Origin of the sequence: Brachybacterium sp., assembly GCF_036379615.1 — a bacterium.
In the GTDB taxonomy this organism is placed as follows: Bacteria; Actinomycetota; Actinomycetes; order Actinomycetales; family Dermabacteraceae; genus Brachybacterium.
Genome location: NZ_DASVGJ010000061.1, coordinates 56,599 through 169,204, shown reverse-complemented (window position 1 = coordinate 169,204; position 112,606 = coordinate 56,599). Strand labels below are relative to the sequence as shown.

The 112,606-nt window shown below is 71.3% G+C and carries 109 protein-coding genes, 1 tRNA gene and 1 pseudogene (2 of these 111 running past the window's edge); 37 read left to right on the top strand and 74 right to left on the bottom strand.

The genetic code is table 11. The annotated features are described in order from the left end of the window. The 3 genes from VF289_RS13070 to VF289_RS13060 all read right to left on the bottom strand — a co-directional run. Positions 1-893, bottom strand: the 5' portion of a protein-coding gene (locus VF289_RS13070) for a hypothetical protein (protein ID WP_330884330.1). Its footprint begins 484 nt before the window's first position; 893 of the gene's 1,377 nt are visible here — the first part of the coding sequence; its start codon is at positions 891-893; the stop codon falls past the left edge of the window. 59 nt (positions 894-952) lie between these two features. Next, on the bottom strand, positions 953-2,902 hold the full coding sequence (gene nagE / locus VF289_RS13065) for an N-acetylglucosamine-specific PTS transporter subunit IIBC (RefSeq protein WP_330884329.1): 1,950 nt from the start codon (positions 2,900-2,902) through the stop codon (positions 953-955). Between the two features lie 184 nt (positions 2,903-3,086). Next, positions 3,087-4,790 (bottom strand): sodium:proton antiporter, encoded by a 1,704-nt coding sequence (locus VF289_RS13060; RefSeq protein ID WP_330884328.1) that lies wholly within the window; start codon positions 4,788-4,790, stop codon positions 3,087-3,089. Positions 4,791-5,204: 414 nt separating this feature from the next. On the opposite strand from VF289_RS13060, the gene VF289_RS13055 reads away from it, so the two are divergent. The 6 genes from VF289_RS13055 to VF289_RS13030 all read left to right on the top strand — a co-directional run bounded on the left by VF289_RS13055 (position 5,205) and on the right by VF289_RS13030 (position 10,776). After that, a complete protein-coding gene (locus VF289_RS13055) occupies positions 5,205-5,783 on the top strand; it encodes a small multidrug efflux protein (protein WP_330884327.1) in 579 nt (192 codons plus the stop codon). 3 nt (positions 5,784-5,786) lie between these two features. Beyond that, on the top strand, positions 5,787-7,013 hold the full coding sequence (locus VF289_RS13050) for a DUF418 domain-containing protein (RefSeq protein WP_330884326.1): 1,227 nt from the start codon (positions 5,787-5,789) through the stop codon (positions 7,011-7,013). 182 nt (positions 7,014-7,195) lie between these two features. Further along, positions 7,196-7,723 (top strand): HNH endonuclease, encoded by a 528-nt coding sequence (locus VF289_RS13045; RefSeq protein WP_330884325.1) that lies wholly within the window; start codon positions 7,196-7,198, stop codon positions 7,721-7,723. A gap of 86 nt (positions 7,724-7,809) precedes the next feature. Further along, complete coding sequence (locus tag VF289_RS13040; RefSeq protein WP_330884324.1) at positions 7,810-9,345, top strand: UDP-N-acetylglucosamine 1-carboxyvinyltransferase; 1,536 nt, start codon at positions 7,810-7,812, stop codon at positions 9,343-9,345. Between the two features lie 5 nt (positions 9,346-9,350). Further along, positions 9,351-10,091, top strand: a complete 741-nt coding sequence (locus tag VF289_RS13035; protein WP_330884323.1) for a sulfite exporter TauE/SafE family protein — start codon at positions 9,351-9,353, stop codon at positions 10,089-10,091. Between the two features lie 64 nt (positions 10,092-10,155). After that, positions 10,156-10,776: a TetR/AcrR family transcriptional regulator gene (locus VF289_RS13030; protein ID WP_330884322.1), complete on the top strand. Its 621-nt coding sequence runs from the start codon at positions 10,156-10,158 to the stop codon at positions 10,774-10,776. A gap of 387 nt (positions 10,777-11,163) precedes the next feature. Here the strand turns inward: VF289_RS13030 and VF289_RS13025 are convergent, their stop codons facing one another. From VF289_RS13025 to VF289_RS12980, 10 genes are all read right to left on the bottom strand, one after another. Further along, on the bottom strand, positions 11,164-12,009 hold the full coding sequence (locus VF289_RS13025; RefSeq protein WP_330884321.1) for a dipeptide/oligopeptide/nickel ABC transporter ATP-binding protein: 846 nt from the start codon (positions 12,007-12,009) through the stop codon (positions 11,164-11,166). Then, entirely contained in the window at positions 12,006-12,965 is a 960-nt protein-coding gene (locus tag VF289_RS13020; protein WP_330884320.1) for an ABC transporter ATP-binding protein, read from the bottom strand. The genes VF289_RS13025 and VF289_RS13020 overlap by 4 nt, the downstream gene beginning before the upstream one ends. Next, positions 12,962-13,972, bottom strand: coding sequence for an ABC transporter permease (locus tag VF289_RS13015; protein ID WP_330884319.1), 1,011 nt, complete (start codon positions 13,970-13,972; stop codon positions 12,962-12,964). Before VF289_RS13015 ends, VF289_RS13020 begins: the two co-directional genes overlap by 4 nt. A 1-nt stretch (position 13,973) precedes the next feature. Beyond that, entirely contained in the window at positions 13,974-14,984 is a 1,011-nt protein-coding gene (locus tag VF289_RS13010) for an ABC transporter permease (RefSeq protein WP_330884318.1), read from the bottom strand. A gap of 8 nt (positions 14,985-14,992) precedes the next feature. Further along, positions 14,993-16,822, bottom strand: coding sequence for an ABC transporter substrate-binding protein (locus tag VF289_RS13005; protein ID WP_330884317.1), 1,830 nt, complete (start codon positions 16,820-16,822; stop codon positions 14,993-14,995). 135 nt (positions 16,823-16,957) lie between these two features. Beyond that, the gene (locus VF289_RS13000) at positions 16,958-18,943 is read right to left on the bottom strand and encodes an FAD/NAD(P)-binding protein (RefSeq protein WP_330884316.1); all 1,986 of its coding nucleotides are present in this window, start codon (positions 18,941-18,943) and stop codon (positions 16,958-16,960) included. Beyond that, complete coding sequence (locus VF289_RS12995; RefSeq protein ID WP_330884315.1) at positions 18,940-19,755, bottom strand: ABC transporter ATP-binding protein; 816 nt, start codon at positions 19,753-19,755, stop codon at positions 18,940-18,942. The genes VF289_RS13000 and VF289_RS12995 overlap by 4 nt, the downstream gene beginning before the upstream one ends. Next, positions 19,752-20,852: an iron ABC transporter permease gene (locus tag VF289_RS12990; RefSeq protein ID WP_330884314.1), complete on the bottom strand. Its 1,101-nt coding sequence runs from the start codon at positions 20,850-20,852 to the stop codon at positions 19,752-19,754. Before VF289_RS12990 ends, VF289_RS12995 begins: the two co-directional genes overlap by 4 nt. Beyond that, on the bottom strand, positions 20,849-21,913 hold the full coding sequence (locus VF289_RS12985) for an ABC transporter substrate-binding protein (RefSeq protein WP_330884313.1): 1,065 nt from the start codon (positions 21,911-21,913) through the stop codon (positions 20,849-20,851). The genes VF289_RS12990 and VF289_RS12985 overlap by 4 nt, the downstream gene beginning before the upstream one ends. Positions 21,914-21,981: 68 nt before the next feature. Beyond that, complete coding sequence (locus VF289_RS12980; protein WP_330884312.1) at positions 21,982-23,169, bottom strand: peroxidase-related enzyme; 1,188 nt, start codon at positions 23,167-23,169, stop codon at positions 21,982-21,984. A gap of 137 nt (positions 23,170-23,306) precedes the next feature. On the opposite strand from VF289_RS12980, the gene VF289_RS12975 reads away from it, so the two are divergent. From VF289_RS12975 to VF289_RS12945, 7 genes are all read left to right on the top strand, one after another. Then, positions 23,307-24,344: a LacI family DNA-binding transcriptional regulator gene (locus VF289_RS12975; RefSeq protein ID WP_330884311.1), complete on the top strand. Its 1,038-nt coding sequence runs from the start codon at positions 23,307-23,309 to the stop codon at positions 24,342-24,344. Further along, positions 24,332-25,360 carry a LacI family DNA-binding transcriptional regulator gene (locus VF289_RS12970; RefSeq protein WP_330884310.1) on the top strand — a complete coding sequence of 343 codons (1,029 nt, stop codon included), beginning with the start codon at positions 24,332-24,334 and terminating at the stop codon, positions 25,358-25,360. Before VF289_RS12975 ends, VF289_RS12970 begins: the two co-directional genes overlap by 13 nt. 128 nt (positions 25,361-25,488) lie before the next feature. Continuing rightward, positions 25,489-27,429, top strand: a complete 1,941-nt coding sequence (locus VF289_RS12965) for a glycoside hydrolase family 127 protein (protein WP_330884309.1) — start codon at positions 25,489-25,491, stop codon at positions 27,427-27,429. Positions 27,430-27,482: 53 nt separating this feature from the next. Then, positions 27,483-29,120, top strand: coding sequence for an extracellular solute-binding protein (locus tag VF289_RS12960; RefSeq protein WP_330884308.1), 1,638 nt, complete (start codon positions 27,483-27,485; stop codon positions 29,118-29,120). After that, positions 29,117-30,118 carry an ABC transporter permease gene (locus VF289_RS12955; RefSeq protein WP_330884307.1) on the top strand — a complete coding sequence of 334 codons (1,002 nt, stop codon included), beginning with the start codon at positions 29,117-29,119 and terminating at the stop codon, positions 30,116-30,118. The genes VF289_RS12960 and VF289_RS12955 overlap by 4 nt, the downstream gene beginning before the upstream one ends. An 8-nt stretch (positions 30,119-30,126) precedes the next feature. Further along, positions 30,127-31,062: a carbohydrate ABC transporter permease gene (locus VF289_RS12950; protein WP_330884306.1), complete on the top strand. Its 936-nt coding sequence runs from the start codon at positions 30,127-30,129 to the stop codon at positions 31,060-31,062. Beyond that, positions 31,059-31,772, top strand: a complete 714-nt coding sequence (locus VF289_RS12945; protein ID WP_330884305.1) for a YesL family protein — start codon at positions 31,059-31,061, stop codon at positions 31,770-31,772. Before VF289_RS12950 ends, VF289_RS12945 begins: the two co-directional genes overlap by 4 nt. Here the strand turns inward: VF289_RS12945 and VF289_RS12940 are convergent. From VF289_RS12940 to VF289_RS12915, 6 genes are read right to left on the bottom strand one after another with little or no spacing between them, the layout of a single operon-like run. Beyond that, on the bottom strand, positions 31,738-32,730 hold the full coding sequence (locus VF289_RS12940) for a LacI family DNA-binding transcriptional regulator (RefSeq protein ID WP_330884304.1): 993 nt from the start codon (positions 32,728-32,730) through the stop codon (positions 31,738-31,740). The two genes, VF289_RS12945 and VF289_RS12940, sit on opposite strands and share 35 nt — an antisense overlap. A gap of 31 nt (positions 32,731-32,761) precedes the next feature. Continuing rightward, positions 32,762-33,886, bottom strand: a complete 1,125-nt coding sequence (locus VF289_RS12935; protein WP_330884303.1) for a Gfo/Idh/MocA family oxidoreductase — start codon at positions 33,884-33,886, stop codon at positions 32,762-32,764. Next, a complete protein-coding gene (locus VF289_RS12930; RefSeq protein WP_330884302.1) occupies positions 33,883-34,683 on the bottom strand; it encodes a ThuA domain-containing protein in 801 nt (266 codons plus the stop codon). Before VF289_RS12930 ends, VF289_RS12935 begins: the two co-directional genes overlap by 4 nt. Positions 34,684-34,734: 51 nt before the next feature. Further along, on the bottom strand, positions 34,735-35,592 hold the full coding sequence (locus VF289_RS12925) for a carbohydrate ABC transporter permease (protein ID WP_330884301.1): 858 nt from the start codon (positions 35,590-35,592) through the stop codon (positions 34,735-34,737). Between the two features lie 4 nt (positions 35,593-35,596). After that, positions 35,597-36,553, bottom strand: a complete 957-nt coding sequence (locus VF289_RS12920; protein ID WP_330884300.1) for a sugar ABC transporter permease — start codon at positions 36,551-36,553, stop codon at positions 35,597-35,599. A 14-nt stretch (positions 36,554-36,567) separates the two neighbouring features. Then, the gene (locus VF289_RS12915) at positions 36,568-37,785 is read right to left on the bottom strand and encodes an extracellular solute-binding protein (protein WP_330884299.1); all 1,218 of its coding nucleotides are present in this window, start codon (positions 37,783-37,785) and stop codon (positions 36,568-36,570) included. Between the two features lie 507 nt (positions 37,786-38,292). Between VF289_RS12915 and VF289_RS12910 the strand changes: the two genes are divergently transcribed. Then, positions 38,293-39,843 carry a DUF1846 domain-containing protein gene (locus VF289_RS12910; RefSeq protein ID WP_330884298.1) on the top strand — a complete coding sequence of 517 codons (1,551 nt, stop codon included), beginning with the start codon at positions 38,293-38,295 and terminating at the stop codon, positions 39,841-39,843. Positions 39,844-39,864: 21 nt separating this feature from the next. Here the strand turns inward: VF289_RS12910 and VF289_RS12905 are convergent, their stop codons facing one another. From VF289_RS12905 to VF289_RS12885, 5 genes are all read right to left on the bottom strand, one after another. Then, complete coding sequence (locus tag VF289_RS12905) at positions 39,865-40,704, bottom strand: endonuclease/exonuclease/phosphatase family protein (protein ID WP_330884297.1); 840 nt, start codon at positions 40,702-40,704, stop codon at positions 39,865-39,867. Positions 40,705-40,810: 106 nt separating this feature from the next. Then, positions 40,811-41,824 carry an endonuclease/exonuclease/phosphatase family protein gene (locus VF289_RS12900; protein WP_330884296.1) on the bottom strand — a complete coding sequence of 338 codons (1,014 nt, stop codon included), beginning with the start codon at positions 41,822-41,824 and terminating at the stop codon, positions 40,811-40,813. A gap of 163 nt (positions 41,825-41,987) precedes the next feature. Beyond that, a complete protein-coding gene (locus tag VF289_RS12895; protein WP_330884295.1) occupies positions 41,988-42,569 on the bottom strand; it encodes a DapH/DapD/GlmU-related protein in 582 nt (193 codons plus the stop codon). Positions 42,570-42,778: 209 nt separating this feature from the next. Beyond that, positions 42,779-43,723: an endonuclease/exonuclease/phosphatase family protein gene (locus tag VF289_RS12890; RefSeq protein ID WP_330884294.1), complete on the bottom strand. Its 945-nt coding sequence runs from the start codon at positions 43,721-43,723 to the stop codon at positions 42,779-42,781. 135 nt (positions 43,724-43,858) lie between these two features. Next, positions 43,859-44,248 (bottom strand): VOC family protein, encoded by a 390-nt coding sequence (locus VF289_RS12885; protein WP_330884293.1) that lies wholly within the window; start codon positions 44,246-44,248, stop codon positions 43,859-43,861. A 291-nt stretch (positions 44,249-44,539) separates the two neighbouring features. On the opposite strand from VF289_RS12885, the gene VF289_RS12880 reads away from it, so the two are divergent. After that, positions 44,540-45,481 carry an SMP-30/gluconolactonase/LRE family protein gene (locus VF289_RS12880; RefSeq protein ID WP_330884292.1) on the top strand — a complete coding sequence of 314 codons (942 nt, stop codon included), beginning with the start codon at positions 44,540-44,542 and terminating at the stop codon, positions 45,479-45,481. Positions 45,482-45,650: 169 nt separating this feature from the next. On the opposite strand, the gene VF289_RS12875 is transcribed toward VF289_RS12880, so the two are convergent. The 6 genes and pseudogenes from VF289_RS12875 to VF289_RS12850 all read right to left on the bottom strand — a co-directional run. Then, on the bottom strand, positions 45,651-46,784 hold the full coding sequence (locus VF289_RS12875; protein ID WP_330884291.1) for a cysteine desulfurase family protein: 1,134 nt from the start codon (positions 46,782-46,784) through the stop codon (positions 45,651-45,653). Positions 46,785-46,794: 10 nt separating this feature from the next. Continuing rightward, positions 46,795-47,667 (bottom strand): carboxylating nicotinate-nucleotide diphosphorylase, encoded by an 873-nt coding sequence (gene nadC / locus VF289_RS12870; RefSeq protein ID WP_330884290.1) that lies wholly within the window; start codon positions 47,665-47,667, stop codon positions 46,795-46,797. Further along, the gene (locus VF289_RS12865) at positions 47,661-49,310 is read right to left on the bottom strand and encodes an L-aspartate oxidase (protein WP_330884289.1); all 1,650 of its coding nucleotides are present in this window, start codon (positions 49,308-49,310) and stop codon (positions 47,661-47,663) included. The genes nadC and VF289_RS12865 overlap by 7 nt, the downstream gene beginning before the upstream one ends. A gap of 2 nt (positions 49,311-49,312) precedes the next feature. Then, on the bottom strand, positions 49,313-50,638 hold the full coding sequence (gene nadA, locus VF289_RS12860) for a quinolinate synthase NadA (RefSeq protein ID WP_330884288.1): 1,326 nt from the start codon (positions 50,636-50,638) through the stop codon (positions 49,313-49,315). Between the two features lie 24 nt (positions 50,639-50,662). Further along, positions 50,663-51,349 carry an NUDIX hydrolase gene (locus VF289_RS12855; protein ID WP_330884287.1) on the bottom strand — a complete coding sequence of 229 codons (687 nt, stop codon included), beginning with the start codon at positions 51,347-51,349 and terminating at the stop codon, positions 50,663-50,665. 216 nt (positions 51,350-51,565) lie between these two features. Next, positions 51,566-51,775 (bottom strand): annotated as a pseudogene (locus VF289_RS12850) (TIGR00366 family protein); the annotation flags it as partial. Positions 51,776-52,000: 225 nt separating this feature from the next. On the opposite strand from VF289_RS12850, the gene recQ reads away from it, so the two are divergent. From recQ to VF289_RS12835, 3 genes are read left to right on the top strand one after another with little or no spacing between them, the layout of a single operon-like run. Next, positions 52,001-53,896 carry a DNA helicase RecQ gene (gene recQ / locus VF289_RS12845; RefSeq protein WP_330884286.1) on the top strand — a complete coding sequence of 632 codons (1,896 nt, stop codon included), beginning with the start codon at positions 52,001-52,003 and terminating at the stop codon, positions 53,894-53,896. Between the two features lie 56 nt (positions 53,897-53,952). Beyond that, positions 53,953-55,077 carry a hypothetical protein gene (locus VF289_RS12840; RefSeq protein ID WP_330884285.1) on the top strand — a complete coding sequence of 375 codons (1,125 nt, stop codon included), beginning with the start codon at positions 53,953-53,955 and terminating at the stop codon, positions 55,075-55,077. Positions 55,078-55,094: 17 nt separating this feature from the next. Next, positions 55,095-55,763: a (deoxy)nucleoside triphosphate pyrophosphohydrolase gene (locus VF289_RS12835; RefSeq protein WP_330884284.1), complete on the top strand. Its 669-nt coding sequence runs from the start codon at positions 55,095-55,097 to the stop codon at positions 55,761-55,763. 3 nt (positions 55,764-55,766) lie between these two features. Here the strand turns inward: VF289_RS12835 and VF289_RS12830 are convergent, their stop codons facing one another. The 11 genes from VF289_RS12830 to VF289_RS12780 form a co-directional block, all read right to left on the bottom strand. Beyond that, a complete protein-coding gene (locus tag VF289_RS12830; protein WP_330884283.1) occupies positions 55,767-57,104 on the bottom strand; it encodes an RNA polymerase sigma factor in 1,338 nt (445 codons plus the stop codon). Further along, a complete protein-coding gene (locus VF289_RS12825; RefSeq protein WP_330884282.1) occupies positions 57,101-57,472 on the bottom strand; it encodes a YciI family protein in 372 nt (123 codons plus the stop codon). The genes VF289_RS12830 and VF289_RS12825 overlap by 4 nt, the downstream gene beginning before the upstream one ends. Before the next feature lie 86 nt (positions 57,473-57,558). Next, positions 57,559-59,250: an ABC transporter ATP-binding protein gene (locus VF289_RS12820; RefSeq protein ID WP_330884281.1), complete on the bottom strand. Its 1,692-nt coding sequence runs from the start codon at positions 59,248-59,250 to the stop codon at positions 57,559-57,561. Beyond that, a complete protein-coding gene (locus VF289_RS12815; RefSeq protein ID WP_330884280.1) occupies positions 59,247-60,290 on the bottom strand; it encodes an ABC transporter permease in 1,044 nt (347 codons plus the stop codon). The genes VF289_RS12820 and VF289_RS12815 overlap by 4 nt, the downstream gene beginning before the upstream one ends. A gap of 1 nt (position 60,291) precedes the next feature. Next, positions 60,292-61,377, bottom strand: coding sequence for an ABC transporter permease (locus VF289_RS12810; protein WP_330884279.1), 1,086 nt, complete (start codon positions 61,375-61,377; stop codon positions 60,292-60,294). Further along, positions 61,374-63,017, bottom strand: coding sequence for an ABC transporter substrate-binding protein (locus tag VF289_RS12805; protein WP_330884278.1), 1,644 nt, complete (start codon positions 63,015-63,017; stop codon positions 61,374-61,376). Before VF289_RS12805 ends, VF289_RS12810 begins: the two co-directional genes overlap by 4 nt. 212 nt (positions 63,018-63,229) lie before the next feature. Next, complete coding sequence (locus VF289_RS12800) at positions 63,230-64,192, bottom strand: squalene cyclase (protein ID WP_330884277.1); 963 nt, start codon at positions 64,190-64,192, stop codon at positions 63,230-63,232. A 70-nt stretch (positions 64,193-64,262) separates the two neighbouring features. Beyond that, entirely contained in the window at positions 64,263-64,637 is a 375-nt protein-coding gene (locus VF289_RS12795) for a DoxX family protein (protein WP_330884276.1), read from the bottom strand. 80 nt (positions 64,638-64,717) lie between these two features. Next, a complete protein-coding gene (locus tag VF289_RS12790; protein ID WP_330884275.1) occupies positions 64,718-65,773 on the bottom strand; it encodes an NYN domain-containing protein in 1,056 nt (351 codons plus the stop codon). Positions 65,774-65,811: 38 nt separating this feature from the next. Next, positions 65,812-66,195 carry a cupin domain-containing protein gene (locus tag VF289_RS12785; protein WP_330884274.1) on the bottom strand — a complete coding sequence of 128 codons (384 nt, stop codon included), beginning with the start codon at positions 66,193-66,195 and terminating at the stop codon, positions 65,812-65,814. Positions 66,196-66,217: 22 nt separating this feature from the next. Then, on the bottom strand, positions 66,218-67,180 hold the full coding sequence (locus tag VF289_RS12780) for a LysR substrate-binding domain-containing protein (protein WP_330884273.1): 963 nt from the start codon (positions 67,178-67,180) through the stop codon (positions 66,218-66,220). Positions 67,181-67,251: 71 nt separating this feature from the next. Between VF289_RS12780 and VF289_RS12775 the strand changes: the two genes are divergently transcribed. Genes VF289_RS12775 through VF289_RS12750 form a run of 6 tightly spaced genes read left to right on the top strand, consistent with a single transcriptional unit; the run spans position 67,252 to position 71,876 of the window. Beyond that, entirely contained in the window at positions 67,252-68,274 is a 1,023-nt protein-coding gene (locus tag VF289_RS12775; protein ID WP_330884272.1) for a YeiH family protein, read from the top strand. Between the two features lie 39 nt (positions 68,275-68,313). Continuing rightward, the gene (locus VF289_RS12770) at positions 68,314-68,736 is read left to right on the top strand and encodes a TOBE domain-containing protein (protein ID WP_330884271.1); all 423 of its coding nucleotides are present in this window, start codon (positions 68,314-68,316) and stop codon (positions 68,734-68,736) included. Beyond that, a complete protein-coding gene (modA, locus tag VF289_RS12765; RefSeq protein ID WP_330884270.1) occupies positions 68,733-69,515 on the top strand; it encodes a molybdate ABC transporter substrate-binding protein in 783 nt (260 codons plus the stop codon). The genes VF289_RS12770 and modA overlap by 4 nt, the downstream gene beginning before the upstream one ends. Beyond that, on the top strand, positions 69,512-70,282 hold the full coding sequence (locus tag VF289_RS12760; protein WP_330884269.1) for an ABC transporter permease: 771 nt from the start codon (positions 69,512-69,514) through the stop codon (positions 70,280-70,282). The genes modA and VF289_RS12760 overlap by 4 nt, the downstream gene beginning before the upstream one ends. 8 nt (positions 70,283-70,290) lie before the next feature. After that, positions 70,291-71,289 (top strand): ABC transporter ATP-binding protein, encoded by a 999-nt coding sequence (locus tag VF289_RS12755; protein ID WP_330884268.1) that lies wholly within the window; start codon positions 70,291-70,293, stop codon positions 71,287-71,289. Next, on the top strand, positions 71,286-71,876 hold the full coding sequence (locus VF289_RS12750; protein ID WP_330884267.1) for an endonuclease III: 591 nt from the start codon (positions 71,286-71,288) through the stop codon (positions 71,874-71,876). The genes VF289_RS12755 and VF289_RS12750 overlap by 4 nt, the downstream gene beginning before the upstream one ends. Here VF289_RS12750 and VF289_RS12745 read toward each other — a convergent pair. Next, positions 71,863-72,708, bottom strand: coding sequence for an alpha/beta hydrolase (locus tag VF289_RS12745; protein ID WP_330884266.1), 846 nt, complete (start codon positions 72,706-72,708; stop codon positions 71,863-71,865). The two genes, VF289_RS12750 and VF289_RS12745, sit on opposite strands and share 14 nt — an antisense overlap. 27 nt (positions 72,709-72,735) lie before the next feature. Between VF289_RS12745 and VF289_RS12740 the strand changes: the two genes are divergently transcribed. The 3 genes from VF289_RS12740 to VF289_RS12730 are packed head-to-tail and all read left to right on the top strand — an operon-like array spanning position 72,736 to position 74,851. Continuing rightward, positions 72,736-73,209 (top strand): MarR family winged helix-turn-helix transcriptional regulator, encoded by a 474-nt coding sequence (locus tag VF289_RS12740; RefSeq protein ID WP_330884265.1) that lies wholly within the window; start codon positions 72,736-72,738, stop codon positions 73,207-73,209. Beyond that, entirely contained in the window at positions 73,206-73,838 is a 633-nt protein-coding gene (locus tag VF289_RS12735; protein ID WP_330884264.1) for a GyrI-like domain-containing protein, read from the top strand. Before VF289_RS12740 ends, VF289_RS12735 begins: the two co-directional genes overlap by 4 nt. Next, complete coding sequence (locus VF289_RS12730) at positions 73,835-74,851, top strand: NAD(P)H-dependent flavin oxidoreductase (RefSeq protein WP_330884263.1); 1,017 nt, start codon at positions 73,835-73,837, stop codon at positions 74,849-74,851. Before VF289_RS12735 ends, VF289_RS12730 begins: the two co-directional genes overlap by 4 nt. 89 nt (positions 74,852-74,940) lie before the next feature. On the opposite strand, the gene VF289_RS12725 is transcribed toward VF289_RS12730, so the two are convergent. From VF289_RS12725 to VF289_RS12670, 12 genes are all read right to left on the bottom strand, one after another. Then, positions 74,941-75,013 (bottom strand) — tRNA-Ala (locus tag VF289_RS12725). Positions 75,014-75,066: 53 nt separating this feature from the next. Then, the gene (locus VF289_RS12720) at positions 75,067-75,675 is read right to left on the bottom strand and encodes a histidine phosphatase family protein (RefSeq protein ID WP_330884262.1); all 609 of its coding nucleotides are present in this window, start codon (positions 75,673-75,675) and stop codon (positions 75,067-75,069) included. A 20-nt stretch (positions 75,676-75,695) separates the two neighbouring features. Next, the gene (gene rsfS / locus VF289_RS12715) at positions 75,696-76,073 is read right to left on the bottom strand and encodes a ribosome silencing factor (protein WP_330884261.1); all 378 of its coding nucleotides are present in this window, start codon (positions 76,071-76,073) and stop codon (positions 75,696-75,698) included. Then, on the bottom strand, positions 76,070-76,663 hold the full coding sequence (locus VF289_RS12710; protein WP_330884260.1) for a hypothetical protein: 594 nt from the start codon (positions 76,661-76,663) through the stop codon (positions 76,070-76,072). The genes rsfS and VF289_RS12710 overlap by 4 nt, the downstream gene beginning before the upstream one ends. After that, entirely contained in the window at positions 76,660-77,265 is a 606-nt protein-coding gene (gene nadD, locus VF289_RS12705; protein WP_330884259.1) for a nicotinate-nucleotide adenylyltransferase, read from the bottom strand. Before nadD ends, VF289_RS12710 begins: the two co-directional genes overlap by 4 nt. A 5-nt stretch (positions 77,266-77,270) precedes the next feature. Continuing rightward, positions 77,271-77,462 (bottom strand): hypothetical protein, encoded by a 192-nt coding sequence (locus VF289_RS12700; protein WP_330884258.1) that lies wholly within the window; start codon positions 77,460-77,462, stop codon positions 77,271-77,273. 89 nt (positions 77,463-77,551) lie between these two features. Then, entirely contained in the window at positions 77,552-78,826 is a 1,275-nt protein-coding gene (locus VF289_RS12695) for a glutamate-5-semialdehyde dehydrogenase (RefSeq protein WP_330884257.1), read from the bottom strand. A 183-nt stretch (positions 78,827-79,009) separates the two neighbouring features. After that, on the bottom strand, positions 79,010-80,155 hold the full coding sequence (gene proB / locus VF289_RS12690; protein WP_330884256.1) for a glutamate 5-kinase: 1,146 nt from the start codon (positions 80,153-80,155) through the stop codon (positions 79,010-79,012). Next, positions 80,152-81,684, bottom strand: a complete 1,533-nt coding sequence (gene obgE, locus VF289_RS12685; RefSeq protein WP_330884255.1) for a GTPase ObgE — start codon at positions 81,682-81,684, stop codon at positions 80,152-80,154. Before obgE ends, proB begins: the two co-directional genes overlap by 4 nt. A 102-nt stretch (positions 81,685-81,786) precedes the next feature. After that, positions 81,787-82,041 carry a 50S ribosomal protein L27 gene (gene rpmA, locus VF289_RS12680; protein ID WP_330884254.1) on the bottom strand — a complete coding sequence of 85 codons (255 nt, stop codon included), beginning with the start codon at positions 82,039-82,041 and terminating at the stop codon, positions 81,787-81,789. A 34-nt stretch (positions 82,042-82,075) separates the two neighbouring features. Beyond that, a complete protein-coding gene (gene rplU, locus VF289_RS12675) occupies positions 82,076-82,384 on the bottom strand; it encodes a 50S ribosomal protein L21 (protein ID WP_330884253.1) in 309 nt (102 codons plus the stop codon). A 251-nt stretch (positions 82,385-82,635) separates the two neighbouring features. Beyond that, complete coding sequence (locus VF289_RS12670) at positions 82,636-85,464, bottom strand: Rne/Rng family ribonuclease (RefSeq protein ID WP_330884252.1); 2,829 nt, start codon at positions 85,462-85,464, stop codon at positions 82,636-82,638. A 374-nt stretch (positions 85,465-85,838) separates the two neighbouring features. Between VF289_RS12670 and VF289_RS12665 the strand changes: the two genes are divergently transcribed. The 5 genes from VF289_RS12665 to VF289_RS12645 are packed head-to-tail and all read left to right on the top strand — an operon-like array spanning position 85,839 to position 92,978. Beyond that, positions 85,839-87,383 carry a cytochrome ubiquinol oxidase subunit I gene (locus tag VF289_RS12665; RefSeq protein ID WP_330884251.1) on the top strand — a complete coding sequence of 515 codons (1,545 nt, stop codon included), beginning with the start codon at positions 85,839-85,841 and terminating at the stop codon, positions 87,381-87,383. 18 nt (positions 87,384-87,401) lie between these two features. After that, positions 87,402-88,484, top strand: a complete 1,083-nt coding sequence (cydB, locus tag VF289_RS12660; protein ID WP_330884250.1) for a cytochrome d ubiquinol oxidase subunit II — start codon at positions 87,402-87,404, stop codon at positions 88,482-88,484. After that, a complete protein-coding gene (gene cydD, locus VF289_RS12655; protein WP_330884249.1) occupies positions 88,484-90,178 on the top strand; it encodes a thiol reductant ABC exporter subunit CydD in 1,695 nt (564 codons plus the stop codon). The genes cydB and cydD overlap by 1 nt, the downstream gene beginning before the upstream one ends. After that, a complete protein-coding gene (cydC, locus tag VF289_RS12650) occupies positions 90,175-91,848 on the top strand; it encodes a thiol reductant ABC exporter subunit CydC (protein WP_330884248.1) in 1,674 nt (557 codons plus the stop codon). The genes cydD and cydC overlap by 4 nt, the downstream gene beginning before the upstream one ends. Next, positions 91,845-92,978, top strand: a complete 1,134-nt coding sequence (locus tag VF289_RS12645) for a GAF domain-containing sensor histidine kinase (protein WP_330884247.1) — start codon at positions 91,845-91,847, stop codon at positions 92,976-92,978. The genes cydC and VF289_RS12645 overlap by 4 nt, the downstream gene beginning before the upstream one ends. 18 nt (positions 92,979-92,996) lie before the next feature. Here the strand turns inward: VF289_RS12645 and VF289_RS12640 are convergent, their stop codons facing one another. The 7 genes from VF289_RS12640 to VF289_RS12610 all read right to left on the bottom strand — a co-directional run bounded on the left by VF289_RS12640 (position 92,997) and on the right by VF289_RS12610 (position 97,862). Then, positions 92,997-93,626 (bottom strand): response regulator transcription factor, encoded by a 630-nt coding sequence (locus VF289_RS12640; RefSeq protein ID WP_330884246.1) that lies wholly within the window; start codon positions 93,624-93,626, stop codon positions 92,997-92,999. 120 nt (positions 93,627-93,746) lie between these two features. Then, positions 93,747-94,709, bottom strand: a complete 963-nt coding sequence (gene mutM, locus VF289_RS12635) for a bifunctional DNA-formamidopyrimidine glycosylase/DNA-(apurinic or apyrimidinic site) lyase (RefSeq protein ID WP_330884245.1) — start codon at positions 94,707-94,709, stop codon at positions 93,747-93,749. A gap of 4 nt (positions 94,710-94,713) precedes the next feature. Further along, the gene (rnc, locus tag VF289_RS12630) at positions 94,714-95,466 is read right to left on the bottom strand and encodes a ribonuclease III (RefSeq protein ID WP_330884244.1); all 753 of its coding nucleotides are present in this window, start codon (positions 95,464-95,466) and stop codon (positions 94,714-94,716) included. Next, complete coding sequence (locus tag VF289_RS12625; protein ID WP_330884243.1) at positions 95,466-96,053, bottom strand: YceD family protein; 588 nt, start codon at positions 96,051-96,053, stop codon at positions 95,466-95,468. The genes rnc and VF289_RS12625 overlap by 1 nt, the downstream gene beginning before the upstream one ends. 33 nt (positions 96,054-96,086) lie before the next feature. Continuing rightward, on the bottom strand, positions 96,087-96,578 hold the full coding sequence (coaD, locus tag VF289_RS12620; protein ID WP_330884242.1) for a pantetheine-phosphate adenylyltransferase: 492 nt from the start codon (positions 96,576-96,578) through the stop codon (positions 96,087-96,089). A gap of 31 nt (positions 96,579-96,609) precedes the next feature. Further along, complete coding sequence (locus tag VF289_RS12615) at positions 96,610-96,990, bottom strand: DUF3224 domain-containing protein (RefSeq protein WP_330884241.1); 381 nt, start codon at positions 96,988-96,990, stop codon at positions 96,610-96,612. Continuing rightward, positions 96,987-97,862, bottom strand: a complete 876-nt coding sequence (locus VF289_RS12610) for a helix-turn-helix domain-containing protein (protein WP_330884240.1) — start codon at positions 97,860-97,862, stop codon at positions 96,987-96,989. The genes VF289_RS12615 and VF289_RS12610 overlap by 4 nt, the downstream gene beginning before the upstream one ends. 18 nt (positions 97,863-97,880) lie before the next feature. Here VF289_RS12610 and VF289_RS12605 point away from each other — a divergent pair, with 18 nt between their 5' ends. Then, positions 97,881-98,291, top strand: a complete 411-nt coding sequence (locus VF289_RS12605) for a VOC family protein (protein WP_330884239.1) — start codon at positions 97,881-97,883, stop codon at positions 98,289-98,291. Here VF289_RS12605 and VF289_RS12600 read toward each other — a convergent pair. From VF289_RS12600 to VF289_RS12590, 3 genes are read right to left on the bottom strand one after another with little or no spacing between them, the layout of a single operon-like run. After that, a complete protein-coding gene (locus VF289_RS12600) occupies positions 98,288-98,863 on the bottom strand; it encodes a GNAT family protein (RefSeq protein ID WP_330884238.1) in 576 nt (191 codons plus the stop codon). The genes VF289_RS12605 and VF289_RS12600 overlap by 4 nt on opposite strands. Positions 98,864-98,884: 21 nt before the next feature. Then, positions 98,885-99,853 (bottom strand): HNH endonuclease signature motif containing protein, encoded by a 969-nt coding sequence (locus VF289_RS12595; RefSeq protein ID WP_330884237.1) that lies wholly within the window; start codon positions 99,851-99,853, stop codon positions 98,885-98,887. A 39-nt stretch (positions 99,854-99,892) separates the two neighbouring features. Beyond that, positions 99,893-100,507 carry a hypothetical protein gene (locus VF289_RS12590; RefSeq protein WP_330884236.1) on the bottom strand — a complete coding sequence of 205 codons (615 nt, stop codon included), beginning with the start codon at positions 100,505-100,507 and terminating at the stop codon, positions 99,893-99,895. A gap of 588 nt (positions 100,508-101,095) precedes the next feature. Between VF289_RS12590 and VF289_RS12585 the strand changes: the two genes are divergently transcribed. Next, entirely contained in the window at positions 101,096-101,440 is a 345-nt protein-coding gene (locus tag VF289_RS12585) for a GNAT family N-acetyltransferase (RefSeq protein WP_330884235.1), read from the top strand. Positions 101,441-101,450: 10 nt separating this feature from the next. Here the strand turns inward: VF289_RS12585 and rsmD are convergent, their stop codons facing one another. Beyond that, entirely contained in the window at positions 101,451-102,005 is a 555-nt protein-coding gene (rsmD, locus tag VF289_RS12580) for a 16S rRNA (guanine(966)-N(2))-methyltransferase RsmD (protein WP_330884234.1), read from the bottom strand. Between the two features lies 1 nt (position 102,006). Then, positions 102,007-104,220 carry an ATP-dependent DNA helicase RecG gene (locus VF289_RS12575; protein WP_330884233.1) on the bottom strand — a complete coding sequence of 738 codons (2,214 nt, stop codon included), beginning with the start codon at positions 104,218-104,220 and terminating at the stop codon, positions 102,007-102,009. A 274-nt stretch (positions 104,221-104,494) separates the two neighbouring features. Here VF289_RS12575 and rpmB point away from each other — a divergent pair, with 274 nt between their 5' ends. Beyond that, entirely contained in the window at positions 104,495-104,692 is a 198-nt protein-coding gene (rpmB, locus tag VF289_RS12570) for a 50S ribosomal protein L28 (protein ID WP_087485416.1), read from the top strand. Positions 104,693-104,800: 108 nt separating this feature from the next. Continuing rightward, positions 104,801-104,971 (top strand): hypothetical protein, encoded by a 171-nt coding sequence (locus VF289_RS12565; protein ID WP_330884232.1) that lies wholly within the window; start codon positions 104,801-104,803, stop codon positions 104,969-104,971. Positions 104,972-104,974: 3 nt separating this feature from the next. On the opposite strand, the gene VF289_RS12560 is transcribed toward VF289_RS12565, so the two are convergent. From VF289_RS12560 to thiL, 3 genes are all read right to left on the bottom strand, one after another. Then, on the bottom strand, positions 104,975-105,958 hold the full coding sequence (locus VF289_RS12560) for a GNAT family N-acetyltransferase (RefSeq protein WP_330884231.1): 984 nt from the start codon (positions 105,956-105,958) through the stop codon (positions 104,975-104,977). Between the two features lie 10 nt (positions 105,959-105,968). Beyond that, a complete protein-coding gene (locus VF289_RS12555) occupies positions 105,969-107,045 on the bottom strand; it encodes an NAD(P)-dependent alcohol dehydrogenase (protein ID WP_330884230.1) in 1,077 nt (358 codons plus the stop codon). 91 nt (positions 107,046-107,136) lie between these two features. Next, positions 107,137-108,195: a thiamine-phosphate kinase gene (gene thiL, locus VF289_RS12550; RefSeq protein WP_330884229.1), complete on the bottom strand. Its 1,059-nt coding sequence runs from the start codon at positions 108,193-108,195 to the stop codon at positions 107,137-107,139. Positions 108,196-108,234: 39 nt separating this feature from the next. Here thiL and VF289_RS12545 point away from each other — a divergent pair, with 39 nt between their 5' ends. Further along, positions 108,235-108,732, top strand: coding sequence for a DUF3515 family protein (locus VF289_RS12545; protein ID WP_330884228.1), 498 nt, complete (start codon positions 108,235-108,237; stop codon positions 108,730-108,732). A gap of 17 nt (positions 108,733-108,749) precedes the next feature. Here VF289_RS12545 and VF289_RS12540 read toward each other — a convergent pair whose 3' ends face one another. From VF289_RS12540 to murA, 5 genes are all read right to left on the bottom strand, one after another. Next, positions 108,750-109,865, bottom strand: a complete 1,116-nt coding sequence (locus tag VF289_RS12540) for a D-alanine--D-alanine ligase family protein (protein ID WP_330884227.1) — start codon at positions 109,863-109,865, stop codon at positions 108,750-108,752. A gap of 13 nt (positions 109,866-109,878) precedes the next feature. Continuing rightward, entirely contained in the window at positions 109,879-110,883 is a 1,005-nt protein-coding gene (locus VF289_RS12535; protein WP_330884396.1) for an NAD(P)H-dependent glycerol-3-phosphate dehydrogenase, read from the bottom strand. A gap of 65 nt (positions 110,884-110,948) precedes the next feature. Then, complete coding sequence (locus VF289_RS12530; protein WP_330884226.1) at positions 110,949-111,755, bottom strand: lysophospholipid acyltransferase family protein; 807 nt, start codon at positions 111,753-111,755, stop codon at positions 110,949-110,951. Next, positions 111,752-112,282 (bottom strand): hypothetical protein, encoded by a 531-nt coding sequence (locus VF289_RS12525; protein WP_330884225.1) that lies wholly within the window; start codon positions 112,280-112,282, stop codon positions 111,752-111,754. The genes VF289_RS12530 and VF289_RS12525 overlap by 4 nt, the downstream gene beginning before the upstream one ends. Next, positions 112,279-112,606, bottom strand: the 3' end of a protein-coding gene (gene murA, locus VF289_RS12520; protein WP_330884224.1) for a UDP-N-acetylglucosamine 1-carboxyvinyltransferase. 995 nt of this gene lie beyond the right edge of the window; the window shows 328 of its 1,323 coding nt (coding positions 996-1,323); the start codon falls outside the window, past its right edge; its stop codon occupies positions 112,279-112,281. The genes VF289_RS12525 and murA overlap by 4 nt, the downstream gene beginning before the upstream one ends.

Below are 112,606 nucleotides of genomic sequence, written 5' to 3'. Positions count from 1 at the left end.
AGCGTGATCCAGGGACCCGTCAGCTCGGGTCGATCCCACATCGAGCGGACGGCGGGCCCGCTCCCCTCCCCGTCGGTGAGCAGCGCGCGGCAGTCGGCACGGCCGAGCGCTCCGGTCGAGGTGATGCGCACCCCCTCCTCGCCCACGAGCTCGAGGATCGCGGCAGCGCGCCGCACGAAACGGCTGGCCGCATACACCTCGAGGTCCTCGCCCTGGGCGAGGTCGCCGAGCGCGATCGAGTCCTCCGCCTCCGGAGCGGGCAGGAACCAGGGCCAGGAGCTCGACGCCCGGCGGTCCTCCCGGGCGGCCTGCACCGCGCGCTCCCGGTCGAAGGCGACGGTCGGTGAGGGCAGCCGGCCGGTGTCGCTGAGCTGGACCCGTTCGTCGTCGGGCAGCGAGTTGTACCAGTGCATATAGCCGGCCAGCTGCTCATCGTCCTCGAGGTCGACGCCGAGCGCGATCCCGTGACCGAGCACATTGGTCGAGAAGGAGCGGCGGGAGGGGTCCTCGGCCGCCTCGAGGGTCGCGAACTCGAGCGCGGCCAGGGCGGCCGGAGCCTCCGTGACCGGCATCGAGTCCGGGCTCCATCGGCCCGTCTCGACGAGGTAGGTGAAGAACCTCGACAGCGTGGGGACCATGTCCATGACCCGTTCACGGGGCTGGACCACGGTGCGCGGCACGATCTCGGTGAGCAGCTGGGTCATCAGCTCCTCGGTCCACCATCCGGGGTCCGGGGCGTCCTGCTGCTGGTCCCGCAGTCGCAGCAGCGTCTCGAGCGTGCCCACCTCCGCTGCGACGGGGGCGTCCTCGTCGCCGGTGAGGCGCCAGGTGCCGTATTCGGACAGCACCGCCTCCCGCTCGCGTCGGCTCTGCTCCTGCCTCGGATCCTCCATCCCTCCAGCATGACGCCCCGCGGCGGGTCCTGCCACCGCGGGGCGCTGCGAGGTTCGGCTCAGACCAGCTCGATGCGGGCGTCCCGGTCGTTCATGACGATCACCGGCGTGATGGTGGGATGGCCCGCGCGGCGGATCGCGGAGAGATCCGCGCGCAGCAGCGGGGTCCCGGAGCTCACCTGCTGGCCGGGCTCGACGAGGGTGGTGAAGCCCTCCCCGGCCATCTTCACCGTGTCCACTCCGACGTGGATCAGCAGCTCCACGCCGTCCTCGAGCACCAGGGCGACGGCGTGCCCGGTCGGGAAGACATGGCCGACGGTGCCTGCGGCGGGGGCGAGGATCTGGCCGTCGGTCGGCTCGATGGCGACGCCCGGGCCCATGATCTCCTGGGCGAAGGTCTCATCAGGCACCTCGGACAGCGGCACCGCTGCGCCGGCGACGGGCTGACGCAGGCGCACCAGGTGGCGGGTCCGCACCGGGGTGCCGGGCCCGTCCTGCGGCTCTGCCTGCCCTGGCTCCGCCTGCTCCAGCTCCGCCCGCTCCTGATCGGCGTCGACCGGGGCCACGCGACCGCTCATGATCGAGTCCATCGCGTCCTTCACGAACTGGACGCTGGTGCCGTAGATGACCTGCACGGACCGCCCGCCCGGTCGCACGACGCCCGCGGCGCCCGCCCGCTTCAGCGCGCCGTCGTCGACGAGCGAGGTGTCGGCGACCTCCATGCGCAGCCGCGTCGTGCAGTTCTCCAGATCGGTGATGTTCTCCTTCCCACCCATCCCGGCGAGGAAGGCGGTGGCGGCGGCGAGGTGCTTCCGCTCGCCGGCGAGCACGACGCCCTGGTCGGTGAGCTGGTCGTCGTCGTCGCGTCCCGGGGTCTTCAGATCGAACTTCAGGATGATCGCGCGGAACACCACGAAGTAGGCGACGAACCAGAACAGGCCCATCAGCGGGATCGCCCAGGGGTTCTGCGCCATGGGATTGACCCAGCCCAGGACCAGGTCGATGAAGCCGCCCGAGAAGCCGAAGCCCATCCGCACCGGCAGCAGGGCGCTGATGCCCATCGAGATCCCGGTGAACAGGGCATGGACCACATACAGGCCGGGAGCGAGGAACATGAAGGAGAACTCGAGCGGTTCGGTGACGCCCACGAAGAACGAGGCGATCGCGCTGGAGAACAGCACACCGGCGGCCACCTTGCGACGGGAGCTCCTGGCGGTGACGTACATCGCCAGCGCAGCGCCCGGCAGGCCCATCATCATCACCGGGAAGAAGCCGGTCATGTACTGGCCGGTGACGCCGTAGGTGCCGGTGTTGTTGAGGAAGTTGCCCAGGTCGTTGATGCCTGCCACGTCGAACCAGAACACGGAGTTCAGGGCGTGATGGAGGCCCAGCGGGATCAGCAGGCGGTTGAGGAACCCGTAGATGCCCACGCCCACCGGCCCGAGGGTGAGGATGAACTCGCCGAAGCCGACCAGGCCCGTGAACACCAGCGGCCACAGGAAGAACAGCGCCAGCGCGAGCACCAGCGAGGCCCCGGCGGCGACGATCGCGACCGAACGCCGCCCGGAGAAGAAGGCCAGCGCGTCCGGCAGCTCCGAATCCTTGAAATGGTCGTAGGAGTACGCGCCGATGAGCCCGCACAGGATGCCGATGAACACGTTCTCGACGTTGGAGAAGGCCAGGTTGACCTCGCTCTCCTCGATCCCCTTGAAGATCGCGACGCTCGACGGCGCCAGCAGCGTGGTCACCACCAGCCAGGAGACCAGGCCCGCCAGCGCCGAGGTGCCGTCGGGCTTCTTGGCCATGCCGATGGCGACACCGATCGCGAACAGCAGCGGCAGCTGGTCCAGCAGCGCGCCGCCGGCGATCTGGAAGAAGCCGCCGACGATATTGGTGTCGTCGCCGGTGGCTGTCAGGATCCAGTAGCCGATGCCGCTGAGGATCGCGGCGACGGGGAGCACTGCGACCGGCAGCATCAGCGATCTGCCGAGGCGCTGGAAGAACTTCATGGGGACCTCTCTGGTCGAGGACGCGCGGGATCGGCCGACGACGGTGCCGGCGGTGCGCGTCCGGGGACGGCGGCCATTGTGCGCCTCCGGCGTGCTGACGCCGTGCTCAGGACCCCTCGGCATGACGCACGACGCAGCGCCTGCGGGAACCGGCGCCGTGCCGTATCGGAAAGGTCGGTCCTGCTCAGCGCTGCGTGAAGCGCACCGATCCCTGATCGAGCTGCTTCTGTGCCCGCTTGACCGTCGTCGAGTCGTAGGCGCCGGTGGAGCGGGCCTCGTTCAGCGCGTCCTGCTGCGCATCGAGGATCAGTTGCATGAGCTCGGAGTACTGGGCCTTGACCTGGTCCTCGGCCCGGTCCGTGCGCCGCGGATCGGCCAGCCTGCGCTGCACCTCACGGGCCTTCTCGATCACGGCGGGGTCGAACCGCTCGCCACCGCGGCGATGGAGGTCGGGGTTGTCCAGCACCTGGCCGGCGGCCGCCTCGTTGATCTCGAGCATCAGCAGGGCCAGCTCGCGCCGCGACTGCTCCTCGTCGGTCCCGCGGATTCCGAGCACCCGGATGAGCAGCGGCAGCGTGCCGCCCTGTCCCACCAGGGTGACCAGGGCGACCACGAACGCGATCAGCACCAGCTGGGTGCGGTACGGGAAGTCGGTCGGGAGCGACTGCGCTGCCGCGAGCGTGACCACTCCGCGCATCCCGGACCAGGCGAGCACCGCCCCGCCGCGCCAGCCCAGGCCGTTGCCCGCGTAGAACTTCGCGTCCGCGCGCCGGCGCTGCAGCCATCTCTCGATCCGCTCCCCGCGCGGGTGGGTCTGCAGGCGCTCGTCCTGCGTGATGCGCTCGAGCGCGTCATCGAACCGGCGTGCCTGCTGCTCGTGCTCGGGACGGCGGCGGCGGGCGGTGAACACCACGGGCGCCACGAAGGCGACCCGGATCAGCCCGAGCAGCACGGTCACCGCGAGCCCCACCCAGACGGCATGCCAGACCGACAGACCGCCTGCGGACACTTCGGCGACCAGGGTGTGCAGCTGCAGGCCCATCAGCAGGAACACACCGTTCTCGAGCAGCAGCTGGATGGTGAGCCAGTTGGTCCGCTCGGCATTGCGGTCGGCGACGCTGAGGCGGCGCACGCTGCTGGCGCCCGTGACCAGTCCGGCGGCGACCACGGAGAGGACGCCGGAGGCGTCGGCCAGCTCGGCCGGCAGGAAGGCGATGAACGGGACCACGAAGGAGATCGCGGTGGTGAGCACGGGCTGGTCGATCTTGGAGCGGATGCGCACCGCGAGGACGCCGACTGCGGCACCGATCACGATCGCGACCGCCACCGCGTAGAAAAAGTCCCCGGCGGCCTGCCAGAAGGAGAAGGCCCCGGCGGTCGCGGCGACGGCGGTGCGCAGGAGTACCAGGGCGGTCGCATCGTTGACCAGGCCCTCCCCTTCGAGGATCGTCAGCAGTCGCGGAGGCAGGCCCAGACGCTTGCCGATGGCGGTGGCGGCGACGGCGTCGGGCGGGCTGACCACGGCGCCGACGGCCACGGCGGCCGCGAAGCTGAGATTCGGGAGGATCGCCCACAGCAGGATCCCGACGGCGAAGGCGGAGACCAGGACGAGGAGCACGGAGAGCGCACCGATGGTCTTCAGGTCCCGACGGAAGTCCATCACCGGCATGTTCACCGCGGCCGAGTAGAGCAGCGGCGGGAGCACCGCGGCGAGGATCAGATCAGGCTCCGGAGCGATCAGCGGCACCCCGGGGACCAGGCTCACCCCGAGCCCCACCAGCACCAGGATGATGGGCGTCGCGAGCCCCAGCCGACTCGAGAAGTAGGACGCCGCGACGATGATGAGCACCGCGAGCACCGCGATGACCTCGAAGTGCTCCAGTCCCATGGCTCGCTCTCCTCGCGCTCAGATCCACCCGTGAGCCCTCGCCTCCGGCGCGGCGGCATCACCGGTGGCGACGCCCGGCTCCGCGAGGGGGTCGGAGAGACAGTTTCGCACCGTCCCCTGCGCGAGGTGCAGGCGAGCGGAGATCTCGGCGCCGCTCGGTCCGTCCTGGGTCAGGGACTGTCCTGGGTCAGGCGCAGCACGTCGACCTCACGATCGGGGCATCGGGGCATCATCGCCACCCGGGACAGAAGGACGCGTCATCCGCCGGTATGACATCTGTCAGACGCCACCCGGGAGATCATCACTCCCGCTCATGACGTTCCGCTCTGCCGCGCGGGCCCCGCGACGACCAGGCTGGATGCATCGTATTCAGCGGGTCGCCGAGGGCGGCCCCGACCTCCTGAAGGAGACGTCATGAACCTCTACGAAGGCCTCCAGGGCCTCGTCGACCAGGTGCCCGCCCTGCTGCAGCCGCTGATCGTGGCGCTCGCCGGGATGGTTCCGTACGTCGAGGGCGAGGGCTCTGCGGCCCTCGGCATCCTCGCGGGCATCAATCCGCTGGTGGCCGCCATCGCTGGAGCGAGCGGGAACATCCTCGCCGTGTTCGTGGTCGTCCACTTCGGCGACCGCCTCCGCACCGCGATCGTCGGCCGGCGGCGCCGCAAGGCGCACTCCGAGGTCCCCGTCGAGGTGCTGGCCGGCGCCGGCGGTCCGGGGACGACGGTGAGCGGGCTGAGCGACGGCGATGCTCCTGAGCCGCCGACGTCGTCCAAGGGTCGCGAGCGGCTGCTGCGCTGGGTGGTGCGCTTCGGCGTCCCCGGGGCCAGCCTCATCGGCCCCCTCGCCCTGCCCACGCACCTGACCGCCGCGACCCTCGTCGCGACCGGCGTGCGCCGCAACTGGGTGCTGCTGTGGCAGATCATCGCGATCGTGCTGTGGACCACGGCGATCACCCTCGCCGCGACCGGCGTGCTCGCCGTGCTGACGGGCTGAGCGGTGACCTCCGCCGCGGACGCCCCTCCCGTCCCCGCCCGCACCACGGGGCCCACCCCGACCGCCGACCGCGCACCCGCCCCGGATCTGGCCCGCGGCATGATGCTGCTGCTGATCGCCCTCGCCCACGCCCCCTGGTTCCTCTACACCAGTCACGTCGGGGCGAGCCCCATGCATCCCGCGGACGGCTCCGTGACGGATCGTCTCGCGCAGCTCCTGACCATCACGGTGGTCGATGCCCGCACCCACACCATGTTCGGTCTGCTGTTCGCCTACGGCATCGGCCAGATGCTCGCCCGGCAGAGCACGCGAGGGGTGCCCGAGAGCGAGGCCCGACGACTCCTGCGGCGTCGTCACCTGTGGATGCTCGCCCTCGGCCTGGTGCATGCCGCCCTGCTGTGGCAGGGCGACATCGTGGGCACCTACGGACTGATCGGCCTGCTGATGCTGCCGCTGTTCCTGCGCCGCTCGGACCGCACCCTCGCGGTATCGACCCTCGTGCTGCTGGGCGTATGCACGACGATGATGCTGCTGACCGCCGCCGCATCCGGGTCGACCGGGGCAGATGCCGCGGCAGGGATGCAGCGGCTGAGCCTCGCCGAGCCGAGCTATCTCGCCTCCGTGCCGATCCGCCTGGCGCAGTGGGGGTTCGGGCTGGTCTCGGGCGTCGTGACCCTGGCCCTGCCCGTCGCGTTCCTGCTCGGGCTGCTCGCCGCCCGACATCGACTGCTCGAGGAGCCGGAGAAGCACCTGCGCCTGCTGCGATGGGTGGCCGGGCTCGGGATCGGGCTGGGCTGGGGCGTCGGGCTCACGCAGGCCCTCGTGCACCTCGGCGTGCTCACCGTACCGTCCACCGCGCTGCTCGAATCGGCCCACTTCCTCACCGGGATCGGCGCCGGCGCCGGATACGCCGCGCTGTTCGGACTTCTCGTCCACGCCCTGCGCTCCCGAGAGGACGGTGCCGGGCTGCGCAGCAGGCCGGTGCGGGCGCTCTCCGCTCTGGGTCGCCGCTCCCTGAGCGGCTACCTCGCCCAGTCCCTGGTCTACGGTCCGCTGCTCGCCGCCTGGGGGCTGGGGCTCGGCGCCCATCTGAGCAGCTTCACGGCGCTGCTGATCGCGGTCGCGGTGTGGACGACGACCCTTCTCGGAGCTCTCGCTCTGGAACGGTCGGGCAGGCGCGGCCCGGCCGAGGTGCTGCTGCGACGGTTGACCTACGGGGCGAGCGGTTGACGTCCCGACATGAGGTGTTCTCGGCGTGTCAAGGCGGCAATCACCTTCTCGTCGCCCGCGCGGCACACAATTGTCGTGACACCGGTCACCCGGGCGGGGCACTCTGTCCCTGCTCGGCCGTGTGCCTCCCTCCCGGGTCCGGGCCGCGGCAACGCGCAGCGCCCGGCGGAAGGAGCCGACCCATGAGCCTGGTGAAGGTCTACAACCTCGGGTACGACCCCGCGACGGGGATCGGCGAGCTGCTGCACACCACCACCGTGCGCCACGCCTTCGGAATGATCCGCCGGGAGGTCGCCGACCCGGTCGAGCTCACGATGCTCGGAGACCGCATCGTCCCCATCGCCCTCGAGCTCACCCGGGAGCTGAGCGGTGCGTGGGTGGAGGGCGCGGGCCAGCGCTCCGTCGGCTTCTCCTACCGAGCGGTCCACGAACGCGATCACTGGACCTGCGCGTACTGCGGGCGCAGCGTCTCGAAGACACCGGCGCGCGAAGCGCTGCTGGCCACGGTCGATCACATCCTCCCGTCCTCCCGCGGCGGCGAGTCGAGCTGGACGAACCTGGTCTCGGCCTGCAAGGAGTGCAACAACCGCAAGGCGGCTCTCACCCCCGAGGAGGCCGGGATGCCCTTGCGTGCGGAGCCCTATGACCCCGCCCTCTCCTACCGGGTGGCCGGTCACGCCGAAAGCCTCCCCGTGCTGGTCCGCGCATGAGTGCCACCAGGCGCTCCGGCGCAACGTGAGGATCACCGCACCAACTCCCAACTGCACGTATCTCATATGTGAGTTACGGTCAGGACATGACTGAGAACGAGGACTACCTGGCCCGGATCGGCACCCTGATCCGCGACGCCCGTCAGCACTCCGGCCTCACCCAGGCCCAGCTCGCCGCCGAACTGGGCACCAGCCAGAGCGCCGTGAACCGCATCGAGAAGGGCCAGCAGAACCTCACGCTGGAGACCGTCTCGAAGATCGGCTCGGCCCTGGACTCGGAGCTGGTGGGCCTCGGCACCTCCGGTCCGAGCCATCTGCGCGTGCAGGGCGAGACCACCCTCTCCGGCGCGATCGACGTGAAGTCCTCGAAGAACGCCGGTGTCGCCCTGCTGTGCGCCTCGCTGCTGAACACCGGCACCACGGTGCTGCGCAAGGTCGCCCGCATCGAGGAGGTCAACCGGCTGCTCGAGGTGCTCACCTCCATCGGGGTGAAGGCCACCTGGCTGAACTCGGACAACGACCTCGAGCTGCAGGTCCCCCGGACCCTCGACCTCTCCTCGATCGACGCGGACGCCGCGCGGCGGACCCGCTCGATCATCATGTTCCTGGGCCCGCTGCTGCACCGCGCCGGGACGTTCCAGCTCCCCTACGCCGGGGGCTGCGACCTGGGCACCCGGACCGTCGAGCCGCACATGACCGCGCTGCGCCACTTCGGCCTCGAGGTCGTGGCCACCGATCATCACTACCAGGCCACCACCTCGGCGGTCACCGGTGCACGGCGACCGATCGTCCTCACCGAGCGCGGCGACACCGTCACCGAGAACGCGCTGCTGGCGGCCGCCCTGTACGAGGGCGAGACCGTCATCCGCAACGCCAGCCCCAACTACATGGTCCAGGACCTGTGCTTCTTCCTCGAGAAGCTCGGGGTCTCGATCGAGGGCATCGGCACCACGACGCTGCGCGTGATCGGCAGGTCCTCGATCTCGACCGATGTGGACTACGCCCCCAGCGAGGACCCGATCGAGGCGATGAGCCTCATCTCCGCCGCGATCGTGACCCGGTCCAGCATCACGGTGCGCCGGGTGCCGATCGAGTTCATGGAGATCGAGCTGGCGCTGCTGGAGGAGATGGGCCTGCGTTACGACCGCTCCGAGGAGTACATGGCGGAGAACGGCCGCACGCGGCTGGTCGACATCACCACCCATGCCTCGGAGCTGAAGGCGCCGATCGACAAGATCCACCCCATGCCCTTCCCCGGGCTGAACATCGACAACCTCCCGTTCTTCGCGGTCATCGCCGCGACCGCGGAGGGCCAGACGATGCTGCACGACTGGGTCTACGAGAACCGCGCCATCTACCTCACCGAGCTCACCAAGCTCGGCGCGAACGTGAAGCTCATGGATCCGCACCGGGTGCTGATCGAAGGGCCCACGCGCTGGAGCGGCGCGGAGCTGGTGTGCCCGCCGGCGCTGCGCCCGGCGGTGGTGATCCTGCTGGCGATGCTCGCCGCCAAGGGCACCTCCGTGCTGCGCAACGTCTACGTCATCAACCGCGGCTACGAGGATCTCGCCGCCCGCCTGAACAAGCTCGGGGCACGGATCGAGACCTTCCGGGACATCTGAGCGCCATGGGCGACCCCGGAGGACTGATCCTGCTCGGCGTGGCGCTGAGCACCTTCGTCGGTGCGATCGCGCAGCGCGCCACCGGGATGGGGTTCGCCCTGCTCTCGGCACCTTTCCTGGTGCTCGTGCTGGGTCCCCTCGAGGGGATCCTCGCGGTCAACGCCGCCGGCTGCGTGGCCAGCTCGCTGATCCTCGCTCGAGTGTGGCGGGACGTCGAGTGGTCGCGGGCGAAGGTGCTGGTCCCGATGGGGGCGCTCGGCGTGGTGCCCGGCGCCGTCGCGGTGGCGCTGCTGCCGGAGGCACCGCTGACGATCGTGGTGGCCCTGCTGGTGATCCTCGGCCTCGGGGCGACGATGTCGATGCGGGGACGCACCGTGCCGCCCTCGACGGCGCTCGGCGCCGCCGGGGGCCTGGCCTCCGGGTTCATGAACGTCACCGCGGGAGTGGGCGGGCCGGGCGTGGTCGTCTATGCCCGCGCCACCGGGTGGGAGCACCATCGCTTCGCCGCGACCGTCCAGCTGCACGGGCTGGTGCTGGGCATCGTCTCGCTGCTCGCGAAGGGAGCCCTGCCCTCCCTCGCCCCGAGCGGCTGGGCGGCGCTGCTGCTCTCCCTGCTGGTGGGCCTGGTGGTCGGCGACCGGCTCGCGCGACGGGTCGACGGCTCCTCGCTCCTGCGCAGCGTGTTGGTGATCGCGATGATCGGTGCGGTGCTCGCCCTCGCCCGCGGCGTCGCGGCGCTGGTCTGAGAAGCCCCGGCGACACCCGGCGAAGGCGGCCTGGCAGAGCTCGGGCCTGGATATCATCAGCTCCATGCCCAACGAGGAGCTCTCCGCCGGACGATCCGCTGTGGTCGGGCACGCCGGCTCGTACTCCAAAGGCGTCGCCCGCCGCCAGGAGATCCTCGATCGCGCGATCGAGGTGTTCCGGGAGCGCGGCGCCGACGGGACCTCCCTGCGCGGCATCGCCACGGCGATCGGGGTCTCGCACGCGGCCCTGCTGCATTACTTCGACTCCCGTGAGCAGCTGCTGGTGGCGGTGTACGAGCATGCTGAGTCCCTCCGTGACACCGCGAAGACGTACCAGGACAGATCCGCCCTCGATGTGCTGGTCAAAGCCGCGATGATCAATGTCGGGGTGCCCGGGATGGTCGAGCTCTACACCACCCTGGTCGCCGCCTCGCTGGCCGCGGAGGGAACGCCCTCGAACGTGTTCTTCAGCGACCGCTTCGCGCGGATCAGGAAGGACCTCGCGGGACGCCTGACCGCGGAGCAGGCCGCCGGACGGGTGCGCGACGATGTGGACCCCGACGACATCGCGGCCCTCCTCGTCGCAGCCTCCGACGGCCTGCAGATCCAGTGGCTGCTCGAGCCCTCCGTCGAGCTCGAGCGCACCCTGGAGTCCTTCGCGGTGCTGCTGGCCCCCACCTCGTGACCCGGCCGCGCGGGCCCGCACCATCGGTGAGCAGGCTGCTCGCGCCCTGCCAGAGCACGGCCGCACCGTCCTGCGCGAGCGCGCGCCAGGTCTCCACCAGCACGTCCTGGTTCAGCGGTTCCCGGGAGTCGATGACACCGAGGTCTTCGAACTCCTCGAACGGCACGCCCAGGGAGGGGGACGGGCAGGGCGGCTGTGGGGCTGGGCGGCTGACCTGCCGAGCGGCGGACCGGGTCCCGCCGACTGTCCATGCGCCCCCTCTCGACAGTTCTCGAGGAACACGGATTCTTGGATCGGCGCACCGCACCCCGACGACCGCAGAGCCCCGCCCCGCGACAGCGGGACGGGGCTCTGCGGGGCCCTGAGCACGGGCGTCAGCGCGATCGCTCAGCTCCCCTTGAGGCTGCCCTTCAGATCGGGGACATCCGCGAGCAGGCGCCGGGTGTACTCGCCCTGCGGGGAGAAGATGACCTCCTCCGTGGTGCCTCGCTCCACGACCTTGCCCTGCTCCATCACGGCGACACGGTCGGCGAGATAGCACGCCTGCCCGATGTCATGGGTGATGAACAGGACCGTCAGGCCCAGGTCGTTCTTCAGATCGTGCAGGACGTTGAGCACGTTGACCCGCAGCGTGGCGTCGAGCATGCTCGTCGCCTCGTCCGCGAGCAGCACCTTGGGCCGCATCATCAGCGCACGCGCCACCATCACCCGCTGGCGCTGCCCGCCGGACATCTGGTGCGGGAACTTGTGCAGCACCTCCTTGGGTCGCAGATCGACGTATCCGAGACATTCCTCGATGAGGGCATCGGCCTCGTCCTTCGGGATCTGGGCCAGGGCCAGGCTGCGGCGCAGCAGGGACCCGACGGTGAAGAACTGGTTGAAGGCGGCGAAGGGGTCCTGGAAGACGGCCTGCACCTCCGTCCAGTACTCGCGCAGGCCGCTCCCCTTCAGATGCGTGACGTCCTGTCCACGGAAGGTGATCGTGCCGGAGGTCACCGGCATCAGGCGCAGCAGCATCCTCGCCAGGGTCGACTTGCCGGACCCGGACTCCCCCACCACGGCGAGCACGCTGGCCTCGGGGAATTCGAGGCTGACGTCGTCCACCGCCGTGATCTTCGATCCGGCGACGCTGAACTCCTTGGTGACGTTCCGGCAGGACAGCAGGATCTCGCGTTCGGTCGTGCTGCGGGTGATCGTCTGGTCCTGCGGGGTCGTCGCGGCAGGCTCCGTCATGGCGTCCCCACCTCCTCGGGGTTCGTGGTCGACGCAGCGGGCGCCGACAGGGCGGGGGGCTCGGTCAGCGAGGGCGAGGCGGTGGATCGACGGGCGATCCCCCGCTCCCGGGTCTCGTGGCTGGGATCCAGGACCGAGGCCAGCAGCGTGCGTGTATAGGGATGTTGCGCATCCTCCACCAGCTGTCGCGTGGGCCCGGACTCGACGATCCGGCCCGCGTTCATGATCGCCAGCTTGTCCGAGACCTGCGAGAGGACCGGGAGATCGTGCGTCACGAAGACCACGCCCGACATGATCCCCTGCTCGACCATCTCCAGGAGCATCTCGACCAGCATGCGCTGGCTGGAGACGTCCAGGGCCGAGGTCGGTTCGTCCGCGATGAGCAGGCGGGGGTTCTGCAGCGTCGAGATCACCGTGATCATGCGCTGCTTCATCCCACCGGAGAGCTGGTGGGCGTAGGAGTCGAGCACGCGCACCGGCATGTCCAGCATCTTCAGCCGATCCCGGGCCAGGTCCAGCGCCTCGTCCTTGGTGATCCGCGGGTCATGCGCCCGCATCACGTCGCGCACGAGATTGCTGATCCGCAGCGTGGGGCTGATGGAGTTCATCGCACCCTGCGGGAGCATCGAGACGGTGCGCCCGCGATAGGGCCGGTGCCGGGCGGAGTCCGCGGTGGTGAGGGTCGACAGGTCGATCCACTCGCCATCGATCTCGAGGGTCCCCGAGAGGACGTACAGCGGCGGGGTCGCGATCATCGCCAGCGCATTGCCGAGAGTCGTCTTCCCGCAGCCGGACTCGCCGGCCAGCCCCAGGATCTCGCCCTCGCGGAGCTCGATCGAGACCCCGTCGACGGCGGTGAAGTCCTGCTCCCCGCCGCCGTAGACGCAGCGGACGTTCTCGGCGCGCGCCAGGATCCCGGGGGTTGCACCGGGCCGTGTCGACTTCGAGACGCTCATGCGTTCTCACCTGCTCTCGCTCGGTCGGAGGATTCCGGGGGCGCCGCCCCCACCGCTCCGTTCTGCTCGGCGAGCAGCCGGGCCTCCTCGGCCCGTCGAGCGGCGGCCCGCTTCATCTGTCTGCGCTTGCCGCGCCGCAGGCGCGGGTTGAACACCTCGTCGAGACTCGCCTGCAGCAGCAGGAAGCCGAAGGAGACGAGGGTCAGCACGATGGTCGGCGGCAGGAACGCCCACCAGGCACCCGTGGCCACCGCCTGGAAGGCGAGAGCCCAGTGCAGCTGGGTGCCCAGGGAGTTCGCCCCGGACGGCCCCAGACCCAGCATCGACAGCGCGGCCTCCGCGAGGATGGCGCCGGAGACCTGCAGCACGAAAGCCATCACCGCGTAGGAGAGGATGTACGGCAGGACGTCCTTGACCAGGATCCCCGCCAGGCGGGCCCCGGAGAGCCGCGCCACGTCGATGTGCTCCCTGGTCGCCACCGACGAGGCCTGGGCGCGCACCGCACGGGCGGTCCATGGCCACGAGGTGATGCCGATGACCACCGCGAGCGACCAGATCGTGCTGTTGGGCAGGGACATCGAGATGAGGATCAGCACCACGATCGAGGGGATCGCGAGCACCACGTTGGTGACGCCCATCAGCAGTTCCTCGAACCAGCCGCCCACATAGCCGGCCAGCAGCCCGATCGTCACGCCGATCGTGGTCGCGACGACCCCGGCGACCAGTCCGATGATCAGGGATGTGCGGGTCCCGGCCATCAGCACCGCGAGCACGTCGTGCCCGAAGTTGTCGGTGCCCAGCAGCAGCCCGCCTCCCGGGGCGTCATAGAGCGATCCCACCTTCTCGCCGGGACCCGTCGGATAGACGAGCCCGGCCAGACCCATGACGATCACGAGGGACACCAGGACCAGTGCCACCCAGAATCGGCCGGAGAAGTTGAAGGAGCGCAAGGTGTTGGCACGGGGAGCGGCCGTCTCCTCGGCCATGGAGGTGTTCACAGTGGACATATCACTTCTCCCCCGACTTGGCCGCGCGGATGCGCGGATCGACGATGCCGTAGACGATCTCGACTCCGAAGTTCGCCAGCAGGACCGCCACGGTGATGATCAGCGTGATCGCCTGGATGACCGGATAGTCGTTGGCGGCGATCGCGTTGAACAGCAGCAGACCGACTCCTGGATAGCTGAAGACGAGCTCGGTGATGAGCGCACCGCCCACCAGGGTGCCGATCGCCAGCGCGAGGCCGGTGATCTGCGGGAGCATCGCGTTGCGGAAGATGTACTGGGTGATCTTGTTGTCCTTGATCCCCATCGCACGGGCGTAGTTGACGTAGTCGCCGCCCAGCTCGTAGATGGCCATCGAGCGCATGCCCACGGCCTGCCCGCCGATGAAGACGATCACGAGCGAGAGGAACGGCAGCCAGTAGTAGCTGATCGCGTCCCAGAGGAAGGCGAGGGTGAACTCCGGGGTGAGCCCCAGGGAGTACGCCCCTCCCACCGGGAAGACCCCGGCGACCACGGCGAACACGTACAGCAGCAGGATCGAGAGGCAGTAGTACGGCATGGCGGAGAGGAACAGCGACGAGGTGAAGACGCTGCGATCCCAGTTCCCGCCGCGGAACGCGGCGATCGCGCCGATGACGTTGCCGAGGATCCACCCGATGAGGATCGCCGGCAGCTGCACGGCGATCGACCACGGCAGCGCATCCCCGATGAGCTCGTTGACGGATGTCGGGTAATACGCGAAGGACGTCCCCAGATCACCGGTGAAGACCTTGCCGAGATAGGTGATGAACTGCTGCCACAGGGACTGGTCGAGACCGAACTCCTGGACATAGCTCTCATAGACCTGCTGCTGCTGCTCACTGGTGACGGAGCCGCCGCGGGACAGGTTCGAGACGATGACATCGACGGGGTTGCCGGGGACGAGCCGGGGCAGCAGGAAGTTCAGACCCACTGCTGCCACCAGCGCGACCACGTACCACACCGTCTTCTGGGCGATGTAGCGGCCGAGGTTCACGTGGTCCCTCAGCCGCCGATCTTCTTGAGCTTGAAGATCCAGTCGTTGCCGGCGCCGCGGAACATCGGCGGGGCGTAGTCGTTCTCCTCGGTGGGCCAGTTCGACCAGTTCGAGGCGTTGAACTCGAAGAACTCATCGGGCCGGTACATCAGCGGGAAGGCCGGGATCTCCGCGCGGTAGAGGTCATCCAGCGCCGTGATCGCCTCCAGCTTGGAGGCATCGTCCGGTGCGGAGGCCGCGGCCTCGAGCAGGTCGTTGACCTCGCCGTTCTCCCAGCGTCCGAAGTTGCGATAGGCCGTCTGCCCCAGCGGCGCCATGTCCACATTGCTCATGACGTCGCTGAAGCGCTGCCACGGGGTGGAGGGGTTGGTGCCGGCCACGTACCAGCATGCCATGTCGAAGTCGCCGTTCTGGATGGCGGTCGCGGTCTGGGCCTGCTGCGGGAAGTTGGTGGAGGCGTCGATGCCGATGGCCTGCAGGTTCTTGGCCACGATCTCGAGAGCGGCGTTCCAGTCCGTCCAGCCCTGCGGGGTGATGAGCTTCCAGGGGCCGAGCTTCGTGCCGCCCTTGGCGTAGAAGCCGTCGGAGCCCTTCTCGTATCCCGCACCGGCGAGGATCTCCTCGGCCTTGGCCGCGTCGAAGACCCAGCCATCGGACTCCGCCTTGCCGCGATCCAGCCACTGATCCTCGGCGCCGTCGGGGATGACGAGCGAGGCGAGCACCTGCGAGGAGTACCCGGACATGGCGGTCTCGGCGATCGAGCCGTAGTCCACGGCGTGCGCGAGCGCCTTGCGCACCTCCGGGTCGTCCAGGCCCGGCAGGGTCGTGTTGATCAGGAGCATCGGCATGGAGCCGGGCGAGAAGTAGGGCTCTTCCTTGAGGTAGGTGCCCACCGGCTTGTCCGACTCCCACATCTTCCAGATCTGGGGCACGAACTGCTGCATCACATCGAGCTCGCCGCTCTGGAACTTGAGGTTGCCGTCCTCGTTGGACTTGAAGATCGGGTGGATGATCTTCGACATGGCCGGCAGGCCGCCGTAGAAGTCCTTGCCCCAGTAGTCCTCGTTGCGGGCGAGGATGACCTGGGTCTGGTCGGCCAGCTCCAGGGTGAAGGGACCGGTGCCGATCGCCTCATCGGTCTCCCAGCTCGCGATCTTGTTGCCGGTCTCCTCCGCGGCCTTCTCGAAGACCGCCTTGGGCACGATGAACTGCTGGGCGAGCTGGGTCAGCACCGAGCCGACGTTCTTGCGCTCGGCGTTGATCGCGATGTTGATCGTGCTGCCCTCGGCCGTCATCTCGTCGACCTCGGTCCAGAACGAGGCGACGCCGAGACCCGGATCGATCTTGCCGAGCTCGAAGGTGTAGAGCACATCGTCGGCGGTGAACTCGGAGCCGTCGTGCCAGGTGATGCCCTCCTGGAGGGTCAGGGAGATCGACTCGTTGCCGTTGATCTCATGGGAGGCGGCCAGGCCCGGGAGCAGCTCGCCGGAGACGATGTGGAAACGCAGCAGCGTCTCGTAGACGTACTGGGCGACGTTGCCCGCGGCCGGCCATGCGGGGGCGCCTGCGAAGGTGTTGTAGTTGGTGGGAGGGCTCCACTGGAAGCCGGCGACGAAGAGGTGGTCCGCCGCCTCGCCGCTGCGCCCGGATCCTGCCTTGCCGTTGTTCCCGACGCCGACGAGTTCCTCACCGCCGCTCCCTCCGCCTGTGCCTCCGCCGGTGCCGGTGGCACCGCCGCAGGCGGCGAGGGCCGCGGCCCCGCCGAGGAGACCGGTGCCTGCCAGGAATCGACGACGGGATGCTCCTCCGGGGAGCTGGCTGTCTCGGGTAACGGTCATGGCTGACCCACCTCTCAGTTCTCGCTCCGCCTTTGGAGCGTCGGATCGGCCTTGATCCGTTGGAGAGATTGAACCGCTCCCGAGAGAAAGCATCCACTGGTAGGCGTTACGGTCCGATAACGATTGTGACCTGCTTCACCATACGGTGGAGGCGTCGACGAACTCCCTGGCGGCAATCGCCTCCCTCCGGCGGGCATGGATCTGCTTCGCGGCGATGTCCGCGCCGGCCAGCAGCGGCGAGGGCACACCCGGAGAGGCACCGATCGCGGAGCCGGGCTGGGTGGAGGCGGCGGGGATGCCGAGCACCACCACGGACTCGTCGACCGTACCGTCGGCGGCGAGGAGATTGTGCCCGGTCAGCGCCTCTTCGGAGAGCTCGGCCCCGGTCGCCTCCATGCTGTGGGTCGCCACGCCGCCCACGGTGTGGATCCGGGCCCGGCCGGACTCCAGCAGGGAACGCAGCAGCGGATCGCTGGTCTGCGGGATCTTTCCCTTGGACATGCGGGTCTCCAGCAGCACTGCGGCGGTGACCACGCGGCCGGTCACCGGTGAGGCGGCGCGGAAGAGCCCGGAGGAGGGATCCGCCTCGACCACCATCTCAGGACCGATCAGCTCGATGATCCCGGCCTCGATCAGCGCCAGCACCAGGCGCACCCGGTCCGCGGGCGGACCGGAGGCGAGGGCCAGGGAGTCCCCGTCGAACCAGCCGAGCACATCGCGGGCGAGGGACTCGCCGGTGAAGGCGCCGAGCCCGGTCAGCCGACCGACAGGACGTCGCAGTGCACCCATGGCGCCGTTGACCGCCGCGCGAGGATGCCGCCAGGGGTCGGCCAGCGAGCCCAGCTCGTCATCGACCAGTCGAGTCACCCGCTGCGACCACTCCCGCTCCCCCACCACCTGCCCGTGGGTGGGTCGGTGCAGCTCCTCGAGCGTCCAGGCCCAGCGCGGGGAGGTGACCGACGCGGTGAGCACCGCGTCGACCTCCGCGGCGGTGCCGGCGGACTCGAGCGCGGACAGCCAGTCGCCTGCCACGGCCTCCGGTGCGTACTCCTCCAGCGCCTCGAGATGGACCCGGGCGAACTCCCGGGCCAGCACCGGCCAGACCTCGCCGGCGAAGTCCACGTCCGTGCGCTCCGCGAGCGCGTCGAACCAGTCGGTGCTCGCCCAGCGCGCCGCGAAGGGCCGCACCGGGCGGCCGCCCTCGGGCTTGGAGCGGTAGGGCAGCCCGCGCCGCGAACCGACCGCGAGCCGCGGCTCGCGGCCGCTGGGCAGGTAGCGCAGGCGTCCGTGCGGGTCGCCCTCCACGGACTCGACCGCGCCGCCCCAGTCGGCGGCGAGCTGGCCGATGACGTCGAAGAAGTTCGCGCCGAGCCCTCTGATCAGCACGGTCTCCCCTGCCGGGAGCCTGCCGTAGTCACGCTCGGCGGGCATGCCGGGCTCGGCATAGCGCAGGCCGAAGCGCTCGGCGAAGTCCACCAGCGCCTCGATCTCCGGGCTGCGGCGGGACTGGAGCATTCCCTGGGCGAGCACGACGGTGGGGGCGGCCAGGCGGCGACCGTCCTCGAGCACCACCGCGGTCTCCTCCCCCGCCCGCACGAGGTCGACGGCCAGGGCCACGACCTCGGTGGTCTCGACCGCGCCGGTCGCGATCGCGGCCTGGAGCTGGTCACGGAAGTACACGCCCTGCAGCCGACGGGTCGGGAAGGAGGCGCCGGTGAGCGCGGAGGCCTCCTCGAGCACCCAGTCCCCGGCCGGATGGCCGCCGTCGGCCCGCACTCGGCGGGCCCAGTCCACGAGGTCCGGGCCCGGTGCGGCGGGACCGCTCATGCGGGTCGAGTCATCGGGGTGGACGGTGGTGGCGTCGGCCTGGGTGTTGTTGAGGTACTCCGCGGGCTGGTCCACGAGCCAGGTCGCGCCGGAGCCGACGGCGAGGGCGTCGATGACCGCCAGCCTCACCGGGGGGCCTGCCGTGGCCGCGGCGCGGGCGGCGGTGCGCAGCACGGTGGCGACTCCGCGAGGACCGCCGCCCACGATCACCGCGTCGAAGTGCTCGACGACGTCCTCGGCGCCGTGCTCGGCGACGCCTTCCGCGACGTGCTCTGACGTGTGCTGGGCGGTCATGGGGTGACGAGCTCGCCGAGCCGTGAGCCGGTCCGGGTGAAGCCCGCCTCGTCCACGCGGGGGCGCACCTCGACGGCGCCCTCCCGGGCGGCGACCTCGACATCGACCTCGTAGACGCTGCGCAGCGTGCTGGCCCGGAGAGCCTGCTCCGGGGTGCCGTCGGCGACCAGATGGCCACCATGCAGGACCACCACCTGGTCGCAGTATCGGGCGGCGTGGTTCAGGTCGTGGATCGCGATCAGCGCGCTGATGCCCTCCTCACGGGTGATCTGGCGGACCAGCTGCAGGGTCTCGATCTGATAGCGGAGGTCGAGGGCGCTGGTGGGCTCGTCCAGCAGCAGCACCCGGGTGTCCTGGGCGAGGGCCCGCGCGATCAGCGCGCGCTGCGCCTGCCCGCCGGAGAGCTCTGACATGGACTGCTCGGCGATCTCCACCAGGCCCATCCGCACGATCGCGTCCTCGACCTTCGCACGATCCTCGGCGCGGGGGGCGATCCCGAAGTGCGGCGTGCGGCCCAGCATCACGGCCTCGCGCACGGTGAGGTCGAAGGGGGCGTCACCGGCCTGCGGCACATAGCCGACGACCTTCGCGAGCTCGCGGCGGCCGAGGCTCGCGGTGGCGCGACCCTCGACGGTCACGGTGCCCTGCTTTGCGCGATGCACCCCGGCGATGGCCTTGACCAGGGTGGACTTGCCGGAACCGTTGGGGCCGAGCAGGGCGCAGAACGCGCCGGGCGCGACCTCGAAGGAGATGTCCTCGAGGATGGTGCGCGCCCCGTAGGAGAAGGAGAGGCGGTCGACTGTCAGGCTCACTTCAGGGTGTTCCTTCGCGTCAGGATGAGGTAGATGAACACGGGGCCGCCGATGAAGGCGACCACGATGCCGACGGGCACCACGGCGGGGGCGATGATCGTGCGGCCCACGGCGTCCGCGACCAGCAGCAGAAGCCCCCCGGAGAGTGCGGCGAAGGGCAGCAGGTGGCGGTGGTCCGCACCGATCGCGAGGCGGGCGATGTGCGGGCCGACCAGGCCCACGAAGCCGATGATCCCGCAGAAGGACACCACCACTGCGGCGAGGGCGACCGCGAGCGCGATCAGGCCCACCCGCAGCGGGCCGACGTTGACGCCGAAGCTGCGGGCGGCGTCGTCGCCGGCGAAGGCGATGGCATTGAGGTCCTTGGCGAAGAACAGGGTCACCGGCACGGCGAGCAGGGTGAGGACCCCGACGATCAGCACGTCGGACCAGACGGCGTCGTTCACGGAGCCGAAGGTCCAGCGGATGATGGCCTGCAGGGTGTTCTCGTTCGCGGTGAACTGGAGCGCCGAGGTGAGTGCCTCGAAGATCTGGGTCATCGCGATGCCGAGCAGCAGCAGGGTGGCCACGGCCATGCGACGGGCGGTGGCGATGCCGAGCACGACGGCGGAGACGGTGAGCGCCATGACCATCGCGCCGGCGATGGTGGCCCAGGCCGGGAGCTGGTTGGTGCCCGCGAGGGTGATCACCAGCGCGGCGCCGAACGCCGCCGCCGGGGAGACGCCGAGGGTGAAGGGGCTGACCAGGGGGTTGCGCAGCAGGCCCTGCATGAGCACGCCGGAGACGGACAGCGCCGCCCCGGCGGTGAAGGCGAGCAGCACCCGCGGCAGCCGCAGCTGGGTGATCACCGAATAGGTGGAGGCGAAGTCGGCGCTGATGGTGCCGCCGAAGATGCTCACCTGCACGGAGCGGAGCACGTCGCCGAGGCCGACCCCGGCGGTGCCGAGGGTGACGGCGCTGAGCAGCGCGAGGACGGAGACGACCAGGCCGGCGGCGAGGATCAGCGACTTGCGCAGCTCACGCCGGCGGGAGAGGGCGGCGCCGCCCTGTTCAGGGGCGTCGGAGGTGCCTGCGGGGCGTTCGAGGGTGGTGGTCATGCTCCGGGCCCCTGCACGTAGTCGGTCGCGGCGGAGAGCTCGGTGTCCTGGAACTCGGTGACCCATCGGGTGAGATACTCGTCGGGGTCGATCGCCGCCATCTCCTCCGGGTGCAGCCAGGAGGCGAGGTAGAGGGCGCCGAGGGACTTGCCGAGCGCGCTGGTGGCCCAGCCGTTGGCGATCGCGATCCGCTCCTCGGCGAGCGCGGTCATGTCGGCCCAGCCGGGGCGGGCGGCGATGTCCTCGCGCAGGGTGTCGAAGCGGTCCACGGGCTCGGCGGAGGGCTCGAACTCGTGGAGCACGAACTGCGGGTCGCGCAGCACCACCTCGGAGGGATCGACGGTCAGCTCCTCCTGTGCGTCGCCCCCGGAGGCGTCGTCGAAGATGTTCGTGCCGCCCGCCTCGACGATCATGGCGTGGAATCCGGAGCCCGGCAGGGTGGTGAGGTACGGCTCGACGGTCTCGAAGTAGACGGGGACGGGGTCGACGTCCGCGAGGTGCTGCTCGAGCAGCCCGGAGATCTCGGCGCGGAAGTCGAGCACGCCCTGGGCGCCGTCTTCGAGACCGAACACCTGACCGAGCAGGGTGAGGGTCGCATCGACCACCTCGGTGTCCCAGGCGGTGGCGACGATCAGCGGGATGCCGAAGGGCTCGAGCTGCTCGGCGGCCTCCTGCCAGACGGCATTGCGCGGCAGGATCACCACGTCCGGTTCGAGCTCGGCGATCGCCTCGTAGTTCAGCTGGTCCAGCCCCTCCGCGATGATCTGGTCCTCGGCGAGCCCGAGGTAGGGCAGGCGGTCCAGGGAGGCCCGATCCACCCCGACGACGCGGTCGGCGGCGCCGATGGCTCGCAGGAACTCGTTGGTGTAGCTGTTCAGCACGACGGCGCGCTGGGCGGGACCGGTCAGCACGACCTCGCGCTCCTGGTCATCGACGATCGTGAGCTCGCCGGCGGCCTCGGACCCTCCCTCGACGATGACCTCGCCGCAGGCGGCGAGTCCCAGGACGGGCAGGGCGGCGAGGGCGGCACCGAGCACGGTGCGGCGGCGGGCGGTGATCATGATGGTCCTCGGGTCTGGGGTCGGGAGCGGAGAGAGGGAGTGCGGGGTCCTCGGGTGCGGGGCCGGGGTCAGGCGGCGGCGTGCTCGGCGTCGGGCAGGGACGGGTCCCCGAGGCTGAGCATGAGCCGGTTCGCCCAGGCGAAGAATCCGGCCGCGGTGAACACGTCGAGGATCTCGGCGTCGCCGAGCCCCAGGGCGCGCAGCGGCTCGATCGGCAGCGTGCCGGGCCGGGGTCGGGAGATCTCCGCGGCGGCGGCGACGACCGCCGCCCAGCGCGGATCCTGGCCGGTGCCGAGCGGCGCGAGGTCCGCGGCGATCCAGTCGGCGTCCCGGTCCAGGCTCGCGGCGAGCAGGGCGTCGACCGCCTGCTCGCGCCGGGAGAGCCCCGCCGCCTTGCGGGCATGCACGGAGGCGCAGTAGATGCAGTCGTTCACCTTGCTGGTCGCGGCGGCGGCGAGCTCGCGCTCCGCCTTGGGCAGTCCGTCCCGGGGCAGGAAGATCGCGTTGTCCAGGGCGCTGCGGGCCCTGGTGATGCCCGGGGTCAGCGACAGCATGCGGAAGTAGACGCTGTTGGTGGTGGCCTTGGAGGCGAAGGAGTCGCGCTGCTCCTCGGTGAGCTCGTCCTCGGCGGGCACCTCGATCCACGGCTCCCACTGGAGCTGCTCACGGGTGAAGGCGTCGGGACGCACCCGGCCGGTGGGGGTCGTCCCGCCGTGCTGGGCGGCGCGGCCGTGCGAGAGCGGGACGCGCACGGGGGCGTCGGTCGACGGGCTCTCGAGCCCCTCGAGCCCGGCGAGAGCGGAGACCAGCCGCTGCAGGTGGCTCTCGAAGGCGACGAGCTGGCTGATCAGGACGACGGTGCGGGCATCGTGACCGGCGGCGGCGAGGCGCTCCTGGTCGGCGGCGGTCGCGAGCGCCGGGGAGATCGAGAGGAGGTCCACCTGGTCCCGCAGCGCGGCGAGGGCAGGATCTTCCGTCAGCGGGTCCGCGGCGGTGAGCCCCTCATGGGGGCCCTGGGAACGGTGCCACTGCGCCAGCGGGCCGCTGCCCTGCCAGTCCGCGGTGACCGCGGCGAGCGCATGGAGCACGGAGGCCGGCAGCGGCTGGGGCGCGCGGTAGAGCGCATCGTACGCTTCGCGGGTGTGCTGCAGCACCTCGGGGCGCAGCGCCTCGAAGGCCGCTCCCCCGCCGGTCGCGTCGGAGAGGATCGTTTCGAGGATCTGGTGGGCGTCGGTCGGTACGGCCGAGTGAGTCATACGTACATCTTAGGGTTGACCCAAGCCCGAGTTGACATTGTGTCGGGGAATGGACGGCGTCTTCACCGATCGCACGACCCCTCACGGTATCCTCCGGCTGAGCTCGCGCGCTGTGCGCACGGCGGACGAGGAGGAGCATGGCGTCCACGATGAAGGAGGTCGCAGCCCGAGCGGGAGTGTCGACGAAGACGGTCTCCCGGGTGGTGAACGACCATCCGAGCATCAGCCCGCAGGTCCGGGAGCGCGTGCGGCGAGCGGTCGACGACCTGGGGTGGACGCCCAACGCCCAGGCGCGCTCCCTCCGCACCGGGCGCACCGGTCTCATCGCCCTGTCGGTGGTCGACCTGCGATCGCCGACCATCGCGCGCCTGGCCCAGGCACTGGTCGGGGAGGCGGAGCGGCACGGCCTGCAGGTCTCCCTGGAGCCGTCCCGCGGCCGAGCCGAGAGGATCCGGCAGACCTTCGAGTCCCGCGGTGCGCTCTTCGACGCCGTCGTGCACGTGGGCCCACTGCCCCCGGGGCTCGACCTCCCTCCGCTCGATCCCGAGCGCCCGATCGTGCTGCTGGGCAGGGCGAGCGCCGATCCGGTCGCCCTCGACGCGGTGGACAGCGACGACGCGTCCGCCGCCGAGGCCCTGACGCGCCACCTGGACATGGTGCGTCGCGACGCCGTGGTGCTGTTGGGGCGGGAGGAGAGGAGGCCCGACGCCTTCCTCGATCGACTCGCGAGGGCGTTCCCGGACGCTCCGATCCTGCGGCCCGAGTTCGGCGCCGGAAAGACGGAGTCCCACGTGGCCGATCGCGCCGCCGGGCGCCGCCTGGCCCAGCGCGCCCTCGATGAGCACCCTCGGACGGACGCACTGGTGTGCGCGGACGACGAGCTCGCCGTCGGCGCCCTCTCGCTGCTGCGGGAACGCGGCCACCGGGTTCCCCATGACATCGCACTGACCGGCTACGGGAACATCGATGACGGCCGCTTCTCGACACCGTCCCTGACGACCATCGACCTCGACCTCCCCGAGCTCGCCCGCCGCGCGATCGAGCTGATCGCCGGCCGGCGCGATCCCAGCAGGTCCGAGCCCTCCCGCACCACGGTCCCGACCACCGTGATCCGCGCGGAGTCGACGCTGGGCTCCACGAGGTCGTCCGAGGAGGTGGCGACATGGCGCGGGTGACGCTCGCCGACGTCGCCGCCGCGGCCGGGGTCTCCGCGGCGACGGCCTCGCACGCGCTGAGCGCACGCGGGGGCGGGGGCGGGGGCGGGGAGGGCACGATCCGCGTCTCGGCGGAGACCGGCGAACGCGTCTTACGCATCGCCCGGGAACTCGGCTACGTCCCCTCAGCCGCAGCGAGGGGCCTGGTGCGCGGAGGCCCCGACCGGATCGCGATCATGGTGCCGAATCTGCGCCAGCCGTACTTCGCGAAGATGGCCGAGACGCTGATCCTCGCGCTCGAGGAGCGCGGACTGCACACCACGCTCCGCCTCTCCTACGACGCCGCCGCGGAGCGCGACGCCGTCCTCGGTCGCTCCACGACGGACGTGGCGGGCATGATCGTCTGCCCCCACTTCCTCTCCGCCGAGCTGCTGGACGGTCAGGCGCCGCCCTTCCCCGTCGTCCAGGTGGGCGGCGCCCCGACGGACGGCATCGACTGCGTGGTGATGGGCGAGTACGACGGCGCCCTCGCCGCCGCCCGCCACCTCCTGGACCTCGGACGCCGCCGGATCGCCTACGTGGCAGACCCATGGCTCGCCTCCCGGGAGGGGCCGCGACACCGTGCCTACCTCGATGCGCACGGCGAGCGCGGCCTCTCGGCCGATCCCCGCCTGGCAGCCCAGGGCGCGGACTGGGACCGGCGCGAGACGGGGCTCGAGGCGATGGTCGGCCTGCTGCGCACCGGGATCCCCTTCGATGCCGTGATGTGCGTGAACGACGCCGTCGCCGTGGGCGCGATGCGGGCGGCGGCGCTCGCAGGGCTGCGCATCCCCGAGGACGTCGCCTTCACCGGCTTCGATGCCACCGAGGAGGCCGCCTTCACCACGCCGCCCCTGACCTCGGTGGACCCTGGGGTCCAGGAGATGGCGCAGCAGGCCGTCGAGATGCTCGCCCGCCGGCTCGACGGCTCGACGGAGCTTGCCCGTCGCGAGAGCGCTCCTCCCTCGCTGGTGATCCGCTCCTCGACCGTCGGCTGACCGACGGACGGCCTTCCGCCGTGCGCATCGGACTGCGCGCGACATCCATTTCAACGTTGTGTCCCCTATTGACAACGCTTAATCGCCCACCGAGGATGGCCCTCATCACATCTCGATGAGGAGAGTCCGTGCCCGACCATTCCCCGCTCACCGCCCGCCCGGCGCCCGCCCTCCCCCGCGCCCAGCGTCCAGGTGGCCTGCGCCCTCTGGATCTCGATGCCGTGCACCTGGCACCGCAGGGCCCCCTCGGTGCCTGGCAGGAGCTCAACGCCACGGCGACCATCCCGCACTGCATCGCCCAGCTCGAGACCTCCGGCGTGCTCGACAACTTCCGCCGCCTGCTCGGCGAGTCCGGCGCGCCGCACCGCGGCTTCGTCTTCGCCGACTCGGACCTCTATAAGGTCATCGAGGCCGTCGCCTGGGAGATCGGTCGCTCCGGCACCACGGCGCACGACGCCTGGCTCGACGAGATGATCTCGCTGATCTCCCGCACCCAGGAGACGAGCGGTTACCTGCACACCTGGGTGCAGGGGGTGCACCCCGAGAAGAAGTTCTCCGAGCTGCACTGGACCCACGAGATGTACGTGCTGGGCCACTGGCTGCAGGCCGGCATCGCCCTCGCCCGCACCGCCGGCCGGACGGACCTGCTGGACCTCGCAGTGCGCTTCGTGGTCCTCGTCGAGCGCCGCTTCGGACCCGGTCGTGAGGACGGCATCCCGGGCCACCCGGAGATCGAGACCGCCCTGGTCGAGCTGTACCGCCTCACGGGCGAAAAGCGGCATCTGGCCCTCGCCCAGCACCTCGTGGACCAGCGCGGCCGGGACATCCTGCCCGGAGGCGGCTTCGGCAGCCACTACTTCCAGGATCACCTGCCCGTGCGCGAGGCGAAGGACCCCACCGGGCACGCCGTGCGCCAGCTCTACCTCAACGCCGGGGTCACCGACCTCTTCCTCGAGACCGGCGAGGAGCCGCTCGACGAGGTGATGCGCGAGCAGTGGGACAGGGTGCACACCCGCAAGATGTATCTCTCCGGCGCCTTCGGCTCGCGCCACCGCGACGAGTCCTTCGGCAATGACCATGAGCTGCCCTCCGATCGCGCCTATGCCGAGACCTGTGCGACCATCGCCGATCTCCATTGGACCTGGCGGATGATGCTCGCCGGCGACGACCCGCGCTACGGCGACGTCATCGAGCGGGAGATCCACAACGCCCTGGCCGCCTCGGTCGACGAGAGCGGCACGCGCTTCTTCTACTCCAATCCTCTGCAGCGCCGGGCGGATCGCTTCGACGAGGAGAACGCTCCCGCGGAGCGTCAGGAGTGGTACTCCTGCGCCTGCTGCCCTCCCAACATCGCCCGCACGATCGCCCAGCTGGGCGCCTACGTCGCCGCCGTGCGCGAGGACCCCGACGGGGCGAGCCTCGAGCTGCTCCAGCTCGCCGCGATGACCGTGAAGCTGCCGGAATCGGTGGGCCGCGGAACGCTCGTGGTCGAGACCTCGTATCCCGAGTCCGGCACGCTCCAGCTGAGCCTCGAGCCCGACGCGGGCGCCCCGCGCACCGCCGGGCCCGGTGCCCGCCTCGGTGTGCGGATCCCGGGCTGGGTGCGCGGCGGCACCGTCACGTCGGCCGACGGCACACAGCGCGCTCTGAGCGGGGCCGAGCTCTCCGCCCAGCGGCTGGAGCTCCCCTTCGAACAGGTCCACGGGAGCGTCGTCGCCCTCGACATGCCGCCTCGCTGGACACGCTCGCACCCGCGAGTGGACGCGACCCGTGACTGCCTCGCCCTCGAGCGCGGGCCCCTCGTCCACTGCCTCGAACAGGTGGACCTGCCCGCAGGGGTCGAGCTCGACGATCTGGTGGTGCCCGCGGGCTCCGCCGCATCGGTGCGGGAGGACGGTGCGCTCGAGGTCACCCTGCATCACCGACCCGACGACGGCGCGCTCTATCGCGACGAGTCCCCGGCACCCGCGCAGGGGACCGCTCCGATCACCGTCTCCAGCATCCCGTTCGCGCGCTGGGGCAATCGAGGCCCCGGAGCCATGCGGATCTGGCTGCCCCGCGAGCACTGACCGCGCCCGCCCACCACTCACCCTCACTCCCCCTACCCTCACAGGAGACGATGATGTCGACCCGACGCGCCCTTTTGCCCCCTCTCCCCCGTCCTCGACGACGCACCGTGCTCGGCGGTCTCGCCGCGACCGCGGCCGCCGGCAGCGCCCTCAGCCTGGCAGGATGCGGCGGCGGCGGCGGCAGCAGCAAGGAGGGCGAGCTGCGGATCCTCGTGCTCAAGCACGCTCTGACCAAGCCGATGGCCGAGATGGCCTGGACCGCCGCGCTCGAGGAGGCGGCCGGGATCCCGATCGTGTGGGAGGAGGTCTCCGCGGACTGGGATCAGAAGAAGTCCACGATGCTCGCCGCCGGCGACGTGCCCGACCTCATCGTCGGCACCCAGGCGGTCAACGACACGGACCTCGCCACCTACGGCACCCTCTTCGCGAACCTCGCCGAGTCCCTGGACTCGCTGCCGAACGTCACCGAGATGTTCGCGGAGAAGCCCGAGCTCGAGGCTCTGGCCACGCAGCCCGGAGGAGAGATCTACTCGATCCCCGGCTACAAGCGGTTCTGGCCGCCGACCGTCCAGCACCAGTACATCAACCGCGCGTGGCTGGACGCCCTGGGCCTGGAGATGCCCACCACCTGGGACGAGCTGTTCGACGTCCTGGTCGCCTTCAAGGAGGGCGACCCCACGGGCACCGGAGCGACCGTGATCCCGATGGACTGGAGCCCCGTGGACACCGGGGGCTTCGGATACTTCCAGTCCATCCTGCTCCTGGGCAGCACCGGCCTCCCCCTCGCCGGGGGCGGCGGGCAGGGCTACTACCTCCAGGACGGGAAGGTCGGCAACTTCCTCACCGATGACCGCTACCGCGACGTGGTCACCTTCCTCGCACGCTGCCAGGAGGCCGGCCTGCTCTCCGGCGACGTCATGACACAGGACTACTCCACGTACCAGTCCGTGGGCCGAGGTCCCGGGGACGGTGTCGCGACCGTCGGCTTCACCTGGGGCTGGACACGCTCGGACCGCTTCGGACCGGAGATCAGCGATCAGTACGAGGCGGTGGGCGTGCTCCAGCAGACCGCCGATCAGAGCGAACCGGTGACCTGGAGCTTCGACCAGTACGGGGAGAACTTCCCGGGCAACCAGGTGGCCCTGTCCGCGGCATCGAAGAACACGGAGGCGGCGCTGAAGGTGATCAACGCCTTCTACGACCAGGAGATGTCGATCCAGGTGCTGTTCGGGGACATCGGTCCCAACATCGAGAAGACCGGCGAGAACTCCTACAAGGTCCTGCCGGCCGAGGACGGCACCGATCCCTCGACCTGGAAGTGGACCTCGACCCTCGCGGACAACGGCCCGGTGTGGATCCGCGATTCGATCGAGGTCGAGCTCCCGTCGGACCTGCAGGAGGCCGTCGACGAATCGAAGCCGCTGCAGCCCGCCATCGACAACATGGACCTGGACAAGGACGTCTACCCGGGCCTGTTCATCAAGATGACCAAGGAGGATCTGAACGCGATGAGCCTCGTGGACACGACCCTGATGAACGTCGCGATGACGAAGTTCGCCGACTGGGTCACCGGAGGCGGGATCGACGAGGGGTGGGACGCCTACGTCGCCACCGTCGCCGAGTCCGGCGTGGAGGACAACATCGCCACCCGTCAGAAGTACTACGACGAGTACATGGCGTCCACCTCGTGAGCGCCGGGATCTCGACCTCCGCCCCGCGCCGACGATCGCGCTCGGACTCGGCGTCACCCGCGCCGGACGCCGCTCGGGACCGGACTCCCCTGACGGCGCAGCTCCGTCGGCACGTCGGCCGGTACTGGCAGCTGTGGGTGATGCTCGCGCCCGCGCTGGTGTTCGTGCTCGTGTTCGCCTACGTGCCGATGTACGGGATCCAGCTGGCGTTCCGGGAGTTCGACTTCACCAAGGGCCTCACCGGCGGCGACTGGGTGGGGCTGAAGTACTTCATCCAATTCTTCGAGAGCCCGCTGTTCGGCGAGCTCATGCGCAACACGGTGATGATCAGTCTGGCCACCCTCGTGCTGGGCTTCTTCACGCCGATCGTCCTGGCCCTGGTCATCAACCAGATCCTGCACTCGCGGATCCGTCGGCTCGTGCAGACGGTGACCTACCTGCCCCACTTCATCTCCGTGGTGGTGATCGTGGGCATGCTGCAGGTCTTCCTCTCCCCGAGCACCGGCCTGATCACGAGGTTCCTGGCGTTCTTCGGCATCGATGACGTCAACTTCCTGGGCAGCACGAGCGCCTTCGTCCCGGTGTACGTGCTCTCGGACATCTGGCAGCACACCGGCTGGAACAGCATCATCTACCTGGCGGCACTGGCCGGCGTGAACACTCAGCTGTACGAGGCGGCCCGCATCGACGGTGCCACCCGGCTGCAGATCATCCGGCACGTGGACATCCCGGCCCTGGTCCCCACGATGATCATCCTGCTGATCCTCACCATGGGCGGGGTGCTGAACACCGGGTTCGAGAAGGTGTTCCTCATGCAGAACACGCTGAACCTGCCGGTCTCCGAGGTCATCGCGACCTACACCTACAAGATCGGCATCCTCTCCAGCCAGTTCAGCTACTCCACCGCGATCGGACTGTTCAACACGGTCATCAACTTCGCCTTCCTGGTGATCGCCAACCAGATCTCCAAGCGCGCCTCCGACACGAGCCTGTGGTGAAGGGACCCATGAGCACCGACACCGCCCCTGACACCTTCTCTTCGCGCCGTGCCGGCCACCGGCCGCGGGGCAACGACCTCGCGTTCACCGTGGTCATCACGGTCATCTGCGCCGCCGTCCTCTTCACGACGCTGTACCCGCTGTACTTCGTGCTGATCGCCTCGATCAGCGATCCGACGGCCGTCTCCACCGGCAAGGTCTCTCTGCTGCCGAAGAACATCAGCTTCTTCGGATATCAGCAGATCTTCGAGGACTCCCGCATCTGGACCGGATACCGCAACACCCTGATCTACAGCGTGGTGGGAACGGCACTGAACCTCGCCGTGACGCTCCCGGCGGCCTACGCGCTCTCACGGCGTGAGTTCCGCCCGCGTCGTCCACTGATGCTGATGTTCGCGTTCACGATGTTCTTCAGCGGCGGGTTGATCCCCACCTACCTGCTCTACAAGGACCTCGGGCTGCTCGACAACTGGCTGGTCTTCATCCTCCCGTCGGCGCTGAACGTCTTCAACCTGATCATCGCGCGCGCCTTCTTCGAGAACTCCCTGCCCGAGGAGCTCTTCGAGGCCGCGATGATCGACGGGGTGGACTACTTCCGGTTCTTCACCACCATCGCCCTGCCGCTGTCCAAGGCGCTGATCTCCGTGATCGGGCTGTACTACCTCGTCCAGCACTGGAACGACTTCTTCACGGGGCTGATCTTCGTGCGCGACTACGACAAGCAGCCGCTGCAGATCGTGCTGCGCGACATCCTGCTCTCCAACCAGGCGTTCTCCGGAGGAGCAGGTGGCGCCGGCGGTTCGGGCGGGGCCTACGGCCAGCGCTACGCCGACCAGATCAAGTACGGGGTCATCATCGTCTCCACCCTGCCGGTGATCATCCTGTATCCCTTCCTCCAGAAGTACTTCGAGAAGGGCGTGCTGATCGGTTCGGTGAAGGGATGATCACCACGACCGTTCCGCAGGGCCGCCTGATGCCGCACCTCGTGCGCTGGCACCTCGGCCTCGGCGAGCTCGCCCTGAGGCTGTTCCTCCTGCACCTGCTCTGGCTGCTGGGCGCGCTCGCCGGAGGGGTGATCCTCGGCGTCCTTCCCGCGACCGCAGCGATCTTCGCGGTGCTGCGCGAGGACCGCCTCGAGCAGGCGGCCGAGGAGGTCGGCGAGCATCGGCCCTCCCGGGGCGGGCTGTGGACGCAGTTCTGGAGCGCATGGCGCGCGGAGTTCTGGCGCGCGCACCGTCTCGGCGGAGCGCTGGCCCTCGGCTGGCTGGTGCTCGCGCTGGACCGTCGGGTCCTCACCGGCACGCAGCTGGGCGATCAGCTCGGCGCCGCCCTCGGACCGCTGGCCAGCGGTGCCGTGGTGGTGCTGACCGTGGTGCTGATGCTGCTGAGCGCGGTGATGTGGCCGCTCGCCGCGCACTTCAGCGATCCACTCCCGCACCTGCTGCGCATGGGCCTGGTGCTGCTGGTGCGGCGACCGTCGATCGCTCTCGCGATCGCGCTGTTCCTCGCCGCCGCGGTCTGGCTCGCCCAGACGATGCCCGGACTGGTGCCGGTGTTCGGCCTGGCGCTGCCCGCCTGGGCCGTCACGGCCCTGCTGTGGCGCTCCGGGGCGATGCCGCTCACCCCTCCAGCCAGCGGGGCTCCACGAGGGTGATGCGCGGTGCCGCGCCGTCGGTGCGCAGCAGGCGCACCAGCTCGGCCACGGCGAGCTCGCTGATCTCGACCCGTCGCGGGTCCAGCTGCGGCACGGCGGCCAGCAGCGGGCTGATGTCCGCGAGGTCCTCTCCGCTCAGCGCGACCAGCAGGCGGGTCTCGTCCACCAGCGCGCCGGTCGCGGCCATGGCGAAGAGCACCTGACGGACCCCGTTCATGCCGAACAGCGCTGTGCGCTGGTTGGGCAGGGTGAGGCGCAGGGCCCGATCCGGGACCTCGGCGAGCGCTCCCCCGTCCAGCACCACCTCCAGCCGCGCCTCCTCGGCGGCATCCTCGATCCCGGCCAGGAAGCGGGAGACGTCGTTGCGGGCGCGCTTGCGACCCGGATCGCCGAACAGCAGCAGGCGGTCGCACTCCTCCTCGAGCGCGCGATCGACGACCATCCGGCCGAGCATCTCGAAGTCGAGGTCCACCACGGATCCCTGAGGGAACTCCTCCGGTTTGCCGATGGTCACGAAGGGCAGCCCGGACTCCAGCACCGGGGCGACCCGCTCGTCATAGCGGCCCAGCTCCATCAGGATCAGCGCCTCGCACACCCCGGTGCGCACCACGCGGCGGATCCCGGCGGCCCCCTCCTGGGCGGTGACCAGCAGGATGTCGTAGCCGTGGCGACGTGCCTCGCGGGCGATCGCCCCGATGAACACCATCAGCACGCCGTCGTCGGACTCCGCCTCCGGGACCATCAGGCCGATGACGCCGCTGCGCCGGGAGCGCAGGGTGCGGGCGCCGGAGTTGGGGTGGTAGCCGAGCTTCGCGATCGCCTCCTCGACACGCTCGCGGGTGGCCGCGGAGATGGGGCGGGATCCGGTGAGCACATAGCTGACGGTCGACTGGGAGACCCCGGCGAGCCGGGCGACGTCCTGGCTTGTCGGCGCCTTCGAGCGTCCGTTGCTGCTCACCGTGCTCCCGCCCCCTTCCCGAGATCCGCTCCTACCCTGCGAGGAGGCCGGAGACCCCAGTCTTCCACGCGAGCAGCGCGCGGCTGCGGCCGTCTGCCGAATCCAGGGCGGTGGCCTGCTCGAGCGCCTCGTCGAGCAGCTCGGCGAGCACCACGCGCGACCCGGTCTCCGCCGAACGCACCGCCGCCTCGACGATCGCCTGGGTCCAGACGTTGGCATGCACCTCGGAATCGGGGACCAGCCCGCCTCGGAGCGCGGCGCAGAAGTCCGTCAGGGAGGCATCCAGCTCCCAGCGGGCCTCCGGACCGGGGGTGCGGCCCAGGACCTCGTCCGCGCCGGCGGGGTGCGCCGTGGGCGGTGTCTCGCCGTCCCACCGCACGCCGCCGCCCTCGCAGCTGAGCACCCAGTCGCCGTTCCAGCTGGTCTCGATGCCGGGAGAGCACCAGGATCCGGAGAAGGTGTGCACGGCGCCGCTGTCATAGGTGATCGACACCGTCGCCGCCGCGTCGCCCGCATACCAGCTCCAGGACGGGTTGTACGAGGTGGCCGTGACCGACTCGGGCACGCCGTCGATGAGCACCCGGCCGGCGTCGAAGGCGTGGATCGCCATGTCCACGATGAGGGGCTGCTCTATCTCGTCGCGGAACCCGCCGAAGCGGGGCGCCCGCGCGAAGCGGGTGTCCACGATCCCGACCCCGCCGAGCTCGTCGGCCAGGCGCCGCGCCTCGTGCAGGTGGGGGTTGTTGCGGCGTGACTGGGAGACCATGAACAGCAGCCCGGTCGCCTCGGAGTGACCGGCGAGCGAGACCGCCTCGGCGAGAGTCGCCGCGCACGGCTTCTCGCCCAGCACCGGGTACCCGGCATGCAGCGCATCGGCCGTGACGGCGTGGTGGGCCGCCGGGATCGTCACGTCGATGACCGCCTCGGCCCCGGAGCGCCGTGCCACCTCGAGGGCGTCGGTCCCGGTGACGATCCCGGCCCGGCGATCCTCGGGCACGACCTCGGCCACGGCCCTCTGAGCCGCCCCTTCGATCATATCGGCCACGCCCACCAGCTGCGCCGCCTCGTTGCCGAGCACCGTGCCGATCCAGGCGCGGCCCATGCCGCCGGCGCCCACCACGACGACGGGAACGGGTCCGGAGGTCGCGGCGGTCATGCGCCCTTCCCCGCCGCCTCGGCGTCGCCCAGGCCCTGGCCGCCGGTGCCCTTGACGAACCATTCCGTCTCGTAGCGGTCCAGGAAGGGCACCGAGCGCTCGGCGACCGTGGGTCGAGCCCAGTTCACGCCGTTGGCGATCACCCGGCGCACGTCGCGGTGCTGGTAGACGGGGTAGTCCTGGTCACCGGGGCTGAAGTAGAAGATCTTGCCCTTGCCGCGGCGGAAGGTGCAGCCCGAGCGGAACACCTCGCCGCCGCTGAAGGAGGAGACGAACACCAGCTCGTCCGGCACCGGGATGTCGAAGTGCTCCCCGTACATCTCCTGCTCGTCGATGATGATCGGATGCGGCACCCCCTCGGCGATCGGGTGGGAGGGGTTCACCGTCCACACCAGCTCGCGATCCGCCTCGTTGCGCCAGCGCAGGGTGCAGGTGGTGCCCATCAGCCGGGTGAACGGCTTGGACCAGTGGCCCGAGTGCAGGACCACCAGTCCCATGCCGGCCAGCACATGCCGCTGCACCCGTTCGGCGACCACGTCGGAGACCTCGTCGTGCGCCATGTGGCCCCACCAGGTCAGCACGTCGGTCTCGGCGAGCACCTCCTCGGACAGTCCGTGCTCGGGGTCGTCGAGCAGGGCGAAGCGGGTGGTGACCTGGTCTCCGAGGTTCTCGACGATGCCGTCGCGGATGGCGGCGTGCATGCCCTCGGGGTAGTGGTCGCGCACGCGCTGATCGCGCTGCTCGTGGCGGTTCTCGCCCCAGACGGTGACGCGCAGGGGCGCGGAGGTGGTGGTCATGGTGACTGTCCTTTCAGGTGGTGCGGGGATGGATGATGCGGAGCGAGCGAATCACTTGACGGCGCCGCCGGTGGCTCCGGCGGCGACGTACTTCTGGGCGACGATCATGAGGATCACCGCGGGAAGGGAGGAGAGCACCGCCGTGGACATCACGGCGCTCCAATCGGTGTCGTTGGTGCCGATATAGGTGTACAGGCCCAGCGTCACCGGTCGGATCGACTCTCCGGTGGTCAGGGTCAGGGCCATGAGGAAGTCGCTCCAGGCGAAGAGGAACGAGAAGATTCCCGCAGTGATCACGGAGTTCTTCGAGACCGGCAGCACGATCGACCAGAAGGCCCGCACGTGCCCGCAGCCGTCGACCCGGGCCGCCTCGACGATGGAGGTCGGGAAGGTCTCGAGGTAGGCGCGCATGATGAGGATCGCGAACGGGATGCCCTGCGAGGCGTCGGCCAGGATCAGGCCCGGTATCGAGTTGACCATCCCCAGCGGGGTGTACACCGTGTACAGCGCGTTGGCGATGACGATGCCGGGGATCATCTGGCTGATCAGGACGAGGAACAGCAGTGCCGCGGTCCCCTTGATCCTGAACTGGGCGAGCGCATAGGCGCAGGGCGCGGCGATCACGATCGACAGCAGGCAGGCGCCGACGGCGACGATCAGGGAGGTGACGAGATTCTGCCCCTGGTCGGCGATCGCGCGGGAGTACCCGCTGAAGTCCGGGTCCAGCGGCAGCCACTGGGTGTTCAGGCTGTTGCCGGCGGGAGCCAGGGACGCGTTGACCATCCAGTAGACGGGGAACAGCATGATCGCGACCAGGACGATGCCGATCACGGTGTGCATCCAGGAGCGACGGGGGCGGCGGCGCGGGGCGCCGGTCAGCGCGGGCGCGGAAGGGGTGGCGGTGCTCATCGGGTCATCCGTTCTTCGCGGCGCGGGCGTTCGCGCGCAGGTAGACGATGCTGAAGGCGAGGGCGATCACGATGAGGATGTTGCTCAGCGCCGCGCCCTGGCCGAAGTCGAACTCGACGAAGCTCATCTCGTAGCTGCGGGTGGCCAGGGTCTGGGTGGCGTTGGCGGGACCGCCTCCGGTGAGGCCGATGATCAGGTCGAGCACCTTGATCGTGTAGATCACCCCGAGCAGCAGCACCACCGAGACCACCGGGCGCAGCATCGGCAGGGTGATGTGGAGGAAGGACTTCCACCCCGTGGCGCCGTCGAGCTGACCGGCCTCGTAGAGCTCGTCCGGGATGGACTGCAGCCCGCTGTACAGGAGCACGACGTTGAACGGGATGCCCAGCCAGATGTTCACCATGATCACGGCGACCAGGGCGGTGTCGGAGCTGTTCAGCCACGGGATCGGGTCGGAGATCAGGCCGATGCCCGAGAGGAACTGGTTCAGGGCGCCGTTGTCCTGCTCGAGGATCCAGCGCCACACGGCGGCCGAGACGATCATCGGCAGCAGCCAGGGAAGCAGCAGCAGCGACCGCAGGAATCCCGAGAGGGGGAACCTCCTGCGGAAGTAGAGAGCCAGCCCCATGCCGATCACGAACTGGCCGATGATCGAGCCGATCGTGAACAGTCCGGTGTTGCCCAGGGCCCGCAGGAAGATCGGGTCGCTGAAGGTGGCGGTGTAGTTGTCCAGGCCCACGAACGGGGCGTCGCCGTTGAAGAAGGTCGAGAAGTCGTAGGCCTGGAAGCTCATCACGACGTTCTTGAGGATCGGGTAGCCGAAGAAGGCGATCATGTAGAGGGCTGCCGGCGCGATGAAGGCGTAGCGGACCATGAGGTCGCGACGGTTCCCCGGCCGACGGCGCGGTGTCACCGCCGGGGCCGTGAGTCCGGGCCGGGCGGCGTGCTGTGTGGTGGTCATGTCGTCTCCCTCGCTCAGCGGACCGTCTTGGCGGCTTCGTCGTACGCCTCGGCCGGGTCGGTGTCGTCGACCAGGACCCGCTGGTTGGCGGTGTAGATCGCCTTCGCGGTGCGGGGCCATTCGGGGCCGAGCCGGGCGGTGCGCGAGCGGGCGGTGGAGACCTGCTCGACGAACGTTCCCAGTTCCGGGTTCAGGCGCGCGAACTCCTCCGCGGCGTCGGCGTCACCGGGGATGGTGGAGCGCTCGCCGGCCATGAACAGCTGGTTCTCCGGGGCGACGAAGGCCTTCAGGAGTGCGGCCGCCTTGGCCTGCTTCTCCTCGTCGCCGGTGACGGGGACGGTCCACACCTCCCCGCCCAGCGGGGCGACGGACTCCCCGCCGGCGACGGGCACAGGGATCGTGACCACATCCCACTCGAGGTCGGGGGTGTCGGCCTCGAGGCCGGCGATGTTCCAGGGCCCGTTGATCACCATGGCCGCGTTGCCGGCCTTGAACTGGTCGATGACGTCGCCCTGGCCCCAGTTCACGACGGAGCGGGAGGTGAGCCCGTCCGCCACGAAGTCGGACCAGAGCTGTGCGGCGCCGAGTACACCCTCGCCGTCGAGCTGCGTCTCGTCACCGCCGTTGGACCACATGAAGGGCATGAACTGCCAGGTGCCCTCGTAGCTCGCGATCGCCGAGAAGGCGAAGCCGTAGCGGTCCTCGGTGGTGAGCGCCTCCGCAGCGGAGCGCAGCTCGTCCCAGGTCGTCGGGGGCTGCACGCCGGCCTCCTCCAGCATCGCCACGTTGTAGAACAGCGCGATGGTGTTCACGGTGGGGGCGATCCCGTACAGCGTCCCGTCGTACATGCCGAGATCGGCGATGGACGGGGTGAGCCCGTCGGTGGTGATCCCGTACTGCTCGAGCGGGGCCAGGGCACCGGACTCGGCGACCTGCTGGACGTTGGGGTTGTCCAGCATCAGGAGGTCCGGCAGGGTTCGGGAGGAGCCCATCTGCAGCACCTTGGAGATGAGCTGGTCGCCGGGCACGCGCTCCCGGGAGAACGTCAGGCCCAGCTCCTCGGCGCACTTGGTGAAGGTGCCGTTGATCGCGACGTCATCGGCCGGGGTGTTGTAGTAGTCGACGATGCGGATCGAGTCCGGGCCGCCGTTGCCGCCGGAGTCCCCACAGCCGGCCAGTGCCAGGAGCCCTGGGGCGGCGAGAGCACCGAGGCCGAGGGAGCGCCGGGTCATGTGCGAACGGCCGACGTCCGAGGGGGACGGGCGTACGGGTCGGGTCGTGGCGGCGGGCGCGGCTATGCCCTGCCTGGGGGTGGAAGACATCCTCGTCCTACTTCCTCTGTCTTGTGCGTCTGTCTCGTGCGTCTGTCTCGTGGGTCCCTGTCGCGTGCATCTCCACCTCATGATTCATCGATTCGAATCGATGCGCGGGATGGGCTGCGACGGCGGTCATGGTGCGGAGCTGTCGACCGAGGCGGCTGCCGGCACCGGCGTCGGTGCGGGCCGCTCCTGGCGACGGCAGTCAGCATGACTCAGGTCGCAGGATGATGCAAGGGGGTGAGGGATCCCCGTGAGAGCCGTGCGACCGGCACGGCCGGCACCCCGCGACACCCTCGCAGGTCGGGCCGCTTTCGCGATGCGGGAATAAATTGTCGATTCGTATCGCTTCGCACCCTCCCGCATACGTCCGGGCCGGACTCGCCGCGACCGGACCGTCCCCTTCGGTGCTAGCGTGCCGGGGTGACCGACTCGGAGACCCCCGCCCCCGCCTCGACCGCCCCTTCCGTTCCGGAGGACCCCGGCGCCGGCATCGGCTTCGACCGGGAGCGCTACATCGACCTCCAGTCCCGCCACATCCAGCACCGTCGCGAGGAGATCGGCGGGAAGCTGTATCTGGAGATGGGCGGCAAGCTCTTCGACGACCACCACGCCTCCCGCGTGCTGCCCGGCTTCACCCCGGACAACAAGATCGCGATGCTGCACCGCCTGAAGGACGAGCTCGAGATCCTGGTGTGCCTGAACGCCAAGGACCTGCAGCGCCAGAAGGTCCGTGCAGATCTCGGCATCACCTACGAGGACGATGTGCTCAGACTGATCGACGTGTTCCGCGAGCACGGCTTCCTCGTGGAGAACGTGGTGCTCACCCAGCTGGAGGAGACCGATCACGCCGCCCAGGTCTTCGTCGAGCGTCTGGAGCGGCTGGGGCTGAAGGTCGCCCGCCACTCGGTGATCCCCGGCTACCCCCAGGACACCGCACGGATCGTCTCCGAGCAGGGCTTCGGCGCCAACGAGTACACCGAGACCACGCGCGACCTCATCGTGGTGACCGCCCCGGGCCCGGGCTCCGGCAAGCTCGCCACCTGCCTCTCGCAGATCTATCACGATCATCAGCGCGGGATCAGTGCGGGATACGCGAAGTTCGAGACCTTCCCGATCTGGAACCTGCCGCTCGAGCACCCGGTGAACCTCGCTTACGAATCCGCGACGGCGGACCTCGACGACCTCAACCTCATCGACCCCTTCCACCTCTCCACCTACGGGAAGCAGGTCACCAGCTACAACCGCGATGTGGAGGTCTTCCCGCTGCTGCGCACGCTGCTGGAGCGGCTCACGGGAGCCTCCCCCTACGCCTCTCCCACCGATATGGGGGTGAATCTGGCCGGGGACTGCATCGTGGATGACGAGGTGTGCCGGGAGGCCTCACGGCAGGAGATCATCCGGCGCTATCACAAGGCGCTCATGCACGAGCGGATCCACGACGAGGACGACGTCGTCTCACAGCGGATCGGGATGATCATGTCCAAGGCGGGGTGCGCACCCGGCGATCGCGCCGTGGTCCAGCCCGCCCTCGCCGTCGAGGCCCGCACCGGGGAGCCCGGCGCAGCGATCCAGCTGGCCGACGGCACCCTGATCACCGGGAAGACCTCGCCGCTGCTGGGCTGCTCCGCGGCGATGCTGCTGAACGCGCTCAAGCACCTGGCCGGTCTCGAGGACTCCGTCCAGCTGCTCTCCCCCTCCTCCATCGAGCCGATCCAGACCCTGAAGACAGAGCACCTCGGCTCCCGCAATCCGCGGCTGCACACCGACGAGGTGCTGATCGCCCTGTCGGTCTCCGCCTCGAGCGATGAGAACGCCCGTCGCGCGGTGGACCAGTTGCGCAGCCTGGCCGGCTGCGACGTGCACACCACCACGATCCTGGGCACGGTGGACGAGGACATCTTCCGCAACCTCGGGATCTCGGTGACCTCCGAGCCGCGGTTCCTGCACAAGGCGCTCTACCACAAGCGCTGACCCCGCGGGCGGGCCGACGGATCAGGGCAGGGAGAGGACTGCCTGCACCGGAGCGTGGTCGGAGGGAGCGGCGCCGTTCTCATCGCGCCAGGCGTTCAGCGCCGCGCGATGCGCGGTGACCTGCTCGGTGACGAGCACCCAGTCGATGCGGACGCCTCCTTCCACGGGATCCTGGTAGTCGGGGAAGGTTCCCCAGGCCGGGGTGAGCCTCTCGGCGGCGGAGTCCCACACATCGGCGAGAGGGCCCTCGGTGACCAGTGTGCGGTAGGCATCGGAGCTGCCTGCGGCGGCGTTGAAGTCACCGGTGAGCACGGTGGGCAGGGAGCTCTGCGCGATCAGCTCACGCAGCGCCTGGGCCCCGCGCCGCCGCGCCTGCTCGGACTCGTGGTCGAGATGGGTGTTGAGCATGATCAGCTCGCGGCCGCTGTGCCGTTCGCGCAGATGAGCCCGGACCACGATGCGGGTGACGGAATGCCCCCAGGTCACCGAGCCGATGACCTCCGGGGTGTCGGAGAGCCAGAACTGGTCCCAGTCCAGCACCTCGAAGCGGTCGGCGTCGTAGTAGATCGCGGCGTGCTCGCCGTGGCTGCCGCCTTCACGTCCGAAGCCGATGCGGCGGTGGCCGGGCAGTGCCTCCTCGAGGGCGGGGAGCTGGCCGTACAGGGCTTCCTGCACCCCCAGCAGGTCGGGCCGCTCCCGCGAGAGCAGTGCGACGAGCAGCGGTCGTCGCTCGGGCCAATGGTCGGCGTCGCCGGGTGCGGTCTGCGCGTCGCGGGAGCGGTCATAGCGGATGTTCATGCTCATGACGTGCAGCTGGTCCGGTGTGACGGTGCCGATCAGCGGCTGGGTGGGGTGGTCCATGGGGTCTCCTGGTCGACCTCGGGGAAGAGGTCGCCATCCTTCCAGCACCGCTCCGGGCGTGTCGAGGAAGAGGGCTCGCCGGACGCGAGCTCGCCGGACAGCGCACTCAGGCCAGCGAGAGCAGCGCCTGGACCGGTGCGTGGTCGGAGGGGAAGGCACCGGCGCCGTCGCGCCAGACGTTGATCGCGGCCTGGTGCGTCACGACGCCCTCGGTGGTCAGCACCCAGTCGATGCGCCGGGCGTCCTCGACAGGATCCTCGTAGTTCGGGAAGGTCCCCCACCCCTGGGTCAGGCGCTCCTCGGCGGTCTCCCAGGTGTCGCGCAGCGGTCCGTCGGTCACGAGCTCCGCGTAGGGATCAGACTCTCCGGCGGCGGCGTTGAAGTCGCCGGTGACGATGATCGGCAGGCCCTCGAGCTCGTCTCCGTCGATCAGGTCGACCACGGCCTCGGCGCTGCGGAGCCGGGCCGGTGCGGACTGGTGATCGAAGTGGGTGTTGACCACGGCGAGCTCGGTGCCGGTGGCGAGGTCCTGCAGCCGGGCCCAGACCACCAGTCGGCTGATCTCGTTGCCCCATGTCGCCGAGCCGATCTCGTCCGGTGCGTCCGAGAGCCAGAACTGGTCCCAGCCGAGCAGCTCGAAGCGGCGCGCGTCGTAGAAGAGGGCGGAGTGCTCGTCCTGGCTGCCGCCGTGGCGGCCGTAGCCGACGTATCGGTGGTGCGGCAGCGCCTCCTCGATCGCGGAGAGCTGTGGGAACTTCGCCTCCTGGACGCCGAGCAGCGTGGGCACCTCCCGCTGCAGCAGCTCGATGACGAGGGGGCGGCGGTCCGGCCAGTGGTCCGCTTCGCCGGGCTCGGTGACGGGCGGGTCCTGGCCCTCGCGGTCGGTGCGCACGGACCGGTCGAGCCGGATGTTGAAGGTCATGACGTGGAGATGCTCAGGATCCGCTGCTCCGATCAGGGGCTCGTCGGAGGAGGAAGCGGCGGGGGCTGCCGTGGCGGGAGCGCCCGTAGCGGAGGTGCGAGCTGCGGACAGCGCCGGGACGGCGACGACGGCCGCCACCCCCAGTGCTCCGAGTCCGAGGCCGGTGACGAGAGTGCGGCGGTCGAGGGCGCGAGCCATGCTGGTCTCCTGGGGATCGGGGACGAACTCCTCGCACCGTAGGCGCACTCAGCAGCTACGTTCCACCAGGTCATCGACCTGTCCGCGAGTGTTCACGCAGTCGGCAGACGGCCGCCATCCCCAGGTCGTCCCGCCGTCGTTCCCAGACCTCCGCTCGTCGATCTCAGTCCTCTGCGCCGTCGTCCACGCCGCGGAGCACCCGGGCCGGTGAGCCCACCACGAGGGCACGGGCGGGGACATCCTTGGTCACGACGGAGGCCGCGGCGATCACTGCGTCGTCACCGATGGTGACCCCCGGCAGGATCGTCACATTGGCACCGATCCACACGTTGCGGCCGATCGTGACACCGGCGGGGATCAGGTCCCCGCGGCGTGAGGGGACCAGATCATGGTTCAAGGTGGCGATGACGGTGTTGTGGCCGATCAGGCAGTCGTCGCCGATGTCGATCCCTCCCTGGTCCTGGAAGCGGCAGCCGGCGTTGAGGAACACCCGCTCGCCGAGCCGGATGTTCTTGCCGAAGACGCTGGTGAACGGCGGGAAGAGGGTGACGGTCTCCACCACCTCGCGTCCTGTGAGCGCGCTGAGCAGCTCACGCACCCGGGCCGGCTCGTGGTAGGCGCCGTTGAGCTCGCCCGTGATCTGCAGCGCCTCCTGGCTGGTCTCGTGCATGACGGCATGCAGCGGGGAGCCCGCGGGGATCCTCTCACCGGCGTCGAGAGCTGCGAGCAGGTCGGTGAGGGTCATGTCCGGGGCCTTTCGAAGGATTGTTCCCGGCGTGATGCCAGGAGGTTCGCGACCGGGTGCTGACGGACCTCTCCGCGCTGATTCCGGGTCAGAGGTGCACGATCTCCCCTCAGCATCCGCCCCTCATCATCGCCGACCGGCCGCCCTCCGGGCGAACTGCGGCCCCGCCCCGGACGGATCCGGGACGGGGCCGCGGGCGGCGACGATCCTCAGGGCAGGACGACGAGTGCCTGCACCGGGGCGTGGTCCGAGGGGAAGCGGCCGTCCTTGCCGGTGCTGACGTTGAGGGCGGCGCGGAGCGTGGTGACGTCGTCCGTGGTCAGCACCCAGTCGATGCGATCGCCGTCCGCGACGGGCTCCTCGTAGCCGGGGAAGGTGCCCCATGCCGTCGTCACCTGCTCCTCGGCGACGTCCCAGGTGTCGACCGTCGGCCCCTCGGCGACCAGGGTGGAGTAGGCACCGGAGTCATGGGCGGCGGAGTTGAAGTCGCCGGTCACCAGGGTGGGCAGCTGATCGAGCTCTCCGCCGTCGAAGAGGTCGATCATCGCCTGGGCGCTCTTGATGCGCGCGGGCTCGGACTGGTGGTCGAAATGGGTGTTGATCATCGCGAACTCCTCGCCGGTGGTCAGATCGCGCATCCTCGCCCACACCACGATGCGGGTGACGGTGTTGCCCCAGGTGGCGGAGCCGATCACCTCCGGGGTGTCGGAGAGCCAGAACTGGTCCCACTCCAGCACCTCGAGGCGGGTCGCGTCGTAGAAGATCGCGGAGTACTCGCCGCGACTGCCGCCGTCGCGGCCGTAGCCGATGCTGCGGTGCCTCGGCAGCGCCTCCTCGATCACGGTGAGCTGTGAGTAGAGCGCCTCCTGGATGCCGAGCAGGGTGGGCTGCTCGCGCTCGAGCAGGTCGATCACCAGCGGCCGACGGTCCGGCCAGTGATCCGCGTCGCCGGGCTGGGTGTCGCCGGAGGCCGAGCGGTCGTAGCGGATGTTGAAGCTCATCACGTGCAGCTGACCGCGCTTCGCCCTGCCGATCAATGCCCGGCCGTGGCCCCGGGCCTCGGCCGGGGCGGGGACTGCGGCGAGCGCTGCGCCGCCGATGGCGGCGGCACCGAGGCCGGAGAGGACGGCGCGACGGTCGAGGGTGCGGGACATGGTGAGCTCCTGGTGGTCGGGGACGGAGGCCGAGCTCACCGTAGGGGTGCCCCGCGGGAGGGACGAGCGGGTACGTCCGATGCGGGGCGAGATGTCACCGGTTCGTCGACCCGACGTCATCCGGGCCAGGCATCGTCACCCGCCGACGGGCGTCATGACCTCGAGGCGGTTCCCGAAGGGGTCACGCGCATGGAATCGCAGGAATCCTTCGAAGCTGTCCCGTTCGGCCCAGGAGACCTCGCAGCCGACATCCTCGATCCGGGTGGCCATCGCCTCGAGCTCCTCGAGGGAGTCGACCACCAGCGCGGGATGCGCCTTCTTCGCCGGGACGAACGGCTCCTCGACCCCGAGGTGGATCTCCGCGGTGATCCGCTCGCGGTCGAGGCTCCGGAACCAGCAGCCACCCCGACCGGCGAGCGCGGCAGGCTTGGCGACCTCGATGAGGCCGACGGCGTCGCGGTAGAACAGCCGCGCGGCCTCCTCCCCGCTGCGGGGCATCGAGACCTGGACATGGTGCAGCAGCACGACGACACCTCCTCTATCTTGACGTCAAGATATCAGGGAGGGCGCGGGACCGCTGCGCTGCAGGCGGCCGGAGTTCTCGATGAGGTGCCCGACGGTGCGCAGGTCATCGAGCGCCGCCGACGAGAGCACGCGGGCGAGTCGCCGAGGACGGTGTGCGACCGCTCCCACGGGCAGCGACCTGCCGGCTCCCGGAACGGCCCGCTAGCCTGGAGCCCTCAGCGGCGAGGCGAGGCGCACGAGGAGCGGACCTGCCGATCAGCCCCGTCCCCCGTCCCTCGAAGGAGACTCCCCATGCCCCTGTCCGATCTGCTCGATCACGACGCCCGCCTGGAGAAGGTCGCAGAAGGCTTCACCTGGACCGAGGGGCCCGCCTGGATCGCGGCGCGGGGTGTGCTGCGGTTCAGCGACATCCCCGGCGATCGTGTGCTGGAGTTCCACGAGGACGACGGCAGCACGCATGAGCTGAGCACCGGTGCCGAGTTCACCAACGGCCGCACGGTCGCCCCGGACGGCACCGTCATCGAGTGCTCCCACGGTCGTCGCGCCGTCCAGATCGACCGGGCCGCGTCGATCCCTCGCCCGCCCGAGGGCGATGGTGCCTACGCCCCGGAGGTCCTGGCGGACCGCTTCGGCGCAGCACGGCTGAACTCCCCCAATGACGTGGTCGTGAGGTCCGACGGGACGATCTGGTTCACCGACCCCTCCTACGGGATCATGCGCCCCGAGGAGGGGCACGCGGGTGAGGAGGAGTACGGGGACCGGTACGTCTTCCGCTTCGATCCCCGAGATGGCACGCTCACCCCGGTGGTGATCGACATCGAGGCCCCGAACGGCCTCGCCTTCTCCCCCGACGAGAGCATCCTGTACGTCTCGGACTCCTCGCTCTCCCCCGCCGGCGAGGAGAACCCTGCACGGCCCGCCGGGCATTCGATCCACGCCTACGACGTGGTCGAGGGACGGCATGCGAAGAACGGCCGGCCCCTCGTCGAGGTGGGTCCCGGGCTGCCGGACGGCTTCCGCGTCGATGAGCACGGGAACCTCTGGTCCTCCTCTCTCACCGGGATCCAGGTCTTCACCCCGGACGGCGAGAAGCTCGGGGAGATACCGGTCCCGGAGAAGGTCGCCAACTGCTGCTTCGGCGGCCACGACGGCCGGACGCTGTACATCTGCGCCTCGACCGGCCTCTACCGGATCCGCACCCTGACCACGAACGCCCGGGCCGTCAGCCGGTGACGGCGCCGCCGGGTGACCGATCCCGTCTCCCCGGCGATCCAGACATACAGCTCCGGGTCGCCCCGCGCCTCACGGGACCAGCGCGCGACCGCGGCGCGGACCTCGGAGAGCAGGGCGTCGGGGCCGGCGTGAACCGATCGCACAGCGGCCGCCGTCGCCGCCTGAGCGGTCACCCCTGTGCGAGGACCTCCTCGATCACGGTCGCGGCCTGCTCGATCTCGGCCGCAGTGGTCCCCCGGCCCAGCGTGAGACGGACCGCGGTCTGGGCGACCTCGTCCGGGATGCCCAGGGCCGTGAGCACGTGGGAGGGCTCGTCGCTGCCGGCGGCGCAGGCCGATCCGCTGGAGGCGATGACTCCGCGCTCGGCGAGGTCCAGCACGATCGACTCCCCGCTGCGGCCGGGCATGCAGAAGGAGGCGTGCCCGGGCAGCCGCGCGTCGGGATGATCGATCCCCGGCCCGGTCAGCAGCACGCCTGAGCGGGCCGCGAGCACGCGCCGGACCAGGCGATCGCGCAGCGGCCCCAGCCGCGCAGCCGTCTCGAGGCGCTCGGACTCGGCCAGCTCGAGCGCGACGGCGAGCGCGACGGCGAAGGCGACGTTCTCCGTGCCGGAACGTCGGCCGTTCTCCTGCCCGCCACCGTGCACCAGCGGCTCGAGGGGATGCCTGCCCCGGATCATCGCGAGCCCGGACCCCTTGGGCGCGCCGAGCTTGTGACCGGACAGCGTCAGCGCGTCCGCACCGAGACCCTGGAGGTCGACCTGGCCGGCGGCCTGGACAGCGTCGGTGTGCAGGAGCGCGCCGGAGGCATGGGCGATCTCGGCGATCGCGCGGATGTCGTGGATCGTGCCGATCTCGTTGCCCGCCAGGGCGAGCGAGACCAGCGTCGTGTCCTCACGCAGCACGGCCCGCAGCGCTTCCGGGCTCACCGAGCCGTCGGCGGCCACCTGGACGAAGGCGACCTCGAAGCCGTGGACGCGGCGCAGGAAGTCGATGCTCTGCAGCACCGCCTCGTGCTCGGTGGCAGCGGTGACCAGATGTCGGCCGCGTGGAGCGCCGAGGGCGAGTCCCTTGATCGCGAGGTTCGCCGCCTCGGTGCCGCCGGCGGTGAAGACGATGTCGCTGCGGCGTGCGCCGAGCACGGCGGCGGCGCGTGCGCGGGCGTCCTCGAGACCGGCAGCGGCGGCCTCCCCCACCAGATGATGGCTGGAGGGGTTGCCGAAGGTGCCGGTGAGGTAGGGCCAGGCGGCCTCGAGCGCCTCCCGGCGCACGGGGGCGGTGGCGGCGGTGTCGAGATAGAGCATCGGTGGGTCCTCAGGCAGTGACGGACATGTCGAGGCCGAGATCCAGGTGCCGGGCGCTGTGCGTGAGGGCGCCGGAGGAGATGACGTCCACGCCGGTGCGGGCGATGTCCGCGACGGTCTCGAGGGTGACCGTGCCGCTCGCCTCGACGGTCGCGCGGCCGGCGACGCGCTGCACCCCGCTGACGAGGTGCGCCAGGGAGAAGTTGTCGAGCATGATCACGTCGACGCCGCCGGCGAGCACGGGCTCGATCTGCTCCAGGCGGTCCACCTCCACCTCGAGGGTGGTGGTGTGGCCGAGGCGGGCGCGCGCCTGCCGGATCGCCGAGGTGAGGTCCAGGCCCTGCTGCTGGAGCACGGCGAGGTGGTTGTCCTTGGCCATCACCGCGTCGGAGAGGGAGAAGCGGTGATTGACCCCGCCACCGCAGCGCACGGCGTGACGCTCCAGGGCGCGCAGCCCCGGGGTCGTCTTGCGGGTGTCGGTGATCGAGGCTCCGGTGCCCTCCACCGCGTCGACGAAGCGCCGGGTGAGCGTCGCGATCCCGCTCATCCGCTGCACGAGGTTCAGGGCCACGCGCTCGGCCTGGACCACGGCTCGCGCGGGTCCGCTGACGACGGCCAGCACCTGCCCCGCCTCGAAGCGGTCGCCGTCGGCCACCTGCGGGAGGACCGTCACGGTGGGGTCGGTGAGCCGGAAGGCGGCGGCGACGACGTCGATGCCGGCGAGCACGCCCGGCTCGCGGGCGGTGAGCTGGGCGCTCGCCGCGGCGTCGGCGGGCAGGAACACCTCGCCGGTGAGGTCACCCCAGGGGGCGTCCTCGGCGAGCGCTGCGGAGACCACGGCCTCGATCCGGGCGGTCGGGAGCGTGGGGGCGGTGGTCAGCATGCGTGGTCCTCCAGGACTGGGACGGCGGGGATGTCGAGTCGGTGATGGGCGCCGACGGAGCGGGTGCGTGCTCGGGCACGGTCGACGAGCAGTCGGGCGAGGTCGAGGAGGTTGCGGTCCTCGAGCGCGGTGAACGGGTCGGCGGACGCGGGATCCGGGGCCCGCCAGGTGGCGAGGGTTCCGGCGGCCTCCTCGAGCGCGGCCCCGGTGCGCAGGAGCCCGGCGTGAGACCACATCAGCTGCTGCAGGGCGCTGCGGGTGACCGGGGTGCCTCCGGGCGGGACGGCGCGGACGGGGCGATCAGGCGGCACGGGGCCCGTGCCGTGGTCGCTCCGGGCCATCGCGTCCCCGGCAGCTGCGATGGCGATGGCCTCGGCACCTGAGGCGGCACCTGCGGCGCCGGCGGCGGCTGCCGCGGCGGCGGCTGCTCCCGCGCGAGCTCCGAACACGGTGCCCTCGAGCAGGGAGTTGGAGGCCAGCCGGTTCGCTCCGTGCACTCCGGTGCGGGCGCACTCCCCGGCCGCGAGCAGCCCGGGCAGGGAGGTCGCGCCATGCAGGTCGGTGCGTATCCCTCCCATCCAGTAATGGGCGGCAGGGGTGACGGGCACGGGGGTGCGGGACCAGTCGATCCCATGCCTGCGCAGCGCCGCATCGATGGTCGGGAAGCGCTCCCGCAGCCGTGCCGTCCCGATCGCGGTGGCATCCAGCAGCACGGGTCGGCCGCCCTGCGTCCGCATCACCTCCGCGATGGCGCGGGCGACGACGTCCCGCGGGGCGAGCTCGGCACGCGGATCGACGGCGGGCAGGAAGCGCCGGCCCTGCTCATCGCGCAGCACCGCCCCCTCTCCGCGCACCGCCTCCGAGATCAGGAAGCTCTCCGGACCGGCGAGGGCGGTGGGGTGGAACTGGAAGAACTCCAGATCCGCGAGCTCGGCGCCCGCCCGCCAGGCGGCAGCGATCCCGTCCCCGGTGACGACGGCAGGGTTCGTGGTGTGGGCGAAGAGCTGACCGGCACCGCCGGTGGCGAGCACGGTCGCCGCGGCAGGGAGCACGGTGCGCTGTCCGTCGGCCGCGAGCAGCTCGGCGCCGAGCACCCGCCCGGAGAGGACCACCAGATCCACCAGCGCCGTGTGCTCGCGCACTTCGAGGCTCCCTGGCCCGTCGGTCGAGCCGGCGGCGTGCCGCACCGCCCGCGCCAGGGCCCGTTGGATCTCGCGGCCGGTCGCGTCCCCGCCGGCGTGGAGGATGCGCGCACGGCCGTGGGCACCCTCGAGCCCCAGCGCGTACGGGGAGAGGCCGGGCCCGGCGTCGCCCTGCTCGCGGTCGAAGGCGACGCCGTGCGCGACCAGCGCCTCGATCGCCGCAGGGCCCTCCTCGCACAGCACCCGCACCGCGTCCTCCTCGCAGAGCCCGGCTCCGGCCTCCCGTGTGTCCCGGGCGTGCAGAGCGGGGGCATCACCGGGCCCCACGGCGCCGGCGATCCCTCCCTGGGCACCGGCGGTGGCGCCGTCCTCCAGCGTGCCCTTGGTGACCAGCAGCACCTCGGCGGTGAGGGAGGCGCGCAGCGCCGCCGTGAGCCCCGCGATGCCGGACCCGATCACCAGCACTCGCGTCCCGGCCGGGCCCCCTTCCCGCTCGAGCATGCTCAGCGCCCTGGGGTGGAGGGAGCCGGGGTCGGAGCGTGGGCCGGGGCCGGCTTGGCGGCGAGCATCCGCTCCAGCGCGAGGCGGGCGGGCTCGGCGACGTCCGGGCCGACGGTGATGCGGTTGACGACCTCGCCGGCCAGCAGCGACTCGAGCACCCAGGCCAGATAGCCCGGGTGGATGCGGTACATGGTCGAGCAGGGGCACACCACCGGATCCAGGCAGAAGATCGTGTGCTGCGGGTGCTGCGCCGCGAGGCGCTGGACCAGGTTGATCTCGGTGCCGATCGCGAAGGTCGTGGGCTGCTCCGCGTCCTCGATCGCCCGACGGATGTAGTCGGTGGAGCCGGACTCGTCGGCCGCGTCGACCACGGGCATGGGGCACTCGGGGTGCACGATCACCCGCACGCCGGGGTGCTCGGCGCGGGCGGCGTCGATCTGCGCGGTGGTGAAGCGCTTGTGCACGGAGCAGAAGCCGTGCCACAGCACCACCTTCGCCTCGTGCAGGTCCTGGGCGTCGTTGCCGCCGAGCGGTCGGCGCGGATTCCACATCGGCATCTGCTCCAGCGGGATGCCCATCGCCCGGGCGGTGTTGCGTCCGAGGTGCTGGTCGGGGAAGAACAGCACCCGTCGGCCCCGGGCGAAGGCCCAGTCGAGCACGGTGGTCGCGTTGGAGGAGGTGCACACGATGCCGCCGTGGCGGCCCACGAAGCCCTTGAGCGCGGCCGAGGAGTTCATGTAGGTGACCGGGATGATCGGCAGCAGGCCCTCTGCGTCCTCGATCTCGCCGCCGTAGACCTCCATCAGCTGCTCCCACGCCTCCTCGACCTGGTCGATGTCGGCCATGTCGGCCATCGAGCAGCCGGCGGCGAGGTTCGGCAGGATCACGGACTGCTCGGGGGTGGAGAGCAGATCCGCGGTCTCGGCCATGAAGTGCACGCCGCAGAAGATGATCGCCTCCGCCTCGGTGCGGGCCTTCGCGGCCGTGGCGAGCTGGAAGGAGTCGCCCACGTAGTCGGCGTACCGCACCACCTCGTCGCGCTGGTAGAAGTGCCCGAGCACCACCACACGATCCCCCAGCTCCGCCTTCGCGGCGAGGATCCGGCGGTCCAGCTCCTCGGCGCTCGCCTCGCGGTACTCCTTCGGGATCTCGCCCTGGGCCGGGGAGGCGGCGGGGATCGCATCCGCCATCGAGGCGCCGGGGCCGTAGCCCGGTCCGGAGGCGTCCACATCCCACGGAGCGTCCAGCAAGGAGGTGGAGCAGCTGGCATCTGTGGCGCCGCGCGTGTTCAGCTCGCGGAGGGTCAGATCGACGGAGGCGGTGGTCATCAGGATCTCCTGGGGTCGGGCAGGTCAGCTCTCGGTGAGCGGGCCGTTGTCGGTGAGGTGGATCGAGCGGTCGTGGCGGTACAGGCGGGCGGGCCGGTGGCGGCCACCGGTGCGGAACTCGTCGGTGGCCACGAGTCGCCCGGAGGCCTCGATCTGTCGGCGGAAGTTCGCGGGGTCCAGCCGCCGCTGGAGCACCGCTTCATGGACCCCGCGCAGCTCGGCGAGGGTGAAGCTCTCCCCGAGGAACGCGGCGGCGATGCGGGAGTACTCGACCTTGTTGCGCAGCCGCCACAGGGCGTACTCGACGATCAGCGAGTGGTCGAAGGCGAGCTCGGGCAGCTCATCGGCGACGGACCACTGCACGTTCACCCCGACTGCGCCGGCGTCGGCCTCCTCGGGGCGCACCAGCGCCCAGTACACGACCGAGACGGTGCGCTCGGCCGTGGTCGGTGCCCGGTCCATGCCGCCGAAGGCGTAGAGCTGCTCGAGGTAGCGAGGGCTGAGCCGGGTGGTGTCCCGCAGCGTCCTCGCGGCGGCTGCCGCAAGACCCTCCTGCGCGCCGAGGGGGCCACCGGGCAGCGCCCAGCGTCCCTGGTGGGGCTGCCGGATACGGCGCACCAGGGGCACCCAGAGCACCGGCAGGCGGGTTCTGGGATGGGGGCGCAGCGCGAAGATGACGGTGGAGACCGCCAGGGACAGCGGAGCATCCATCGCGACACCTCCTGTTAAAGTCATCGGCACCTTTACTGGTGACGAGGAGGTTAGTTTCCTGGTGACCAGAAGCGGGGACTTCCGCGACGAGGTGTGATCGGCGTCACCGGGTCGGTGACTTTAACTCGGCCCTCTCCGCGCGGACAACGAGGGGATGGCTGAAGACACGACCGCTGAGGTCCACGATCGCCTCCACCTCCACTGCCGCTCCGTCGCTCACAGCGAGACGAGCAGCAGCGTCCCGGTGAACACCGGTCCGGAGGCGATCATCACGATCGTGGTGTCACCGAGGACGGCGCGCATCGTCAGCCCGGCGATCGCCAGCAGCGGGATGGCCCAGAAGGGCTGGATCATGTTCGTCCACTGGTCGCCATAGGCGACGGCCATGAGGGTGAGCGCGGGATCCGCACCCAGCTCGGCACCGGCGGCGCATGGCGCGCGAGCTCCTGGGTCCTGGAGTCATGCACCGCGAGACCCACCGCGGCGCCCTCGGCATCCTCGTGGGTGGCGGGTCGCAGGTGGTCATCTCGCACGGGCAAGACGGCATCGTGGGCATGGGGAGGTCGGGGGCCGACGCCCCTCCCCCACCCCTCGTCCACATCCCTCTCTCGCGCTCGCGGAGCGTCCCTCCGCCCGCCTACAGTGGCTCCCATGAGCTCCTCCCCTGCCGCCGCACCGCTCGCCCAGCTCCGGGACGGCGAGGACGCTCGGGAGCGGACGGCGCTGGAGATCCTCTCGACCGTCTTCGGCTACGACGCCTTCCGCGGGGACCAGGCAGCGATCATCGAGCAGGTCGCGAGCGGCGGGGACGCGGTGGTGCTGATGCCCACAGGCGGCGGCAAGTCGCTGTGCTATCAGATCCCCTCACTGCTGCGCGAGGGCACCGGGATCGTCGTCTCCCCGCTGATCGCGCTGATGAGCGACCAGGTCGCAGCACTCGAGGCGGTCGGCATCCGCGCCGCGTACCTGAACTCCACCCTGGAGTTCCACGAAGCGCAGGCCGTCGAGCAGCAGCTGCTGGCCGGGGAGCTGGACCTGCTGTACATGGCGCCGGAGCGCCTGGTCCTCCCCCGCACCCAGGACCTGCTGCGCCGTGCGACGCTGGCCCTGTTCGCGATCGACGAGGCGCACTGCGTCTCCCAGTGGGGGCACGACTTCCGGCCCGACTACCTCGGCCTCTCGGTGCTCGCCGAGGCCTTCCCCGAGGTGCCGCGCATCGCGCTGACAGCGACCGCCACCGAGGCCACCCACCGTGAGCTCACCGACAGGCTCGCGATGCAGGACGCGAAGCACTTCGTGGCCAGCTTCGACCGTCCCAACATCCAGTACCGGATCGAGCCGAAGTCCACCCCGCGCGATCAGCTGCTGCGGCTGATCACCACCGAGCACGAGGGCGAGTCCGGGATCGTCTACTGCCTCTCGCGCAGGAGCGTCGAGCAGACCGCGGAGGCGCTGGTCGCCCGCGGCATCCCCGCCCTGCCCTATCACGCCGGGCTCGACGCGGCGGTGCGTCAGGACCACCAGGAGAGGTTCCTGCGCGCTGACGGACTGATCATCGTCGCGACGATCGCCTTCGGGATGGGCATCGACAAGCCCGACGTCCGCTTCGTGGCGCATCTGGACCTGCCCAAGTCGATCGAGGGCTACTACCAGGAGACCGGCCGCGCGGGCCGCGACGGGCAGCCGTCGACGGCCTGGATGGCGTACGGGCTGGGCGACGTGGTCAGCCAGCGCAAGTTCATCGATACCGGTGAGAGCTCCGAGCTGTTCAAGCGCAACGCCCGCTCGCACCTGGACGCCATGCTCGCCCTGTGCGAGACGGTCACCTGCCGTCGCGTGCAGCTGCTGAGCTACTTCGGCCAGGAGGTCGGGTACGAGGCCTGCGGGAACTGCGACACCTGCCTGTCCCCGCCGCAGACCTGGGACGCGACCGTCGCCGCGCAGAAGCTGCTCTCGGCACTGATCCGGCTGGATCGCGAACGGGGCCAGAAGTTCGGCTCCGGGCAGGTCATCGAGGTGCTGCGGGGCCGGGAGAACGAGCGCTCCACCCAGTCCCGCCACCACGAGCTGAGCGTCTGGGGCATCGGCGAGGAGCTCGGCGAGAAGGAATGGCGCACCGCGATCCGGCAGCTGCTGGCCCGCGGCATCGTCGAGGCCGAGGGAGAGTACGGCGTGCTGATCCCCGGCCCCCAGGCCGGGCCCGTGCTGCGCAGCGAGGTCACCGTCGAGCTCGCGGTGGACCGCACCCCGCAGCGCTCGGCGCGCGGAGGCGGCCGACGCACCGCCGGCGCCGCCCGCGCAGCCGAGAGCCTCGAGCCTGCGCAGCGGGAGCGCTTCGAGGCACTGCGCGCCTGGCGCACCTCCGTCGCGAAGGAGAAGCAGATCCCGCCCTACATGGTCTTCTCCGACGCCACGCTGGTGGGGATCGTCGAGTCCCGCCCGGAGTCGGTCGCCCAGCTCGGCGCGGTCAGCGGCGTCGGGGCGAAGAAGCTCGCCGAGTACGGCGAGGCCGTGCTCGAAGCGTTACCGTCGGCGCACGTCGACTGAGGTCTTCCCCGGTATCCTGCAGGCATCTGACCAGCAGAGACTTCGGGGGAAGCACCATGTCAGCACCGTCACCGATGTCCCAGGGACCGTTCACGCCGCCGCCGGCGCAGCCGGTGTCGAAACCCGCGGCGCGCAAGAACCTCCTCCTCGCGGGCGTCCTCGGCGGTGGCGGATGCCTGCTGGTGATCCTGGTGGTCATCGCTCTGATCATCGTCTTCGCCCTGCGAGGAGCGGGCGGCCCGGGCGCCTCAGGCGGTGGAGACGAGGGATCGGACGTCGCTGACCTCACCCCCGAGGAGCAGTCCACGGCCCTGGTCACCGAGTACTTCGAGGCGCTCTCCGCCGGGGACGCCGCGGAGGCTCTCGATCTGATGCCGCTGATCGAGGAGACCGACACCGAAGCGCTTCCCCTCGAGACCTACACCGCGGCGCTCGAGCTGGCACCCGTGGCCGATGTCGAGGTGGGCACCCCGGTCATCGACACCGGTGGCCTGATCGACGCGGACGTCCCGGTGACCTTCACCGTCGGCGGCGAGAGCGTCTCGGACACCTACTCGGTGCACGATTATGACGACGACGGAGTCCTCGAGCTCACCGGCACGTCCGCGAACCTGACCGTGCCGGACGGAGCGGAGGCGCTCGGCATGACCCTCAACGGGGCGGAGGTCACCGACGGCCAGCGACTCCTCCTCCTGCCCGGTGGCTACGAGGTCGCCTACGAGGTGGAGCACTTCGCCCCGTCCTCGAGCGATCCGGTGCTCGTCGGTGAGCAGCATTCCCCCGATGAGCTGCCCGAGCCCCAGCTCACCGAGGACGGCCACACGGCCTTCCGCGACGCCGTCCAGCAGTCTGTGGACGCCTGCCTCGAGGAGAACACCTTCCAGGCCGGATGCGGCATGTCGGAGGTGCCGACGACCAGCACCGACGGCTGGACCATGGTCGAGGGCACCGTGAAGCGCTCGATCTCCGAGGACACCCAGCGCACGATCGACACCATGGAGGGCACGCCCTCCTACGACGAGCCCACCTATGTCGAGGGCAGCGGCGTCGGCAGCGTGGAGACCACCGTGGAATGCACCAAGGACGGACAGCGGGGCCTCTGCGAGATGTGGCTCGGGGGCGGCATGAGCATCCCCCACGTCGACATGGCCGATCCGAAGATGCCGGTCACCTGGAGCTGAGCGGAGACCCCCGGCCCATGACCTTCGACGGGGTGCGCGGCACCTGCCCCCGCTGCGGCGGCGACCAGGTGCTCCACCACGTGATCGGCATGCCGGTGCTCGAGGCGCACGAGTCCTCCCCGCCGTGGGTGCTCTGGGAGGGGTGCGTGGGCCCGGGCCCGGAGCGGGAGTGCGAGGAGTGCGGGCACGGCTGGCAGCCGGGGGACGTCGGCGTCGCCGAGGAGCCCGAGCCCTGGGACGACTCCCGGACAGTGCAGGAGCACCCCGGCGACCCCGCGCCCCTGCGCGTGGTGGGAGCGGTGATCGTGCGCGGTCAGCAGATCCTCGCCGCGCGGCGCGCACCGGGCAGGAGCGCGGCCGGGCTCTGGGAGTTCCCGGGCGGCAAGATCGAACCCGGGGAATCCCCGCAGGAGGCCCTGGCGCGTGAGCTGCGCGAGGAGCTGGGCGTCGAGGTGGAGATCGGCTGGCTGATCGGCCGCGGCATGGCCGAGGCGGGAGTTCGCGACCTCCACCTGGACTGTTATTGGGCGCGGCTGCGGGGTGCCGCGCCCACCGGCAGCACCGACCACGACCTCCTGGAATGGGTGGAGCGCGCGGAGCTGGCGGCCCGGGAGTGGGCCGGCCCCGACGTGCCGATCGTGGAGGCGATCCTCGCCGGGGCCCGGCCTCGCTTCCGCGGGGACTGAGCCTCAGCGCACTGCGTCGGGGAACGCGGCGGGCTCGCCCGGCTGCGTGCCGTCGGCCAGGTCGGTCCCGTCGTCCGCGGCGAGCCGTTCGCGCAGCAGGGCCGCCTCCCCCTCGTCGCCCCGGCAGTCGAGAGCGGTCCGATGGGCCGCGGCCGCCTGCTCATGCTCACCGAGCCGGTGCAGCAGCTCTCCACGGATGACATGGAACGGGCGGTGCTCCGCGAGCTCCTCGGCGAGCGTGGCGAGGTCCGCGAGCGCCGCCGCGACCCCCGAGCTCTCGGAGACGGCGACCGCCCGCCCCAGGCGCACGATGGCGGTCGGCCAATGGACCAGCAGGGCATCGTAGAGCTCCACCACCTCCTGCCAGTCCACCTCCTCGTGCCGTCGCGGGACGGCGACCGCCGCGGCGATGGCGCCCTGCAGCAGATACGGCCCCCGCCCTCCGCGACCGAGTCCGTCCAGCACGAGACCGTCGGCGCGCTCGATCAGCTCCCGGTCCCAGCGCCCGCGGTCCTGCGCCGCGAGCGCGACCGGACGCCCCTGCGCGTCGGTGCGGGTCATGGCGCGGGAACGCAGCAGCAGGGCCTGGGCGAGCAGCCCCTGAGGCTCGGTGCGACCCGGAAGCAGCTCCCTCAGCACCTCGAGGGTGCGCACCGCCGCCTCGAGCACGGCCGCGCGCCCGGCGGCGGCCTCCTCCCCCGCCGTCCCTTCGCTCCCGTCCCCGGTGGCCAGCAGCACGGAGAGCACGTCGAGCACGTCCACCAGTCGCTCCTCGAGCTCCGCGCCGACGGGAACGCGGCAGGGGATGCGGCTGAGCGCGATGCGCTTCTTCGCGCGGGTCAGCCGGGCCGCCATCGTCGTCTCGCCGACCAGGAAGGCGGCGGCGATGCTCGCCGTGGGGACACCGGCGACCAGGCGCAGGGTGAGGGCGACGCGCGAGGTCGGGGACAGCGCCGGGTGGGCGGCGAGGAAGATCAGCCGCAGGCGTTCGTCGAGCACCACCGGCACCGCCTCGTCCTCGATCCGCGGATCCGGAGGGTCCTGGCCGCTCGGCACGTCCCACACGAGCAGCGGGAGCTTGCGCTGCAGGCTCGCCCGACGGCGCACGGCGTCCAGGGCGCGGCGCCGCGCGGCGGTCGCGAGCCAGCCCCCCGGGCTGTCGGGGATCCCGGTGCGCGGCCAGGTCTGGAGAGCCTGGGCGAAGGCTTCCTGGACGGAGTCCTCGGCGAGATCCAGGTCCCGTGTGAGCGCGACCGTCGCCGCGAGCACCGTACCCCAGTGGGCACGGTGCGCCGCGTCGACGGCCGCGAGCGCCTCCTCGGAAGCGTCCGGGGCGCTCACGCGGGCGAGGCCTCGTGAGTGCCGGGGTCGCCTCCCGCAGACATCGGCCGCACCTCGACCCCACCGCCCTGCTGGAGGATCGGGTTGCGCCGCGCCACCGCGATCGCCGCGTCGAGATCCGGCACCTCGATGACGTAGAAGCCGACGATCACCTCGTCGATCTCCACAAAAGGACCGTCCACGAGGCTGTCCGCACGGATCGAGGTGGTGGCGTCATGGTCCGCCAGCGGGCTGCCGAAGACCATCACCCCCTCCTCGACCAGCTCGCTGCCGTGGGCATCGTGCGCGGCCATCTCGGCCTCGAGCACCGCGGGGTCCGCCTCGGTCCGCTGGGCGGGGCTGTACAGGAACACCGTGTAACGAGCCATCTGACTCCTCCTCTCGAGGGCGACGCATCTCGTCGTCCTCACCCTGCTGTCGCGCGGGAGCGCCCGAATCGACAGGCTCGACAGGATCAGTCCGCCGCGCCGCCCCACTCCGCCTGGAAGGCGGCGCGCCGCTTCTCCTGCTCGATCGGATCCGGCACCGGCAGGGAGGCGATGAGCTTGCGGGTGTACTCGTGGGCGGGGCGCTGGAGCACGTCCGGGCCGTGACCGTCCTCGACCAGCTCGCCGCGGAAGAGCACTCCGATGCGGTGGGCGAGGGAGTCCACGACCGCCAGGTCATGGCTGATGAACAGGGCGGCGAACCCCAGACGCGCCTGCAGCTCGCGGAACAGCTCGAGCACCGTCGCCTGCACCGAGACGTCCAGGGCGCTGGTGGGTTCGTCGGCGATCAGCAGCTCGGGCTCGAGCACCAGGGCCCGGGCCAGGGAGATGCGCTGACGCTGCCCGCCGGAGAGCTCGTGGGGATATCTCCGGGCGTAGTCGCCGGGCAGCTCGACCGCTTCGAGCAGGTTCCGCACCCGCTCGCCCCGCTCGGCGGGGCTCAGCTGCTGCTCGTGCACGATGAGCGGCTCGGCGATGCACTGCTCGATGGTCAGGTGCGGATTGAACGAGGTCGCCGGGTCCTGGAACACGAAGCCGATCCGGCGGCGCAGGGGCGTGAAGGTCCTCTCCCGCATCCCGTTCATCTCGTGCCCCAGCACCGAGAGGCTGCCTCCGGTGGTGCGCTCGAGGCCCGCGATGGCCCGGCCGATGGTGGTCTTGCCGGAGCCCGACTCCCCCACCAGTCCGTACACCTCCCCGGCGCGGATCTGGAAGTCCACACCCTTGACCGCGCGGAACGCAGGTTTGCCCCACCGGCCCGGGTACTCGATGACCAGGTCCTCCGCGACCACCACGGGGGCTGCGGCGTCGATCTCCTGCTGCTGCTCGCGGCTCAGCGCCGTCCACGCGGAGTTCCTTCCCAGGTGCGGGACCGCGGCGAGCAGCTTCTGGGTGTACTCCTCCCGGGGGCTCGCGAACAGCTCCCGCACCTCGGCCCGCTCGATGATCCGGCCGTGGTACATCACCGCGACCGAGTCGGCGAGATCCGCGACCACTCCCATGTTGTGGGTGATCACGATGATCGAGGTGCCGTGGGTCTCCCGGATCTCGCGCAGCAGGCCCAGGATCTCGGCCTGCACGGTGACGTCCAGTGCCGTGGTCGGCTCGTCGGCGACGATCAGCTCGGCACCGAGCGCGAGCGCCATCGCGATCATGATGCGCTGCTTCTGACCGCCGGAGAATTCGTGGGGGTAGCGGTCGATGGCGTGGGCGGCGTCGGGGATCCCCACCGACTCCAGGGCCGTGACGGCGTCGGCGCGGATCTCCTTCTTGGAGATCTTCGGCCGATGGGCGCGCAGGCCCTCCCCGAGCTGCCACCAGATCGGGAAGACCGGGTTCATGGCGCTGGAGGGCTCCTGGAAGATCATCGAGACGTCCCGGCCCCGCAGGGCGCGCAGCTGGGCGCCGCTGAGCCCCACCAGGTCGGTGCCGGAGACGAGCACCGCGCCGGAGGCCTCCGCCGTCTCGGGCAGCAGGCCCAGCACGGACCGGGCCGTGACGGATTTTCCCGAGCCGGACTCGCCGACGACGGCCACGATCTCCCCGGGAGCGACCTCGAGTCTCACCCCGTCCACGGCGTGCACGTCCCCGCCGTCGGTCGCGAAGTGGACGTCGAGGTCCCGGATGGTCAAGCGCGATGTGCTCTGCGTGTCGGTCATGCCGCCACCTCCTGCTGCCGGTTCCGGCGCCGGCCGCGGCGCGAGCGGCGGGTGCGCAGGCGCGGGTCGTTGAGATCGTTGATGGATTCGCCCACCAGGGTCACGCCGAGCACGGCGAGCGCGATCGCGAGGCCCGGGAACATGCCGGTCCACCAGATCCCGCTGGTCGCATCGGCCATCGCCCGGTTGAGGTCGTAACCCCACTCGGAGGCGCTGGTGGGCTCGATGCCGAAGCCCAGGAAGCCGAGCGCGGCGAGGGTGAGGATCGACTCCGAGGCGTTGAGCGTGAAGATCAGCGGCAGGGTGCGGGTGGCGTTGCGCAGCAGGTGGGTGCCCATGATGCGGCGGTGACCGGTGCCCACCACCTTCGCGGCCTCCACGAAGGGCTCGGCCTTCAGCCGCACCACCTCGGCGCGGATCACGCGGAAGTACTGCGGGATGAACACCACCGTGATCGACAGCGCCGCGGCGAGGATGCCGCCCCAGGCGCCCGACTGCCCACCGGAGATCACGATCGACATCACGATCGCCAGCAGCAGGGAGGGGAAGGCGTAGACCGCGTCGGCCACCATCACCAGCACACGGTCCAGCCAGCCGCCCACGTACCCGGACAGCAGGCCCAGCGCCACCCCGAGGAACAGCGAGGCGACCACGGCGCACACCATCACCGCGACGGCGGTGCGGGTCCCGAAGATCACCCGGGAGAGCACATCGAAACCGGTCACCGTGGTGCCGAGCGGATGCGCGAGGGACGGGGGCTGCTGGGTGCCGAAACGGGTGCCGTCCGCCGAGGTGTCGGCGAATCCGTAGGGTGCCAGCAGCGGGGCCAGCAGTGCGGTCAGCAGCAGCACGCCCACCAGGACGAGGCCCGTCAGGAGCATCCCGCGCTGCAGGCCGACGCTGCTGCGCAGGTGGCTGAGGATCGGCAGGCGCAGGTACCAGGGGGCGTGGCGCCGGGCGGAGACCTGGCTCGCCTCGGCGGCCAGGTCGGTCGCGCCCGGATCGCCCTCGCCGACCGGTTCGGGGTTCGAGAGCGTCATCTCAGTACCTCACTCTGGGGTCGATGAGCGCGGCGATCACGTCGACCACGAAGTTCGAGACCGCGACGATCACGGCGAGCATCATGACGATGCCCTGCACGGCGACGTAGTCGCGGGCCTTCATGTACTCGGCCAGCATGTAGCCGAGCCCGTTCCATTCGAAGGTGGTCTCGGTGAGCACGGCACCGCCGAGCATCAGGGCGACCTGCATGCCCATCACGGTGATGATGGGGATCAGAGCGGGGCGCAGACCGTGGCGGGTGGTCAGCCGGGACTCGGCCACACCGCGGGAGCGGGCGGACTCGATGTACTGCATCTCCAGCGTGCCGATCATGTTCGTGCGCACCAGGCGCAGGAAGATGCCGCCGGTGAGGATGCCCAGTGCCACGGCAGGCAGGATCGCGTGCTCGAGCACGTCGCCCAGGAGCGCCATGTCCCCCAGTCGCAGCGCATCCAGCAGGTAGAACGGCGAGGGGTTCAGGATCGTGCTCATGGTGATCTGGCCACCGGTGGAGAGCCGTCCGGCGACCGGCAGCCAGCCCAGCCCCACGGAGAAGACCAGCTTGAGCAGCAGGCCCACGAAGAACACGGGCGTGGCATATCCGAGGATCGCGACGATGCGCAGCACGGCGTCGGGCCAGCGATCACGGGTGCGGGCCGCGATCATGCCCAGCGGCACGCCGAGCAGCAGCGCGACCACGAGGGCGTACATGACCAGTTCGAAGGTCGCCGCCCCATAGGTGGTGAGCACCTCGGAGACCGGGGTGTTGTCGGAGTAGGTGGTGCCGAAGTCGCCCCGCAGCACCCCGCCGAGGTAGTCGAAGTACTGCACGATCAGCGGGCGGTCGTAGCCGGCCTCGGCGCGCCGTTCGGCGAGCTCGGCCGGGGTGAGACGGCCGCCGAGGGCTGCCGTGAGCGGGTCACCGGTGATCCTCATCAGGAAGAACACCATCGTCATCAGGATGAAGACGGTGGGGATGATCAGCAGGAACCGGATCAGGATGTAGCGGCCGAGGCCGCCCCCCGGCGCTCGCCTGCGCGAGCGCCGGGGGGCGGTGTCGACCTCGGGATCGAGAGCGGTGGTCACTTCGAGATCGGCGAGATGCGGAACTTGAAGGAGGAGTCCAGGGTGACACCCTGGACCTCCGCGGTGGACACCGAGATCTGAGCGCCCTGCAGCAGCGGCAGGGTCGAGATCTCCTCCGCCACGAGGTCCTGGATCTCGACGAACAGCGCTTCGCGCTCGTCAGGATCCTGGGTTCCGCGCTGCGTCGCGATCAGCTCGTCGACCTCGGGGATCGAGAAGTGGTTGACCAGGAAGTTCTCGGTGGCGAAGAACGGCGAGAGGTAGTTGTCCGCATCCGAGTAGTCGGGGAACCAGCCCAGCTGATAGGCCGGGTAGACATCGGCGACACGGTCCTCGGAGTACTGGACCCACTCGGTGGACTTGAGGTCCACGGCGAAGAGCCCGTCGGCCTCCAGCTGGTTCTTCACCGCCGCGTACTCGTCACCGGAGGAGTTGCCGTAGTGGTCCGGGTTGTACTGCAGGCTGAGCGACACCGGAATCTCCACGCCCGCATCCTCGAGGCGCTTCCGGGCGCGCTCGGGGTCCGGACCTCCCGAGCCGTCGCCGTAGAGGTCCTGGAACTGGGTGCCGGAGCCGGGCAGACCCTCGGGTATATAGGAGTACAGCGGCGTGTAGGTGCCGTTGTAGACCGACTCGGAGATCGCCTGGCGGTCCAGCAGATCGGCCACGGCCTGGCGCACGGCCTTCGCCTTCGCGGGATCCGGGTCCTCGGTCTTGCCGCCGTAGGGGTTGGTGTCGAAGTTGAAGACGATGTACCGGATCTCGCCACCGGGGCCCTCGTGGACGGCGACCGCGTCATCGGATTCGAGATCGGCGATGTCGGTCGCGGACAGCGAGCGCCACACGCAGTCGATGTTGCCCTGCTGGATGTCCAGCTTCATGTTGTTCTGGTCCGCGTAGTAGGACATCACCACGCTCGAGGTGGCGGGGGTGCCGAACAGGCCCTTGTACTCCGTGAAGGCCTCGAAGGTGACCAGCTCGTTGATCTTCCAGCTGGTGATCTTGTACGGGCCGGAGAAGGCCTCGGCCGCGACGATCTCGTTGTCGGGCAGGACCTCGTCGGCGGGGAACACCTCGGAGTCGACGATCGGCCCCACGGGGCTCGTCAGCACGTACGGGAAGGTCTGGTCGCCCGCTTCCTTGAGGTGGAACTCGACGGTGAGGTCGTCGATGATCTCGATCTTGTCGAGGTTGCCCAGCAGGCTCGAGGGGCCGTTGGGGTCGGCGATCGCGAGCTGGCGGTCGAAGGTGTGCTTGACATCCTCCGAGGTGAGCTCGTTGCCGTTGGCGAAGGTGAGGCCCTCCTTGAGCGTGACGGTGAAGACCGTGTCGCTGGTGAACTCCGCGGTCTCGGCGAGATCGGGCTCCGGTCGGCCGTCCTCCGAACCGATCGAGGTGTTCAGCAGGTAGGAGTAGCACTGGGTCCACACGGTCGAGGAGCCGTTGTCGTACGCGGCCGCGGGATCCAGGGCGGTGACCTTGTCGGTGGTGCCGACGGTGAGGGTGCCGCCCCCTCCGCCGTCCGACCCGCCGGAGCCTCCGCTCTCGGTGGTCTCCGCGCAGGCGGTGAGCAGGACGGGCACGCCCGCCATCGAGACCAGCATCGCGCGGCGGGTGGGAGTCAGTGCGGCATCGAACATCGGGTCCTCCAGGGGATGAGGGAGGCGCCGCGTGGGTCACGGCGTCGTGAGGGCGGTCACCGCATGTGACGCGGCGCACCGATCGTGCCCTGCACGCTAACAGCCGCGCGGTGCAGGCCCCGGCACCACCCGGTCGCGGCGGATCCCGTGACCGAACCGTGATCCCCCTCTCCTGAAGGGACGACGCCCGCCGGCGGGGGTCCACGAGGCTCTCAGCCCTCCTGCCACCAGCGCAGCACCCGCAGTCCCTGCAGGGTCAGCCAGGGCGAGGGCTCGCCGATCGGCACATCGACGTCGAACCAGACCTGGCCGAGCAGCGCGTGCTGCTGGAGCCAGGTGCCATCCGCCTGCTGGGCGTCCTGGACCATGCCCACCGCCTCCTGCATGCGGGGATCGCGGCGTCCGATGTCCCGGAAGTGGTCCAGGGCTCGCAGGGCGGAATAGATGTGGCGCGGCGGGTACAGGAAGTGGTCCACCCAGGGGCCGACGAGCTCTCCGGTGCTGCGGCGGCGGGTCAGGTTCCGCTCCAGCAGGTACTCCTCCCCCGCCCGTCGGGCGGCGCGGGTCGCGTCGCTGCCACCGGTGTGCCGTTCATGCTCGTGCAGGGCTCGCAGGGCATTGAGGGTGGAGTGGAAGCTGGCACGGCGGGAGCCCTCCGCCCACTCGCAGTTCCAGCCGCCCTCGTCCATCTGGTGCTCGAGGAACCACTGGGCGAGGCCGTCGACGTCGGCTCCCAGCCAGAGCCCGTTGGCCAGGGTCATCGCGTTGATGCAGACGTCGACCTCTCCGCCCCAGTAGGGCAGGGACGTGTCGTACTCCCAGCGTGCGTGCCGGGCGAGACGGGACGCGGTGTCGCGGGCGCGCAGCGGGGCGGCGTCCATGCCCCATTCCCGCAGGGTGGTCAGCGTCCAGGTGGTGGCGGTCCAGGGCTGGCCGGGCAGATCCTGGTGCGCGGGGTCGTCGAAGAAGCCGGCAGGGAAGAAGGCGCCGCCGGCCCACATCCCGGTCGCGGGATCCTGCCGGGACAGCAGCTCGGCACCGAAGCCCTCCTGGGTGATCCGGGCACGGGTGGCCCGCCAGGTCGCCTCCGGGGCGTCGAGCAGATCGCGCTCGACCTGCCAGCGCAGCGCGGGATCGGTGTCCAGGAGCCAGGGGATCACGTCGTCGGGGGTCATCGCCCGATCCTCCCCGTGACGGGCGGCGGGGACAAGCCCGCAGGGGACGACGTCCGCGCCGCAGGCGCGATCACAGCGGGAAAGGCCCGAATCGCGACCAGGCGACGACCACCGACAGGACGGCCAGCACGATCGACGGCAGGGCCGCCGTCATGCCGTCCCCGCGGCGGATGTGCACGAGCGCCGCGAAGACCATCGTGATCGCGAGGCCGGCGGCGGCCAGCGGCACCAGGATCGTGGCGACGTCGACGAGCGCCGGGAGGATCAGCCCGATCGCGCCGAGGATCTCCAGCGCCCCGATCCCTCGGATCACGCTCTGGGGGAAGTCCTCGACATAGGGGGTGCGGTCGATCTGCTGGTCTCGGGCCGTGACGATCTTCGCCACCCCGGAGCCGACGAAGACCGCAGCGAGCAGGAAGGCCAGGATCCACAGCACCAGGTTCATCACAGCGCCTCCTTCGACGAGATGTCCCAGTATCCCCCACCGCCGTGGCGCATGTCACGACGCCTCGCCGGAGGCCCAGGTCAGTCCCGCGCCCGCACCAGACGTTCGTGGCCGCTCTCCTCGAGCTCGGCGATCTCGGCGTTCCCCTTGAGGAAGTCGTTGAAGGACTTGTAGCCGATCGCCTTCTCGCTGAAGGAGGAATCCATGCGGCGCATGTGGGACTTCACCGCCGAGGCGTGCAGCCACTCGCTGTCCCCGCGATCCCCGAGCTGGAGCGCGCGCTGCAGCAGGCGGGTCGCGGCCTCCCGCGGGTCCTCGCCCACCTCGTCCTCCTCGGCGTCCTCCGCCGCCTCGGCGGCCTCCTCGGCCGCACGCTCGGCAGCGCGGGCCTTGGCGTCGGCGTCGGCGGAGCGACGGGTCCGGGTGCGCTGGTTCCCGCTCTCCCCGCTGCTCGCGCCGTCACCGGCACCCTGTCCGGCCGTGCTCTGCCCCGCCGCTCCCTGCCCGGCCGTGGCCTGTGCCGCGCCGTTCCCGCCGCGCCGGGACCGGCTCCGCTGCGGGGCGGCGGGCCGCTCCACGCCCGGCAGATTCTCATAGGACTCGAACTCGTCGCAGGCCGCTGCCAGGGATTTCGCCGTCGAGCCGGCCACGCCCATCGCGATCACATAGCGGCCCAGGCGCCGGCAGCGCTGGGCGAGGGGCACGTAGTCGGAGTCTCCGGCGACGATCACCACGTGGGTGAGATCCGGCATGAGGTAGAGGTCCTCGACGGTGTCCACGGCCAGGCGGATGTCGGCGCCGTTCTTCGCATAGGCCGCGGCGGGGAACAGCTGGACCAGGTCCACGGCGCGGGCCACCAGCTGGCTGCGGTAGATCGCGTTGACCGGGGAGGACCAGTCGGCATAGGCACGGGTGAGCATGAGGGAGCCGAAGGAGGCGGCGTAGTCGATGACGGCGCCGACGTCGACGGTCGCCTTGGCGAGCCGTTCGGCGATCTCGGGCTCGGTGGGGTCCTCCGCGATGCGCTGGCGGTCACGGCTGTACGCCTGTCGTCCGTGCACTCGGTCGTACCAGGACATGACGATGTTGTCGAAGTCCAGGTAGACGGCGACGCGGGAATCCTGAGTCTCTGCCATGGGTCCAGTCTGCCCCCTGGCGCGGGGTGCCGACGACCTCAGGCGTCGGCGGGACGCGTGCCGTCGGGGCCGGTGCCGCTGTCGGGGTTGCTGCCGATGCGCAGCGACTGGCGCCTGCGGTGCACGGTCAGGTACTCGAGCCCGTCCTCGCCGGCGCGGAACCCGCGCACGGTGCGGCGCGGGAGCAGGGCGACGTCCCCTGCCCGCAGCGGCTCCTCGCCCTCCTCGGTGAGCAGCGCGCCGTGCCCGCTCACCACGTGCACCAGGGTGTCGACCTCGGCGCCGACGTGCGCCGGGATGTGCTCCCCGGCGGGCAGTCGGATGAGGTTCGAGTCCAGCTCGCGGTCGGTCTCGGCGATGGACCAGACGGCTCCGCGACGGGGCTCGTCGGGCTGGTCGGCGGTGTTGGTGAGGATCGGCATGGCCCGAACCTACCGGTCCCGCTCAGCGGCCGGCATCGGCCGGGTTCGAGGCGACGGCGACCAGCTCGGCGGCGGACCCGCTGAGACGGCGGGGGCCGCCCCACACCGCGGTGAGCACGCGGCACAGGCGCGTCCCCGCGACCGGCACCCGGCACAGCTGGCCGGCCTCGAGCGCGGAGCGCACCGCGAGCATGCTGAGCACCGCCGGGCCCGCCCCGGAGGCCACCGCGATCCGCACCGCGGCGTTGCTGCCGAGCTCCTGCACCGGCGGGGTGCGGGCCGCCGCGGGCAGCAGCTCCTCGAAGGCGTCCCGCGTGCCGGAGCCGCCCTCCCGCACCACCAGTGCGGTCGCGGCGAGCTCCTCGGGATCCAGTCCGTCGGTGCGATCCGCCCACCGATGCCCGGGCGCGACGACCACCACCAGCTCGTCCTCCCGGAGCGTCTTCGCATTCACGCCGCGAGGCACGTGCGGGGTCTCGACGAAGCCGAGCTGGAGCCTGCCGTCATGGATCCCGGCGAGCACCTGGGTCGAGTTCAGCACCTCGAGATCCACTCTCAGGCGCGGGCTGCGGCGCCGCAGCTCGGTGAGCCAGGCGGGCATGAGGTGTTCGGCGATGGTCATGCTCACCCCCACCCGCAGCTCCCGGGCGTCCTCGTCGCGGCTGTGGCGCAGCCAGGCGGAGAACTCCTCGGCCGCGTCGAGCAGCTCACGGGCGTGCGCGGCGTACAGCAGCCCGGCCGAGGTGGGGCGGGAGCCGCGTGGGTCGCGGTCCAGCAGGGCGGTGCCGGCCTCCGCCTCGAGCCGGGCGATCAACCGGCTGGCGTTGGGCTGGTGCATGCCCAGCCGTCGCGCTCCCGCCCCGAGCCCTCCCTCGTCGACGACCGCGAGGAACAGCGAGAGGGCCTGCAGGTTCGGTAGCGCCTGCGAGGTCGGCAGGGTCTGCGACGTCGGCAGCGCCTGCGAGGTCGATCGGGCATCAGGCATATCAGAATCATATGCCCGGGTCCCGAAGTGCTCTCTACCGGGACGGACGCGGTGATGGGACGGTGCAGTCCATGTCTCTCCCCACCGCCTCTGCTGCTCCGGCCCGGCCCCACTCTCCCGGGTCTCCCGTGCCCGGGGTCGCCGTCGCCCTTGCGGTGGCGGCGGTCTCGCTGCTGTCGTCCCGGCTGCTGCCCGGGGTCAGCGCGCTGATCATCGCGATCATCCTCGGCATCGTGATGGCCAACCTCTCCACCTTGCCCGCCGCGCTCTCCCCGGGACTGTCCTTCGCCGCGAAGAAGCTCCTGCGGGCCGGAATCGTGCTGCTGGGGCTGCAGGTCGTCCTCGGCGACCTGCTGGCGCTCGGCGCGCCGATGCTCGCGGTGGTGACGGCGGTGGTGGCCGGCGGGATCCTCGGCACCCTCGCCATCGGCCGGGCGCTCGGGGTCGATCGGGACCTGACGATCCTGGTGGCCTGCGGATTCTCGATCTGCGGGGCGGCGGCGGTGGCCGCTGCCGCGGGCGTCACCGATCCCGAGGACGAGCACGAGGAGCGCACCGTGACCGCGATCGCCCTGGTCGTGCTGTGCGGCACCGTGATGATCGTCGCGGTCCCGGCCGTCGCCGCACTGCTGGACCTCGCCCCCCGCACCGCCGGGCTCTGGGCCGGGGCCTCGATCCATGAGGTCGCCCAGGTGGTGGCCGCCGGCGGCGCCCTCGGCGGGGCGGCGCTCACCATCGCCGTCATCGTCAAGCTCGCCCGGGTGCTGATGCTCGCCCCGGTGATGGCCGTGCTCAGCCTGCAGCAGCGGCGCACGGGGGCGGCCGACGGGAAACGGCCCCCGCTGGTGCCGCTGTTCGTGCTCGGCTTCCTGGCGATGGTGGCGCTGCGTTCCGTCGTCCCGCTGCCCGCGGGAGTGCTCGAGGCAGGCTCTCTGCTGCAGACCGTGCTGCTCGCCGCGGCGATGTTCGCTCTCGGGACCGGCGTGAAGGTGCGCCACCTGCTCCGGGTGGGGCCGCGTCCGCTGGCTCTCGCCGCCCTGTCCACCCTGCTGGTGGCCACACTCGCGCTCGCCGGAGTGCTGCTGACCGCGTAACCCGAACGCCCCCGCATATGCGGCTGTATGCTCACTGCCATGACGCAGATGCGCATTCGTGAGGCCTCGACCTTCCTCGGCGTCAGCGAGGACACCGTCCGGCGCTGGATCGAGAAGGGGACGCTCGTCGCGCACAGCGACGCCGCGGGCCGCAAGGTGCTCGAGGGCACCGAGGTCGCCCGTCTGGCGCGGGAGCTGGCGGTGACGCCGGAGGTGCACGGACAGAGTCCGTCCTCGGCCCGCAACCGTTTCGTGGGGCTGGTGACGAACGTCGTCATGGACACCGTGATGGCGCAGGTCGAGCTGCAGTGCGGCCCGTTCCGCGTGGTCTCCCTGATGAGCAGCGAGGCCGCCCGTGAGCTGGGCCTCGAACCCGGGACGGTCGCGACCGCCGTCGTGAAGGCCACGCAGGTCGTGGTGGAGGCCGCGCCGGACCGCCCTCGAGCAGGGGAGACCGCATGACGCGCCGCTCCCGCCTGACCGCCGCCGCGGCAGGACTCGCCCTGCTGGCCGCAGGCTGCACAGGTGCCGAGAGCACCGATGGCACCGTTGACGCGGGCACCGCGACCGTCACGCTGCAGGTGTTCGCCGCCGCATCCCTCCAGGAGCCCTTCGAGGAGATCGGCGAGAGGTTCGAGTCCGAGCACGAGGGAGTCGAGGTGGAGCTCACCCTCGCCGGCTCCTCCACCCTGGTCGAGCAGATCCGCCAGGGCGCTCCGGCGGACGTCTTCGCCTCGGCGGACACCTCGACCATGGACACTCTCGTCCAGGCCGGGCTCCAGGGTGCCGATCCGGCGAACTTCACCGCCAACACGCTGATGATCGCGGTCCCCGCGGGCAACCCGGCAGGCGTGACCTCTCTGCGCTCCCTGACCGCTGACGGCCTGAACCTCGTCGTCTGCGCGCCAGTGGTCCCCTGCGGTGCCGCCGCCGAGACCGTCGAGCAGGCGGCCGGACTCGAGTTCGCACCGGTCAGCGAGGAGCAGTCCGTCACCGATGTGCTGAACAAGGTCACCACCGGGGAGGCGGACGCGGGCCTGGTCTACGTCACCGACGTGCACAGGGCCGGGGACGCCGTCGAGGGCATCGCCCTCCCCGAGGCCGCCGACGCCGTGAACGTCTACCCGATCACCACCGTGAAGGGCGCCGAGAACGCCGAGCTCGGCCAGGAGTTCGTCGACCTCGTCGTGGGTGACGCCGGCCAGGAGATCCTCGCCGGATACGGATTCGCCCGGAGATGAGGTCCCTCCCCCGCTGGTTGCTGCTCCCGGCGCTGCTCGGCGGGCTCCTCGTCCTGCTGCCGCTGGTCTCGATGGCGCTGCGGGTGCGATGGCAGGACTTCGGGGCGCTCATCACCAGCGAGTCCTCCCTCTCGGCGCTGCGCCTGAGCCTGCAGACCTCCGCGCTCAGCGCCGTGCTCTGCGTCGTGCTGGGCGTGCCGTTGTCGCTGCTGCTGGCCCGCTCCGCCTTCCGCGGTCTGTCGCTGCTGCGCTCCGTGGTGCTGCTCCCGCTGGTCCTGCCGCCGGTGGTGGGAGGCATCGCCCTGCTGTACACCTTCGGACGGCAGGGGCTGCTGGGCCGCCATCTCGAGGTGCTCGGCGTGCAGATCGCCTTCTCCACCACCGCAGTCGTGATCGCGCAGACCTTCGTGGCCCTGCCGTTCCTGGTGATCAGCCTCGAGGGTGCGCTGCGCACCGCCGGCACCCGCTACGAGACGGCGGCCGCGTCCCTCGGAGCCGGCCCCTCACGAGTGCTGCTGCGGGTGACGCTGCCGCTGGTGATGCCCGCCCTGCTCTCGGGCACGGTGCTCTCCTTCGCCCGGGCGCTCGGCGAGTTCGGCGCCACCCTCACCTTCGCGGGCTCGCTGCAGGGCACCACGCGCACGCTGCCGCTGGAGATCTACCTGCAGCGGGAGAGCGATCCGGAGGCCGCGGTGGCGCTGTCCTTCGTGCTGATGGTCGTCGCGGTGCTGGTGATCGCCGTGACGCGTCGACGGGTGCCGACATGAGCCTGCACATGAGTGCCGCAGTCCCCGAGCGCGGTGTCGAGGTCGACCTCACGGTCACCGGCGGGCAGACCCTCGCCCTCGTCGGCCCCAACGGTGCCGGGAAGTCCACGGTCCTGTCCCTGATCTCCGGAGCCCTGCGGCCTGCGCGCGGCGAGGTGGTCCTCGACGAGCGGGTGCTGACGGGCGAGCGCACCTGGGTCCCTCCGCACCGGCGGAAGGTCACCACCCTCTCCCAGGATCCGATGCTCTTCCCGCACCTCACGGCGCGCGGCAACATCATGTTCCCCCTGCGCTCGCAGGGGATGGCCCGCGCGCAGGCACGCCATGAGGCGGGCCGGTGGCTGTCCGAGCTCGGCATCCCCGAGCTCGCGGACCGTCGGCCCTCCGGCCTCTCGGGCGGGCAGGGGCAGAAGGTGGCGATCGCCCGTGCCCTGGCCGCGGACCCTCGCCTGCTGCTGCTGGACGAGCCGATGGCCGCGCTCGACATCGATGTCGCCCCGGCGCTGCGGGAGCTGCTGCGGCGCTTCCTCGCCCCGCGCACCGCCGTCATCGTCACCCACGACGTGCTCGATGCCCTCGCCCTCGCCGACCGGATCGCCGTGCTCGAGGGGGGCCGTGTGGTCGAGCAGGGGCCGACGCAGGAGCTGCTGGCCCGTCCCCGCACCGCGTTCACCGCCCGCTTCGCGGGACTGAACCTGGTCACCGGCCGCTACGACGGTGAGGCTGTGGTCCTCGCGGACGGTTCCCGACTGCCGGCGCCCGCTGCGCCCTGCGGAGGCCGTGCGGTGCACGCCGTCTTCCGCCCCGCGTCGGTGCGCTCCCTGGATTCGGGGGGACTCCCTCGCACCGTGCGCTCCCTCGCCCCCAGCGGGGATCTGGTGCGGGTCCGCACGGAGGACCTCTCTGCGGACCTGCCGCCGCAGGACGTCGCCGCCCGGCATCTCGAGCCCGGTGCGACGGTGCACCTGGAGGTCCCGCCCGACGCCGTGACAACCTACCCGTCATGATCGATCTGCGCGCCCTGCATCGTGAGCTCCGCGCCCGGCACGGCCCGCAGGGCTGGTGGTGGCCGGGCGAGGAGCCCTTCGAGATCGCCGTCGGCGCGGTCCTCGTCCAGCGCAGCCGCTGGGCCCAGGCCGCCACGGCGATCGCCTCGCTGCGCGGGGCAGGCCTGTTGGAGGCCCCCGCCCTCGCCGCGGCCGACGAGGCGACGGTGCGCCCGCTGGTGCGGGCCGCCGGCTTCCCGCGCAGCAAGCCCCACCGCGTCCGGTCGCTCGCCCGCTGGTGGGCCGAGCGCGCCGGCGCCGTCGGTGCGCTGAGCGATGCGGAGCTGCGCAGCGAGCTGCTCACCGTGGACGGCGTCGGCGAGGAGACGGCGGATGCGCTCTCGCTGTACTGCTTCAGGCGGCCCGCCTTCCTCTGCGACGAGTACGCCCGGCGGGTGCTGAGCGATCGTGGCGCGGAGGTGCCGGGCACCTACCGGGCCTTCCGCCGTGCCGTCGAGCCGGCGCTCGCCGACGCCGGCCTGGACGTCCCGGAGCTCGCGGAGCTGCACGGGCTGATCGTCGAGGAGGGAAAGCTCAGAGGCCGCTGAGCAGCTTCCTCACCTCGGCGTCGAAGGCCGCCGGATGCTCGAGGTTCGGGTAGTGGGCGGCATCCGGGATCTCGACATAGCGTCCCGGTCCGCCGACGGTGGCGGCCAGGCGCCTGCCCAGCTCCTGGTGATCGCTGCTGTCGAACGCTCCGCCGACCGCCAGCACGGGGACCTCGATCTGCGGCAGTCGCGCCCAGGTGTCGGTCACCGGGGTCGGTGGCAGGGGCGGCAGGGGCAGGCCGTCCTGGCCGAGCCGCAGGTGGTGGGTGACGGTGTCACGCGCCATGGTGCCGATCAGCTCCCAGACGGCGGGGGCGACGTCCTCCCGCGTGCGTCGCGGACCAGCGGTGAAGCGCTGCAGCACCTGGATCCAGGCGTCGAGGTCGCTCCCCTGCTCGGCGGCCTTCCAGTCCGCGAAGGTCCGCAGCACCCAGGGGTCCGTGAACTCGGGCTCGCTGGTTCCGGTGCCGACGACGACGAGTGCGGCGACGCGCTCAGGATGCTCCAGGGCGAGATCCGTCGCGGTGCCGCCGCCCATGGAGACGCCGACGGGGACTGCCTGTTCGATGTCCAGGGCGTCCATGAGCGCGATGACGTCGTCGGCAAGGCGGTACGGCGCCTCGGCATCGGAGGACTCCCCGTGCCCTCGGGCATCGATCGCCAGGACGCAGTGCTCGGGGAAGGAGGTCAGCTGCGGGTGCCAGCTGCGCTTGTCCACGGCGCCGCCGTGGAGCAGCAGGAGGGGCGGCGAGGCGGGCCGGTCCGGCGGGGCGGACCGGACGTAGGCGATGCGCTGGTCGGGGAGGTCGAGGAGCTGTGTCTCCGGAAACATGACACCCAAGGTGTCATACTTGGTGCCATGACGGAACCCCTCACCCCGGATCAGCTCGCCGACCGCCTCGGCGAGATCTACGTCGCCCTCGGCCCGGTGTACCGCCGGGTCGCCCGTCTGGTGGAGCACGACGAGCAGCTCAGCGGCCTCTCCGTCGGCGTGCGCAATGTGCTGGATCAGCTGCGCCGCGGTGGGGACCGGACGGTCCCTCAGCTGGCGCGCGCCCAGGACCTCAGCCGGCAGTTCACCCAGAGGATGGTGCACGAGGCCCGGGAGGCGGAACACGTCGAGCTGCGCGAGAACCCCGCCCACCGTCGCTCCTCGCTCGTGCACCTCACGCCGAGCGGGCGGGCCGCGATCGACGGAGTGCACGCTCGCGAGCACGAGCTGCTGCGCCGCGTGGGCGGGGACCTCACCCGAGCCGAGCTGGCCGGGACGCTGCGGGTCCTGCACCATATGGAGCAGGCGCTGATCGACATCGAGAGGGGGGCCGGAGCGTGACCGCGACGACGTTCGACGTGAAGAAGGCTCTGGAGCGATACCGGGCACGGCGCGGGCAGTTCCAGCTCCTCGAGGTGCCGAGCACGCACTATCTGATGATCGACGGCGCCGGCGATCCGAACACCTCCGCCGACTACGACGCAGCACTGCAGGCCCTGTATCCCCTGGCCTACCGGCTGAAGTTCTTCAGCCGGCGGGAGCTGGGACAGGACTACGTGGTGCCGCCCCTCGAAGGCCTGTGGTGGGCCCAGGACATGGACGCCTTCACCACCGCACGGGACAGGACCCGCTGGCACTGGCGGCTGCTGATGATGACCCCGCCGTGGCTCACGGCGGAGCATGTCGAGGAGCACTTCGAGGACGCCGACGACGTGTGCTGGGAGTCCTTCGACGAGGGTCTCTGCCTGCAGACCCTGCACATCGGCACCTATGACGCGGAGGGACCGCTGCTCGCGCGGATGCACGACGAGGAGATCCCGGCGCGAGGGCTCGCCCTGCACGGTCTGCACCACGAGATCTACCTGGGCGATCCCCGGCGGGCGGCCCCCGAGAAGCTCCGCACGATCCTGCGCCAGCCCGTCGTCCGCGATGCCACGACGGGGGACGGACCTGAGAGGATCAGCCCATGAGGCTCCTGGACTCCCGTCTCCCCCTGGTCGCCGCCCCGATGGCCGGCGGCCCCTCCTCGATCGCGCTCGCCCGGGCCGTCTCCGCAGCCGGCGCGTTCCCCTTCCTGGCCGGAGGCAATCTCTCGCCGCAGGCGCTCGCCGCCGACATCGCCGCGGCCCGGGACCTCGGAGTCGCCTTCGGGGTGAACCTCTTCGTGCTGCCGCCGTGGGAGGTCGACGAGAGCGCCTTCGCCGCCTATGCGCGGGAGCTGGAGGAGGACGCCGCACGCTTCGGGATCGCCCTGGATCCGGTGCCCCACCGGGACGATGACCACGTCGCCGCGAAGCTCGCTCTGCTGCGCGAGGATCCGGTGCCGGTGGTCTCCTTCACTTTCTCGCTCCCTCCTGCTGAGGCGGTCGCCGCTCTGCAGGCGGTCGGCACCACCGTGCTCGTGAGCGTCACCGACCCCGAGGAGGCCGGTGCGGCCGCTGACCTGGGAGTGGACGGACTGGTGGTGCAGGGGCCGAGCGCCGGCGGGCACAGCGCGACCCACGATCCCTCCCGCACCCTGGCCCCGATCCGCACCGAGGAGCTGGTGCGGCAGGTACGAGCCTCGGTGGATCTCCCGCTGCTGGGCGCAGGCGGCGTCGACGGACCGGTCGCGGTGCGTCAGATCCTCGCCGCCGGTGCGGAAGGCGCGGTCACCGGCACGATGCTGCTGCGCACCGACGAGGCGGGCACCTCCCCCACCCATCGCGCCGCGCTCGCGGACCCCTCGTTCCGGGAGACGGTGCTGACCCGCGCCTTCACCGGCCGCACCGCCCGCTCCCTGCGCAACACCTTCACGGACGCCCACCACGCCTCCGCGCCGACGGGCTACCCGCAGGTCCACCACCTCACCCGCGAGCTGCGCCGTGCAGCGGGCGTGGCAGGAAACCCACAGCACCTGCACCTGTGGGCCGGCACCGGCTGGCGCAGTGCTCCCGAAGGCTCTGCGGCGGACGTCATCGTGCGTCTCGCCAAGGGGATCTGAGCTCCCCGGGCAGCAGAGCCTTCATAGCAGAAGGGCCCCACCTCGCGGTGGGGCCCTTCTGACGAGTCACTGTCTCACGGTTTCTCGAGTGGAGCTAAGGGGATTCGAACCCCTGACCTCTTCCATGCCATGGAAGCGCGCTACCAACTGCGCCATAGCCCCTCATCGGGTGCCGCCCCTCGGGGCGACGGGACGATATTACACGTCACCCGAGGTCAGCGGAAATCCGGAGCGACGTTGTGTGACACCAACCTCATCAGGCCGTTCGCGGGTTCGTCGATGAGCGGTTCGAGCACCGAGCGGTGGCAGTTCTCGAGTCCGGAGAGCCCGCGGAAGCCGTTGGCGTCCAGGCCCAGCAGGGTGGTGATGCCGAGCGTGATCGCGGCGCCATGGGCCACCACCATCACGGTCCCGCCCTCGTGCGCGGCGACCAGCTCACGGCAGGCGGCGGCGACCCGCTCCCCCACCACCGGTCGGTCCTCGACGCCGAGCCCGAGCACGGGACGGTGCGCTCGCCAGTCAGCATGCTCGGCGGGCCAACGACGGTGGATCTCCTCGCCGCGGAGGCCCTCCCACCGGCCGAAGCCGCGTTCGAGGAAGGCCTCGTCGGTCGTGATCTCCAGTCCGGTGCCGCGGCTGATGATCCGAGCGGTCTCGAGCGCTCTCCCGAGCGGCGAGGCGACGATCACGTCCGGAGGATCTGCGGTGACCGCGGCCGCCAGCGACTCGGCCTGGCGGATCCCCGTCTCGTTCAGCGGGATGTCGACCTGGCCCTGCAGCCGGCCCTCGCGGTTGTACTCCGTCTGGCCATGGCGCACGAGCACCAGCCGTGTCCCGGCGGCCCTCACTCTGGGCGGTCCCGCTCGATCTGCAGGTCGAGGACCGGGGCGTCGCGCCACAGCCGCTCGAGCGCGTAGTAGGCACGGTCCTCGGCGTGCTGGACGTGCACGACGATGTCGCCGTAGTCCAGCAGGACCCAGCGGGCATCCTTCTCGCCCTCGCGACGCAGAGGCTTGCGACGGCGCTCCTTCAGGAGCGCCTCCTCGACGCCGTCGACGACGGCGGAGACCTGCCGCTCGGAGTCACCGCTGCAGACGAGGAAGACGTCGGTGATGACGACCAGCTCGGAGACGTCGAGGCCGATCACCTCGTGGGCGAGCTTGTCGGCGGCGGCCTGGCCGGCCACCCGGGCGAGGTCGAGAGATTCTTCAGGAGCGCTCACGCGGCAGGTTCCTCCAGGACGGGATGATCGAAGGGCGGGTCGAACGGAAGGGCCGCGAGAACGTCCGCGGCGCTGGCATGTGCAGAGGCAGTGGCAGATGCAGACGCAGGGCCGATCACCCCGGTCAGCAGCAGGGCGACGAGCACCACGAGGGCGACGGCGATCAGCGCCCACACCAGCCAGACCAGGGCACGGCCGCCGCTGCGCTCCGGACGGTGCAGCACCTTGCCCTCGAAGCGCGGGGCCGGGCGCGGATCCGGAGCGTCGGTGACCGACAGCTCGCCGAGCTCGACGCCGTCGTGGTCCCGGGCGACATCGGGACCGAGCGATGGTGCGGCAGCGGGCGCCGGCTCCGCCTCGGGCGCCGTCTGCTCGCTGAGCTCGATGATGCGCGCACGGCGACCGAATTTGCGCAGCATGGGCGCGGGGGCGTCGGCCGTGGGCGGAGCGACCGCGCCACGCACCCCCGGGACGGCCGCCTGCTCGCCGGTCGCCTCCCGCGCGGTGCGGGCCTCCAGCGCGGCACTCTCCTCAGGGCTCAGCGCACGGGCGCGGCGTCCGCGCCGCGGAGTGGTCTCGGGCACGGTCATCGGCCGTCACCTCCTGTGTAGAGGGCGTACTTGTTGATGTATTGGACGACGCCGTCGGGCACCAGGTACCACACCGGTGCTCCGGCGGCGACCCGGGTGCGGCAGTCGGTGGAGCTGATCGCCATCGCCGGGACCTCGATGAGGGTCACGCCGTCCTCGGGAAGCCCGGAGGTGTCGAGCTCGTGCCCGGGCCGGGTGACGCCGACGAAGTGCGCGAGCTCGAAGATCTCCTCGGTGTCCTTCCAGGTGAGGATGTTCTGCAGAGCGTCCGCCCCGGTGATGAAGAAGAGATCCGCATCGGGATGCTCTCGGTGCAGATCCCGCAGGGTGTCGCTGGTGTACGTCGCGCCGGGGCGGTCGACGTCCACGCGTGAGACGGTGAAGACCGGGTTCGCGGCAGTGGCGACCACCGTCATCAGATAGCGATGCTCGGGGTCGGAGATCTCCTGCTCCACCTTCTGCCAGGGGCGACCGGTGGGGACGAAGACGACCTCGTCGAGACCGAAGACGCTCTGCACCTCGCTGGCGGCGACGAGGTGGCCGTGGTGGATGGGATCGAAGGTCCCGCCCATCACGCCGATCCGTCGTCGCTGCAGCTCCACGGGGTTCAGTGGTCGGTGTCGGCGGTGTGCTCGTGCTGCTTCTTGTCCAGGCTGCGGTGGTGCGCACCGCCGGTGAGCCAGGTGAAGCCGAGCAGCACCATCAGGATGATGAAGATGCCGATGCCGACGGCGGGGGCGCTGATGCCCTCGCTGGCATGCGCGCCGGACTCGGCGAGGATCATGAGCTGATCGATCATGGTCTAGGAGGCCTTTCCACGGGTGACCGGGCCATCATCCCACAGCGGCGCGCACGCTCAGACCGTCGACGCGCGTGATGGGAGTCGGGTCACGGCCGCACGTGTCCCTGACCCACCACGAGCCACTTGCTCGCGGTGATCTCCCGCAGCCCCATCGGACCGCGCGCGTGCAGCTTCTGGGTGGAGATGCCGATCTCGGCGCCGAAGCCGAACTCGCCGCCGTCGGAGAAGCGGGTGGAGGCGTTGGCCATCACCACTGCGGAGTCGACCTCGGCGAGGAACCGCTGCTGGCTGCGCAGGTCGCGCGTGAGGATCGATTCGGTGTGCCCGGTGGAGTGCTCCCGGATGTGGACGAGGGCCGTATCGAGATCCTCGACGACCGCCACGGCCAGCTCGAGGGCGAGATACTCGGTGTCCCAGTCCTCGGCGGTCGCCGGGACCACCTCGGCGCCCGTCCCCTCCAGCAGGGCGGCGGCCTGCTCGTCGGCATGCAGCCGCACCCCGGCCTCGACGAGCGGGGCCGTCAGTCGCGGCAGCGCCTCGGCGGCGATATCTCGGTGCACCAGCAGCGTCTCGAGCGCATTGCAGACCCCGATGCGCTGCAGCTTGGCGTTGGCGACGATGTCGACGGCCTGGTCGAGATCCGCGCTCGCATCGACCAGCACATGGGTCTTCCCGGTGCCGGTCTCGATGACGGGGACCAGCGAGTTCTCCACCACCCGACGGATCAGACCGGCCCCACCGCGCGGGATCAGCACGTCCACCAGCCCGCGGGAGCGCATCAGCACGTCCACGCCGTCCCGGCCGTGCTCATCGATCCCGACGACCAGGTCACGCGGGAGCCCCTGCTCGGCGAGCACGTCGCGGAGCACGGCGATCAGTGCGGTGTTGGAGTGCAGGGCCGCGGAGCCGCCGCGCAGCACCACGGCGCTGCCTGCCTTGAGGGCGAGGCCCGCGGCGTCGACGGTGACGTTGGGCCGCGCCTCGTAGACCATTCCGATCACGCCCATCGGCACCCTCACCTCGCGCAGCTCGAGGCCGTTGTCGAGCACGGAGCCGCGGATCACCTCGCCGATCGGGTCGGGCAGCGCCGCCGCGTCGCGCAGCTGCTGAGCGATCGCGCCCACCCGCTCAGGGTCCAGGGCGAGCCGGTCCCGCAGCCCCGGGGCGATGCCGGACTCGTCGGCGGCGGCGAGATCGCGCGCGTTCGCCGAGACGATCTCCTCGGCCCGCGCGACCAGTGCCTCGGCCATCGCCCCCAGCACGCGGTCCTTGGCCCCGCGGTGCAGGCGGGCGAGCGCCGGCTGCGCGTCCTTCGCGGCGCGGGCGGCGGCGAGGACGGAGTTCTCGACAGAGGTGCTCATGCCCGGAGTCTACGAGCGGGGCGTCACTGCATCCCGGGCCGTCCGCCCAGCAGACGTCCCGCTCCCGCGTCTGCGGTCGTCCGCCGAGGACCCTGTGCTGCAGCGCGTCGAGACGGTCGTGACCTGGCCGTGGAGGTGCCTGCTGCTGTGCGCGGCGGTCGGCGCGTGCCGTGCACCGCTGAGCTAGAGCACCACCAGCTGGTCGCGGTGGATCGCGGGTCGGCGGAACCGCTCCCCCAGCTCCTCCCGGGCCTTGTCGGTGCCGCGTCCGGCCATGGCCCGCAGCTCATCGCTGCTGAAGGAGACGATGCCGCGGGCGATGACCTCGCCGTCCGGGGCGGCGACGTCGACCGGGACCCCGGCCGGGAAGGTGCCCTGCACCTCGGTGATCCCCACCGCGAGCAGGGAGCGGCGGCGGCTGCGCACGGCCTGGGACGCGCCCTCGTCCAGCTGCACGGTGCCCGCGCCTCGGGTCGCGAAGCGCAGCCACACCAGCCGGGAGCGGCGACGGCCGAGGTGGGCGGGGAAGAAGGTGCCCACATCCGCACCGGCCAGGGCGTGGGCGAACTGCTCGGCGGAGGTCATCAGCGCCGCGGTGCCCGTGGTGGAGGCGAGCTGCGCCGCCGAGAGCTTGGTGACCATCCCCCCGGTGCCCACCTTGGAGCCCACCGAGCCGATGCTCACCCCGTCCAGGCGCGCCACGTCCTCGACCAGGCCGATGCGCTCCGCGCCGGGCTCCCGCGGCGGGGCCGTGTAGAGGGCGTCGACGTCGGTGAGCAGGATCAGCGCATCGGCTCCGAGCAGCTGGGCGACCAGGGCGGCGAGACGGTCGTTGTCCCCGAAGCGGATCTCATGGGTGGCGGTGGTGTCGTTCTCGTTGACCACCGGGACCGTGCCGAGTCCCAGCAGCGCCTCGAGAGCGGAGCGCACGTTGCGGTAGGTCTGGCGGCCGATGACATCGGATTCGGTGAGCAGCACCTGGCCGGTGATGAGGCCGTGGCGGGCGAAGGCGCTCTGCCACGCAGTGGCCAGCAGCGCCTGGCCCACGCTCGCGGCGGCCTGCTGGAGCTCGACCGCGGCGGGCCGCTCGGGAAGGCCCAGCGGACCCAGCGCCGCAGCGATCGCCCCGGAGGAGACGATGACCATCTCGGTGCCGCGGGCCGCCTGGGCGGCGGCGACCTCGGCGATGGCCCGCACCCGCTCCTGGTCCAGCTGTCCACGCCCGTCGGTGAGGCTCGAGGAGCCGATCTTGACGACGATCCGGCGGGCGGTGGGCAGAGTGTCACGGGAGGTCAGCCGGCCGGGCTGACGCAGGTCCGCGATGCTCACCGAGGCCCCTCGTCCTCTGCCGGATCGGACCAGTGCCCCGCCTTCCGCTCCGCCTCCATGGCGGCGATGCGGTTCATCCGGGCCTCGGTGCGGGCGCGCTGCTGCTCGCGCTTCGCCTCTCGGGTGGGGCGGGAGTGGTCCGCGAAGCGGTCGTCCTGGCCCCGTCGGCCCAGCATCTCGGCACCGCCCACCATCGTCGGCTCCCAGTCGAAGACCACCGCATCGTCACCGGGGCCGATCAGGACGGTCGACCCGGCGACCGCACCGGCGGCATACAGCTGGTCCTCGACGCCGAGCGTCGCCAGGCGATCAGCGAGGTAGCCGACGGCCTCGTCGTTGGTGAAGTCGGTCTGGCGCACCCAGCGCTCGGGCTTGTCGCCCTGGACCCGGAAGGCGGTGGCGCCGTCGTACTGCTCGGTGACGACCTGGAAGGGCCTCTCGTCGACGGCGCGCGGAGTGAGCACGATCGGTGCCGCCTCGGGCGCGGGCAGCGCCGAGCGGGCCTGCTCCACGAGCTCGCCGAGGGCGAAGGAGAGCTCACGCAGCCCCTTGCGGGAGACCGCGGAGATGTCGAGAACGGGCACGTCGCGCTCGGCGAGCTGCGCACGCACCAAGTCGGCCATGTCCGCGCCGTCGGGGAGGTCGGTCTTGTTCAGCACCACCACGGTGGGGCGCTGCATCAGCGGCACCCGGCCCTCGGTCTCCTCGTCGAGGCTCGCGGCATAGGTCGCCAGCTCGTTCTCGATGGTGGCGAGGTCGGTGACAGGATCCCGATCGGACTCGAGGGAGGCCGCGTCCAGCACATGCACGATCACGTGGCAGCGCTCGATGTGGCGCAGGAACTCGAGGCCCAGACCCTTGCCCTGGCTCGCCCCGGGGATCAGCCCGGGGACATCCGCGATGGTGTAGCGATGCTGTCCGGCCTCGACCACGCCGAGGTTCGGCACCAGGGTGGTGAAGGGATAGTCGGCGATCTTCGGCCGGGCGGCGCTCATCGCCGCGATCAGCGAGGACTTGCCGGCGCTGGGATAGCCGACCAGTGCGACGTCCGCGACGGACTTCAGCTCGAGCACCAGCGTGCGCTCCTGCCCGGGCTCGCCGAGCAGCGCGAAGCCGGGGGCCTTGCGCTGCCGGGAGGCGAGCGCGGCATTGCCCAGGCCCCCGCTGCCGCCGCGCGCGGCCACGTACCGGGTGCCGATGCCCGTCATGTCCACGAGCACCGTGCCGTCCTCGGAGGTGACGACGGTGCCGTCCGGCACCGGCAGCACGAGGTCCTCTCCGCGGGCGCCATGGCGCAGGTCGCCCTTGCCGAAGCCACCCCCGGTGGCGCGCTGATGGGGGCGATGGTGGTACTCCAGCAGCGTCGTGGTGGACGCATCGACCTCGAGGATCACGTCGCCGCCGCGGCCGCCGTCGGCACCGTCGGGTCCGGCCAGGGGCTTGAACTTCTCGCGGCGGATCGAGGCGGCGCCGTGCCCGCCCGATCCCCCGAAGACCTGCAGCTCGACGCGGTCGACGAATGTGGCCATGGGTGCACTCCGATGGTGAAAGGGGAGAAAAGCCTCGAGGGGCGGAGCGTTCGGCTCCGCCCCTCGAAGGACGCTGTGTGCCCCGGGATCCGGGGCGAGCGGTCAGACCGTCTCGACGACGTTGACCACTCGACGGTCGCGCTTGCGGCCGAACTCGACGGTGCCCGCGGTGAGCGCGAACAGGGTGTCGTCGTTCCCGCGACCCACACCGTCACCGGGGTGGATCTTGGTGCCGCGCTGACGCACGATGATCTCGCCTGCGCCGACGACCTGGCCGCCGAAACGCTTGACGCCGAGACGCTGGGCGTTGGAGTCACGCCCGTTCTTGGAGGAGCTGACGCCCTTCTTTGATGCCATCTGGAATCAATCCTTGTCTAGTCGAAGGGATCGCTCAGGCGATGCCCGTGATCTTCAGCCGGGTGAGCTCCTGGCGGTGGCCCTGGCGCTTCTTGTAACCGGTCTTGTTCTTGTAGCGGAGGATCCGGATCTTCTCGCCGCGGAGGTCCTCGACCTTCTCGGCGGTGACCTTCACCTTCGCGAGCTCGTTCTGGGCCGAGGTGACCGTGTCACCGTCGACCAGCAGCACGGGAGCGAGATCGACGTTGTCGCCCGCCTCGCCTGCCACACGGTTGATCACGATGGTGTCACCGACCGACACCTTCTCCTGACGACCGCCTGCGCGGACGATTGCGTACACCACGTCAATGCTCCATCTTGTGAATTGGAATTGCCTGTCGAGCCGAGTTCCCTGCCGGGTGTCACCGCGGACCTGCGACCGTCAACCTGTCCCGGACCGCGAGGTCCGAGCGGGAGATGCGGTCGGCGATGTCCACCGGAAACGCGACTGCGACGCGTTTTGCGCCAGAGAACAGCTTACGATCCCGCGACCTGCCGGTCAACCACCGGACACGGTCCGACCTGCGAGAACGCCGTCACACCCTGTGGAACGCGTCACCCCTGCTCGGGGGTGCCCTGCTCGGGGGTGCCCTGTTCGGGAGCGTCCTGTGCCGGGGCGTCCTGCGCGGGGGCGTCCTGCGCGGGGGCGTCCTGCTCCCAGGCGTTGACCACGTCGCCGTCGACCGTCACCTCGGGCTGCGTGTGAGTGCCCGAGGCCGCTGCGATCGAGGCGATCGTGGCCCGCGCCAGCGCGCGGCTGTCCTCGTCGTCCTCGAGGCGGTGCACATCGGCCTGCGACTCCTCCGTGCTCTCCTCGGCGCCGTCGGACTCGCCTCCGCCGCCGTTCCCGCCGCGCGAGCGACGACCGCGGCGGCGCGAGGACTTCGAGGAGTCGTCCCCGCCGTTCCCGCCGCCGTCGCCGTTGCCGCCGTGCTGGTGCTCGCCGTCGACGTCGACCACGAGGCCGCGGCCGTTGCAGTGCTCGCAGGTGCTGGAGAAGGTCTCCACCAGCCCCTGGCCCACGCGCTTGCGGGTCATCTGCACCAGTCCCAGCGAGGTCACCTCGGCGACCTGGTGCTTGGTGCGGTCACGGCCCAGGCATTCGACCAGGCGCCGCAGCACCAAGTCGCGATTGGATTCGAGCACCATGTCGATGAAGTCGATGACGATGATGCCGCCGATGTCGCGCAGCCGCAGCTGACGCACGATCTCCTCGGCGGATTCGAGGTTGTTCTTGGTGACGGTCTCCTCGAGGGTGCCGCCGGAGCCGGTGAACTTGCCGGTGTTCACGTCGACCACGGTCATGGCCTCGGTGCGGTCGATCACGAGGGAGCCGCCCGAGGGCAGGTAGACCTTGCGGTCCATCGCCTTGAGCAGCTGCTCGTCGATCCGATGCTTGGCGAACACGTCCTTGTCGCCGACGTGCTTGGTGACCCGCTCGAGCAGGTCGGGCGCGACCTCGGAGACGTAGGCGTGGACATCGTCGTAGACCTTGCCGCCCTCGACGATCAGCGAGGTGAAGTCCTCGTTGAAGACGTCGCGGACCACCTTGATCGCGATGTCGGGCTCCTGCGAGAGAGCCACCGGCGCGGACCTCGCCTTCTGCGCCTTCTGGATCTTCTCCCACTGGGCGCGCAGGCGCTCGACGTCGTGGGTCAGCTCCTGCTCGCTCGCGCCCTCGGCGGCGGTGCGCACGATGACGCCCGCGTCCTCGGGAATGATCTCGCGCATGATCTTCTTCAGCCGCGTGCGCTCGGTGTCGGGCAGCTTGCGGGAGATGCCGGTCATCGAGCCGCCGGGCACGAACACCACGTAGCGACCGGGCAGGGAGATCTGGCTGGTCAGGCGGGCACCCTTGTGGCCGATCGGATCCTTGGTGACCTGCACCAGCACCGGGTCGCCGCTCTTGAGCGCGAGCTCGATGCGGCGCGGCTGACCCTCCAGGCCCACCGCGTCCCAGTTGACCTCGCCGGCGTAGAGCACGGCGTTGCGGCCCTTGCCGATGTCGACGAAGGCGGCCTCCATGGAGGGCAGCACGTTCTGGACCTTGCCCATGTAGACGTTGCCGACCATGGAGGTCTGCGACTTCTGGGCGACGTAGTGCTCGACCAGGACGTCGTCCTCGAGCACGGCGATCTGGGTGCGGCCCGGGCGCTCGCGCACCACCATGGAGCGCTTGACGGACTCGCGCCGGGCGAGGAACTCGGACTCGGTGATGACGTTGCGGCGACGGCCCGCGTCGCGACCCTCCCGACGGCGCTGGCGCTTGGCCTCCAGACGGGTCGAGCCCTTGACGGCCTTGACCTCGTCCTTGGCATCACGGCTCTCGCGGACCTTCACAACGGTGTTCGGCGGATCATCCGGCGACGTGGAGTCGTCCCCGCTGCCCCCGGACCGGCGACGACGACGCCGACGACGAGAGCTGGAGGAGCCGGAGCCGGGGTCGGAGTCGGCACCCGACTCGGAGTCCCGCGCGTTCGAGGAGCGCTCGTCCTGCGCGGAGTCCTCGGCGTCGTCCTGGTCCTCGCCGCTGGCGCCGTCGGAGCCCTCGTCCTCTCCGCGCCCGCGACCCCGGCGGCCGCGGCCCCCGCGGCGCCGACGACGGCGGGAACCGGAGATCTCGGAGGAGCGCTCCTCGCCGCGCTCCTCGTCGGAGCTGTCCTGATCGTCCTCGTCCGCAGAGTCCGTGTCGCCTTCGCGACCCGCTTCCGCGGACCGGGCGTCGGACTGCGAGGAGCGGCGCGAGCGGCTGCGGCTGCGGCGCGAGCGCGGGGCCTGCTCCTCCTGCGCGTCCTCGCCCTCGGAGCTCTCCGACTCCTCCGTCGTCTCCCCGCCCGCGTCCTGCGAGGGGACCGTGGTGCGCGGCTGCGGGGTGGGCGCCTGGAACAGGAGCGAGGCGAAGTCCATCTGGACCTGCTCGCGACGGCGGGCACGGTCATCGCCCGCCGCGTCGACATCGTCCTCGGAGGCGCCGCGGGCGGAGGCCAGTGCACGCAGGTCGTCGACGACGGGGCTGGACTCGGTCTGCGACGACTCGTCCTCGACGGGCTGCTCGGTCGCCGGCTCCTCGGAAGCGGGCTGCTCGACGGCGGGCTCGGGCTCGGGCGTCTGCACCGGTGCCGGGATCACAGGGGCTCCTGCCGGAGCTCCGGCGCGACGGCGAGGGCGCTTGGTCGTGGAGACCGGAGCGGGCTCGGCGGGAGCCGCGTCCTGGGAGGCGACCACCGTGCGGGGGCCGGTGCTCTCGGGCGCGGCGACCGTCGGCGGGGTGAAGGCGGGGGCACCGGCGGGGGCTCCGGCGGCGCGACGTCGGCGTCGAGCGGGGGGTGCGCCTGCGGTGTCGTCCGGCGCGTCGTTCTCGGGATGGGGGGTGCTGTCAGCCATGCGGCCGTCTCCTTCTGGAGGACCAGCGCACCCTGGTCCCGTCTGGTCATCGTCCCTGGGGACGGAAGTCTCTGGCCCTCGCCGTCGCGCAGCTCCACCGAGGAAGCGCTGCGATGCCGACCATGGGAGCACTGCGGTCGCGGTCGTCCGCGTAGCCGGTGCTCCGACGTCTCGACGCCTGGAGGTTCCCCCACCCGGTACGGAGCAGGAGAGTGCCGCGCTCAGTATGGCACAGGGCCGTTCGGCCCTCGGGGCCGACATGCGGACCGGGGGTGGCCGGGATCACCGTCGCGGGAGGACCATCGTCCTCCGATACAGCGCGCCGCGGCCATAGCGTTCCTGGCAGCGAGTCCCCCTTCCACCCCGGAGTTCCCATGGATGCCCTCGACCTCGCACGGTGGCAGTTCGGCATCACCACCGTGTACCACTTCGTCTTCGTGCCGCTGACCATCGGCCTGTCCCTGCTGGTCGCGATCATGAACACCCGTGCGGTGTTCGCGAAGGACCCCGTCCGCAAGGACGCCTGGACCCGGATGACCAAGTTCTTCGGCTCGATGCTGATCGTGAACTTCGGGATCGGGATCGCCACCGGCATCGTCCAGGAGTTCCAGTTCGGCATGAACTGGTCCGAGTACGCGCGCTTCGTGGGTGATGTGTTCGGTGCGCCGCTGGCGCTCGAGGGGCTGGCCGCCTTCTTCCTGGAGTCGGTGTTCCTGGGACTGTGGATCTTCGGCTGGGGGAAGCTGCCCGAGAAGATCCATCTGCTGACGATCTGGGCGGTCGCGCTCGGCACCACCCTCTCGGCCTACTTCATCATCGCCGCGAACTCGTTCATGCAGCATCCCGTCGGCGCGGCGCTGAACCCGGAGACCGGGCGCGCCGAGCTCGATCCCTCCCAGGGCTCGATCCTCGCGGTGCTCTCGAACGTCACCGCCCTCGCCGCGTTCCCGCACGTCGTCTCCGGCGCCTGGCTGGTCGCGGGCGCCTTCCTCACCGGCGTGGCCTCCTGGCACATGGTGCGCCACCACCAGCGGGCCCGGACGCTGGGCCTGGACACCGAGGAGGGCCAGGAGCAGCATCTCGCCGCCCGCGACCTGTACCGCCCCACGGTGCGCTTCGGCGTCATCGCGATGTGCATCTCCGCCGTGGTGCTGGTGATCTCCGGCGATGCCCAGGCCAAGCTGATGTTCGAGCAGCAGCCGATGAAGATGGCCTCCGCCGAGGCGCACTGCGTGACCGATTCCGAGGTGCCCTTCTCGATCCTCACCGTCGGCGGCCCGGACGCCTTCTCGACCGACTGCGACGGCGTCACCCACCTCATCGAGGTCCCCTATGTCACCTCGATCCTGGCCACGAACGACCCCCACGCGACGCTGCAGGGCGTGGATGACCTCAACGCCCAGTACAAGGAGCAGTTCGGGGAGACCGCGACCGACATCCACGGCAACGAGGTCGCGGTCGACTACCGCCCGAACCTGTTCGTCACCTACTGGTCCTTCCGCCTGATGATGGGCCTGGCGGCCTTCAGCGGGGTGGTCGCGCTGTGGGCGCTGTGGGTGACGCGCAAGGGACGCACGAGCGGCTCGCGCGCCTTCGCGTGGTTCACGGTGCTGGCGATCCCCATGCCGTTCCTCGCGAACTCCGCCGGCTGGGTGTTCACCGAGATCGGCCGCCAGCCCTGGGTCGTCCACCCCAACCCCTTGGATCCGACGGTGCGGCTGATGACGATGCAGGGGGTCTCGAGCCATCCGGGCTGGATGGTGCTCACCTCTCTGGTCGCGTTCACCCTCGTCTACGGAGTGCTCGCCGTGCTCTGGTTCCAGATGATGCGCAAGGCCGCTCTGAGGGGCGTGCCGCTCGCGAAGCGGGACCCCGAGACCGGCGAGCCCGACACCCCCACCCTCTCCTTCGACTACTGAGAAGGGACCCGACCCCTCATGGACGCCCTGCTCGAGCCCTCCTGGCTCCAGACCCTCTGGTTCTTCCTCATCGCCTTCTTCTTCCTGTGCTACTTCGTGCTCGAGGGCTTCGACTTCGGCGTGCAGATGAACGTCGGCGCCTTCTGGCGGCGCGGCACGAGGACCCGCGGCACTCTGCTGAAGACCATCGGTCCCGTCTGGGACGGCAACGAGGTCTTCCTCATCACCGGCGGTGCCCTCATGTTCGCGGCCTTCCCCGAGTGGTACGCGACGCTCTTCTCCGGCTTCTATCTCGCGCTGCTGGGGCTGCTGCTCGCGCTCATCGTGCGGGTGTGCGCCTTCAAGTGGCGCGACAAGGAGGAGGGCGAGCGCTGGCGGAGCACCTGGGACGCGGTGCACGTGCTCAGCGGGCTCGCCCCCGCGTTCCTGTGGGGCGTGGCCTTCTCCAACATCGTCGCCGGGGTCGAGATCGACCAGAACCGCTGGGTGACCACCTCCCTGCTGGGCCTGCTGAACCCCTTCGCCCTGCTGGGCGGGGCCGTGTTCGTGCTGCTGTTCTGGCTGCACGGCACGCTGTACCTCTCCCTCAAGCTCGACGGGCCGCTGCGTGAGGACGTGAACCGCCTGGGCGGGCGCCTGGTGGGGCCGACGATCCTCGCAGGGGCCGCCTACCTCGTGTGGTACCAGCTCGCCCACTCCCACACGCTGCTCACCTGGATCCCGCTGGCCCTCGCGGCCGCGGCCCTGGTCGCGGTGGTGCCGCTGAACCGGGTGCGCCGCGAGGGGTGGGCGTTCACCGCGACGACCACCGCGATCGCCGCCGCGTCGCTGACCCTGTTCGGCGGCCTGTTCCCCTACGTCCTGCCCGCCACGAACGATCCCGCGCACTCGCTCACGGTCGCGAACGCCTCCTCGACCGAGCACACGCTCACGGTGATGCTGGTCGCGCTGGTCGTCCTGCTGCCGGTCGTGCTCGCGTACACGGCCTGGACGTACCGGGTCTTCCGCCACCGGGTGAGCGACGAGGACTCCCCCGCCCCCGGCGCAGAGCTGCTCGAGAAGGCTCGGCGCGGCTACCGGGACGCGTTCGAGCAGGACTGATGGAGACCGCCAGGAGAAGACGCCGCGCCCCGCTGGACCCGCGACTGGTGCGCGAGGTCGCCGCGGCGCGGCGTCACGTGGTGCGCACGGTCGCCCTCGGCCTCGTGCAGGCGGCCTGCGTGATCGTGACCGCGCTCGTGGTCGCGCGCCTGGGAGCCGAGCTCCTCGTCGAGGGCCGGGTGCCGCAGGCCGCTCCCGGCCTGCTGCTCCTGCTCGTCGTGGCGCTCGCACTGCGCGCCGGGGCCGTGCTGGTCGAGGAGGCCACCGCCCACCGGGCCGCGACCGCCGCCATCGGCGAGCTGCGCGGCAGGATCGTCGACCATGCCGCCCGCCTCGGCCCGCGGGCGGGCGCCGGCCGCGGCGCGGACCTCACGGCACTGGCCACCACCGGCATCGAGAACCTGCGCCCCTATCTGGTCGGCTACGTGCCGCAGCTGCTGCTCACGCTCACCATCACCCCGCTGTGCCTGCTCACCATCGGCGTGCTGGATCCGCTCAGCGCCGTCATCGCGCTCGTCACCCTGCCGCTGGTGCCGCTGTTCATGATCCTGATCGGGAAGCTCACGGTGGGTCGCTCCGAGAAGCTCCTGGTGGACATGCGCTCCCTGTGGGCGCAGCTGCTGGATCTCGTCGACGGCCTGCCCACCCTGCGGGCGCTGGGCCGCGAGAAGGGCCCGGAGGCGACCGTCCGCCGGCTCGGCGACCGCCACCGCACCTCCGCGATGGGCTCGCTGCGCTACGCCTTCCTCTCCTCGATGGTGCTCGAGCTGCTGGCCACCCTGTGCGTGGCCCTGATCGCCGTGAGCATCGGGATGCGCCTGGTGTACGGGGAGATGGAGCTCGCCCCGGCCCTCGCGGTGCTGGTCCTCGCCCCGGAGGTCTACCTGCCGCTGCGCAACGTCGGCGCCCGGTACCACGCCTCGACGGACGGCCTGGCCGCCGTCGACGCCGCCTTCACCGTGCTCGCCGAGCAGGCACCGGCCGACGGCGACCGCCCCGCCCCCGACCTGGCCTCCTCCACCCTCGCCCTGCGCGGGGTCTCCGTCCGCTCCCGGGACGGCATGGCGCCGCACCGCGCCGAGCTGACGGCGAGGCCCGGCCGGGTGCTCGCCCTCACCGGCCCCTCGGGCGCCGGGAAGTCGACGGCGGCGCACGTGATGCTTGGACTGCTGCCGGCCGACGAGGGCCGTGCCGAGGTCATCGCCGCAGACGGCACCGTCACCGCCGTGCAGGACCTCGAGCGGCGCAGCCTGTGGGCGCAGGTCGCCTGGCTCCCGCAGCGCCCGGTGCTGCCGGCGGGCACGATCCGCTCCGTGCTCACCGCCGCACGGCCCGGCGCGGAGCAGACCGCGCTGGAGGCGGCGGCCGCGGCTACCGGACTGGACGCGGTGATCGCCGAGCGCGGCTGGGACACGGATCTCGGTCGGGCGGGGCGCGGCCTCTCCCTCGGCGAACGGCAGCGTCTGGCGCTCACCCGGGCGGTCCTCTCCCCCGCCCCGCTGGTGGTGCTCGACGAGCCCACCGCCCATCTCGACGGCGCCGCGGAGGACGTGGTCCTGGACCTGATCCGGGACCTGCGGTCCTCGGGTCGCACCGTGGTGGTGATCGCCCATCGCTCCCGGCTGGTGGAGGTCGCCGACGACGCGACGAGCGTGACGAGCATGGCAACCGCGTCGAAGGAGGTCGCTCGATGACCACCGCCTCCCCTCTGCGACAGGCCGTCGGCGCCCTGGAGATCCCCCGGGCCCGGCTGCTGGCCGCCGTGCTCGCGGCCTGCGCGACCCTCGGCTCCGCCTTCGCGCTCGCCGCGGTCTCCGCCTATCTCGTCACCCGCGCCTGGACGATGCCACCGGTGCTGGACCTCACGGTCGCCGTGGTGATGGTGCGTGCGCTCGGGATCTCCCGCGGCGCGTTCCGCTGGCTCGAGCGGATGCTCACCCACGACGTGGCACTGCGCGGGGTGGTCTCCCTGCGCACGAACCTGTTCACCGCCCTCGCGGCCCGCACCGACGACGCCCTGACCCGACTGCGCCGCGGCGACCTGCTCTCCCGGCTCGGGGACGATGCCCAGGAGCTCGGGGACCATGTCATCACGGCCGTGGTGCCGGGGATCGTCGCGGTGGTGATGGCCGTGGCGGTGCTCGCGACCTTCGCCCCGCTCTCGCCCGCCGTCGCCGCCGTGATGCTCGCCGCCCTCGTGCTCGCGAGCGTGCTCGCCCCTGCGGCGGCCCACCGCGCCGCCCGCCTGTCCGAGCAGGCGGTGCTCGAGACCCGGGCCGGGGTCGGTGCGCAGGCGCTCGAGATCCTCGACGATGCCACCTCCCTGCGCCTCGAGGGCCGCCTCGAGGAGGAGCTCGCGCAGCTGCGGTCGCGGCAGGAGGCGCACGACGTCGCGATCGATCGCGCCGCCCTTCCCGCGGCGGTGGCCGCCGCGGCCGTGCCGCTGACGATGATCCTCGCCCTCGGCGGCGCGCTGCTGGCGATCGGCGCGCTCTGGACGGAGGGCAGCGCCTCGGCGGGGCAGATCGGGATCCTGCTCCTGCTGCCGCTGTCCTCCTTCGAGGCCGCGACCGCCCTGCCCGCGGCCGCCGCGCAGCATGCCCGCTCCCGGGCTGCGGCCGAGCGGCTGGCGGAGCTGGTCGGGCCGGACGGCGACGCGCAGCCCCCCGTGTCCGCCCCCGCTCCGGAGCGCCCGCCGACCGCCTCCCTCCGTGCGGTGGGGCTCACGGCCGGCTGGTCCCCGGACGCCCCGCGGGTGCGGGATCTGGACCTCGACCTCCCGCCCGGCTCCCGGCTGGCGATCCTCGGTGCCTCCGGCAGCGGGAAGTCGACGCTGCTGGCCACGCTGGCCGGCCTGCTGGAGCCCCTGGACGGACACGTGGAGCTCGACGGGCACGACCTCGCCTCCCTCTCCCCCGCTGCGGTGCGCGCGGGCGTGACGATGTTCGCCGAGGACTCCCACGTGTTCGCGACCACCGTGCGGGAGAACGTGAAGGTGGTCCGGGGCGATCTCGGGGACCCGGAGATCCGGGCGGCGCTCGAGGCGGTGGACCTCGCCGACTGGGTCGCGACCCTGCCCCACGGCCTGGACACCCTGCTCGGCCCGGACGGCACCACCGTCTCCGGTGGCGAGCGGCGCCGGCTGCTGCTGGCGCGGGCCGTGGTGCGCCGCGGTCCGGTGCTGCTGCTGGATGAGCCGACCGAGCACCTCGACACCGCCCGCGGCGATGCACTCCTGCGCTCCCTGCTCTCCCCTGCGGGGTCCGCCCTCGCCCCCGCGAGCAGTACTGTCGTGGTCGTCACCCACCGCGCGGAGGCGATCCCTGCCGGGACGCCGATCCTCCGACTCGAGGAGCATCGATGATCTCGATCTCTCCGCCCCCGCGGCCGGATCGTGCCCGTATCCAGGACCTCGGGGGTGCCGTCCTCGCCGGCGGCGAGACCGAGGACCTGCTGGCCCTGCTGCTGCATTCCGCGCGCACGGACCTCGACGCCCGCAGCGCGCTGCTCGTGATGCCGCTGGCGGCGGACACGTGGGCCGTCGAGATGGTCGACGGATCGGATGCGTCGGTGCTGCTGGGCGCCGGGGTCCCGCCCGATTCCCCGGCCGGCCGGGCGCTGCACGCCGCCGATGCGGAGGCGCTCGAGGCCATCGCCGAGCTCGAGCTCGGCGGCGAGCCCCAGCGCGCGCTGATCGGGGTGATCGACGCGGGTGAGCACGGCCTGGGGCTGCTCGCGACGCTCCGGCCGACGGGCTCGACCCCCTACGACCCTGCAGACCGCGAGCGGCTGGACGCCCTCTCCGGGCTGATCGCCCTCACCCTGCGCGGACCGCTGCGCGGCGGCAGCACCGAGATCGACGACGAGCGCGGACGCATCGCCCGGGACCTGCACGACCTCGCGATCCAGGAGCTGTTCGCGGTGGGCATGGAGCTGGAAGGGCTGGTGGATTCGCTCGAGGCGCCGGGGATGACGCCCTCGAACGCCCGGATCCGCAGCTCCGTCGCGACCTCCGTGCAGGGGGTCGAGAACGCGGTGGCCCAGATCCGCCAGATCGTCCAGTCGCTGCGCCGCGAGCGCGCCGCCGCGACACTCACCGAGCAGCTGCGCCACGAGGTGGGTCTGGCGACCGCCGGACTGGGCTTCGTCCCGTCCATGCGACTGCCTCCGCACCCGGCGGAGATGGACGCCGAGCTGCCGCCCGAGATCGCGGACGACGTCGTGGCCGTGGTGCGGGAGTGCCTGGCCAATGCCGCCCGCCATGCGCACGCCACCGCGGTGGCGGTCACGATCGCGGTGTTCTCCGAAGGGGTGGACCGCGTGGTGCAGGTCAACGTCTCGGACAACGGCCGAGGCATCGACCCTTCCGTGCGGCGCCGCAGCGGCCTCGCGAACATCTCCTCCCGCGCCCGGCGTCACTCCGGCTGGGTGGATGCGATCACCCTCGAGCCCGGCACGATGATCTCCTGGCGGGTCACGCTGCCGGCCGTCTGAGACGCAGGCTCGAGCGCTCTACTGCGGCTTCCAGCCCGCCCGCCGACGCGCGGCGACCATCGCGGCCACCTGCGTGCGCCGCTGCATGCCATGCGCCTGCAGGATGACGGTGACACGGTTCTTCACCGTCTTCTCCGCGATGCCGAGCGCGTCGGCGATCTCGCGGTTGGAGTGGCCGTCGCCGATCAGCTCCACGATCCGCTGATCGGACTCCGAGAGCTCCGGACCCTCCTCGGCGTGGTCGGAGGGCCAGATCGAGCGCCCAGCATGCACTGCCCTGATCGCCTCGACGATCTCCAGCGAGCGGGCGGACTTCAGCATCAGCCCGGCGGCGCCGGCCGCCTTCGACTCACGGATCGCGGCATCGTCGTCGAAGCTGGTCAGCACCAGCATCCGCGGCGCGGGGTCGAGCCCCCGAGCGGTCCTCATCACGTCGATGCCGGTGCCATCGGGCAGCTGCAGGTCGACGACCAGCACCTCGGGACGGATCGCGGGCAGGCGTCGGTTCGCCTCGGCCACCGAGGCGGCCTCACCGATCACGCTGAGCGCCTCGTGGGCGTCGATCACGGTGACGATGCCGCGACGGACGACCTCGTGGTCATCCACCAGCATCACCCGGATCGGGCCGGGCTGATCGGTCGCTGTCACGGAGCGTCCTTCCTCGCGTGGTCCTGCTGAGCGTGTGCACATCGAATCTACCGCACTGGTCAGGCGCACGTTCCGCGGGCCGTTCGCGCGCGGGGCCGAGCCGCGCGACAGCGCTCCCCTCTACCCCGCCAGGCGCCGCTGGCACCGAGGGCAGAAGTGCGAGGAGCGGTTCTGGAACATCACCCGACGGATCGTGCCCCCGCACCGCGGGCACGGCTCGCCCTCGCGCCCGTAGACGCTCAGGCTCCGGGCGAAGTAGCCGCTGCGCCCGTCGACGTTCACGTACAGGGCGTCGAAGCTCGTGCCGCCCACCGCGAGAGCCCGCTCCATCACCTCGCGGGCGGCACGGAGGATCGCCAGGGCGCGTCGCTGGCTGAGCGCGCTGCCGGGGGTGTCGAAACGGGTGCGGGCCGCCCACAGCGCCTCATCGGCGTAGATGTTCCCGATGCCGGAGATGATCTCCTGGTTCAGCAGCAGCGACTTCACGCCGCTGCGCCGTGCGCGCAGGGCGCGAGCGACGGCCGCCAGGTCGAGGGCGGGGTCGAGCAGGTCGCGGGCGATGTGGGAGGCGCCCTCGGGCAGGAGCGCATCGGGGCTGCCGATCCCGGCGAGCTTCCCGTCTCCGGCCGCGACCAGCTGACTGGTCCACAGACCACCGAAGAGGCGCTGGTCGATGAGGTCCACCCGGGCCCCGTCGTCGAGGTGGAGGGAGAGGCGGCGATGGCGCAGCGGGTCGGACGCGGGACCCTCGGAGGGCGCGACGGGGGCCGCTGCGGTCTCGTCGGTCACGGCGGCGCCGTCGGCCGTCGCGAGGCGCAGCTGGCCGCTCATCCCGAGGTGGCCCATCAGCGCCTCGCCGGTCTCGGTGCCGCGCTCGTCGGCCAGCCTCCACCACAGGAACTTCCCGCGACGTGCGACGGCGGTGAACGTCGATCCCACGAGGCCGGCGCGGAGCCGGTCGATGCCGCCCTGCTGCCGACGGATGATGCGTGCGTCGAGCAGCTCGACCGCGGCGACGGTACGGCCGACGGTGCGGGGTTCGAGACCTCGACGCACCACCTCGACCTCGGGCAGCTCGGGCATCGCCTCAGCCTCGCGGGATGAGGGTCTCGCCGCGCTCGGCGAGCACGCCGCGCACCGCGTTCTGCGCGGCGGCGAGCTCCGCGTCCTTCTTGGAGGCGCCTTCACCGCTGGCGGTGACGATCCCCGGCACGGTGACGGTGGCGGTGAAGGTCTTCTGGTGCTCGAGGCCGGCCTCGGTGATCTCGTAGCCGACGCTCGAGCCCTCCGCGGCGGCGATCTCCTGCAGGCGGGACTTGAAGTCGTACCCGGTCTCGAGGAACTCGTCCGAGTCCAGCAGCGGGCGCAGCAGGTCCAGCACGAAGCGGCGGGAGATGTCCTGCCCGAGCGCCAGGTGCACGGCGCCGATCACGGCCTCGGTGGTGTCGGCGAGGATCGAGGACTTCGCCCGGCCTCCGGTGAGGTCCTCGCCGCGGCCCAGGCGCACGTAGGCGCCGAGGTCGAGCTTCGAGGCGATGACGGCGAGCGCGCGCGTGCTCACGGTCGCGGCCCGGCGCCGTGCGAGATCGCCCTCGGGCAGGGCGGGATGGGAGGCGTAGAGGTGCTCGGTGACGGCCAGCTGGAGCACCGCGTCCCCGAGGAACTCGAGCCGCTCGTTGTGCGGCAGCCCGTCATGCTCGTAGGAGTACGAGCGATGGGTCAGCGCCAGCTCGAGCAGTCCCGATTCCTGCAGGTCGGCACCCTGCCCGGCATCCAGCGGGAGGTGCTCCAGCAGGCCGGCCGAGGCGGCGGCCTCCGTGGCGCGGCGCCTGCGTGCCATCAGGCCCCCTCGCCCGTGCGCGGGTTCTCGTCCGGCGTCTCGTCGAAGAGGCCCTGCAGCGCGGCGAAGCGGTCATCGATGACATCGTGCTGGTGGTCCGGGTCGTCCTCCATGCGGAAGCCGCACTGGCTGCACAGGCCGGGGCAGTCCTCCCGGCACAGGGGGCGCTCGTCGGCGTCCATCGCGAGAGCGTCGCGGCTGAGCGGGCCGAGGTTGACGGCGTCGTCCTCGAAGAGGGTGGTGTCCTCCTTCTCGTCCGCCTTGACCTTCTCGGGGTACATGAACAGCTCGTCGAGGCGGGCGGTGATGTCCTGCTCGACGGGGTCCAGGCAGCGGGAGCACTCGCCCTCGAGATGGGCCGTGACGGTGCCGTGGACGTAGATGCCCTCGACCACGGATTCGAGCTCCGCCTCGACGGCGATGTCCTGGCCCTCGGGGACCTGCATCGCGACACCGCCGGCCTCGCGGGCCGGGGCGGGGACGGTGCGCTCGATGCGTCGGTGGGAGCCGATGCGGCCGACGAGGTCGACGGCGTCGAACACCAGCGCGGTGTCGAGCGATGTGGAGGGGGCGTTGTCGGAAGACATTCGTGACTGTCCTGTTCGTGTCGAGGGGATCACTCAGGATACGGCCGCGGCGGTGCGCAGCGCGTCCAGGGACGGAGCGGGGAGCATGTCGGAGACGTCACCGCCGAGGGCGTGGACCTCCCGCACCAGGGAGGAGGAGATGTGGGACCAGGCCGAGTCGGTGAGCAGGAAGACGGTGTCGAGACCGGAGAGGTGCTGGTTCATCCGGGACATCGGCTCCTCGTAGGCGAGGTCGAGCTGGGAGCGCAGGCCGCGCACCACCGCACCCGCTCCGACGTCGCGGCAGAAATCGACCAGCAGCCCTCTGGGCAGGGTGCGCACCTCGACATCACCCGAGAGACCCTCCGCCTCGAGCGTCTCGGTGATCGCGCCGGTACGCGCCTCGAGGTCGAGGAGCCCCTGCTTGGAGGGGTTGTGGGAGACGGCGATGATCACCCGGTGCCCGAGCGCGACGGCCCGGCGGGTGAGATCGAGATGCCCCAGCGTGTAAGGGTCGAACGAGCCGGGCAGGACGACGGTGCTCATGACGCCACTGTAATGCTCCGGGCCGGGCGGTTCAGTCGAGCTCGATCATGACGTGGTGGGAGCCGTCCTCGTCGATCGAGCTGATGGTGAGGGTGCCGGTGAGACCCGCGAGCTCACCGGTGCCGGACCCGGGAGCGATCACGTACCGCAGCTCGGGCTCGCCTCCGGCCATGGTGCCGAGCTGCTGGAGGGCGAGGCTGCCCGCCCGCCCGTCGAGCGTCCCGTCGAAGAGTTCGCTGACGACATAGGAGGCACTGCCGGTGGCGGGGTCGCCGGCGGTGAGCATGACGCCGCGAGAGGTCCCTGCGGCGGCTCCGGACCAGGTCTTGGCGAGGTCGAAACGCCCGGCGGCGCCGGGGAGGGTCTCGCCGGGAACGAGGTCGACGGTGAAGGCGGCGCGGTGGGTGGTCATGCTCCCAGTATCGGGTATCGCGGCGCGCGCCCGCGGGCATAGGCCGAGGGCGTCGTGCCGGTCACGGCGCGGAAGTCGCGATCGAAGTGGGGCTGGTCGTACCAGCCGAGGTCGTGGGCGAGCCTGCTGAGGGACCGAGGGTCGCCCCGGTCGATGGCCGCCACGGCGTCGCTGACCCGGGCCCGCAGGATCATCCGCTTGGGACCGATGCCGAGGAAGCGGTGGAAGCGCCGTTGGAGGGAGCGTGTCCCGTGGCCCGAGCGGCGTTCGAGCTCCCCGGTGCCGGTCACCTCGGGGTCCTCGAGCACGTCGAGGATCTGAGTGAACTCGGCGAATCCCGGAGCATCGTGCGGAGCGAGGGCGAGCAGCCAGGAGTCGAGTGTCGGTGCTGCGGCGGTCGCGGTGTCGCGCAGGTCGGGGAGAGCGAGGTCGCCGCGACGGAGCCACTCCGCCGCGCGGACGGTGCGGTCACGGATCTCGGCCGGTGCCGCGGTGGTGAAGGCGGTGGTGCCTCCGAGGCGGAAGCGCACGCCGACCACGCCTCCGCTGCCGTGCTGGGTCACGTCGAAGCGGCCGCGGGAGACGGGCCCGGTGATCCAGTCCCCCACGCTCCCTGCACCCTCCCGTCGGACTCCTCCCCACTCATGGGTGAGGTGGATGCCGGGGTCGTCGAGAGTGCTCGCCACACGCTCCTGGCCGGGCGGGAGCTTCCAGGTCACCGACCAGTACCGTTCCACCCAGCGTTGGAGCTCCGGGGCGGGCGCCGCGTGGTCGTAGCGGGCATGACGGAGCAGCTCGTCGGGCTGGAGCACGTGGCCGAGCATGTGCGCCGGCGCCGGTGTCGCCTTCGTCCAATCGTCCGCGGTGCTCATGGGAGGAGTGTGGCAGGCATGACGGACACCGACAGCACATCCCCCTCTGCCCCCACTGAGACGCAGCCCGTCGCCCGGCTGGCGATGATCACCCTTGACGCGATCGACCCCGGACCCTTGACGGCCTTCTGGTCCGCGGTGCTGGGCTGGCCGATCGCGGTCTCCACACCGGAGTACGCGATGCTCACCGGCCCGTCCCATGCCCTGGGGATCGGCGCGGTGCCGGACCACCGCGCGCCGTCCTGGCCGGACGAGGGGCACAAGCAGTTCCACTTCGACCTGGCGGTGCAGGATCTCGAGGAGGCGGCGGGCCGGTGCGTGGAGCTCGGCGCGGAACGCGTGGCCGAGCAGCCCGGTGAGACGTGGATCGTGCTGCGTGACCCTGCGGGGCATCCGTTCTGCCTCACCGACGCCTCGGCCTGGGGCTAGTGCCGGGAGCGCTCGCGGTGCTCGCTCGCGAGGAGGGCGTAGGACATGCCGTCCAGCCAGCGGCCGCTGCGGTGGAGGGACTCCTCGCGGAAGGTGCCCTCGTGGCGCAGGCCGATCTTCTCCATGACGCGCCGTGAGGCGAGGTTCTCCGCGAAGCAGCCCGCCTCGACGCGGCGCACCCCGAGGCCGTCGATCGCGAGGTCGAGGAGGGCGGCGGCGAACTCGGTGCCGAGACCGCGCCCGTGCACCGCGGGGTCCAGCACCCAGCCGATCTCGGCCTGCTGGCCGGCGGCCTGGTCTCTCATGTCGGCCTGGGACCAGGCATCCTGGACGTCGACCTTGCCGCTGGCGACGATCTCGCCGTCCTGGAGGCCCACCACGCAGCTGTCGAGACTCCTCTCCCACCACTGCTCATGCGCCTCGAGCGTCGGGCTGAGGGTGGTGGTCCACTCCTGCACCTCGGGGAGGCGGTACCAGGGCCACACCGCGGCGGCGTCCTCAGGACGCCCGGGCCGCAGGTCGAGATGATCGGTGCGGAGGGGCCAGTCGAGGTCGGAGAGCGCGCGGGTCACCGGCCCAGCGTAGACCGCGGGTCAGAACGGTGGCGGGCCCTGCCTGGGCGGCGGGTCGAAGGGCGGTGGGCCGGGGTCGTCGTCCTGGTCGTACTCGGGACGGGAGTAGTACTCCGTGAGGTGCAGCCCCCAGCGATACGCCTCGTCACGATCGGCGGCCTCGTCGGGCGATTCGTCGAGCGCGCCGAGACGTGTCAGAGCCTCGACCTCGATGTCTGCGTGGTACTGCTCCCAGGCGTGCTCGAGCCGTGCTGCCAGCTCCCTGGTGACGAGATCCGTGTTCGCGGCGACCTCGCTGACCGCGGCGTCCCCGATCCTCCAGCGCGTGACCCCGGTGACCGGATCCCGTTCGGGGTCGAGCCGGCCGCTGGTCTTCATCCGGTGGTGGGTGCGACACAGGCGGTGGAGGTTGTCCAGGGAGGTGGGGCCGCCCCGGGCGGGGTGCTCGAGGTCGAACTCCTCGATGTGGTCCGCCTCGCCGACGGTCATGACGTTGCGGGCGCAGGTGGGGACGGCGCAGATCGGGTCGATCAGACGCAGGTTCTCGCCCATCGCGGCGGTGGGGCGGTAGGTGCGAGAGGCGGAGGCGAGGTAGGCGCCGGAGATCGGGTCGGTGAGCACCCGCTCGAAGGCCGGGGCCTTGGCGACCAGCTGGCGCGCCATCCGCGGCGGGATCGGGAGGACGCCGTCCAGGGTCGCCGGAGCGTGCGAGAGGCTCAGCAGCGTGAGGACCGGCACCACGACCGAGATCCGGAAGCTCGGCTCGGGCACTTCGACCACGCCGGTGGACAGCGCCGAGCGCAGCGCCACCGCGTACCGGAGCGCCTCGAGCGACATGTGCCTCCCCTGCCGGGCGACGTCGCCGTCGAGGTCGAAGGGGATGGGGGACCCCTCGCGGAGGGCGCGGCGCTGGGCGTCCTGCACGGTGCGGGCGGCGGCATCGAGCCGGTGCCCGAAGGCGGTGAGCTCCGGGATGGGGCCTCGGATCATGAGGCAAGCCGTGCCGTCGCCGTCGGGCGAGGGCTGGATTTAGACGCCGCGCTGCTCCTCGGGGCTCTCCTGCACGACAGCGCGGCCGAACCACTCCACCAGGAGGCGCAGCTCGCGGTAGAAGCGCTCCACGTCGATCGCCTCGAGCTGCCAGGCGGCCACGCGCTCGTCGACCTGGAGGCGCTGTGCCGGACTGAGTCGCAGGACGCTGCGGATCAGCCACTCGAACCATTCGACGGGGATCTCGCCCCGACCGGCGCGCGCGAGGCAGGCCGGCAGATGCTCGACCGCGACGTGCGCATCGCGCACCCGGTCCTCGCCGCGCGGGAGCTTCACCCGCAGCGCCGCCGCGGCCGCGAGGGCGTGGAGGGTCTTCTCGTCATGCTCGTCGTCCTCGGACCACAGCGAGGCGAGGTCCCGCATCTCGGCGACGTAGAGGGCGGCGTGCTGTTCGCGCCGACGGCGATGGATCCGCAGCACGGTCTCCGCCTCGATGCTGCGGGGAACGACCTCGGCGCGCTCGACGAGCGCCTGGGGAGTGAGCGGCCGACGGGCTCGTACGACGGCGCGGGGCGGGCCGGCGGGACCCAGGGGTCCGGCCTGGTCACGAGACCCATCGAAGGGCTCGTCGGATCGATCGATGAACTCGCCCATGACGTCCTCCCCTGCTCCCCGTCGAGTACCACTGGATCGGGCCGCTCTTCGTCGACCTCCCTTCCCTTTTAGTGCACCTGTTCGACTCACGCCAGGGCGGTTGAGATTATTCCCCGGAATGTGGATGACCGTCGTCGGTGGAGGAACGGTCGCAGTGTCCACATTGGAGGCACATCTTGTTGATACTCCCTGGTCACCTTTCGTTGTGACCAGAGATGGGCACCACGGGTCGAGCCGCGATCAATGGCGCTCCTCGCTGAGCCGCGAGGTCAGGCGCATAATACTTCTGGATACACATATCCGCGCGCGCCGCAATACCCCTCGGAAGATTGTGGACGGCGCATCCGTCGGCCCCTACGCTGAGGCGATGAGTTCCGATGTCCCACGCGTCGCACCGGGCGGAGCGGGCGGAGCGGGCGGAGCGGGCGGAACGGTCCCCGCCTTCACGCTCGACTGCCCGCGCCGGCGGATGCCGACGCCCTCGCCGAGCTGCACCATCGCGTGTGGCGGTAGGCGTATGCAGGAATCGTCGCGGAGCATGCGCTCGGCGACGCGGCGCTCGCCTCCCGCCGCACGACATGGCACCGGATGCTCGCGCAGTGGTCGCGCGAGCAGCTCTCGGAACGGCTCCGCATCGGCCGCGCGCCGGGCGGCGCCCCCGCGGGATTCCTCACCGTCGGCCCGTCGAGGGACGAGGAGGCGCCCCGTCCGTTGGAGCTCCAGGCGCTGAACGTCGACTCCGCCTTCCACGGCACCGGGCTCGCGCAGGCCCTGATGCGGGACCTGCTGCAGGAGCGCCCCGCCTACCTCTGGGTGGTCGAGGAGAACCCCCGGGCGCGGCGCTTCTACGAGAAGGAGGGCTTCCGCGCCGACGGCGGGCTGAAGGTCGACGCGGACCTCGGCGACCTCCGTGAGATCCGCATGACCCGCTGACCATCGCCGCTCAGGCGGGGCCGCCGAACTGCAGGACGGTCTCGCCGTAGGACTTGGTCCCGTCATCGCCCCAGCCCTCGGGCCAGGCGAGCGGTCGGGTGCGCGAGGAGCGCTCGACCACGACGAGCGCGTCGTCGCTGAGCGCCGGGCGGAGGGTGAGCAGCAGCTCCTCGAGCGCCTCCGTGGGGACGTCGTAGGGCGGGTCCAGGAAGACGAGGCTCGCGCCGTGACCGACGAGGGAGGACGCGACGGTCGTCGCCCGACCGGCGCGGACGTCCAGGCGATCGGTGAGCCCGAGGTCCGCCGCGGTGCGGCGGAGCTGCTTGGCGGTGGGCCCGTGGAGCTCGACGAGCAGCGCGTGCGCGGCACCGCGGGAGAGGGCCTCGAAGGCCAGGGCTCCGGTCCCGGCGTAGAGGTCGAGCACGCGGGCGCCGACGAGGGCGCCCCAGCCCTCGAGGCGGTTGAACAGGGCCTCGCGGACCTTGTCGGAGGTGGGTCGAGTGCCCTTCCCGGGCGGGCCGGGGACGGTGCGGCCCCCCAGGGTGCCGGAGACGATGCGCGGCATGTCAGCTCCTCTCCACGTCGGGGTCGGCGTCCCGCAGGCGGTCCTCGATGGCGCGGGCGAGAGCGGGGTGGGCGGTCAGCTCGGGGTCGGACTCGACGACGGCGAAGGCGTCCTCGCGAGCCTGCTCGATCGCCCGGGCATCGCGCAGGACATCGAGGTGCTTCAGGGTGCGCTGGAGGCCGGACTGCTCCTCCCCCACCAGGTCGCCCGCTCCGCGACGGCGCAGGTCCAGCTCGGCGAGCTCGAAGCCGTCGGCGGCGTCGGCGATGCGCTGCAGGTGCTGGGAGTGCTCCTGCCCCACCATCGCGCTGGTGTCGAAGAACGCGATGCCCGGATGCTCGGCGCGGCCCACGCGGCCGCGCAGCTGATGCAGCTGGGAGACGCCGAAGCGCTCGGCGTCCAGGACGATCATCACGGAGGCGTTGGGGACGTCGACACCCACCTCGATGACGGTGGTCGAGACCAGGAGATCGATCTCGCCGTCGACCATCTGCTTCATGACCTGCTGCTTCTCCTCGCCGCTGAGGCGGCCGTGGAGGATCCCGATCCGGGCGCCGGCGAGCTCTGGCCGCTCGGCGAGCCGGAGGGCGCTCTGATGGACGCCGCGGGCGGGCTCGAGGGCGGGCGGCTGCTCCGTGCCGTCCTCGTCCAGGAGCGGCGGTGCCGGGGCGTCCGCCTCGTCCTCGTCGATGCGGGCGCAGACCACGAACACCTGCCGACCCGCGGCGATCTCCTCCGCGGCACGCTGCCACATCCGCTGCTCCCAGGCGGGCAGCTTCTCGTGGACCACGAAGCTGGTGACCCCGGCGCGCCGGCCGGGGCTCTCGCGCAGTGTCAGGACGTCGAGGTCGCCGACGGTGGCGAGAGCCGCGGTGCGCGGGATCGGGGTGGCGGTCATGACGATGACGTGCGGGCTCTGCCCGGAGGGGCCCTTGGCGCGCAGGCGGCGGCGATGGTCCACGCCGAAGCGGTGCTGCTCGTCGATCACGACCAGGCCCAGGGAGGCGAACTCGACGTTCTCGGTGAGCAGGGCGTGGGTGCCGACGACGATGCCCGCCTGGCCAGAGGTGACGTCGAGCAGTGTCTCGCGGCGGTGGGAGGTGCGCTGGGAGCCGGTGAGCAGGCGCACCCGGGTGGCCTCGGGGTGGGCGTCGAGCTGGCCGGCGCGCGCGAGCTCGCCGAGGAGGGTGGTGAGCGTGCGGTGGTGCTGCTCGGCGAGCACCTCCGTGGGGGCGAGCAGCGCGGCCTGGTGGCCGGAGTCCACGGCGCGGAGCATGGCGCGCAGGGCGACGACGGTCTTGCCGGAGCCGACGTCCCCCTGGAGCAGGGCGCTGGTGGGGTGGCCGTGGGCGATCCTTGCTGCGAGCTCGTCGCCGATCTCGCGCTGGCCCGCGGTGAGGTCGAAGGGCAGGCGCTCGTCGAACAGTCCCTGCAGGGGGCCTTCGGCGGCGAGCACGGGGGCCGGGGTGCGCTCGTCCTGTGCGCGCCGCTGGGCGAACACGGACTGCAGGACGAAGGCCTCCTCGAAGCGGAGGTGGGCCATGCCGCGCCGGGTGTCCTCGGTGGTGAGGGGGACGTGGACGAGACGCACCGCCTCCTCGAGCGGGGGCAGGCCGCGGCGCGCGATGACCTCTTCGGGCACCGGGCGACTGAGGGAGCCGGCGAACTCGAGGCCCTTCTCCGTGGCCGAGCGCATGGTGCCCTGCGCGATGTTCTGCTTTAGCGGGTAGACGGGGCGCGGGCGCTGCGCCCAGGCGCGGCCCTCGTCGGTGTCCTCGACCGGTTCGTAGGCGGGATGGGTGAGCTGCAGCGCCTCGCGGAAGTCGTCGTAGCCGACGGTGCCGCGCACCAGGATCAGGGCGCCGACGGGGAGTCGTCCGCGATGCCAATCGACCTGGTGCTGCTTGGTGAGGAAGAAAGTGAGCGGAAGCGACTCGGTGCCGTCGGTGACGGAGACCTCGAGGAGGAATCCGTAGCGGCTGCGCATCGCCCGATCATGCACCGACGTGACCTCCACGATGGCGCTGACCTCCTCGCCCTGGCGGATCTCCCGCAGGGAGCGCAGCGGGGCGGGCACCACGTAGCGGCGCGGGGCGAAGCGCATCATCGTGTCGAGGTCCCGCACGCCGAAGGAGGCCATCGCCTTCGACTCCTTGGAGATCAGCAGCTCCTTCAGCGGCATCGAGCCGCGAGATGCCTCCTGCCTCCTGGCCATGCGGGATTCTCCTCGTGCTCGGTCGTCGCGGCCCCGTGGAGTGCGACCTGCGAGGTCCTATCGTGCCACTGCCCTGGGACGCTGTGGCGGAATCCACAGCCGCCCGGACCACCCCTCCCCTTCAGGCCGGCGGCCATCTGGGCTATGATTCCGTGGTTGCCCTGACCGCCGGGGGTTCGCACCTCCGTGCTCACCCAGGTCACCGACCCCGCCGTACCGGCGCGGGGGTGGAGCGGGCACCGCGATCAGAACATCGACGTACCAGGAGACGACAGTGGCTGCTTCCACGTGTGACATCTGCGCCAAGAGCCCCAGCTTCGGCAAGGCCGTGTCTCACTCGCACCGCCGCACCTCGCGTCGCTGGAACCCGAACATCCAGTCCGTCCGCACTGTGATCAACGGCACCAGCAAGCGCGTGAACGTGTGCACCTCCTGCCTCAAGGCAGGCAAGGTCAGCACGCTCGGTGCCTGAGCGAGACCGCACAGCATTCCGCGAGAGCCCCCACCCGATCGGGTGGGGGCTCTCGTGCATCCTGGGGGCATCCAAGCGCCCCGACCATCACCGCCCGAGGAGCTCCTGATGCCCGCGACCGCGCCCACGATCCTCGCCACCAGTGCCGGCTATCGACCGCACCGACGGCTGCGCTTCGGCTTCGGGCCGATGATGGCCCTCGCCGTCGAGCTCGGCACCGCACAGGGCCCGCGAGGCGGGATACGAGCTGCACCACTGCCGGTACGGCGCCTGCGCTGATCCTCAGGGCACGTCGCGCAGCACGGCGGTGAGACCGTTCGGGATCTCGACCAGGTGCACCGGATCCACCTCAGTGCGGCGCAGGGTGGCCAGCAGCGGCGCCGCGTGCGGGTCGGTGGGGTGGTTGTCGAAGTCCATGCTCGCCGTGCCGAGCGATCGCAGGTCCTCGAGCAGAGCGGCGAGGCAGAGTGCGACATCGGCGCGGGCGTCCGGGGCCGCCGCGTCGACGGCCTCGAGGGCGCCTTCGCGGCGGCTCCCGACGGGTGCTCGGTCCACGCCCGTCTGCTCCTCCGCATCCGTCGGCTCCTCTGTGCGGCCCGTGCCGTAGAGGTCGGCCAGCGCGGTGATCTCGCCATCGCGGACCACCGCCCAGGAGTGCTCGAGCTCGGACTCGTCGTAGAACTCCTCCCCCACCACCGGACGCAGCACCTCGCGGGAGGCGGTGGGTGACCAGCTGGCGTGCTGCCAGGCATAGCGGTCGGTGAGGGCGTCGACGAGCTGTGCGCGCGGGAGGTCAGTCCACGGTGCGGTGCGGACGATGCCGTCCTGGGCACTGCGGACCGCCTCGCACCAGCGGGCGGTGCGATCCGCCTGCACGTCCACGCGCAGCAGCGGGACCTCGAGGTAGGTCACCGCGCCGAGCGATCGCAGGAAGCCATCCCGCTCCGAGCCGGGGACCACCTTGCTTGACAGTGGATTATTGCTGTATCTACCGAGTTCACGAAGAAGGGCTGTTCCGTCGCCTCGTCGTCGATACGCGACGTCGATCTCGAGCTCGACCAGATCGCGTCCCGGGTGGGCCGTGTTCGGGCCGATCCGGCCCACGCCGATCACGCACGGAGCACCGGTGCCGGGATCGTCGATCTCGAGCGCCAGGGCGCGGAACCCCTCCCGCCAGCCATCGGGCTTCAGCCACTCGAAGCGGTGGCCGTCACGGTCGACGTCGGCCGCTGTGGTGGGGCGGAACCGGCGGGAGGGCACGCTCATCCCGTCTCGCTCACTCCGCCGCGGCGTCCGCGAAGGTCGCGGTGTCGATCACGGCCCGGAAGTGCACGTCACCGGCGACCACTCGCTCGTAGGCTGCGTCGGCCTCCTCGACGCCGACCACCTCGATCTTCGCGGCAAGGCCGTGCTCGGCGCAGAAGTCGAGCATCTCCTGGGTCTCGGCGATGCCGCCGATGTTGGAGCCGGCGAGCACCTTGCTGCCGCCGATCAGGGAACCGAACCCCACGGGCTGCTTCGCCGGCGGCAGGCCGACGACCGTCATCACGCCACGGGGCGTGAGCAGGCTCAGGTATCGATCCACGGGGATATCGGCGCTGATCGTGTTCAGGATCAGATCGAACTCGCCGCGGTGCTCGCGGAAGAAGTTCTCCTCGGTGGTGGCGAGGACACGCTGCGCTCCGAGAGCGAGGGCGTCCTGCTCCTTCTTCAGGGAGCGGGAGAGCACGGTGACCTCGGCGCCCATGGCGGCCGCGAGCTGCACGCCCATGTGTCCGAGCCCGCCGAGGCCCAGCACGGCGACGCGCTTGGCACGGCCGTCGACCTGCTCACCGGCGCCCCAGCGGCGCAACGGTGCGTAGGTGGTGATGCCTGCGCACAGCAGCGGTGCCGCGGCGTCGAATTCGATCTCCGCGGGGATGCGGAGCACGAAGCGTTCGTTGACCACGACCTTCTCGGCATAGCCGCCCTGGGTGACGGTGCCGTCGACGTCCTTCGCGTTGTAGGTGCCGACGTTGCCCTCGAGGCAGTTCTGCTCCTGATCGGCACGGCACTCCTCGCACTGCCCGCAGGAGTTCACCATGCAGCCCACGCCCACGCGGTCCCCGACCTTCCAGTCGGCGACGTCCGCGCCGACGGCGGCGACGGTGCCCGCGATCTCATGGCCGACGGTCAGCGGGAAGCTGGCCTCGCCCCACTCGTTGCGGATGGTGTGGATGTCGCTGTGGCAGATGCCGGCAGCCTTGATGTCGATGACCACGTCATCGGCGCGCGGGTCCCGGCGCTCGATCGCGGTGACGCGGAACGGCTGGTCGGGACCAGTCTTCTGCAGGGCCTTGACGGTGATCGGCATGGGGAGTCCTCCGGACGTTCGTGGGGGTGGCGCGACCAGCGCCGCCCGTCAGCCTAGCGCTGCGCCGGTGTGCCGCGCTCAGCCGACGTGGTCAGCCGAAGTGATCGAAGCCCGCACCGTCGATCGCCTCGCCGCCGAGGAGCACGCAGGGGCCGCCGGGGCCCACCGGGCGCACCTCGCCGATCGTCCGGAAGCCCTCCGGGACCTCTCCCGGGCCGAAGGCGGCGAGCATCGCGTGCTCCTCGCCGCCGTGGAGGACCCAGGCGCACGGGTCCTCCCCCAGCTCGGCTGCGAGGCCCGCCAGCATCTCGACGTCCGGGGCGAGCGCCTCGCGGTCGAGCTCGAGGGTCACCTGGGAGGCGGCAGCGAGCCGACTCCCGTCACGGACCAGCCCGTCGGAGAGATCCATCATGGCGTGCGCGCAGCGGCCGACGGTCCAGCCGAGCGAGAGGTCCGGCTCCGGGGCATCGTGCCACTGCAGCAGCTCCGCGGCCGAGCTGTCCTGGACGGTGCGGAGCATGATCGTGGGCCGGCCGTCGGCCCCGGTCCGTACCAGGGCCCGCTCCCCCAGCACCAGGGCGAGCCCGGCGGCGGACCGGCCGAGGCGCGGGCTGCCGATCGCGAGGACGTCCCCCGCCCGGGCGCCGGAGCGACGCACCGGCTGCTGGCCCACGGGCAGGGAGCCCATCGCCGTGACCGTGATGGTGAGCTGCTCCGCACGGCCCAGGTCGCCGCCGACGATGCTCGCGCCGTCCGCCTCGGCCCGCGCCGTGAGGCCGATCGTGAGCTCCTCGAAGACGGTCGCCGGAGTGTCAGCGGGGGCGGAGATCGCGACCACCAGTGCATGGGGCCGGGCGCCCATCGCGGCGACGTCGGCCAGGTTCTGGACGGCGGCCTTGCGACCGATCCAGCGCGGGGTCGTGGCGTGGGGCAGGAAGTCGTGGCCCTCGACGAGGGTGTCGGTGGTGACCACCACACGAGGCGAGGGAAGGGTGAGCACGGCCGCATCGTCGCCGGGGCCCACCTCGACCTCTGTGCCGTGACGCAGGTGAGGCAGCATGCGCGCCAGGAGCGCGGATTCGTCCCGGGGTGCGGCGGCCTCCTCGGGGATCGCGCGCGAGATGTCGTCGTGGGGAAGGTCGCCTGGCATGTGCACAGTCTGCCCGACCATGCCCGCTAGGCTCGTCACGTGCTCCGCTCCCGTCTGCTCGCCCTGCCCGCCGCCGCGCTGATGGCGCTGGGCCTCGCCTCCTGCGGCACGGTGCAGGTGCCGCCCGGCCCGGAGGCCACGGACCCGACCTGCGCGGACATCGTGCTCTCGGCGCCTCCCGAAGTGCTGGGCATGAAGAAGGTGGAGACCTCGAGCCAGGGCACCGCCGCCTGGGGCAGCGGGGAGGACACCATCGTGATGCGCTGCGGGGTGACCCCGCCCGGCCCGACCACCGATCTGTGCACGACCCTCACCGACGGCGACGACATCGAGGTCGACTGGATCGTGCGCGAGCTCGAGGGCGAGGTGTTCCTCTACACCACCTACGGTCGCGAGCCCGCGATCGACGTGTCGGTTCCCCGATCAGCGGCCCCCGATCAGCCCTCGGGCGCGGCGCTGGATCTCTCCCAGGTGATCACCCGGAACATCGAGGCCACGGATCGCTGCATCGGCCCGGGCGACGAGCCCGCCGCCTAGTGCGCGACCCGCGCCGCTCACCGGGCGCCGAGGCGACGGGACCGGGCGCGCTCGATCAGCTCCCCGATGAGGTCCGCGTAGCTCAGCCCCATGTTCTCCCAGAGCACGGGGAACATGGAGTACGGGGTGAAGCCCGGCATCGTGTTGACCTCGTTGATCAGCACCCGATGGTCCGACGTGACGAACATGTCGACCCGGGCGAGGCCCTCGAGGCCGAGCGCGGTGAAGGCGCGGACGGCGGTCTCGCGGGCCTCCTCGAGCACGGCGTCGGGCAGTGCGGCCGGAACGTCGATGCTGACGGTGCCCTTGCCGAAGTACTTCGCCTCGTAGTCGTAGAACTCGAGGTCCGCACCGACCTTCACCTCGCCGGGAAGCGTGGTGCTGGGCTCTGCGCCGTCCCGGCCCTGCAGCACGCCGCACTCGACCTCACGGGCGCTCAGACCCTCCTCCACCAGGACCTTGGGATCCTCGGCGAAGGCGCTCTTCATCGCGACCTCGAGCTGGGCCGGATCGCTGACCCGGGTCACTCCGAGGCTCGAGCCGGCCCGGGCGGGCTTGACGAACCAGGGCAGCGGGTGGTTGTTGCGCAGGTGGGTGGCCACGCGGTGGGAGTCGGCCGCCCAGCGGTCTTCGTGCACGACGATGCCTGGAGCGCACTCGAGGCCGGCGGCGCGCAGCGCGAGCTTGGTGGCGGCCTTGTCCATCGCGGTGGCCGAGGCGAGCACGCCGCTGCCCACGTAGGGGATGTCGAGCATCTCGAGCATGCCCTGGACGGTGCCGTCCTCACCGTAGGCGCCGTGCAGCAGGGGCCACACCACGTCGATGTCGGCGAGATCGCGGACGATGCCGTCGCGGACGGTACGCAGGGTGATCGGTCGCCCGGGGAGATGGCACACGCCCGGCAGCAGCACCTCGTCCCCGGCAGGATCGACCTCGGGCGCCCGGCCGTCGACCATGGTCCAGTCGCTGGGGTCGGCGGAGACGTGGACCCAGCGGCCCTCGCGGGAGATGCCGAGGGCGATCACGTCGAAGCGCTCGCGATCGATCGCGGCGAGGATGCCGCCCGCGGTGACGCACGAGATGCCGTGCTCGCCGCTGCGGCCGCCGAACAGGAGGGCGACGGTGGTTCTCATGCCCTGAGGATATTCATTCCGGACGGGTGGAGCGTGACAGCAGGGCCGCGGTGACCTCGTCGATCCGAGCACCGTGGTCCACGACGGCCACGACGGCGCGGGTGATCGGCATGTCCACACCCCGTCGCTCGGCGAGATCCGCGACGGCGCGGGCGGTGGCGACGCCCTCGGCGGTCTGTCCCACCTCCGCGGCGGCGGCCTCGACATCCAGGCCGCGTCCGAGAGCGAGGCCCAGGCGGTGGTTGCGGCTGAGCGGAGAGGCGCAGGTCGCGACCAGATCCCCCAATCCGGCGAGGCCCGCGAAGGTCTCCGGGCGGCCGCCGAGGGCGACCCCCAGACGGGCGATCTCCGCCAGTCCCCGCGTGATGAGCGAGGCGGTGGTGTTGTGGCCGTGCCCGAGGCCGGTCGCAGCCCCCACCGCGATGGCGATGACGTTCTTCACGGCGCCGGCGATCTCCACGCCGACCACATCGGTGGAGGTGTAGGCCCGCAGGTAGGGCGCCTCGCACCAGCCCGCCAGCTCCTCGGCCAGCTCCTGCGCGGGAGCTGCGACGACGCTCGCGCAGGGACGGCGCTCGGCGATCTCTGCAGAGAGGTTCGGACCCGAGAGCACGCCGATGCGTCCGGGATCGACTCCTCCGGCCGCGGCGATCACCTCGCTGATGCGGGCGTCGGTGCCCCGCTCGATCCCTTTCACGAGCGAGAGCACGGGGACGTCGGGAAGGGCCGGCCAGGCCCGCAGGGTGTCGCGCAGCGACTGGGCGGGAATCGCGAGGATCACTCCGTCGGCACCCTCGAGCGCCTCCTCGAGGCGGGAGGTGCCGTCAATCGCCTCCGGCAGGGCGTGGCCGGGCAGGTAGGCGCTGTTGCGATGCTCCTCGCGGATCTCGCGGGCGATCTCCTCACGGCGGGCCCAGAGCGCCACCTCGGAGCCGCCGTCGGCGAGGACACGCGCGAAGGTGGTGCCCCAGCTGCCGGCACCCAGCACGGCCAGTCGCGGCCGGGCGCCCGGGTCCATCGCGCTCGGGTCCGCAGCGCTCGGGTCCGCAGCGCTCGTCCCCCCAGTTCTGGTGTGCCCGGTGCTCATGAGTCCTGCCTGAATGCTCGATATCCCCGCTGGGGCCGGCCCACCTCGGGCCGGTGGGCGTCCCGTCGGCCGTCGTGCAGGAGGGCCGGCGGCGACTGCCCGCGCAGCTGCCCGAGCTGCTCGGCGATGCGGGCCATCAGCTCCTCGGTGATCCGCAGCGCGGCCTGGTGGGTGGTCTCGCCCACCTGCCGTGAGACGGTGTACGGCTCCCCCACCAGCATCTGCACGTGCCGGCCGGGACGCGGCCGCGGGAGCGGCGAGCCGACGGGCCACAGTGCGCGCCCGCCCCAGGTCGCGATCGGCAGCAGCGGTGCGCCGGTCTCCAGGGCGAGCCGGGCGGCGCCCAGGCGGGACTGCATCGGCCACAGGTCGGGATCGCGCGTGTAGGTCCCCTCGGGGAAGATCATGATCAGCTCACCACGCTCCAGCGCGGCCCGCGCATCGGCCAGTGCATCGGTGCTGCGGGAGGTCCCGCGCCTCACCGGGATCTGGCGCGCACCGCGCAGCAGGGCGCCGAGCACCGGGATCCGGAACAGGCCCTCCTTGGCGAGGAATCGCGGGGCGATGCCACCTGCCTGGAGGAGGTGGCCATAGCCGAAGGGGTCGAAGGCGCTGAGATGGTTGCCGCAGCCGATCATCGCGCCGGGCGTCGCCAGGTGCTCCGTGCCCTGCCAGCGGGGACGGGACAGCAGTGCCATCAGCGGACGCAGCGGGATCTGGGCGAGGCCGATGACCGCTCCGGCCCGACGCGCCGGAACCCGCGCGGAGCCCACGTCCCAGCTGCGCAGCAGGCGGGTGATCACGAGGGCGAGGAGCCCCGGCCCAGCGCCTTGCGCGAGACCTGCCCGGTGAGCGAGGCCGCACGCGGGTCGCCGGCCAGAGCGCGGCGGCGCAGGGTGGTGGGTGCTCGACGCGCCAGGGTGTTGACCGCCGCGGCGTGCATGAGGCGGCGCGGGGCCCATGCGAGACGGCCGCGCACCGAGCGGTACTTCACCGCGGTGGTGACCTGCAGAAGGTCACCGCCCGGCAGCAGCGCCACCCCGATGCGCACCGTGAGCTTCTCGTCGTCGTCGATGATCAGCGCCTCGGAGCCGACCACCTCGTCCGCCACGAACTCCTTCTCCGGCGGCGGCACCATGTCGAACAGCCGCACCGCCTCGTCGCGCAGGGCGCGCAGGCCCCGGGAGGTCAGCGGCGTGTTCTCGTGGGCGAAGATCGCCTGCGCCCACACCCGGGGATCCGTCTCCTCGAGGCCACCGGTCGGCACGATCACCACATCGCAGTAGTCAGGGATCGGGATGTCGCGCAGAGCCAGCGAGGTCGCGGTCATCGGCCCTCCTCCCAGTACACGGCGCCGAGGGCGGAGAGCTTCTCGCGGAAGGACTCGTACCCGCGGTCGATGAGGTCGATGCCGCGGATGGTGGAGTCGCCGTCGGCGCCGAGCGCGGCGATCAGGTAGGAGAAGCCTCCGCGGAGGTCCGGGACGGTGATGTCCGCCGCGTGCAGGGCGTGCGGACCGGAGACCACCGCGGAATGGTTGTAGTTGCTGCGCCCGAAGCGGCAGCTCGAGCCGCCCAGGCACTCGCGGTAGACCTGGATGCGGGCGCCCATGTCGTTGAGCGCCGAGGTGAAGCCGAGCCGGTTCTCGTAGACC

Coding starts and splice junctions, on each gene's coding strand:
- VF289_RS12920 (WP_330884300.1), bottom strand. CDS start 36,553: ATGACCACCACACAGCACGCCGCCCGGCCCGGACTCACGGCCCCGGCG.
- VF289_RS12785 (WP_330884274.1), bottom strand. CDS start 66,195: ATGCCGATCCTCACCAACACCGCCGACCAGCCCGACGAGCCCCGTCGC.
- VF289_RS12625 (WP_330884243.1), bottom strand. CDS start 96,053: ATGTCTTCCGACAACGCCCCCTCCACATCGCTCGACACCGCGCTGGTG.
- VF289_RS12555 (WP_330884230.1), bottom strand. CDS start 107,045: ATGCCGATCACCGTCAAGGCCCTGCAGAAGACTGGTCCCGACCAGCCG.
- VF289_RS12990 (WP_330884314.1), bottom strand. CDS start 20,852: ATGACCACCACCCTCGAACGCCCCGCAGGCACCTCCGACGCCCCTGAA.
- VF289_RS12935 (WP_330884303.1), bottom strand. CDS start 33,886: ATGACCGCCGCGACCTCCGGACCCGTTCCCGTCGTCGTGGTGGGCGCC.
- VF289_RS12695 (WP_330884257.1), bottom strand. CDS start 78,826: ATGAGCACCTCTGTCGAGAACTCCGTCCTCGCCGCCGCCCGCGCCGCG.
- VF289_RS12525 (WP_330884225.1), bottom strand. CDS start 112,282: ATGACCGCGACCTCGCTGGCTCTGCGCGACATCCCGATCCCTGACTAC.
- thiL (WP_330884229.1), bottom strand. CDS start 108,195: ATGCCAGGCGACCTTCCCCACGACGACATCTCGCGCGCGATCCCCGAG.
- VF289_RS12565 (WP_330884232.1), top strand. CDS start 104,801: ATGCCCGCGACCGCGCCCACGATCCTCGCCACCAGTGCCGGCTATCGA.
- VF289_RS12610 (WP_330884240.1), bottom strand. CDS start 97,862: ATGAGCACCGCGGACGATTGGACGAAGGCGACACCGGCGCCGGCGCAC.
- VF289_RS12595 (WP_330884237.1), bottom strand. CDS start 99,853: ATGATCCGAGGCCCCATCCCGGAGCTCACCGCCTTCGGGCACCGGCTC.
- VF289_RS12730 (WP_330884263.1), top strand. CDS start 73,835: ATGAGGCTCCTGGACTCCCGTCTCCCCCTGGTCGCCGCCCCGATGGCC.
- coaD (WP_330884242.1), bottom strand. CDS start 96,578: ATGAGCACCGTCGTCCTGCCCGGCTCGTTCGACCCTTACACGCTGGGG.
- VF289_RS12560 (WP_330884231.1), bottom strand. CDS start 105,958: ATGAGCGTGCCCTCCCGCCGGTTCCGCCCCACCACAGCGGCCGACGTC.
- VF289_RS13015 (WP_330884319.1), bottom strand. CDS start 13,972: ATGTCCACTGTGAACACCTCCATGGCCGAGGAGACGGCCGCTCCCCGT.
- VF289_RS12835 (WP_330884284.1), top strand. CDS start 55,095: ATGACCTTCGACGGGGTGCGCGGCACCTGCCCCCGCTGCGGCGGCGAC.
- VF289_RS12890 (WP_330884294.1), bottom strand. CDS start 43,723: ATGTCCCGCACCCTCGACCGTCGCGCCGTCCTCTCCGGCCTCGGTGCC.
- VF289_RS12815 (WP_330884280.1), bottom strand. CDS start 60,290: ATGACGCTCTCGAACCCCGAACCGGTCGGCGAGGGCGATCCGGGCGCG.
- VF289_RS12645 (WP_330884247.1), top strand. CDS start 91,845: ATGATCTCGATCTCTCCGCCCCCGCGGCCGGATCGTGCCCGTATCCAG.
- VF289_RS12900 (WP_330884296.1), bottom strand. CDS start 41,824: ATGGCTCGCGCCCTCGACCGCCGCACTCTCGTCACCGGCCTCGGACTC.
- VF289_RS12840 (WP_330884285.1), top strand. CDS start 53,953: ATGTCAGCACCGTCACCGATGTCCCAGGGACCGTTCACGCCGCCGCCG.
- VF289_RS12710 (WP_330884260.1), bottom strand. CDS start 76,663: ATGACCGTGCCCGAGACCACTCCGCGGCGCGGACGCCGCGCCCGTGCG.
- VF289_RS13045 (WP_330884325.1), top strand. CDS start 7,196: ATGAGCCTGGTGAAGGTCTACAACCTCGGGTACGACCCCGCGACGGGG.
- rpmA (WP_330884254.1), bottom strand. CDS start 82,041: ATGGCATCAAAGAAGGGCGTCAGCTCCTCCAAGAACGGGCGTGACTCC.
- recQ (WP_330884286.1), top strand. CDS start 52,001: ATGAGCTCCTCCCCTGCCGCCGCACCGCTCGCCCAGCTCCGGGACGGC.
- VF289_RS12930 (WP_330884302.1), bottom strand. CDS start 34,683: ATGACCACCACCTCCGCGCCCCTGCGCGTCACCGTCTGGGGCGAGAAC.
- VF289_RS13040 (WP_330884324.1), top strand. CDS start 7,810: ATGACTGAGAACGAGGACTACCTGGCCCGGATCGGCACCCTGATCCGC.
- cydB (WP_330884250.1), top strand. CDS start 87,402: ATGGACGCCCTGCTCGAGCCCTCCTGGCTCCAGACCCTCTGGTTCTTC.
- VF289_RS12605 (WP_330884239.1), top strand. CDS start 97,881: ATGACGGACACCGACAGCACATCCCCCTCTGCCCCCACTGAGACGCAG.
- VF289_RS12975 (WP_330884311.1), top strand. CDS start 23,307: ATGGCGTCCACGATGAAGGAGGTCGCAGCCCGAGCGGGAGTGTCGACG.
- VF289_RS12775 (WP_330884272.1), top strand. CDS start 67,252: ATGTCTCTCCCCACCGCCTCTGCTGCTCCGGCCCGGCCCCACTCTCCC.
- VF289_RS12980 (WP_330884312.1), bottom strand. CDS start 23,169: ATGACTCACTCGGCCGTACCGACCGACGCCCACCAGATCCTCGAAACG.
- VF289_RS12585 (WP_330884235.1), top strand. CDS start 101,096: ATGCTCGCGCAGTGGTCGCGCGAGCAGCTCTCGGAACGGCTCCGCATC.
- VF289_RS12880 (WP_330884292.1), top strand. CDS start 44,540: ATGCCCCTGTCCGATCTGCTCGATCACGACGCCCGCCTGGAGAAGGTC.
- VF289_RS12915 (WP_330884299.1), bottom strand. CDS start 37,785: ATGACCCGGCGCTCCCTCGGCCTCGGTGCTCTCGCCGCCCCAGGGCTC.
- VF289_RS12740 (WP_330884265.1), top strand. CDS start 72,736: ATGACGGAACCCCTCACCCCGGATCAGCTCGCCGACCGCCTCGGCGAG.
- rsmD (WP_330884234.1), bottom strand. CDS start 102,005: ATGCCGCGCATCGTCTCCGGCACCCTGGGGGGCCGCACCGTCCCCGGC.
- VF289_RS12800 (WP_330884277.1), bottom strand. CDS start 64,192: ATGACCCCCGACGACGTGATCCCCTGGCTCCTGGACACCGATCCCGCG.
- VF289_RS12575 (WP_330884233.1), bottom strand. CDS start 104,220: ATGGCCAGGAGGCAGGAGGCATCTCGCGGCTCGATGCCGCTGAAGGAG.
- VF289_RS13035 (WP_330884323.1), top strand. CDS start 9,351: ATGGGCGACCCCGGAGGACTGATCCTGCTCGGCGTGGCGCTGAGCACC.
- VF289_RS12875 (WP_330884291.1), bottom strand. CDS start 46,784: ATGCTCTATCTCGACACCGCCGCCACCGCCCCCGTGCGCCGGGAGGCG.
- VF289_RS13025 (WP_330884321.1), bottom strand. CDS start 12,009: ATGACGGAGCCTGCCGCGACGACCCCGCAGGACCAGACGATCACCCGC.
- VF289_RS12790 (WP_330884275.1), bottom strand. CDS start 65,773: ATGGCAGAGACTCAGGATTCCCGCGTCGCCGTCTACCTGGACTTCGAC.
- VF289_RS12945 (WP_330884305.1), top strand. CDS start 31,059: ATGATCACCACGACCGTTCCGCAGGGCCGCCTGATGCCGCACCTCGTG.
- nadA (WP_330884288.1), bottom strand. CDS start 50,638: ATGACCACCGCCTCCGTCGATCTGACCCTCCGCGAGCTGAACACGCGC.
- VF289_RS12700 (WP_330884258.1), bottom strand. CDS start 77,462: ATGATCGATCAGCTCATGATCCTCGCCGAGTCCGGCGCGCATGCCAGC.
- VF289_RS13060 (WP_330884328.1), bottom strand. CDS start 4,790: ATGGGACTGGAGCACTTCGAGGTCATCGCGGTGCTCGCGGTGCTCATC.
- VF289_RS12960 (WP_330884308.1), top strand. CDS start 27,483: ATGTCGACCCGACGCGCCCTTTTGCCCCCTCTCCCCCGTCCTCGACGA.
- nagE (WP_330884329.1), bottom strand. CDS start 2,902: ATGAAGTTCTTCCAGCGCCTCGGCAGATCGCTGATGCTGCCGGTCGCA.
- nadC (WP_330884290.1), bottom strand. CDS start 47,667: ATGCTGACCACCGCCCCCACGCTCCCGACCGCCCGGATCGAGGCCGTG.
- VF289_RS12805 (WP_330884278.1), bottom strand. CDS start 63,017: ATGTTCGATGCCGCACTGACTCCCACCCGCCGCGCGATGCTGGTCTCG.
- cydD (WP_330884249.1), top strand. CDS start 88,484: ATGGAGACCGCCAGGAGAAGACGCCGCGCCCCGCTGGACCCGCGACTG.
- VF289_RS12985 (WP_330884313.1), bottom strand. CDS start 21,913: ATGATCACCGCCCGCCGCCGCACCGTGCTCGGTGCCGCCCTCGCCGCC.
- VF289_RS12535 (WP_330884396.1), bottom strand. CDS start 110,883: ATGGACCCGGGCGCCCGGCCGCGACTGGCCGTGCTGGGTGCCGGCAGC.
- VF289_RS12905 (WP_330884297.1), bottom strand. CDS start 40,704: ATGGACCACCCCACCCAGCCGCTGATCGGCACCGTCACACCGGACCAG.
- VF289_RS12780 (WP_330884273.1), bottom strand. CDS start 67,180: ATGCCTGATGCCCGATCGACCTCGCAGGCGCTGCCGACGTCGCAGACC.
- cydC (WP_330884248.1), top strand. CDS start 90,175: ATGACCACCGCCTCCCCTCTGCGACAGGCCGTCGGCGCCCTGGAGATC.
- VF289_RS12745 (WP_330884266.1), bottom strand. CDS start 72,708: ATGTTTCCGGAGACACAGCTCCTCGACCTCCCCGACCAGCGCATCGCC.
- VF289_RS12855 (WP_330884287.1), bottom strand. CDS start 51,349: ATGGATGCTCCGCTGTCCCTGGCGGTCTCCACCGTCATCTTCGCGCTG.
- VF289_RS13055 (WP_330884327.1), top strand. CDS start 5,205: ATGAACCTCTACGAAGGCCTCCAGGGCCTCGTCGACCAGGTGCCCGCC.
- obgE (WP_330884255.1), bottom strand. CDS start 81,684: ATGGCCACATTCGTCGACCGCGTCGAGCTGCAGGTCTTCGGGGGATCG.
- VF289_RS13020 (WP_330884320.1), bottom strand. CDS start 12,965: ATGAGCGTCTCGAAGTCGACACGGCCCGGTGCAACCCCCGGGATCCTG.
- mutM (WP_330884245.1), bottom strand. CDS start 94,709: ATGCCCGAGCTGCCCGAGGTCGAGGTGGTGCGTCGAGGTCTCGAACCC.
- VF289_RS12925 (WP_330884301.1), bottom strand. CDS start 35,592: ATGAGCACCGCCACCCCTTCCGCGCCCGCGCTGACCGGCGCCCCGCGC.
- VF289_RS12665 (WP_330884251.1), top strand. CDS start 85,839: ATGGATGCCCTCGACCTCGCACGGTGGCAGTTCGGCATCACCACCGTG.
- VF289_RS13030 (WP_330884322.1), top strand. CDS start 10,156: ATGCCCAACGAGGAGCTCTCCGCCGGACGATCCGCTGTGGTCGGGCAC.
- VF289_RS12895 (WP_330884295.1), bottom strand. CDS start 42,569: ATGACCCTCACCGACCTGCTCGCAGCTCTCGACGCCGGTGAGAGGATC.
- VF289_RS12670 (WP_330884252.1), bottom strand. CDS start 85,464: ATGGCTGACAGCACCCCCCATCCCGAGAACGACGCGCCGGACGACACC.
- VF289_RS13000 (WP_330884316.1), bottom strand. CDS start 18,943: ATGACCGCCCAGCACACGTCAGAGCACGTCGCGGAAGGCGTCGCCGAG.
- VF289_RS12795 (WP_330884276.1), bottom strand. CDS start 64,637: ATGAACCTGGTGCTGTGGATCCTGGCCTTCCTGCTCGCTGCGGTCTTC.
- VF289_RS12750 (WP_330884267.1), top strand. CDS start 71,286: ATGATCGATCTGCGCGCCCTGCATCGTGAGCTCCGCGCCCGGCACGGC.
- VF289_RS12755 (WP_330884268.1), top strand. CDS start 70,291: ATGAGTGCCGCAGTCCCCGAGCGCGGTGTCGAGGTCGACCTCACGGTC.
- VF289_RS13005 (WP_330884317.1), bottom strand. CDS start 16,822: ATGACCGTTACCCGAGACAGCCAGCTCCCCGGAGGAGCATCCCGTCGT.
- VF289_RS12770 (WP_330884271.1), top strand. CDS start 68,314: ATGACGCAGATGCGCATTCGTGAGGCCTCGACCTTCCTCGGCGTCAGC.
- rnc (WP_330884244.1), bottom strand. CDS start 95,466: ATGGCACGCAGGCGCCGCGCCACGGAGGCCGCCGCCTCGGCCGGCCTG.
- VF289_RS12825 (WP_330884282.1), bottom strand. CDS start 57,472: ATGGCTCGTTACACGGTGTTCCTGTACAGCCCCGCCCAGCGGACCGAG.
- VF289_RS12820 (WP_330884281.1), bottom strand. CDS start 59,250: ATGACCGACACGCAGAGCACATCGCGCTTGACCATCCGGGACCTCGAC.
- VF289_RS12760 (WP_330884269.1), top strand. CDS start 69,512: ATGAGGTCCCTCCCCCGCTGGTTGCTGCTCCCGGCGCTGCTCGGCGGG.
- VF289_RS12540 (WP_330884227.1), bottom strand. CDS start 109,865: ATGAGAACCACCGTCGCCCTCCTGTTCGGCGGCCGCAGCGGCGAGCAC.
- VF289_RS12615 (WP_330884241.1), bottom strand. CDS start 96,990: ATGACCACCCACCGCGCCGCCTTCACCGTCGACCTCGTTCCCGGCGAG.
- modA (WP_330884270.1), top strand. CDS start 68,733: ATGACGCGCCGCTCCCGCCTGACCGCCGCCGCGGCAGGACTCGCCCTG.
- VF289_RS12950 (WP_330884306.1), top strand. CDS start 30,127: ATGAGCACCGACACCGCCCCTGACACCTTCTCTTCGCGCCGTGCCGGC.
- VF289_RS12590 (WP_330884236.1), bottom strand. CDS start 100,507: ATGGGCGAGTTCATCGATCGATCCGACGAGCCCTTCGATGGGTCTCGT.
- VF289_RS12865 (WP_330884289.1), bottom strand. CDS start 49,310: ATGCTCGAGCGGGAAGGGGGCCCGGCCGGGACGCGAGTGCTGGTGATC.
- VF289_RS12970 (WP_330884310.1), top strand. CDS start 24,332: ATGGCGCGGGTGACGCTCGCCGACGTCGCCGCCGCGGCCGGGGTCTCC.